This is a genomic window from Marinilactibacillus sp. Marseille-P9653, from assembly GCF_916618885.1.
Classification (GTDB): Bacteria; Bacillota; Bacilli; order Lactobacillales; family Carnobacteriaceae_A; genus Marinilactibacillus.
In genome coordinates this window covers 1,268,772-1,384,114 of the sequence record NZ_CAKAKH010000001.1, presented here as the reverse complement: position 1 = coordinate 1,384,114, position 115,343 = coordinate 1,268,772, and the positions used below count along the sequence as shown (strand labels likewise).

Below are 115,343 nucleotides of genomic sequence, written 5' to 3'. Positions count from 1 at the left end.
ATCTGTACCTGCATATAGAATTTTTAATTGCTCAGTTTTGCCATTTTTATTAAGATTACTATCACCACTAGAGTTAAGGTTAAACTTACTCTTTACATAAAAGGTGACAGAGCCTTCACCGACTAACTCTAAACTTCCTCTATTGAGGTTCAAATGATCTACTACAATTGTAATATCTTTTCCCATGGTATCTATCTTAAGTGGCACATCGCTATCAACTTTGAACTCTTTAAAAGAACTATTTCCAGCTACTTTAAAGATAAAATTCTTATTGTTAAAAATCCAACTATTGTAATAGAAAGATTCTTGATTTATAAACTTATGCTGATTACTTCCATCGGAAGATGATATTGTTTCGTCAGGCAATGAATCATATACTGGGACATCAGGGAATGTTTTAATAAACTCATAGTATGATTCCCATGGTATGTTAATGTTAGTTTGTTTTAAAAAAGGACCATTTTTTTCTTGAAATCCAGTATTTTTGGGAGGGATGTCTAGTAGTTTATTTCCTTTTTCAATATTTTTAACGAATGTAAATCCTTCATTTATAGAAGAGTCTCCGTTCATTACAATCGATTTAGCTTCTAAAGAATCAAAATGAACATCTCCTATAATCTTTCCACTACCAGTCAATTCAATTTTATTCTTCACTATTGCTGCTGCATTTTTAGGTAATGCAGGCAATCCTCCACCTTGATTTTTTTCTATATAACCAACAGTAAAGTCTTTAGCAATTGTTCTTTTAGAATCTCCAACTTCGCCTTCGGAAGTCAGAGTGTATGTCCTCGGATTTCCTGAAGAAACTTTTTTTATCGTTACGTTTGAAAAAGGACTCTTTCCAAATTGAGTAGCATACCCATCAGAGTTTTTACCTTCCAATTCCTTAAAAGACTGTTCAATTAAAGCATAAAAAGTGTCTTGATTTGTATCCATGTCATAGGTAGTTTGCACAACAGACTCAACGACTTCATATTTTTCATTTAAATCAGCTTCTGCAATATAATAAGCTGAAACTGAATCTCTATTATTGGCGGTCAATCGATAACTTCCAAGGGTGACAGTGGCCAGTGCGGCTGCTAAAACTGCGAGCACCGTTAAGACCATTAATGTCAAAACTAATCCTGATCCTTGTTCATCTTTTAATTTAGACACTGAGTCACCTCCTGAAATAGATTGTAGTAGAGATTTCTTCAATTGGACGATTTTTTTCTGAAGAGCTTTTTATTTTTAATTCAATACGTTCTTCTGTTAAAGAAACATCGAAACTAGAAATTTGATCACTAATTATTCCACCGTTTTTTCTCAAAGTGTTATCTTCTATTGAATAAACATTTTCACCAACTCGTAACTGCCCATCATAAGAAATTTCTGAGGGAACGGTTTGACGAACATCCTTTTCAATGGATGAGAGTGTAAATCGGATATCACTAATTTGAGATACTTGATCTGTTTGTTGAGAGAATTGCTTCTGACCAAACAAATGTATCGATCCAGCAAGTACGATTACTACAGATAATAGTGCGAGCGTTGCGAGTAATTCTACTAAAGTAAAACCTTCTTGAGAACACACTTTTTTTAGTTTACTCATCTAGCAGACCTACTTTAAAAGGTATTTTATTCTCAAGCTGGATGACTTTCTTACCGTCTTTTGATCCCTCTATGAGGAATTTTATTAGATTCGGTTGTTTTGAAGTTTTAGAATCAGGTAGAGTCATTTTTATTAAATAAGAAATACCATCTTCTTGATAAGTATAAGATTTTTCCAACCCTTTACTAACTGAAGATTGAGCTTTGTTTTCTAATTCCAGAACAGTTTTTTCAATGGTCAAAGTCTCAGATAAATGATAGAGATATTCCATTTGCTTTTGCCCAGAATAAGTTGCTGCAGTCACCTGTTCGGATGATTGAGTCGCTTTGGAAGACTGTATAAAGAATGTCAAAAAAGAGGTAACAACTAAAGCTAGAATAGCGATTGAGGCTATTAATTCTACCAACGTAGCACCCGTTTGATCTCTATAAAACCGTTTCGAGCTCCAGTTCTTTTTCAGACTCATCCTGTTCTCCTCCAAATATTGATGCGACTCTATTTCTGCCTCTTTGTTTTGAACCGACATACATTGCTCTATCCGCAAGTGTCACCAAGTCCTTTACTTTACTGCATTGATCCGGATAAGTAGCTAAGCCGATGCTGGCAGTGATGTTTACAGTAATCAGTTCTCTTTTAGATAAATAGTTGTGCGTATTAAAATTCGTTTCTTCGATCTTTTCTCTAATTTTTTCAGCAAGGATCCGCGTTTCATCTGCTGTCTTATCGGGTATGAAGAAAATAAATTCTTCGCCACCATATCGAGCTAGTCTTTCATCTTCATATACAAAAGTACTTAATAAAATAGAAACTTGCTTGAGCAATTCATTACCGGCTTGGTGGCCATAAGTATCGTTAACTCTCTTAAAATGATCCAAATCAATTATGATAATGGAAAATCGGCGCTCTGTATTAATTGTCGTAAACTGTTTCAATTCATTCTCAAAAGCTCTGAGATTTGTCAGTCCAGTCAGATGATCTGTACGACTATTAAATTGTAGCTTTTCAAAGTTAAATGCATTCTCTAGAGCAATATTCAAGTAACTATGAAGAACTCTAATAGATGAAACCACATCTATATCTTTGTAGGCGTCTCTTTTAGAATCTACCATCATTAAAAAACCGACAATTCTCTCTGCTCTAGTCACAGGCAAAACCAGGATACTCTCAGGCTTATAGCTTAAAGGGAAATCCATGGCCCATTCATCAGAAGAATTGAAGACCATCATTCTGTTAGTTAACCAAGACGCTTTGATGATATCTGGACAAATTAGATACTCAGAATTTACCTGATGGATTTCTTTAGAATCCACTTCATAATCGTAAACTTTAGTAATCTTCATATTTTCTGATGCTTCAAAATAACTAATTTTCTGAGCAGTGAAAATAACTGCCCAAGACTTTATGTAGTTACTTAAAATTTCTTTTTGAGAGTATTTCCCGGTTAACTCTAGCGCCAAGTTGTTGATTTCTGACAAATGTTTGTTTTTTGCTTTAATATTAAAATAAAACTTTAAGATTATAGTAAGTGTAATCAATGGTAAAAAAGCTATAAAAATTCCAACGTTAGAATAGAGTTCTTCCAAATAAACTAACATGATAGCAATCGGTATAACATAAAAAATCGATAGTAACGAAAATTTCAGTTCACTATCAATAATCATAATATTCTCTTTACAATACCAATACTTGTCCAGGAAATAGATCAATATTCTATTCAGAAGTATATAAAACACTAGATACGTCGTTAAAGATAATACGTTAAACCTTAAATTGAAAATTGAAGGTAATACTGGGTCTATAGTGTAATAAACGATTCCAGAGGAGACTGAAACGATCTGAAATAATAATAGATTCAAAGGGATTTTAAAAACATTTTGTTTATTGAGCCCAAGTTTTGCTAGAACTATAATTAAAGCACTGGATACCAATAACATTTCAGCGAAAATTCCAAATGTGAGAAACATGGCAATCCCTACTGCATTGATCATAATAATTGTTGTGCCTTTAATATTCAAAGGAAACAACGAGATAATGATACCTAATAATAGGTATCCATAAAATGTACTATCTGAAAATTCGTTACTATTATTTAGATTAAAAGTAATGATAAATAGAGTCGGATAAAGAATAAACCATATTATCCATGTGAAGATTTGTTTTTTTTCCGACAACATTTTATTACCTCGTTTCTATATTTGGAATTTATTAGCAGCATTTATTTCTTAATAATTTTATCTTTATTAAATTATCATGTCAATAAGATAAATTTGAGTTTAAATTTACAGTTAATAAGCTCACAGTGACAGGGAGTTTGAGAATGATGTTAATATACTAACATTGCTTCATATCATGCTCGATCAGTTAATGCAGTGCTAAAAATAGTCATATCATATGATTAAGTCTATTTTGTGAATTTCACACTATTTACTGCCATAACATTTATACTCAAAAAAACTCTACCGTAATTCCCAGATTAAAAATCTGTGGTACTACGGTAGAGATCATTTAAGCAATATTAGCTGGTACTTCTTCGGGGTGTAATGGTTTGCTGAACAAGTATCCTTGTCCATAAGAGCACTCATTTTCTTTAAGAAAGTCGGCTTGAACTTCTGATTCAATGCCTTCTGCTACAATATGAAACTTAAGACTTTTACCCATTTGAATCATTGTTTTTACAAGTGAGGCAGTATTTACTGTCGTCATGATACCGTCAATAAATGATTTATCAATCTTGACGATGTCTATAAATACGTTATTTAAAACACTCAAGGATGAGTAACCTGTTCCAAAATCATCAATAGCAACTTTCACACCTAAATCATGTAGTTCTTTGATGACCTTGTTTGAATATTCCACATCTTGCATGACACTTTCTGTAATCTCAACGACCAAGTATTTCGGATCTAGATCATGGTGCAATAAGGTCTGCCTTACTCTTTCTACAAATAATGGATCTTCGTATTGAAGTGCAGAAACATTGACAGCCACCTCTATAAAGATACCTTCATTATGCCAAATTTTATTTTGTCTAATGGCTTCAAAAACTACCCAGTAGCCAATTTCATTGATGATACCGGACTCTTCAGCGATTGGAATGAACTCACTGGGTGGCACATTGCCTAGGAGTGGATGTTTCCAGCGAATCAAAGCTTCTGTACCATAAGTCTCACCGGTACTTAAACTAACCTTAGGCTGATACACTAGATAGAGTTCATTACGAGCCAGTGCCTCTTTTAAACCAAATTCGATTCTTCTTTTTCTTTCAATTAGAGCTGCATCATCTGTCATAAATACATGATAATTGTTTTTTCCTTTATCTTTCACTTTATACATCGCAATCTCTGCTTGTTGGTATAATGCCAGTACGTCTTGGGCAGTTTCTGGATAGCGACTGATACCCATACTGATGGAAAGATAAAACAATTGATCTTGTATAATGACTGGTTTTTTAAGCATGTTCATAATTTTTTCTGCAACAAGTTTTGTTTTCTTCTCGCTAGCTTCTTCCAGTAAAAGAATGAATTCATCTTCGCTCTCTCTTGCGATAAATGTGTCTTCACCCAGTAATTCTCGCAACTTTTCTGCTAGAACTACGAGTACTTGATCTCCAAGATCTCGACCATGGAGTTCGTTAATTACTTTGAACCGATCAATATCGAGTAACATTACCGACATTTCGTTCTCAGAAGATTGAAGGTTTGCTTTTTCATTAAACGTTTTATAAAACATTTTTCTGTTCGGAAGTTTAGTCAAACGATCATAATAGCTTGTTTCACGTAACCGTTCTTCTTCTAATTTTCTTTCCGTTACATTTATTGCCGTACCGATAAATTTCTTTATTTCACCTGAATCATCGTAAACGACATTCACAAATGTCTCAAGCCACATGATATTTTCTTGGCCGTCATAAATACGGAAAACATGGGGCTTACCTTTTTTCTCTTCCAAACAACTAATATAATTCAAGAACTCTGGAAGATCTTCTTTGTGTATTCTTTCTTTCCAGGTTTTCAGCAACCTTGGATAGTCTGATTCCCTAAAGTTGATGACTTTACAAACGATTTTAGAAGCATGCAGATTTTGTTTGTTTTTATCAATTTCCCAAACGAACGCAACATCATTATTGAATACTTCTTCAAAATCTGTTTTTTCTTTAGTTAAATCAACAATTTCTTGTTTCTTTTCATTCAGTTTTTCTCTGTAATGCCATAATACGCTCAATGATAGTATCCCTAAAAAAATAAGCGCACTATAATAGGCTGTCCCGCCAGAGAAGAAATCTGTGAAACTCATGAATAATATATACATTATACTTCATACTCCCCTACAACTTTCTAACTGTTCAAAAAGCATATTCACTCATCATACAATCATGAGCTCTAAGATTAACTAATTAATCGTTACAAATATTAAGATATTTGAATCCATTAACAATTATAAAGAATTCTGTAGTCATCGTTGTTTTAGTTTAGCCATTTAATTCAAAATGTTAACTCTTAAGTAAAATGGCAACAAAATCAAGGCAATTGAGCCACTATGTATACGATAAACTAGTTTTACCTATTAATTATGGATGAAACTAAAGATGATACTTAAGATAAAAGATCTTTTATTAGACTATTTTACTGTCTTTGACATATCACCCTCCTAAAGTCTATTACACCTTATACTATCGGTAAGATCACCTTAAATATTAATAGAAGAGTTTTATAATTATCCACTTAACATTTTTAAGAAACCCACTTAAGAAAGAAAGTATAACATTTCTAGCTTGAGAGAAAATACAGTTATCATACAAAATTGTGTCTGTTATATGCTAAAAAGCGCAAAGATAAAAGTATCTTTACGCTCTTCATCAAATCACATATTGTTCACCCATACGACTACTGAGTAATAGCATCGTATGGTTTTTACTTCTATCTTTTGATAGAAAACCATTATCTAACTCAATAATTCTAGAAGGTATTTTATCAAGAAATGATTGATCATGGGTTGCCATTATAACAGTAGTCCCACTCTGATTGATTTTATGCAGCAATTTGAGTATTCCGTATGCAGTGTGCGGATCTAAATTGCCCGTTGGTTCATCTGCTAGTAAAATTGTAGGGTTATGAACGATTGCTCTTGCTATGGCAATTCTTTGTTGTTCTCCACCTGAGCAGTTCCTAGGATAGTCAAATACTTTATGTTTTAACCCCACTGTTTCAAGCGCTTCAACCACCCTATGTCTTATTTCGTCAACTGGATGGTCGGTAACTTCGAGTACATAAGCAATATTTTCGTAGACTGTTTTGTATTGAAGTAATTGAAAATCTTGGAAAACAAATCCCATTTTTCGTCTTAATTCATGAATTCGATTATTTTTCATCAAAGTGACATCATATCCTGAAACAGCGACTTGCCCTCTGCTCACTTTTTCTTGACCGAAAAGAATCTTAAGTAACGTACTTTTACCCGAACCACTCTTACCTTTAAGATAAACAAACTCTCCAGACTCCACTTCTATGGAAACATTTTGAAGAGCTTTGGTACCATCTTTGTACTGTTTCGAAATCTTATCCAATAAAATCATTTTCTCACCATGACCTTTATCTCATCCATAACGACATCAACTGAACTGGTTGATCAACGAAAACATCTCATCTGTACTTCTGGTAACTTGAGCATTTAATGAATAGGCTCTTTGTGTCATCATCATATCTGTAAAAGATTGCGCTAAATCTACATTTGACCCCTCAATGAAGCCGGACTGAATTGAGCCAAAAGCTGCTGGGTTCTCTATAGAATTAATTACAGAACCTTCTAGATCAGGCGCAATTCTAAAACCATTCCCACCATCCGGAATCAAGGCTTGAGGATTATCCACATTATATAGAGGAATCGTTCCGACCGATGTCAGTCCCTGATTGCCATCTTGTACGAGTATCTCGCCCGTACTACTAATTTGAAAAGTTCCTTCTGGCCAAGCTTCCGGAGGAACCGTTAAGTTCACTTCGACAATCTGACCTCTACTATTCACGATTGCTTTATTTTCATCTAATGTGAATTGTCCATCTCTAGTTAAAATTCTTTCTCCGTTTTCGCCTGCAACACTGAAGAAGCCTTCTCCATTAATTGTCATAGATAGGTTACTTCCTGTTTCAATTAAAGAACCTCTTGAGAAATCTGTTCCAGTAGCGGAACTTTGTACGCCTCTATTCAAACCCATGTTCTGGACATTTCCAGAAGTTGGGACATCAACGGCAGTAATATCGTTGACGAGTAATTCTCTAAAGCTAACGGTCTTCTGTTTATAACCAACTGTATCTGAGTTCGCTATATTATGCGATACTGTATCTAATTTAGTTTGCTGAGCTTTAAGCCCACTTTTACTAATACTATACGGAATATTCATACTTTCCCCTTACGCCTTTCCGACTTCTTGAGTCGCTCGTCTAAGTGTTTCATCCATTGTTCGCAAGATTTTCTGATTTGCTTCAAATTCTCTTGAAATCTGCATCATATCACTCATTACATCAACCATATCGACATTTGACTGTTCAACATACCCTTGCATGGTCGTGAATCCATTCCCAATTGGGACACCATTTTCTCCTTGAAATAAAGTATCGCCTACACTTGTAAGGTCTGCCTGGTCTTGAAAACTTGTAATATAAAGAAATTGAGGTGCATTTTGTCCAGAAATGACAAATCCGTTCTGATCAATCGTGAATTCATCACCGCTAACAGTAATTGGTTCCGTTCCGCCACCATTTTGAATCCCTAATACAGTGTATCCTTCCTGTGTAACCAGTTGGTTCTGATCATTCACAGAAAAGTTACCATTTCGAGTATAGAACAATTCTCCACCAGGACCCTGAACGGTGAAATACCCTTCACCATTCAATGCCACGTCTGTCTGATTATTCGTCCCTTGTAGAGCGCCGCTATCCAAATTACGGTAAGCTTCGTCTAATTGGTTTCCGAAAACGATTTGTCCTGTTTCTCTTCGTAGGTTCAATTCAGGTCCTCTAGTATAATTATGTACATCAACAGCTTCAGTTGTACTCGTCACAAGGTTTTGAGATTTGAAACCAGGTGTCGTAACATTCGCTGTATTTGTCGCCAGATTTTTTTGTTTTTCTGACAACACGTTGAAATTCTTTGATAAAGCATCAATGCCTCTAATCATTAGCGTAATCACTCTCCAGATTTTCTCTTAACTTAAGTAATGTCTTGCCGTGAATCTGAGATACTCTTGGTATGCTGATATCAAAAATATAAGCAACTTCTTTCATAGATAACCGTTCTACATAAATCATTTGAAGCATTTGCTTTTCCCGTTCAGTTAAACGTTCTACGGCTTTAGTTAGATAAATGGACTGCTCTTTTTTTAGAATAGATTCATCTAAGGAAGGGGCACTATGATCATCAAGCGCATCTAAAATAGTCACTTCATTATCTGAATCTATATTGATCACTTCGTCCAGAGAAACATAAGCTAACTGATGCACTGTATCATGAATGCCTTCTAATTCTTTTTTAGTTAAACCAAGTTTCTGACAAACTTCTATCTCAGTCGCATTTCTTTTCAATTCCAATTCAAGTTCTTCTTTAGCCTTATAATACGTATTTAATTTAGCCATTCGCGAGCGAGGAACTCGTGAAGTTTTTCTAATCTCATCAATTATAGCACCTTTGATTCGAATATAAGCATAATTTTCAAAAGGAACTTTCTGGGTTTCATCATAGCGATCCAGAGCATCCATAAGGCCAATTACGCCAATGTTGACCATATCTTCATGATCATAATCCCGGTTTTTAATATTGATGGTATGAACGACCTTATGAACAAGTGGCATATACTGGATAACTGTCTGATTACGATCTTCTACTTTCAACTGACTTCTTCCTTTCTTCTTAGTGCTTAATTTTGAATCTCAACCATTCCAACGGTTTCTAGTGCACAGTCATTTGGAACTTCATTCAATGAAATAACGGATAATTCCGGGAAATTAAATGCGATCAGGTTCTTCATAGCTGGTCTGATTTTAGGTGCAGTCAGCAGAACATGTGGAACGCCTTGAGCATTCAATACGGTATGTTGCTGGTTGATACTATCAAATAGCTTGGTCACCATCTGCGGTTGAAGTACAGGTATTGATCCTGCAGATGACTTTTGAACGCTTGTACTTAAGATTTCTTCTGTTTCAGGATGAACCGTTAATATATTCAAAGTTCCTTGCTCATCAAGATGAGGTTTGATGACCGTTCTTCTAAGAGACTGTCTTACGTATTCCGTCAATGTTTCATGATCTTTAGTTGTCTGACCATAATCTGCTAACGTTTCTAATATTGTCACTAGATCGGTAATTGCAACGTCTTCTTGTAAAAGATTTTGCAAGACTTTCTGAACATCTCCTAATTGAAGAATATCCGGTATTAACTCATCTATAACCACATTGTATTGATCTTTGATCCCTTCAAGTAACTCTTTAACCTCTTGTCTTCCAAGTAACTCATGTGCATTCTTTTTGATAATTTCTTTTAAATGCGTGATCAAGACGGTCAATGGATCTACAACCGTAAAATCATGTAATTCAGCTAGTTCTTTGTTCTTATCTGTTACCCAAAGTGCATCCAAGCCAAATGCTGGTTCAATGGCTGGAATCCCTTCGAAATCAAATGACTCGTCCGCACCACCGGGTTCTACAACAAGGAATCGATCCGTGTACAGTTCGCCGGCTGCTATCTCATTGCCTTTGATTTTAATAACATATTCGTTCTGTCCCATTTGCAGATTATCTCTTATTCTAATAGGATTCAGTAAAATACCTTTTTCAAAAGATAACTGTTTTCGAACAGCAGCAATTTGATTCGTCAAATTGGATTCCTGATCCTCGTTTGCTAAAGGAATTAAGCCGTATCCAATCTCAATAGAGATTCTATCCACTTGGAAACTGGAAACTGAATCCTCTTCACGGACGACCGGCTGTTCACTTTCGCCCATTTGCTGCTGCTTAACAAGGTCTTCTGCGTCATTTTTTTGACCTTCGTTAACCAAGTATCCTGTTACACCTAAAGCCACTGAAAGCACAAGGAATGGAAATACTGGAAAACCAGGAATAATAGCAAATGCCACCATTAAAGCAGAAACAATATACATAACTTGAGGAACGTTAAATAACTCTCTACCAATTGTATCTCCGAAACCCTTTTGGTTGGACGTTCTGGTTACAAGGATACCTGATGCAACTGAAATTAACAGAGAAGGGATCTGACTGACTAATCCATCCCCAATGGTTAACTTACCGAACTGCTCAACCGCTTCAATAATTGTATAATTTCCCTGCATAGAATGAATCAAAATTCCACCAATTAAATTTATGATTGTAATAACGATACCGGCAATGGCATCCCCTTTAACAAACTTACTGGCTCCATCCATCGCACCGTAGAAATTTGCTTCTCTTTCTAAATTGGTTCTTCTAGTTTTTGCCTGTCCTTCATCTATAAGTCCAGAATTCAAATCTGCATCAATCGCCATTTGCTTACCCGGCATCGCGTCCAAAGTGAATCGTGCAGATACTTCAGCCACTCGGCTTGCACCGTTAGTTACAACTAGGACTTGCACAAGCACAATGATAATGAACAATATTGCTCCAACAATGTAGTTGTTACCTGCAACGAAATTAGCAAAGGTATCAATAACTTGTCCGGCATTCCCTTCACTTAATATTAATCGAGTTGAACTGATATTAAGCCCTAACCTAAACATAGTTGTAACTAACAACAATGTTGGGAAACTCAAGAAATCCAAGACGGAATGCGTGAATAGTGTCAGAACGAGTATTGTGATTGCCAACGAAATATTCACTACTAGTAGTAGATCCAATATAAAGGTGGGCATAGGTATCATAATGATTCCTATAATGGAAACAACAACGAATGCTATAAAAATATTCAAATAATTGCCTATACCCTCTTTTCTCGTTGTTGACGCTTGATTCATCACAATTCTCCTATTCTTTACGGTTAAATTTTATTTTTCTTAAGCTTTTCTGCTTGGAAAATCAAAGCAAGTATTTCTGCTATTGCTTGATATAATTCCATTGGAACTGGATCTCCCGGCTCAACATCTTTATATAATGCTCGAGCAAGCGGTCTGTTTTCAATCATAGGTACTTCATGTTCTTTAGCTCGTTCTTTCATACGCTGAGCCATAATATCTTGCCCTTTTGCCAATACAACAGGTACATCATCTTTTGTTTGATCATAGCGGATGGCAATAGCAAAGTGAGTTGGGTTCGTGATCACGACAGTTGCTTCATCAACATCACTGATCTTCCCACTCAACAGTTCACGATACCTTGCTTTACGCTGAGCTTTGACCTGAGGATCACCTTCCATATCTTTGAATTCATCCTTGATCTCCTGCATAGACATCATGAGTTCTTTTTTATGCGTATACCGTTGGAAGAGATAATCCCCTACGCCTAATACTGCTAAGAAAATAGCGAGTACAAAGGCTAGTCTAGATACCATACTAATCATAAAGGTGAATATTTTAGGTGTCCCTATCTGACTAGCGTTCATAATCATATTGGCTGAATCCTGAAGGGTCAATAAGGTAAATCCAATGACAATAAACAATTTGACTAAGTTTTTGATTAATCCAAATGCTGCTTTTTTCCCGAAAATGTTTTTGAATCCTGAAATTGGATTCAATTTCTTAAGACTAGGCTTCATAGGTTCAGCTGTAAACATAAATCCTACTTGGACTAGATTGCCAATCACACCGGTCAGAAAGGCAATGATTAAAAAAGGCGCTGACAATACTAGAAAATAAAGCATGGATTGTAATCCAATATTTCCTAATTCGTTCTGAATATTATCTACGTTGAATCCCATATGAAGCATATTATGTAAAAATACAAAAGAGCGCTGAAATACATAGGTAGATAACGCTGTAAAAGCTAATGCAAAACTACCAAAGGATAACGCAGAAGATAAATCCTGACTTTTAGGTACTTGTCCTTTTTTTCTGGCATCCCTTAGCTTTTTAGGGGTGGGCTTTTCTGTTTTACCATCTTTTTCTGACACAGCTCTTCACCTCTTTTGTATCTTGAATCAGTTTTTAACTTGACAAAGATTGCATAAATTCATTCATGTATTGAATCATTTCAGGAAATACGCCAGAAATATTTTCCATTAGCATAGGTAAGAAGAAAAACATAAATACCAGGCTTAAAAGAATTTTCATAGGTATGCCTAAAACGAGTACGTTTACTTGAGGAACCGTTCTTGAAATCAGAGCAAGGGTTAACTCAGATAGTAGTGCCACAATGACGAACGGAATGGCTAAATTGATTGCCACTTCAAAGACATGGCCAAATATTTTAACCATTCCTTCTACTCCAAACTGAGTAAAGGAAGTCTGATCAAGTGGTACATAGTCAAATGATTGTACAAGACTTCTGATAACATAGTGATGGATATTCGAGATAAAGAATATTCCAATCGAGATCCAGTAATAGATTCTTCCGAAGTTTGATGCACTCACACCCAGTGAAGGGTCATAGAGTTGCCCCATTGAAAACCCGACTTGAAAGTCTACAAGCGTTCCAGCGATATCGACAGCTGTAAAGAATAAAATGGTTACATATCCTAAAGCCATTCCAATAAAGAGTTCTTTTACACCAATGAATAAAAACATTCCTAATGTAAAAGGTACTGTAATAGGATCAATAACGCTCATCACCGTAAAGGTTAAAGCAAAAGATAGTCCTAACTTTGAAACGTTCGGGAAAGCTGAATTTGAGAATCCTGGGCTTAAGGTCATAAAAGTAGATATTCGAATTAGGATTAGTAGAAAATGCTGAACTTCTTCTATCATGATCGATCACAATCCAGCTATGATATCAAACATGCGCTCAGTAAAAGCCATCAATGTATTTAGCATAAATGTCCCTAAAAGAACTAACGTCAATAAAATGGCGAATAATTTTGGAACAAAACTTAAGGTCTGTTCCTGAATTTGAGTAGTAGCCTGAAGTATACTGACAACCAGACCGATAACAAGTGCAATCATCAATACTGGTGCGCCTACTCGCAGCATGACCAGAAACGCATCCTGCAATACATCCAAAACATTTTGTGTTGTCATTTAATCGGTCCTTTCCATGTCAGATCCTTAATAGAAACTGCTAATCAGTGATTCAACTACTAAATACCATCCATCTACCATCACAAACAGTAATAATTTAAATGGCAGAGAAATCATTACTGGAGATAACATAAACATCCCCATCGACATTAAAATACTAGCGACAACAACATCAATCACTAGAAATGGAATGAAAATTAGAAATCCAATTGTGAATGCTGTTCTTAATTCACTAATAGAGAACGCTGGAATTATGGTTGTTAACGGAAGATCCTGGGGTGTTTCTGGGTAATCATCACCCGATAATTCAACGAACAATTCCAAATCACTCGTTCTAGTCTGATCAAGCATAAAGTTTTTTATCGGAATTTCTGCCTCATAATAGGCTTCTTCCCGAGTCAGCTCGCCTTCCATCATGGGGGTTAATGCGACCTCATTCACTTCTTGATAAACGGGCCTCATTACGAACAAGGATAAGAACAAGGCTAATCCGACTAGTACTTGATTCGGCGGAGTCTGTTGTGTTCCTAATGCGTTTCTTGTAAAAGACAAGACAATAATCATTCTCGTGAAACTTGTCGTCAGAACTAAAAAGGAAGGAATTAATGCTACGATTACTAGAAGCAGGTACAAATCGATGACTTCTGAAGAATCACCCGTATTTGAAACTACGTCTACTAAATTATCAATCATCTATTCAATCCTTCCTTAATCCTTGTTAAAAGAATCATTGTACTTCGATTTAAGCTGTTCTAATAACTCTTTTAAATTCCCCGAGAACTTCTTTGTGTCAGCTACTTCTGTAATTACAGTATTCTTTTGAAAAATCCTTTGCTGTATATCTTCTTTTTCTTCTTGCGTGAATTCTTTGATAACTTCGCTACTTTGATCACTGAAACTCATTAAGAAATATTGAGAACCGACTTGAACGATACAGAGTGAGGAATTCTTTGACATGGGTACGCGCTCAATAATCTTGATTGCCTTACTTTTACCTTGATTGAGTCCATTCAATTTTTTAAGTAAGTAATTCGCAAGCACGATTATAAATAATAAAGCAACGACCATTTGTATAAATTGACTAGCTCCTGGCATTTCATTCTCCTTCTCTGTTTCACAGTACTCTTCTTAATTTTGAGTCAGTATATTGGTGATATAAACGTTATCGATTAAGTCACTACCAAATGACTGATTGATACGGTCTTTAATATCTCTCTTCAAAACAAATGAGTCATCTTCTCTTTCTAATAGAGAGTCAATACTCTCATTTGAAACGACATAAATCACTGAGTCTCGTACTTTTGCTATATCTTGATTGATTAGCACTTCTGCATCATCAGCAAAGCTACTGACGGAGACTTCTAATTTGACCATAGCGGTATTTCGACCACTGCCATCTTCAACATTAATCAAAAATTCCTCAAGTGGTACCTGTACTTCTACTGGTTCAGGCTCTTTCATCAAATTGCTGATGATCGGAATGTTTTCTGAATCTTTTAATAATATAAAGCCTACTACTCCAGCTAATGCTAGAACAACAGTGACTAGTATAATAATGATGAGTTTACTTTTACCACCTTTATTTTTACTATTCGTTTGTGTCGTTTGGTTCTCTGCCACTGTCTACTTCCTTTCTATCCTTGTGCATGATAATAATATTTACTCGTCGATTCAACGCTCTATTCTCTGCTGAATCGTTTGGAACTAAAGGCGCATATTCTCCGTAACCTTTCGCTGAAAGGCGACTTGGAGTCAATCCGCTTTCTTCACTTAAATATCTTAATACGGAGACTGCTCGTCCAGTAGATAGTTCCCAGTTACTTGGAAACTGTGCTGAATTCATCGGAACATCATCGGTGTAGCCTTCTATAATCATACTATTATCAAATAAGTCGAACAGCCCTGATAATGTCATCAATGTTTCTTCACCAGATGTTGTTATGTTTGAACTCCCTGATGTAAATAGAATGGACTCCTGAATATCAATATAGACGCCATCAGCATCTCTAGATATGGACAACTCTGACTCAATTCCTTGCTCCAACATATATTGATTAGCCGTTTCGTAAAGTTCTTGCACTTCTTGCGGTATTGCGCCAGAATCAGGTAAGGGTTCAACATCCGGTATTTCCACATCTGCTGCTGTAGCCTGATCGATATCTACCGTGTTTAAATCTGCAATTGAACTACCATCACTGGTTAGGATAGAATCATTCGCCCCGCCATCCAATGCCATTCTCAAGGAATCAGCTACGTTGCGAAATTTCTCCTCGCTAACTGCAGACATTGAGAACAAAATTACGAAAAAGGTCAGTAACAAAGACATTAAATCAGAATAAGTTGTCATCCAAGCAGGAGCGCCTCCTCCTTCACTTGGTTTTTTTGCTTTTCTAGCCATTTGATCCCTCTTTTAAACTCATTATCTTTCTGGAACTGCTACAGGTGCTTCAACCTCTTCAACTTTTTTTAGGTCTTTCATTGAAATAAAGCTTTGTAGTTTTTGTTCGATGACTCTAGGGTTCTCACCTTTTTGAAGAGACATAATACCTTCAAGAATCATCTCATTTGTCTTAAGCTCAATTGCCGTCTGCATCTGCAAATTTTTAGCTATCGGTAAGAAAACAATATTGGCTAAGAAACTACCGTAGAAAGTAGTTAATAAAGCAGTAGCCATTCCGGCACCAATCATTGAAGGATCTTGCAGATCTCCAAGCATGGCTATAAGGCCAACTAATGTACCAATCATTCCAAAAGCAGGTGCATATTCTCCCCACTTAAGAAAAACCTCGTGACCGACTGAGTGTCTTTCTTCTGTTTGTTCAAGTTGAACCGTTAGTAATTCTCTGATCGTTTCTTCATCAGAACCATCTACAACCATTTCTAACCCGTACTTAAGAAGTGGGTATTGGATTTCCTTGATATCTGCTTCAATTGCTAAAATACCTTCTACTCGAGATTTTTTTGTAATTTCAATAATTTTATCAATTAATGCTACTCGATCGTTATCTGGTGTCATTAATAACTTTTTCATTAATCCTGGAACTTTTTTCATTGTATCGATTGGAAAGCTGATCAATAATGCACAGAAAGATCCAAACAATGTAATAATTAACGAAGGGACATCGAAAAATCTCATCAATGACCCGCTAGAAGACATAGCGTATAAGATCAATCCTATACCTACAATCATTCCTAAAATTGGTACTAAACTTCTTTTCATTCTTGTACCTCCAGTGATTGAATATAAATCTGTCTTTTGTACTCAACAATTTTATTCTTAACTAGCTCTGGAGTTTCTTGAACCCATAAGGTTTTTTGATCTGTTAACGTAATGAGCGTATCGTATTCGCGTTCAATCTTGTATATCAAATCAGGATTTAGATAAAACTCTTTACCAATCAGAGACTTCAATAAAATCATAAGGTACCTTCTTTCTACAAGCTTAGTTAAGAGTTAATATTAACGTTTAAGGTTGATTAATTCTTGAAGCATTTCATCAGAAGTCGTAATACTACGTGAGTTAGCTTGATAAGCTCTGCTCGTTACAATCATTTCTGTGAATTCACTTGCTAAGTCAACGTTAGACATTTCGTTGAATCCTGAGCGAACAAGACCGTATCCATCTTCTCCTGGAGCACCTGCCAAAGGCGCACCTGAGTTACTTGTAGCATTGTACATATTGTTTCCTGTTTTTTCCAGACCATCTGGGTTAGTGAAGTTTGTCAAAGCTAGCCTTCCTAATACGTAAGTATTCCCATCACTGTATGTAGCTTTGATTGTTCCTGTGTTATCGATATTATAGTCTTGTAAAGTTAAGTCACCCATTGTTTGATTGATTCTAATTTCATCTTTTGGAGTATTTTCAAAATCTTCAATTTGATTATACGCAGCTTCGGTTGTATTAGCAGGTGCTACGTACCCCATTACTTTATAACCATTTGCCGTTGTTAAGTTACCACTATTATCTAAATAGAAGTTACCATCACGTGTATAATTCACTTGAGCGTCTCCAGAACGATTCCCATTTGCGTCTGTTGGTACGCCATTTTCACTAACCATAAAAAATGAATTATCTCCATTTTGAATTGCGAAATCTAGGCTACGACCTGAATATTGTAGCGATCCGCCTTGCATTAACATACCAGTAGATGCAACTTGTGTACCAAGACCAACTTGTTGCGCATTGATACCACCACGGCCATTTGCGTTTGGTCCTTGTGCAGAAGCGTTTGTCTGTGAAATCATATCTTGGAAGGTAACTTTCTGTGATTTGAATCCCATGGTATTCACGTTGGCAATGTTATTCGAGATAACATCCATTTTTGTTTGTTGACCTTTCATTCCTGTAATACCTGAGTACAATGACTTTAACATTTGAATTCCTCCTATTGTTTCTTGTGTTTTTATTTTGATTATGTGTCTGTCAGAAGTCTCCATATCAGTCGGTCAATGGAGCGCAGCCTCTTTTCAGTCCAGCTACTATATCTTCTCTTTCTTAACTTGGATGGCGCTATCTATATTGGTCACTTCGTTCATTTCATTCGACTTTAATGCTGTTATGACTTTACGGTTTTGAATACTTGCAATGAGTGCCATATCATCATATAAAATCAGTGACTGTTTGGAACCTTTATCGGCTAAAGTTTGAACGGCTTCATCCAGTCTAGTCATATCTTGTTCGTTCAAAGTGAAACCATGTTGATCTAGTCGTTTCTGAGCATGATTGGAAAAGGATACTCGAGTTTCTCCGTCAACCTTTTTCAAAGCATCTTCTATAAATGTCTCAAATTGTCGATTAATTGGTTGCGTTTTATGACTCAATTTATTTTCATTAAAATTATTTTGAATAGAATGCTTCGGTAACTTTTCAATCATCTTAAGCGCCTACTTCGATGATACTATTGAGTGAATACTGTGCACCATTGACTTGAATGGTTGCATAACCATTATCAAATCGAACTTTTTCGACTGCTCCAGATACAAGCTGGTCTGCATCCGTTTTTAGTGTCACTTCTTTCCCAACCATACTTAAAGCTTGCTGCTGCTGGGTCATCAACATCGTTGTTTGCATTGTTTCGGTGAGTTCTTGCATCTGGTTCAACATACCAAACTGGACCATCTGTCCTATATAGTCTGTTTCGTTGCCACCACCGCCGCCGCTACCGCCGTCAAGTGAAGGCATACTCATCGCTTTAGAGATAATCATTAAAAATTGTTCCATATCTAAATCTGAGTTCTGTTTCGTATCAGCTTCTGGTGTAATCTGGTTCAGTGAACCAATCGTCATTTGAGGAGGGACGATCATATTTTTCGCTCCTTTCTATATGTTAGGCCATTACGTTAAGTCGACCTGAACCATTTCGTTCTGAATCTAATATTTCTGTTCCTTCTAATTCCTGTTCCTCTTTAGCTGTATACCCTTTTTTGTTTTTCATGGGTTGGGCAAAATGAGAACTTTGTTGTTGATCTGAGAAATTGAAAGCTGCGTCAAACGCATTTTGGACGGGCATTACGGATACTTCTACTTTATCTAATTGCACCGCTTGACCAGGTTGGATTAGCGTTTGAGATTTCAATTGCTGTTCAACTAACAATTTAGCTTCACTTGTTGCAACAATCAATCGACCTACCAACTTATTATCGACCATTTCGATCTCAACAGTGACTTTTCCAAGCGTTTCCGGAGTTAGTATGATTGTAGATTTGAGGGTTTCAGATTTTCCAGGATTTTGAATCTTTTCTGTTACCATGCTTTTAATAACGTCCAGTTCTTTCTTCTCGATCACCGGTTTAGTTGTATTAGTCGCATCAAGTGGTTCAGGTACTAGGCGCGAGTATGAAATAGAGTGATTCATTGTTTCGACAACTGTTGCTTTTGTTTCAAGAGATGATTCAGGTTCATCGATATTATTCATTAACGTATTAAATACGGGACGTAAATTAGGTACAGGTTTATTTGTTGCATTAATACTCTCTGTACTTGTTTCAATAGAAAATTCAGATCTATCGAACTGATCCATCACTGGTTTAACTACTTCAGTTTCACCTAATTGCTCGACTAGTTGAGTAATCTGTGATAATGAATTTTCTTTTACCATCGTTTCAGAGTTTAGATTTGGAAGTACCTTTTCTAAAGTGAAAGTAGAATGATCGTTTAAGACCGACTGAGCTTTAGGCATCTCTTTAGATATTTCAGATGGTATTTCTGTTTGGAGCAACTTAGGATTTTCAATCAATTGCTTAGAAACTTTAAAGGTATTTCTATTCAGCTGATTTAAGTATCTCTCTAGATCTTTAAGTTCTTGCTCTGACACCCTTTGTTCTAAAAGCACTTCTGAATTTCCATGTTTATTGTCTAAAACTTGTTTCTGATAAAAAACAGGATTTTGAAGTTTTAAGTCACTATCCTTATCGCGGATTGAGTTTAAAATCTGAGCTTGTTCATCTGTGTCATGAGTTTTCAAGTGTTTGACTAATGCATCTATCACTTTCTGCTCTTTTGGAGACAATTCTTTGTTACCGTTAAGTACTTTGTTCATTGTGGCGTCTACCTCTTCAGTCGATAGACCTAATTTAGTAAAGATTTCTGTTTCTTGACTGATCATTTCTAGAACAAAAGGTCCTAAATTTACAGAAGTTTCTTCAACTGTATCTTCATCAGTAGACTGTTTGATTTCCGAAGAAGTTGACTCTTCTTTATCCGTTTTCTGATCACTTAATATTTCATCACTATTCTGTTGGTTATTAGGTTGTTGCTGATTCAACATGGATTCAAATAATTGACTATCAACTTGAACTATTTGACTTGATTGGGTCAATTCACTGTTTTGAATCGGTTGAACTTGAATTTGACCGTTCATAAGTTCACCTCCTCTCAATGGGTAATCTTAAATCCATTTGTCTGAATTTAAATGCTTAAATTCGGATTAAGAGCGAGGTTTCTACCAAATTGTAAAGTGGAAATTTCGTCCAATTGTTTTTGTTCTTCTTTTTTCTCGGCTTCTGTATGTACGAGACGTTCTTTTTCTTCCAGTTTGATCATCATTCTTTTATCTTTGTTTGCTGATTTCAATTTCTCTCTGACCGCTTCAAGTTCTATTTCAACTTGATGAATTCTATTTTTTTGTTGTATGATTTTATCATCCAACAAATCTTTATATAAACTATGTCTTTTAACAGAATCAATATCAGTTTTGAAAAGATTGTCACTTTTAATTTTACGACTATCTCTTAGTAAGGCTTCTAGCTGCTGCTGTTCTTTCATCAATTTTACTTCGACAGACTTAACGTCTTTTTGTGCAGCTTCTTCTAGATCTTCACGCCAGTCTAAAATCTTACTCATCGAAAATTGGTACGCTTGCATAGTCATTCTCCTTATCGTATCGAGTGAGCTGAGAATACTGAATTTAGCTCAGATAATGTTTCATCAAATGTATAAGACTCTTTTGTCTTTTGCTTTAAAAATTCTTTTATCGGTCTATTCAATCGAACGGCTTGATCGACTAAAGGGTTTGAGCCTTTCTGATATGCTCCAACATCGATTAAGTCTTTAGTATCTGTATAGCGAGTTAAGTTTTCTCGCAACTTCCCTGCTAATTCATCTTGTTCTGGACTAACCAATTCTTTCATTAAACGACTTAAGCTATTTGGAATATCGATTGCCGGGTAATGATTTTCTGAAGCGATTTTTCTTGAAAGAATGATATGTCCATCAAGAATACCTCGTACAGAATCGGCAATGGGTTCGTTCATATCGTCCCCTTCAACCAAAACAGTATAGAAGGCTGTTATAGAACCATTTTGAGACGTTCCACTTCGTTCAAGCAGTTTCGGTAATGTTGTGAACACAGAAGGTGTATACCCCTTACTCGTAGGGGGTTCGCCAGTTGCCAAACCAATCTCTCGTTGAGCCATAGCTACACGAGTAACGGAGTCCATCATCAAAACGACTTTCTTGCCTTGATCTCTGAAATATTCAGCAATTGCTGTTGCCACGTAAGCGCCTTTTAACCTAACCAGTGGTGGCATATCAGAAGTGGCACAGACAACAACGGACTTGGCGTACCCTTCTTCACCAAGTTCATTTTCAATAAATTCCATTACCTCTCGTCCACGCTCACCGATCAATCCAATAACAATGACATCCGCATCAGAATACTTGGCCATCATCCCAAGGAGTGTGGACTTTCCAACACCAGAACCTGCAAAGATCCCCATACGCTGACCTTCGCCAACTGTCAGCAAACCATCTATTGCTTTAACGCCAGTGGTCATAATATTCTCGATTTTTTTACGCTTAAAAGGATCTGGAGAAGATCGATTCACCTGATACATTTTACCTTCGGTTAATCGTGCTTCTGTTAGCGGACGACCCAAACCATCTAGGGTAGTACCTAGCATGTCATCAGACACTTCTACTTTAAGTGTTTTTCTGGTTGGTCGAACGAGACAGCCTGGTCCGATACCTTCAAGTTCATCAAGTGGCATTAATAGAACCGTTTCGTCTACAAATCCAACGACTTCGCTTAAAACGATTTTGTCTGTAGACTTGATATTAATCTCGCAGACTTCACCGATAAATGCATCCAGTCCATCTACTTTGATAATCAGACCAATAACCTGACTCACTTTACCTTGCTTTAAGGTGTGCATGTTTTTATCAATAGATTCATGATACTGTTTGAAAGGGATATCGATCATCAAACATTACGCTCCGTTTCTTTCATTTCTTTAAGCATAGATTCTAGTTGAGCCGTTATCTGCAAGTCGATCACTTTATGTGCACTTTCGACAATACATCCTATTGGTTCAATACTACTGTCTTGCAGTACGGCGAAACGCACACCAGTATACTGATTCTTCAAACTCGCTAAATTCGCTTGAATCTGATTTCTCACTGCCGGATTGACCGTGATAGAGATAAAATCTTCTTCACGGTCTAGTTGATGTAGTATGGGATGAATCAGAGATAAAATCCCTTCATCGTTATGATTGATTTGCTCATGAACAATCTTTTCTGCCATATGAACCGCTAACTTCAGCAATTCTTCTTTTTTGTCTTGACTATATTGCTCGACTTCAAGTTGCGCCTGAACAATCAAATCTCGACCTTCTTGCTTCAACGCTTCACTTTCTCGCTTCCCTTGTTCAAACCCTTCTTTCATGCCCAAGGTATAGCCTTCTTGATAACCAGCTTCCTGACCTTGCTGAAATGCTGTTTGGTAGGCTTGCTGCTTGATGGCTTCAGCTTCTTGTTTAGCTTGTTCAAGCAATTCTTCTTTTTTTGAGTAGGCATGATTCAAGATTCTCTTTTTTTCTAAAAGTACTTCTTGTGTCTCTTCTGAGGTATCTGATTCTTCTTCCGTATACTCATCAGTATCGGTTAAGACTGTATCGATAACCCAAGCGTCTTCTGCTTGTTGTATATTATGTTTAGATTTAATGATTCTACTCGACGATAGCATCTTGTTCGCCCCTCATGATGTAAACTTCCCCTTGTTCGTCTAAGCGACGAATAACGGTAACGATTTTCTGCTGTGCTTCCTCGACTGCAGACAATCTTGCGGGTCCAAGGAACTGCATATCTTCTTTGAGTGTATCCACTGCTCTAGCAGATAGATTATCAAAGATAAAGTCACGCAACTCGTCGGAAACACCTTTGAGTGCAAGAATAAGATCGTCTTGATTGACTTCTCGTAATACTTTTTGGACATCGCTCTTTTGAAGTGAAACGATATCTTCGAATGTGAACAGGCTGGCTTTGACTTCCTCGGCCAAAGAAGGTTGTCTTTCTTCTAGTTCCGCTACAATCGTCTTCTCGGTCGTACGTCCAACTTGGTTCAAAATATCAACCAAAGTATTGACGCCACCTACATTCTCTGTTTCATTTTCAACATAAGAAGAAAACTTACTCTCGATAACTTTTTCAATCTTTTCAATAATAGCCGGTGAGGTATTACTAATCGTACCGATTCGTTCGGCAATTTCTGTTTGCTTTTCTGGAGGAAACTGAACCAAAATTTGAGCGGCTTTATCTGGTTGCATGTAACAAAGGATCAAAGCAACTGTCTGAGATTGTTCACCTAACAATAGATTCGTCAGTTGCTGAGGATCAGCTTTTCTAGCGATATTAAATGGTCGCTCTCTTAATTGAATTTGGTTCAGCATGTCAATTACTTCTTTGGCACGTTGTGTTCCCAGGGCTTTATTCAATAAAGTTTTAGCGTAATCAATACCGCCATCAAGTATATATTCTCTTGCTTGAGACATTTCCAGAAATTCATCTACGATAGCTTCTCTATCTTCTCTACTTACGTGATCAATATTGGCAATTTCATAACTGACTTTCTGAATATAAGCATCAGGTAATTGTTTCATAATTTGTGCAGATGTCTCGGGGCCTAAAGCGATCATGAAAATAGCCGCTTTCTTAATTCCATCTAGTTGAACGGTCTTCTTATCATCAATAACCTCTGTCATTCTACCCCTCCTATTCTTTTAACCATATTTTCATTAATTCTGCAGCTAGTTCAGGATTCTGTTTCGCTTCTTCCCTTACTAGATCTTCTTTATCACTCATGACTTTATTCTGTTGTTTTTTACGTTCCATATTCAAATCGATTGGTTCTGGTTCAACAGGAAGTGGTTGAGCCGGTTGAGTTGGAGCCATTGGTTGAGGTTCGAAACTTGCTTCAAACTCATCAAATTCATCTTTTCGACCTTTACGTAGAATAGATAAAATCGCAATGCCTAACACAAGCAGTACAATACTTCCAATCATGAATGGCCAGTATCTTCTAAAGAAAATCATAATCTCTTCCATAATGTCTGTGTTGATTGTAGGTACCTCTTCATTACCCGCAAAAGCCATTGACTCTACCGTAACGTCTCCACGTATTGCACTATCTTGAGTGTCTAGTCCTAAAGCACGTCTGACAATCGGAACAATTTGATTCTGCGCAATGACTGCGTCACCGGTCTGGTTAATGATAATAGAAGCATCTACGGTTTCAATGACACCTGGTGCTCTAACATAACGTTCTGAGTTCTGATCTAATTCGTAGTTAATTGTGCGGTCAAGAGAGGTATTCTGCTCAGTTTCGCCATCGTCGGCTACAGGCAGTTCGCCTTCTTCTATTAGTCCACGCAGCATATCACTAGCTCCATTATAGTTCTCGGTCTGACTTCTAATCAGTCCTTCTCGGTCCGGAGCTTCTTCACTGTTTGGATCAACCATAGGTGCAGTATAAGTGACTGTTTCACCTTCAACTGCATCAAAATTCATTGAAGCATTGACGACTACACGAATATTATTAGGACCATAAACTGGCGCTAATAATTCATTGATTCGTTTTTCAAGATCTTGTTCATAGCTCTTTTGTACAGAGAGCTGCTGATTGGAAATATCTGTAGCACCAATCGCATTTTCTCCATCTTGTAAGAATCCACTTAATAGATTTCCGTTTGAGTCTACAATCTGTATGTTGCTTACAGGTAGTCCGTCAACTGCACCGGCAACTAAGGATGCAATTCCTTGAATGTTTTGAGTCGTTAACTGATTTGCTCCTCTAGTCTGAAGCACAATAGAAGCAGAAGCTTCACTCTTATATTCTGGATTTTGAAAGATACTGTCTTCAGGTATCGACAGCATCACCTTAGCTGCTTCTACTTGCTGTAATGAAGAAATAGATCGTTCTAACTCTCCTGTTACAGCTCTTTGGTACATGATCTCTCGGTCTTGATCTGTTGCCATCATACTTGTGTCATCGAAAATTTCGAATCCAGTAGAACTTTCAGGCATTAAGCCATTTGTTGCGATTTCAATACGATATTGATCGACCTGTTTTTCATCAATTAAAATCGTCGTTCCGCCGTTCTCCAATTTATAGAGAATTCCTTGTGTCTCAAGATCCTCAACAATCGCACCCGCATCTGCTTCTTCCATATTCGAAAATAGAACGGTGTATTGCTTTCTTTGAGACATATAAGCAACACCAGCAAGCACAATCACTGCAACTACAATTAACATGATCAGTCTTTTTCTTTTTGCAGCTTCAAGGTTCATCCAGCCACTTTTTAAGTTACCCCATATATCTTTTACCTTGTCCATAAACGCATACTCCCTTTAACAGCTGCTGGTTCTAACTTAGAACTGCATATTTTTGATTTCGTTATATGCTTCAAGTGCTCTATTTCTAAATTGAACAGCAACTTCTAAAGAAAGCTGTGCTTCCGTTGTTTTAATCATAACTGTATGCAAGTCGTCCGCTGTTCCATCAACGAGTGCTTCTACAGCTTGAGTAGATTCAACTTGTTTATTTTCTAAGGATTGTAAGGCATTAGAAAAGACGTTTGAAAAAGGATCGTTTTCTCCTTTTACCACGCCCCCTTTTTGATTAGTCCCTATTGTTCCATTCATTTCAGTTAATGCATTTGAGTATAATTGATTAATTCCATTCATTCCTGACATTCTGTGCTTCCTTTCAATCTGAATTATTTATTATTTTCCAATTTCTAGTGCACGTTTCAGTAAATCTTTATTGTTATTCATAGCTGTAACATTAGCATCGTAAGTTCTCATGGCCGTCATCATTTCCACCATTTCATCTGCCATGTCCACATTAGGATAGGCAACATAACCAAATTCATCCGCATCAGGATGTTCTGGCTCGAATACCATCTTGATATTATCTTGGTCTGCAGTAACACCTGTGACTCGGACACCAGCGCTACTTGTATTCACGTCACCAGTGAAACCAGATGTTTGTGTTCTGAGACTTTCTTCAAATTCTACTTGTTGTTTTATGTAAGGACCTTCGCCATTTTCTGTTCTTGTTGTATTTACATTGGCGATGTTTGTTGAGATTGTATCTAACTTGAATCGTTCAAGGGTTAACCCACTTGCGTTAATACGCATTCCATCAAAAATTGACACTGATAACTCCATCTCCTTTTATTATCTTAATACAGATCTAAGCATATTATATTGCGCACTTGTTTGAGATACGAGAGCCTGATAATGAATCGAGTTCGCAGCTAATTCTGCCATTTCTGTATCAATGGCTACATTATTGCCATTTTCTCCTACTCGATTACCTTCTTGTGCTCTTACCTTTGCTGTAACATCATTATGACCAGATACTCCAAAGTGACGCTCGTTGGTTTTTCTGAGTCCAGTACCGTCCATTGCTTGCTGAAGAACGGATTCAAATTCTACGCGCTTTGCTTTGTAACCTGGAGTATTAACATTCGCAATATTACTAGACACTGTTTCTTGTCTAAGATTTGTAGCATCTAATGCTCTGTTTAATAAAGAAATATTTTTGTAATCCACTAGAATTCCCCCATTACCTATTGCTGTATTTGATTTATGTATAAAATCAATATTCTGTTTAAATATTCATCAAACACAAGTGTAATTTAGTCATGAAAAAGTTTCAATCTTAATTTTTTTGAGATATTTTTATTTGATTCGTAATTGTGAACATTTGACTGAAATCATAAAATCAAGATAACACTTTTTTCAGCACTCCTAAAACCCGCTTGTTAGTTAATCCCTATAATATCAATGGTTATCTGAAACCAGATACACTAGATGAGTAATCAAGTAGTTAACTTGATGATAATGTCAACCACCAATATGGTGTTAAATTTGTCATTAAGTAAACAAATGACAGTTTTGTGAACAGGAATACTAAATCGGTTTCATTGCCTATAGATTGATATCGTTATCTTATAAATGATTTTTCTCAAAAATTATATAATGTCAGTAATGTAAAAAAACCATTTATAATAGGTAATATTATTGTTAATTTTTATACATTTTTCTTTAAAATTTAGAATACCCTAACACATAGAAAAAGACCAACAATTAAATGCTGGCCCACGCTTCTAGTAATTCGCTTAATATTGCTCTAGCTCCAGTCATTCTTTCAGAATCTTTTTTTAGATTTGCCTGGAGTAACTCATTTAGTAAATATTCATATAGAGTTTCAAGTTCACTAGCTATGTGGTTTTCTCCGCCTTGGTGATTCAAGGAATTTAATAACTCCGCTACAATATCTTGCGCTTTGATTAGATGACAATTGACCTTTTCATTATCTTTGTTTTCTAATGCTAGCTCAGCTAGTCGAATATTTTTGATCGCACCTTCATAAAGCAAAACAACTAGTTGCTTCGGAGAGGCTGTTTGAATCTGATTTGTTTTATAGACATTTGACGCATTACCATAACCCATGTTCATACTCCTTGTCTTCTATTAAGCCTGTCTGTCCAGAAACATTGACTGATTCTGGTCCATATACCCGTTGATCATCTGGTTTTTCTTGTTGACTTGATTCATTTGGTCTTTTACTGCCATGTTTTCATTCTCGATGAATTCAATCAATTTTCTTTGCTTGAAAATAATTTCTTCCCATACTTCGGTATAACTATCAGAAAATTCTTTTTTTTCCTTGTCTGTTAATTGTCTGTCTAGTTCATACATTTCTGAAATAATCTCTTCAATTTCATCAATGATCTGAGTTGCTGAACCAGTCGTGTTATTAAACGTTTCGTAAGCGTTAAATACATTTAAAAGTAATGCTTTCTTTTTTTGTACTGTCTGATTAGCTTGAACCATTATAGACCCTTCCCCTTAATGCTACTTATCATTTCCGCCTAATTGTCCCATCATAAATTGAATCTGAGATTCCGCCTGCATCATTGCCGTATCTAAAGCCGTAAATTGTTTAATGTATTGCTCACGCTTTGTCTCAATACGTTTGTTGAACGTTTCGATGCGCTGATTAACGTCTTTAATTAAACGGTCATATGTTTCTGACTTTGTTTTGATAATACCTGTTGTACTTGAAATATATTCATTAACTAATGACCGAGCTGCATTAGCAAATCCACTCAATTTTGTTGTTTTACTTCCTGATTCGTCTTCAACTTGTTCCGAACTATGAAAGAAATTAACAACTCCATCAGGATCTTCTTCTAATTTTTTGATTAGTTTGTCACTGTTAAAAGTTGCAGTCCCGTTACGATCAATCTGGACACCTAAATCTTGCAGGTTGTTGACTGACCCAGAAGCTGTTTCTATATTTCTTGTAAACATACTTCTCAAGTTAGTCTGTAATCTTGCTATTGAGCTATCACCCACTAAAGTACCTGTTACATTATTTTCTGCAGATGGGTCTCCTACTGAGGTTTGCTGCTTTATAAATGAATTCAAAGAGTTATACTGATCCACTAACTCTTTCATTGCGGTTGCGGCTTTTTCAGTATTATCTGAAATGGTCAAGGTATCTGACTTATTGTCTTCATGAACATTTTGTAGTTTAAATGTAACTCCTTCGATCACATCATCAATCGTATTACTATCTTTTGTAATCTCTAAACCATCAATAAAGAGTATAGCCGATTGACCTTTAACAGCTTCAACCGATACTAATTCTGAAGATTTAAAACCTAACGCTTGAACAGCATCTCCATCGACTGACAAAGTTTTATTTCCTAAATCTGAACGTGTTAAGATCAAACGATTATCAACAATACTAGCTTTAACTTTTGAATCACTAGAAGTTTCATTAATTAAATTTTTTATATCTTTTAAATCCATTTCAGTAGTAATATCAAATTCGAAGTCTGACTCACCATTATTGATTGTTAGTTTTGAATCCTCAGAAAGCAACCCTAAATCAGCTTGCGTGCCTGTCAAACGTGTAGCAGTAGCTAGTTGACTAACTTTAAGTTTGTACTCACCAGTGTCCGCATTACTAGTAGAAGAAACAGAAACAAATCCTTCATTTGATGTTTTCACTGTTTTTGAATTGAAAGTTTCCGGGTTTTTAAGTACTTCGAATTTTTTATATAAATTGTCTAAGCGACTATTTACATCTTTCCAAGCCGTCTGTTGTTTCTGATACGTCTCTTTTTGCTTTGTGAACTTAACGCCTCGAGAGGATTCTGCTTGAATTAGTTGTTCAACCGTACTCATATCAATACCAGAATATAGCCCCATAACATTCATTGCACTCATAGTATTACTCCATTCTATCTATAATTAATCCTGACCATTCCCAAATACCAGCGATGATATCTAGCATTTTTTCAGGTGGAATTTCACGCAGTACTTCACGCGAATCAATGTCTACTAACTCAACGAGCACCTTTCCTGTGCCTTCATGTTTTCTGAAAGTCAGTTGAGTGTTTACCCGTTGCATGACATCTTTCGCTTCTATAACCCATTGATCAATTTGTTCTTCAGAGGGGTTTCTTTTAAGTAAATCTGCAGTTTGGTCTGTTCTTTTAATTTCTCTTACAGGTTGTATCGGTTCTACATAAGAACTCCCTTGTAAGGATATCGTACTTTTGCTATGTTGTAAAACTCTATCGATATTTTTAATCGTATTATGTGTATTAATTCGCTGACTCATGTCCCAGCTCCTCTAATCAATTTGAAAACAGCAATTCCCATATTAACTAAAACAACCGGAACAACTGCATCAGAATATGTACAACAAAACCGAAGCTGATAAATCCAGCTTCGATATCGTTAGTTTTAATAAAATTTGGCTTATTGAGATTAACCCAATAATTGAAGAACGCCTTGAGGCATTTGGTTTGCTTGTGCAAGCATTGCTGTTGAAGCTTGAGAAAGGATGTTTGATTTCGTAAAGCTCATCATTTCTTCAGCCATGTCAACGTCACGAATACGTGAGTTTGCTTCTGAAAGGTTTTCTTTAGTCGTTGTTAAGTTATTGATTGTGTGGTCTAGACGGTTTTGGTTTGCACCTAAGTTTGAACGTTGTTCAGATACTTGTTTGATTGCTGCATCGATAACATCAATCGCTTCTTTATGATTTCCAGCAACTGCTGGGTTTGCTACAGGATCTGCACCTTCTGGAGTACCAACTACGTTAATAGCAGAAAGTTTTGTATCTTCTTTACCTAAATTAGCAGAATCCATTGCTGAAATATTTACAGTTAAACTATCGTTAGTACCTGTATTAGAACCAATTTGAAGTTTAAAAGTAGATTGTGAATCTGCATTTGTTGATACTGAACCATCTAGTAGTGTTTTTCCATTAAATTTTGTAGTATCAGCAATACGGTCAACTTCTTTTGTTAATTCATTTAACTCTGATTGTATAGCATTTAAATCATCCGTACTATTCGTCTCGTTTCCTGCTTGTACAGAAAGATCACGCATACGGTTTAAGATTGAATGGGTTTCATTCAATGCACCTTCTGCTGTTTGAATCAATGAAATACCATCTTGAGCATTACGAGTTGCTTGGTTTAAGCCAGAAATTTGATTTTTCATTTTTTCTGAAATTGACAGACCAGCTGCATCGTCTCCTGCTTTGTTGATTCTTAATCCAGATGATAATTTAGCTAATGAACCACTCTTTGCACTGTTTGCTTGAGACAAACGAGAATATGTATTCATCGCTGCTGTATTTGTATTAATACGCATAATTAATTTCCTCCAGTTAATTTAAATTAGGCTTGACGCCTTCTATCAATACTATCGACATCTATTTATAAAATTTAAGTAGATTGTATAAAAAAATCGAAACTGAAAATTTCCAGTTTCGATTTTAATGAATTTAGAATTATCCCAATAATTGAAGAACACCTTGTGGCATCTGGTTTGCTTGAGCAAGCATTGCAGTTGATGCTTGAGAAAGGATGTTAGATTTAGTAAAGCTCATCATTTCTTCAGCCATGTCTACATCACGGATACGTGAGTTCGCTTCTGAAAGGTTTTCTTTAGTAGTTGTTAAGTTGTTGATTGTATGATCCAAACGATTTTGATTAGCTCCTAAATTAGAACGCTGTTCAGAGACAGACTTGATAGCTTCATCAATTGAATCGATTGCTAATTGAGCACCGCTTTTACTATCGGCATCAGCTGCTTCCGCAGTAACATCTATAGCATCAGTTCCAGTAACATTAACTCCTAATGCAGTTGAATTCATTGCTTTGATATTTACTGTTAGTGTATCTGCATCAGCTGTATTCGCTCCAATTTGTAGACCAAATGATTTGGTTGATTCTACTGCACCAAGAGTTTCTCCATCAGCTGGAACTCCGTTTAATAATGTTTTACCATTAAACTGAGTTGTTGTTGCAATTCTGTCAATCTCAGATGACAATTCTTTGATTTCTGCTTGAATAGCATCTAGATCATCCCCACTATTTGTTTCATTACCTGCTTGTACAGAAAGATCACGCATACGGTTTAAGATTGAGTGTGTTTCGTTCAAAGCACCTTCTGCTGTTTGGATCAATGAAATACCATCTTGAGCATTACGAGTAGCTTGGTTTAATCCAGAGATCTGGTTTTTCATTTTTTCTGAAATTGAAAGACCTGCAGCGTCGTCTCCAGCTTTATTAATTCTTAGTCCTGATGATAGTTTAGCTAATGAGTTACTTTTCGCTCCGTTAGCTTGAGTCAAGCGAGAGTATGTATTCATCGCTGCTGTATTTGTATTTATGCGCATATTTATTTCCTCCATTATTTATAATTAAGTGAAGGCGTTTCGCCTTCTAGTAATACTATCGTCATGTATTTGAGAATTTTAAGTGAATATCTTTAAAAAAACTCGAAACTGAAAAATCCAATTTCGAGTTTAAATAATATTATTATTATCCTAATAACTGTAAAACACCTTGAGGCATTTGGTTCGCTTGAGCAAGCATTGCCGTTGAAGCTTGTGAAAGGATGTTAGACTTCGTAAAGCTCATCATTTCTTCAGCCATGTCAACGTCACGGATACGTGAGTTTGCCTCAGACAAATTTTCCTTAGTTGTTGTTAAATTATTGATTGTATGATCCAAACGGTTTTGGTTCGCACCTAAGTTTGAACGTTGTTCAGAAACTGATTTAATCGCAGCATCAATTGAATCGATAGCTTGTTGAGCGCCATTTTTTCCATCGACTTCAGCTCCATCTACGTCTAAAGAATCAATTGCTAAGGATTTAGAGCCCATTCCTTTAATACTGACCTCTAAAGTATCCTGACTACCTGTATTTGATCCGATTTGAAGAGTAAAAGAAGCATTTCCTGCCATTGCTGCTTCTATAGCATCCGAGTTTGCATCCTCAGCAGGTGTAGCTCCGTTCAAAAGAGATTTACCATTAAACTGAGTTGTAGAAGCAATTCTATCTATCTCGTTAGTTAATTCATCTAATTCTGATTGAATAGCGCTTAAATCATCGTCACTATTTGTTTCATTTCCTGCTTGAACAGAAAGATCACGCATACGGTTTAGGATTGAGTGAGTCTCATTCAATGCACCTTCTGCAGTTTGGATCAGTGAAATACCATCTTGAGCGTTTCGAGTAGCTTGGTTTAGTCCAGAGATTTGATTTTTCATTTTTTCTGAGATTGAAAGTCCTGCAGCATCGTCTCCTGCTTTGTTAATTCTTAATCCTGATGATAATTTAGCTAATGAATTACTTTTTGATCCGTTTGCTTGTGTCAAACGTGAGTATGTATTCATAGCAGCTGTGTTTGTATTTATACGCATGTTAAATTCCTCCATTTAATTATTATAGTAGGCTGTTCCGCCTTCTATTCATACTATCGTCACTTGTTGAAAAAATTTAAGGATATTTAATATAAAAAATCGAAACTGAAATTTCCAGTTTCGATTTTTTATATTGGTTGATTATCCCAAAAGTTGAAGAACGCCTTGAGGCATTTGATTTGCTTGTGCAAGCATTGCAGTTGATGCTTGTGAAAGAATATTAGATTTAGTAAACGACATCATTTCTTCAGCCATGTCAACGTCACGGATACGTGAGTTTGCTTCTGAAAGATTTTCTTTAGTTGTTGTTAAGTTGTTGATTGTGTGATCTAAACGGTTTTGATTAGCACCTAGGTTTGAACGTTGTTCAGAAACTTGTTTAATGGCATCATCAATTGCATTAATTGCGTCTGATGCTCCTTGTGTTGAAGTAACATTAATATCTTTCAATGTATCAGTTACAACGCCTTCTTCAACTTTCCCTAATCTATCTGAATTCATTGCTGAAATTTTAACTGTTAGTGTATCATTAGTTCCAGTATTTGAACCAATTTGTAATGTGAAGTTTGATTGATTATTAACCGCATTAGTATCGCCGTTTAATAATTTTTTTCCATTAAATTGAGTAGTAGAAGCAATTCTATCTATTTCATTTGTCAATTCGCCAATCTCTGACTGAATAGCAGCTAAATCGTCTTCGCTATTAGTTTCGTTACCCGCCTGAACAGAAAGATCACGCATACGGTTTAAGATTGAGTGAGTTTCGTTCAATGCACCTTCTGCTGTTTGGATCAATGAAATACCATCTTGAGCATTACGAGTAGCTTGGTTCAAACCTGAGATTTGGTTTTTCATTTTTTCAGAGATTGAAAGTCCCGCTGCATCGTCTCCTGCTTTATTGATTCTTAGTCCTGATGATAATTTAGCTAATGAGTTACTTTTCGCTCCGTTTGCTTGTGTCAAACGTGAGTATGTATTCATCGCTGCTGTATTTGTATTTATACGCATGTTTTTTTCCTCCAATTATACTTTGATAGTCCAACGAAGACCTTATAGTCTTCTAACTATATTATCGGACTAGACTAATATAATTTAAGTAAATTAAAAAATAAAAGTGTAGACCGGTTCTTACAGACAGATCTACACTAACATTTTATCTAATATAATCCAAAAGGTTATTCTGAAGAATTTTAGTTCCCATTTGTAAAGAAGCTTCGTAAGAAACCATCTCCATAGAGTATTTCATATAGGTTTCTGCTAAATCAATATCTTGAGTATTTGAATAAGTCGTTTTCAAATTTAAATACTCAGATTCATTGCGATCTTTTGCTGCGACTAATCGGTTCTGAGTTGCTCCAATATTGGTACGAAGATTCACAATATTATTCATTTGTTTGTCAACTCTATTAAGTAAGTCTCCACCTAGTTTCTCAGTATCATTTTCATCTAATGCTGTAAGTAATTCATTAAAGAATGATCCTAAGTCGTCAGCGTTTTCGTCAGCATTCATCAATTTACTACCATCTGTTTTCAAATCAACCGTTACACCACGTGCAATTTCTTTAGATGTATTATCTGATGTTCCTTTGTATGTTACTTTAGGCATTTCTCCGTCAACTAAAGCTTCTTTTACAAACGGTTTAGTTGTAGAGTTATTCCCTGCAAAAATATATTTCCCACCGAAACTGGTGTTAAGTGAGTCCATTAATGTATCGATTTCATTTTCTACTTCTGCTTTGATGGACTGTCTATCCTCGTGGTTATATGTTCCGTTAGCTGCCTGTTGAGTCAAAGTATAAATCCGTTGAATGGAAGTCGTTGCGTTTGCTAGAGCAGAATCTTGGACATTCGCAAAATCGATCGAGTCATTTATAGTGGACTTGTATTCATCGTTTTGTTTAATTTCGTTATTCAAATCAAGCATTTTTGATACTTTCAATGGATCGTCACTTGGACGACTAACTTGTTGCATAGTCGATAATTGTTCCTGATATTTATACACGTTCTTCATATTGTTATTTAAGTTACGCATAAAGTTTTTAGACATTAAAGAGTTGGTTACTCTCATCTATTACACCCCAGTTCGGTTAATTAAGGTATCTAACATATCTGATAAAGTTTGGAGAACTCTTGAGTTCGCTTGGAAAGCACTTGAGTACTTGATCATATCGACAACTTCATCATTGATGTCTACACCTGATACAGATTCGCGTCGTTGTTCTAGTAATGCCATCAATCCTTCTTGCGTATCCAGCATGTTATCTGATTGTTGTTTGATGATACCCATATTGGTTACCATACTGTTATATTTACTGAAAAGTGTGGAGTTACTTCCATTTCCCGGTTCAATCGTCATCGTATCTGATTTGAACCAGTCATTCCCACTAGGAATCGGTGTGTTTTTTAAACTAGAAATCAATTGAGCTCTAGAACCATCACCAGCAACTAAATTATCAGTCGATTTCCCTGTCACGACAAGATTGTTATCATTTCTAATTTCCTGATTTATCTGAATAGTTGAAGAAGCATTTTCTTCTGTAAGAGTGAAGAACTCTCTTCCTGTACCATTATCACTATGAATCATATTCACTGCATTCGCAAAACTAGAAACAAATTCATTTAAATCATTTTGCATATTATTAATGACGGAAAGGGCTTCTTGTGTTCCTTTCACTGCACCTGATTCTAAATTGATTGGACTAAAAGTTGCTGTAGCATCTGTGTTTGACTTCACTACAAATTGACCAACTTCAGCTTCCACTTCAAGTACTGTTCCATCAGATAACACAGGACGTCCTGCTTCATTCATACTTGTAATTGTTTGAATCTCTTTACGAGAACTTGCATCTAATAAATTTTGGCCGTCCATTGAAACAGCTACACGATTGTACTTATCTCTCTCAACTGTGATATTTCCTTGACTCGCCAATTTGTTCACAAGTTGATCTTGTGTATCTAGCAAATCATTTGGTGCGAATCCTCTAACAGAAGCTTGCCAGATTTGCTGGTTCAAGTCCTCCAATTGTTTTAAGGTAGAGTTTGCATCAACTGCTGATTTATCTAAGCCTTGAATCGTATCTCTTTTTAAAGCATCCATAGAGTTAGACATATGTTTAACAGTATCTACAAAGGTTTCACTTGTTTGAACGAGCATCGTTTTGGAAGCGGCTTGTTCCGGGTTAGATGCTAAATAAGTCCATGCATTAAATACTTCTGAAATTTGATTCGCAAGCCCTGTGGCAGATGGTTCATTGAAAGTTGCTTCTAGTTGGCCGATCGTATCAGACAGTGACTGATGTTTACCTGTAGTAGAATAGCCATTCATCAATTGAGTATTAATAAACTGATCTTGCATACGTGAAATACTACCGACTTGTACGCCTGTTCCAACTTGACCAACGCCGGCTACTTGTTGCGCAATGTTTGTCTGAAGATTCACGCGTTGTTTTGAATAACCTGGTGTATTCATGTTAGACACGTTGTGGCCAATGGTTTGTAATGCATTTTGCTGGGCTTTTAATCCACTTGTTGCGGTGTTTAGTGTACCGAATAATCCTGACATTTGTATGTACTCCTTATAAAGACTGGTCTAGAAATGCGGTCTGTCCTGATTTCTCGAATGTCCCTGTTTTTGAATAAGTATTTTTCTTTGTAACGTTATTTTGAATACTTGATATCAATTGCTCTGTGAAGCTCATTGACTGTTCTGTCAACATCAGATTTGTTTCTTGAAGTTCCTTGATTTCTCCGGTAATTGAACTTAACTGATCTAACTCAATTTCACTTTCATCAAAATCTGTTAAAGTTAACATGATCTCTTCTTTAGTTGAAATCAATTCAAGCAGTCTCTCGCCATCATTTTGGATCAAGACTGCTCGCTCTTCGATTAAAAGATTTTTTAGTTCAGTCATTTTCGCTAAAACTTGTTCTGTTTTAGACATGCTTTATTGCTCCTTTTGTGACTGAATCGTGCGCACTAGTTCTGAAGAAATTTTACTAGCATCTACTTCATAATCACCATTTTGAATAGCATCTTTAATTGCTTGTACTTTTTCAGAAAAAACGGTTTTGTCTGCATCATGTAAAGCTTGTGCTTCTTTAGAAATATTCACTTGCACTGGTGATTGGTTTTTAGGGGTTTCTTCAGATTTTGTTTGTTTAGCAGACTGTCCTGATTTTGTTTGATTGATTGAGTTTAAATAGCTTTTGTGTTGGTTATTGATTTTCATCATGATCGCCTCTTTTAGTTTATTTTTAAATAAAGAATATGTTTCGAGTTCATTACTCATATAGAGTTTTATACATTACTTATTATCGGAAGACAAAATAAATTATTAAGCCTAATTACTAAAATGTTTAACTTCAATAGTATATCTTAAAAGACGATCAGTTTAAAGTGGACAAAAAAAGACACGAAACAAGTCCGTGTCTTTGAATCTATTGATTAATTTAAATGAGTAATGCGTTGTTCTTTGCTTAAAATATTTGTAATTCTGATACCAAAGCTTTCGTTGATAACAACAACTTCGCCTTCTGCAATCAGTTTGCCATTTACATATATTTCTAGTGGCTCATCCGTCATCTTGTCTAGTTCAACAACTGAGCCTGTACCTAATGACAATATGTCTTTGATGGTCTTTTTACTTTTACCTAAGACAACACTGAAATCTAGTGGTACATCCATGATTAAATCAAGGTTCCTTGGAGAAGATTTTGCTCCAGTTTGTTCTAGATCTTGGAATTTAGGCTTTTGAACATTGACTGATTCCTGAGGTTTCGGCGCTTTAGGAACGGGGGCAACAGCTGGCGCTGGCGTTTCAGCGACCACTTCTTCTTGCTCACGACCTTGAACGACCTCAGCTTCATCACCAAGCATGATTTCAACGATTTCCTTCGCTGTTTCAAGAGGTAAAATCTGCATGATTTCACTTTCTAGTAATCCTTCCACACTTAGTTGGAAAGAAATCTTACAAATCGTACTTTCATCTGTAATGTTTTCCAAAGTGGCTTCTTCTGGGCTTTGCCATACTTCAACGTTTGGAGGCAAGATATCTATTGGTTTACTGAACATCGTCGCCATTGCCGTAGAAGCCGTCCCCATCATCTGGTTCATCGCTTCAGCAACTGCACTCAGTTCCAACTCAGTGAATTCTTTACCTTCTACACCTTTACCATCATTGCCCATCATAAGATCCGCAATAACGACAGCATCTTCAACATCAATCATTAAGACGTTGTTTCCGACTAATCCTTCTTTGAATCCAATCGTTGTAACGACTTTTGGTACTTCACATTCATCAATAATTTGTTTTAACGTAACACCAGAAACAACAGGTGTCGTGATTTTAATCGTACGATTTAACAATTGAGAAAGTGTCGTAGCAGCTTGAGACATAGAGATGTTTCCAACTTCTCCTAATATGTCTTTTGTTTCTTGTGGAATACTATGGTCAACAGAGGCTGTTTCTTCTTCCGCTACAGCCGTATCCACTGGACCTGTGCCATTTAACAATGCATCGATTTCTTCTTGTGACATTTGACCGCTACTCATCGGTACTCTCTCCTCCCATAAACTTCATAACTTCTACTGCCAGTTGATCCTCGATCATTCCTGGTTTCACTTTGTAATATGGCTTGTCTTCAACATACATCGTTAATGGTTTTGATGTCTTCTCATTCAACTGTATAATGTCGCCTTCTTCCATTTCAAGGAAATCAGAAATCGTCATGTGAGACTCACCTAGTAGGACTTCCAGATTCAACGGAACCTGTTCAAGGTTTTTAGAAATCTGACCTCTCTCAGAAGAATCGAATTCTTTACCTGAATGGAACCAGTTGCGGAAACTCAATTTGTCCAGCATGTCCTCAAAGAATATGTAAGGTACACACATATTGATAAAAGTCTTTTGTTCATCAAGTGTAACCGAGAATGTAACAAGTAAGACAGGTTCATTTGGAGACATTGTCTGTAGTAATTGCGGATTCGTTTCCGTATATTCTAATTCAACTTTTAGTTCTGTAATTTCTTTCCAGGCCGTTTCAAAAGAACGCAAGAATGAAGTCGTAACATCTTCTAAAATAGCTCTTTCGATATCTGTGAAACTATCTTTATCTGATGGTAAAATTTCATCTGATAATTCGCCGAATCCACAAAGGAGTTCGACCATTTGTAAACTGAACTGAGGATTGATTTCTATAATCTGCATCCCACTAAGTGGTTTGCTTTGAAAAATACCCATTAAGGTAAAACTTGGCACGGAATGAACGAATTCATCGAACGATACTTGCTCAATTGCCGCAATTTTTATATCTACGGGCTTTCTTAGTTGGGTAGACAACAAATTGACTGCAATTTTGGAAAAGTCTTCGAATACCATCGTAATTGTTGATAGATATTCTTTTGACAAACGAACAGGTCGACGAAAATCATACGGTTTTACTTTAGGGGAATCCAGTTCCTCTACCATTTGTTCTGTATCAATTTCGCCACTGTCCATTGCATCCAACAATGCATCAATTTCTTGTTGTGACAGGACTTGTTGGCTCATTATACTTCCTCTTTCTCCTTAAAGATCTGATCCAATTCAATAACGCTTACGATACTGTCGTAAACAGATAGATATCCAGAAATGACAGATTCTTCTTCCCCACTTAATTGAAATTCATTTTCTTCAACATCGGTTACACCAATCACTGGACCTACTTTTAATGCGATAGGGTTCTCTTCAGTATGTATGATGATGGTGTTTTTGTACCAGTCTTCTTCAGTAGAACTCGTTTCATTCAAAAGTTTATCAAGATCAACTAATGTCATGACTTGTCCTCTTAAGTTCACTAGACCCACAGTCCACTCTGGTGCATGTGGCACTTTAGTCGTTGAAAGAATTGTCGTAATTTCTTCTACTCTATCAGTGGAAAAGCCGTAAGTTCTTTCTCCTAGACGAAATACAATTACCTGCATGACTTCGTCCCTCCTTATTATACTTATTCTAGATACAATAAAACGGTGTAGGTGTGACAATTTTTTGAATGCACATCTTCACCGTTTTATGTGTTTACTGGCTAGCTTTATCTAAAGCTTTGATAACGCGTTCTGTATCAAAAGGTTTTACGATGAAATCAATAGCTCCTGCACGAATCGCATCCATAACCATAGACTGCTGACCCATTGCTGAACACATTAAAACAACTGCATTTGGATCAAGTTGTTTGATTTCTTTAAGTGCTTCAACGCCATCTTTTTCTGGCATAGTGATATCCATAGTCACTAAATCCGGTTGAGTTTCTTTGAATTTCTCAACAGCCTCAACACCATTTTGTGCTTCTGCTGCTACCTCATATCCATTTTTTTCTAAAATATCTTTTAGTTTGATACGCATGAATGCTGCGTCATCAACAATTAATACACGTTTAGCCATTTTTAAATTTCTCCCTTCAATCCTATACGCCTAATCGACGCAATAATAATTCTAACACACCAGGCTTGGGTACAAAATACAAACTTCCTTCAATTTTGTGTCCAAGACTATAAAATTCATTTTTTATGATAAAAATGTTGTCATCATACTGTTGTTGTTCCATATAGACACTACTTACAATCGAACCAAACATATCTTCCACCATAATCGGTACTGTAGAAATAATCATTGTATCGATTATCTTCATGACAGCCGTTATAAAAGAGTGAACTAATATGTTAACTAGCTCTGAAATAGAAGAATCGATTAATTCGTCCGTTAATTCGATTCCTTCTGGCATGATCATTTTAGCTAACTGATCAGCATCTTCAGGATCGACTACAAATAGGAAAATTCCGTATTCGTCTTCATCCCCGAGTGCATTCATCAATACCGCTTTAACCACTTCTTCTTCGCCACGAATTTTCTGATAAACGTCATCATAATTCATGACTTCAAGTGTTGGAACATCCATTTCAACTTTTCGTTCAATCAGTTTAGATAAACTTGTTGCAGCATTTCCTCCACCGATATTGACCATTTCTTGTAAAGCATCTAATCGAAGTAGTGATTCGTCAAGGCTCATTGTCTAACTTCCCTTCTTTCTTTACAGATTGAAGTGATATCAAGAATCAGACTAATACTCCCGTCTCCCATGATTGTTGCTCCGAGAAATTGTTTCATTTCACCGAGTTCTTTTCCGAGTTTTTTGATGACAATCTCTTTTTGCTGAACTAACTCATCTACAACCAATCCATGTTTTTCATCACCAATAGATACGATAATGATATGCGCATTACGATCATCTGTTTCTTCAAGATTCAAGGCTCTTGTCAGACGTGTAATCGGTATCGTCGTATCGTTGTAACGATATACCTCGTTTTGATGTACTTGAATCGCTTCTTCTTCCTCAAAACGATTCACCTTATCAATAATGGCTTGAGGCATTGCAAAGGTTTCTCCACCAGAGCGAACGAGAAGCGATTGAATGATTGAAAGAGTAAGCGGAAGAACAATTTTAAATGTAGTCCCTTTGCCCACTTCACTGATCGTTTCGATCGTTCCATTCAGACTAGAAATCTTTTCTTTAACAGCATCCATGCCTACTCCACGTCCAGAAATCCCCGTTACTTTCGCAGCGGTTGAAAATCCTGGATGGAAGATCAATTGTTGAAGGTCTTCATCAGAAAGTCCAGTTGTATCAATCCCTTTTCTTTCTGCACTTTCTTTAATCATTTGAGGGTTCAACCCTTTACCATCGTCTGAAAGGGTAACAACTACTCTATTACCTTCTGGATAAGCAGCTAGTTTAACTGTCCCAACTCTTGGTTTACCAAGTTTTTCTCTTTCATCTGGCATTTCGATACCGTGGTCAGCTGAATTTCTTAAAAGGTGGATGATCGGCTCGCCAATTTCAGAGATAACCGTTCTGTCTAGTTCAGTATCTTCCCCTTCAGTAACCAGTTGAATCTCTTTACCCAGTTCATTAGCCAAATCTCTAAGCATTCTTGGGAAACGCTGCAAGACGACATTGAACGGCTGCATCCGTAACTGTAAAACAAGTTCTTGAAGCTCTGTCGTAATCCGTCCAACTTCTGTTAGGGGTTCTGTTAATTCTTGAAGTTTTTCTTTTTCCGTTAGATCTTCAAGTCTCGTTCTATGGATAACCAGTTCAGAAACTAGGTTCATAAACTGATCTAGTCTGGATAGATCCACTCTAATCGTTTGTTTGGAAATAGATTTTTTCGGTGCAGCAGTTTTTGCTTCTGCTTCAGAAGGAACGATTGTTGTTTGAGCAGCAACTTCTTTGCTAGCTGGTTGAGCCTCTTCTTCAATGCTAGGTGCTTGCTCAAACGGTTTGATTAAGACTTCTTCAATTTCACTCGTTTCAAGAATTTGTTCTTTTAAAGTTGATTCCTCTTGCTTGCTTAAGAGTAGGAGTTTAAAATGTTCTTCAAACTCGCCTTCTTCGATTTTATCCGCGGAAGGCTCTGTGTGAATAATATCGCCTTCTTGTTCCAATTTATTGATGACCAGAAAGGCTCTGGCAGCTTTCATAAAGCTATCTTTATCCACTTTGACCGCAATAACGAATGCTTTGTAATCCGCTTGTTCTGCTTGCTCGATCACGGTTAGATCAGACGGATCTAATTTTTCTAAGATTAAATCCATTTTGTCTGACTGAGTTTCTTCAGTAGTCGATTCACTAGATACTTCTGATCCACTCGAGACAGCTTCAAGTCTTGCAACAAGTGCTGAAATATCTAACTCATCACTTTCACCAGCTCTTAAGGCTTCAACGATGTCTGTAAGCGTATCTAAACAATCGAAGATCAACGAAATAGTTCCTGTATCTACTTTAGCTGTTTTGGATTTAAATAATTCAAACACATTCTCAACAGAGTGAGTCAGCTTTGCCATTGTATTGTAGCCCATCGTTGCGGCCATACCTTTTAACGTATGGGCAGCGCGGAAGATTGAGTCAATGATTTCCGTATCTTCTGGGTTTTGTTCTAGTCTTAAGACTTCTTCGTTTAATATTTCTAAATTCGTATCTGTTTCTTCAAAGAACAGATCGCGGTAGGCGCTGTTATCTTCCATACTCATCTCCTCCTTCTTTCGTAAATTATTCTATTTTTTCATAGATAAATGATGCGATTTTTCTTAACTGATACTTTTCAGGCTGATAAATAGTTTCCGTTGCGCCAGTAAATAGTAATCCACCTGTAACAAGAGAGTCTGCCATGCGCATATAGATATCGTCTTTGACATCTGATTTAAAATAAATAGTCACATTTCTACAGATGATTGCGTGGAACCCTTTTTCATATTTATCTTGAACGAGATCATGCTGCTTGAACTGAACTTTTTGTTTGATCGCGTTCTGAATACAGTAGTAACCATCTTTTAAATCAAAGTACGTATTTTTATCTATTAATGAAACGTTTTTTAATTCGTTGTCTCTGTAATACCCTTTTGCAGCACGATCAAGTATCGTACGGTCAATATCTGTAGCAATGATTTTTTGTTTTAATTTGATATTATTTTTTTGTGCGATCATTGCTAGTGAATATGGTTCTGCTCCGATAGAACAAGCAGCACTCCAAATTTTCAGTTCTTTAAATTTAGGTGATAAGTGCGTATTGATCATTAATTCAAAGTTATCAAATAAGTCCTTATTTCTAAAAAACTCTGTAACGTTAATCGTTATATAATCCAGAAATTGTTTTTTAAGTATTTCATCTTTAGAGATATTTTTTGCATATTCTTCAAGAGTCGTTGCACCTGACTGTTTCATAATTGTACCGATTCTTCTTTGCAGTTGTTTCTCTTTATAGGCATTCAAGTTTATGTTCAAATTGCTCAAGACCCACTCATAGAAAAAGTCAAAATTTAATGTCGCCATATTTTATTGTCATCCAATCATATTTTTTAGGATATCACCGATATCGTACAGGCTTGCTACCTTATCAGAATAGCCTTTTTCCTCAACGTTTCTAGGCATACCGTAGATAACCGATGTCTCCTGATTCTGTGTAATTATATATCCGCCGTTTTCTTTAATTGCTTTGCTTCCTTTTGCACCATCATTACCCATCCCTGTCAAAACAACTCCGACAAGGTGATGGCCATATTTTATGGCAGCTGTTTCAAAAAGATAGTCAACTGCCGGCCTAACGCCATGTATTTTATCTTCTTCAGTCAACAATATCTTGTCACCATCTAACAACATATGTTTACCTCCAGGTGCTAGATAAACCGTATCTTTTTGTATTTTCTGTCCATCTTCTGCCTCTAAAACAGTTAAAGCAGCAATTGAATCCAGTCGATTAGCGAAAGAAGTTGTAAAGCCTTTTGGCATATGTTGGACAATAAATACTGGAATCTCAATTTTTGGTGGTAACATCTTTATAACTTCTACCAGTGCTTTGGGTCCACCAGTTGAAGCTCCTATAACAATGGCTTCTACAGGTAAAGTAAAGTTACTGGTTTTTTGTCTTATCTTTTTATTAGGTAGTTTATTTAGTTGATTTTTTGGTTTTGTAAACAACTGAATCTTTTTTTCTAAACGTTCTTGAAAGATTCCCCAGTCTCTATTTAGTTCCTGCGGTCTTTGAAGGTAATCAACTGCACCCATTTCTAGCGCTTTAAGGGTTGTTTCTTTTTTACTGTCTGATGAACTGATCATTACTGCTGGAATAGCGTGTTTTTGAATGAGTTTTTTGAGTTCGTTTGTTTCATTTAAATCAGGCACCTGGGCATCGATTGTAATCAGGTCAGGAAAAGGTTGTTTCAGTTTTTCAATTGCTTCTTTACCACAACTGACGAGGCTGTGTACTTCTACACCTTCAATCTCCTGAAGGGTATGACTCATTATCCTACGCATGAATGCCGAGTCATCAATGACCATTATTTTTATCGACATTTTCCAGCATCCTTTACTTGTTCCCTCTTGCGGTATTCGCAGGACTATAATATATGCAGTTCACGGTTGACCATCCGTACAGTCACTTCAAACGTTTCTAGATCAACAAACATTGAACGACCCATCTTTCCACCTGTGTGGTCTCCTAAAATGGGGATTTTTAGTTCATTCAAGGTCTTTTCAACTGCTAACGTATTTCTTTTTCCAATCTGCATTGTATCGTTTTGATTGTTAAATTTAAACATACTAGCGCCACCAGCAATTTTAGCGATTAGTTTCTTTTTGCCCGTTTCTTTTTGGATTTGTTCTACAACTCTTGGTATCGCCAAGTCTGCAAATTTTTCCCATTTTGTCGTATCTTTGAATCCTTCACTTTCAGGTAGCATGATATGAATCAATGCACCTTTTTTCGTAATCGGTTCGTGTAAAGCAATCCCTATGCATGAACCGAGTCCAATAGTCACTAAATGATTGGGCGGCTCAGAAATTTTATAATCTGAAATGCCTACCTTCACTTGTTCAGACATGGTCTTTTCCTCCGTTATTCTACTAAGCGATTACTTTAGCTTTGTATATGGTTAATGGCAAGTAACGCCTGCATTTCCTCTGCCTGATCAGCACTAAACAACGCGTGAGGATCTAAAATCGGTACGATCCCATCTTTAGTTTGTACAAAGGCAGAAATATAAGAGGTTGAAACACCATCTTTTTTCTCTCCTGTAGCTTCTTTTGTTGATATTTGATCTTCATTGAAGTCTTCAACAGCAAGGACTTCGTTTACTGTTAAGCCGATCTTTTCTTCTTTCCATTTCACGACCACTGTATCTGTTTGATCAAAATTCTCTAACCGTTGTTTAAAGAATCGCTCAGATAAATCAATCATAGGAACGATCGTACCTTCAATATCTTGCATGCCAATAATATAAGAGGATACATCCGGTACAATTGTGTAGTTCTCTATGTGGACGACTCTATCCGTTTCAGCTATAGAGATCGCATAGTTTTGTTCTCCAACTCTAAATAATATGTGTTTATTCATTACAGTTCCTCATTCCTCTTTTTCATGTTAAACGAGCTGCGGATTCAGATCTGTTTCATCTTCTTCCAAATTCACTGTTGCTTGTGATGATTTAATTTCAAAGCGTTTAGCTGATTCCTTCAAATGATCTGCAACACTTTCCAAATTCTTGATATGTGCTGAGAAGTCTTCCATCGTTGCAAGTATTTCTTCAGCATTCGCTGAAACTTCTTGTGTTCCAGCAGAATTTTCTTCTGCTGAAGCAGCAATATTCTCTAATTGTGAGACAACTTCATCTTTACGTTGATTAATTACAGAGGATGACTGCATGACGACAATCATACTCGCAACGAGTTGTTCAAGTGAGCTTGCAACATTTTCAGAAGCCGTTAATGCTTCGCCAATTTTCTCAGTTTGAACAGCACTTTCTTGATTCGTTTCTTCCAAGTGTTCAACCATGTTCGTAGATTTGCTTTGAACCATATGAATGATATTCTGAATGTCTTTAGAAGACTGTGCACTCTGTTCAGCAAGATTTCTAATTTCTTCAGCTACTACAGCGAACCCTCTACCGGCTTCACCAGCACGTGCTGCTTCTATGGAAGCATTCAGTGCAAGCAAGTTTGTTTTCTTAGCAATATTGGTAATCGCATTGACGATACCTTCAATATTTTGAATATCTCCATCCACTTCTTCAATTTGAACTTTCAATCCATTGATTGTAGACAAAGTTGTTTTCCAGTTTGCATCGACATCTTGTGTCGCAAAGGTATTGCTACCATTCAAGACCATTGTTGTATCTGCATGCTCGCCCATTTTACCAACAGCATCATTGATATCATTTAAAGCAACTGAAAGCTCATTCATCTGGTTTGCTGTTTCTTCAGTGTCTTGTGTCTGCGTACTTGTTGCTTCAGCAACACCCGAGATCGTTTGTGCAACCTCGGCAGTCGCTCGACTTGTTTGATCAGATAACTCGGTTAAAGAAGTCGCCATTTCAGAGACATTCAAGCTGTTTCCTTGGATCACTGCAATGGTTTCTTCAAATGTTTCCATCGTTTCATTGAACACAATCGCAATTTGATGTAGTTCATTTCCTTTTGGATCAAGGTCTGAATCTGCTGGATTTACTTGATCATCTTTAATTTTCGAATCTTTATTGGTAAATCTTGTAAAAGGATTTTGAATATGAACAAGTTCTTTGTATTTTAGGCGGTGTGTCAGTTTGCCATCCCGAATTTGACTGAAAGAGTTCATTAATGAACGTGCAATCGACATTAATATACTTGAGAAAAGATAAGCAATGACAGCTGCAAGGATAATCGTGAAAATTGTGATGAAAAGCATCATTTTATTTAGTGCACTGATTTCATTTTGCATTTCATCAGCGGTTACCATACCAAATATGTTCAATCCTAATGAGTTTAAGCTTTCATAATATATGCCAAATTTTTCATTGTTGACTGTTTTGTCTTGGATAAAACCTGTTGGGTTCTCAACGCTTGAGGCTTTAGCTGAAACAAAGAACGGGTCATTTCCAAAATTTTCACCAATAATAGATTCGTCAGGTGAAGCAATAGCAACTCCTTCATCGGTAAAAATCTGAATAGAACCTGTGTCAGCGATTTCTGCATTTTTAACGTCTGTTTTGATTGTCTCAAGATCTAAATCGACTGCTAGGACACCAATGACTTCTCTTCCAGCAATTAATGGTCTAGAAACCGTCATGCGCGTTTTATTGTTCAATTCATATGGAGCTGACCACATTAATCCCGCAGATTCCGATGCCGCTGTTAGCCAGGGTAGTGTTTGTGATAAAGCACCCGTTCCATTCAATGAAACCGTTGAGACATAATCCGGCTCTGCACCTGTAGCAATATAGTAAGCATCGGCAATATATCTATTCCCAGAAGATATGTATTGAAGACGTGAGTTAAGATCTGATTTTGCGCCATCAACACCAGAAGAAACTTGATTCAAAATTGAATCCATCGCGAGTCGTTCAACAGTTGACTCTGCTGCTATTGCTGCACTATTGATCGTACTAACAATATTGGTCGTGATTTGTCTTTCTTGTTCTTCAATACGCTCCGTTAAGATATTTGTTGTCTGTATGTATGTAAAAAGTAATGTTAATAATACGGGAATCAACATTACTATGGTCAAGATAAAAGTAATGGGCCATCGAACGCTCTTGTGGTCTGTTTTGCTTTGATTTTGTTTGGAAATCTTAAACTTTGACCAATCGATTTTACGGATATTCTGCTTTACTCTGTTCCATTGTTCATTCATTTTTTCCATTAATTCAACGAACTCCTTTAAATACGCTGTGCGCACAGATTTTATAATACTTTAAAGAATACTTAACTGACTTTAGTTACTATCGGTAAGTATTCTTAAAAGTTTATATTCAATTGGGTAAAATAATATACATTTTAGAGAACTGTCACAATTGACTACACAATGGTGTGCTAGTCGATCTTAGCAATCGTTCAAATATCATAATCTATTACTTGATTATGAACTGGCTGGTAGAGCTTTTTAAATCTACTGATAGATTCTTTAAATGATGAATAGTCGATAAAAATCCATCCATAGTAGCTAAGATTTCCTCAGTATTGGCAGAGACTTCTTCCGTACTAGAAGAGGTTTCCTCAGCCGTCTCAGCTATTTCAGAGATCGCCGAAACCACACTATCTTTCTTTTCCTCGATAATACCGGTGAATTCTATTGTTTTGTTTATGGAACTGACAAGAGGTTTGTCTTTTCAGCGATTTCTAAAATGACTTCTAAAATGGTTTCAATATTTTGAATATCCTGATCAACTGTGGAAATATTATGTTTCAACTGTTCAAGCGTATTTAACGTAGATACACAGTTAGAATGAACTTAGTCTAAACTATGGTCATTTCGAATAAAGGCATTGTTTGTGGCATCTGATTGTTCTGAAATGATCGTAATAAGTTTTGAAACCCAATCAACCGATTTCGAGAGTTCTTTCATCTATTAAATAGAGTCTTTTTTTCACTTTGAAGATTATGTTTGAACATCATAACTGGCTCACTCTTTCTAAGTATGATTTAATAACCTTCTTCATAATCGTATGGAGTTGAACCCAATTAAGCTTGTTATTTAAAACGAAACACTAAAATCACCTATAATTTACATAAATCAAATAATGCAATTTCTTTTGCGTAACTTACATTTGAAAATAAGAGCAAATGAGTGCAAGAAAGCTTAGAGAGTTGGATGATTTCCTAGCTCTCTAAGTTTTTTTATGCTATTTTGAATCATCTTCTGTGCCATAGTGAATCTGGACGTGCAAATCCCTCTACATGATACTTTTGCTTTTCCTCATCATAGTGTTGTTTTTTTATGATAGTTTCATTTCTGAGTTGCACTAGTAAGTCGCCTCGTGCATTAGAAATCTCAACTGAATAAGGTAGCATTTGTTCTTTGATACTCTTTTCAATCTGTTCAAACAAAACTGCAATATCATCTGGATCTTTCGCTGAAATAACGACATTTGGATAAAGACTCGGTTGGAAATGTTCATCCGCTAAATCTTTTTTATTATAGACCGTTAGACGGGGAATACTGTCCATTCCCAGTTCCTTAAGAAGGTCGAGTACAGTCTGCTCGTGACCTAAGATGTTCTCTTCAGCAGCATCCACTACATGAAGTAGCAAGTCCACTTCTTTTGATTCTTCTAGTGTAGACTGAAAAGATTCAATGAGTTGTGTAGGCAAGTCTTGAATAAAGCCGACCGTATCGGTCATCGTTGATTTAAGACCTGAAGGTAGTTCTACTTGTCTCGTTAAAGGATCCAAAGTAGCAAACAACTGATCTTTCTCATATGTTCCTGTATCCGTGGTCATATTCAAAATCGTTGATTTACCAGCATTTGTATACCCAATCAAACCAATTTGAAAGACATTACTTTGTTTTCTCTGTTCCCTACTACGTTCGCGGTGAGACTCAATTTTTTTTAGTTCTTGTTTAATATCCGTCACTTGATTCTGGATATGACGTCTGTCTGTCTCCAATTTCGTTTCTCCTGGTCCACGTGTTCCAATACCGGCACCTAAACGAGACATGTTCACTCCTTGTCCAGCTAACCTAGGTAATAGATAAGACAATTGCGCTAGTTGCACTTGCAGTCTACCTTCCTTACTTTGTGCTCTTAAAGCAAAGATATCCAAGATCACTTGTATTCTATCAATGACTTTGGCTTCCACTTCCTCTTGAATATTTCTAACATTTCTAGGAGAAAGTTCCTGGTTGAAAACGATCGTAGAAGCTTCAACTTCTTCACTTAAATGTTTTAACTCATTCAATTTCCCTTTACCGATAACAGTCTTAGCATCTTGACGATCTCTTTTTTGAGTCAAATCTCCGACAACTTTACCACCAGCATTTTCTACTAGTTGTTTTAATTCATCCAGAGAATATCTAAATTGATTATCTGTTTCTTTTGTCTGAATACCAACTACAACGACTTTTTCGTATTCTTCTTCCTGTTTCATCTACTCACATCCTAAAAATAGTTTAAGTTCCCTTTTAATCTGGTCCATTTTCTCTGGTTCTTCTACTAGATTCCACCAGCTATCAATTTTCATACGATTTCTAAACCACGTTAACTGACGTTTTGCATATCTTCTGGAGTTCTGCTGGATTGAGTCTATAACGTGTTCTAAAGTACACTTCTTCTGAAAGTAAGGGATCCATTCTTTATAGCCGATGCCCTTCACACTTTGCGCATCTTCAGGAACCGTTTGAATCAATTGTTCAGCTTCTTCCATCAAACCATTTTCTACCATTTCTTCCACTCTTTGATTGATTCTTTTATATAAGAGTGCCCGATCTGTTGTTAAACCGATGATATACGCATCGAAAAGAGGCTCTTTATCTGACTTTTCTTTTTGTAATGTAGAGAACAAGACACCTGTGGTCTGGTAAACCTCAAGTGCACGTATCACTCTTCTTAAATTATTTGGATGAATCATCTCTGCAGCTACTGGATCAATTGATTTCAACTTCTCCCAAACCGCTAGATTTCCCTCATTTAAAGCAAGCTGTTCCATTTTTTCTCGATAAGCAAGGTCTGGTGCTGCTTCTCCACCATGGGAGACATCATATAAAAGAGATTCTATATATAAACCTGTTCCACCAACTATAATAGGAACCTTATGTTTAGCTATGATGTCCTGAATATCTTTCGTAGCTTTTTCTTTGAAATCAGAAACTGTATAAGGTTTATCAGGTTCTACTTCGTCAATAAGGTAATGGTTCACTCTGTTTCTTTCTTCCTGCGTAGCTTTTGCTGTTCCGATATCTAGTGATTTATAAACTTGCATCGAGTCTCCACTAATGATTTCTCCATTAAAGGTTTCAGCAAGTTCCAAACTTAAACTTGTTTTTCCAACTGCAGTTGGTCCAACTATGATGATGATTTTTTCTTTCAAAATTTACCTCCAGTACGCTTGTCCTTATACACCAGTATACCACAGGAACAATTGTGAATTAACTGAATCGATTAAATCAAAAAGCAACAACCTCAGATGAAGTTGTTGCTCCTAAATTAGTCTTTTGAAATTTTATGACTTAATTGCGTTTCTATTGCTTCGTAAAATTGATTTCGATTCGTTACAACAAATACATGTTCCGTTCCCTGATTATCTCCAACGATGATTCTATTCGGAATCAGGCCTATTGAAACACCCTTTTTCAAGACATGAACATCTGTCAGCGGAATTCGCGTGATATCATAGGAGGACGCATTTTTTTGTGGATTAAAATAAAGGGCACCATTTGTAAGGATAATTGTACCACCAAGATACTTGAATCCATTTTTCTTTTTGTTGGCTTTTTTTTCAAGCATGATCGACTCTTCAGGTGGTAGCTCTAAAGCTATTGATTCATTTTTCACTTAACACACCTTCTTTTTGAGATCATTCTTAATGATTGATAAATGTATCTTATGCCGAATGATAAGGTTATACAACCAAATACACTCTCAAAGGCATAAAACTTTTTTAATCGTTCAACAAATTCAATACTTCGTCTTTTGACAGACTCGTAATCGTTTTTTCATTTCCGGTTTCAATGACATCATCAATTAACTCACGTTTTTTCGCTTGTAACTCATTGATTCTTTCTTCAATTGTACCCGTAGCAATTAAACGGATAACTTGAACAGCATTTTTCTGCCCATATCGATGTACACGATCCGCTGCTTGGTCTTCAATGGCTGGGTTCCACCATGAGTCATACAAGATAACCGTATCTCCACCAGTAAGGTTCAATCCAGTCCCGCCTGCTTTAAGTGAAATCAGGAATAAATCTTTTTCTCCCATATTAAATCGGGTCGTTAGTTTTAATCGGTCTTCATTTTTAGTCTGACCGTCAAGATAGTGATAATCCACTTCTTGCTTGTCCAATCGTTCTTTTATAATACTTAACATTGATGTGAATTGAGAGAATAAGACAACACGTTTTCCATTTAGTCTTGCTTCTTCAAGGTATTCTAGTAATCGCTCGAGCTTAGAACTATCTCCTTCAAAGTCTGAAGAAATCAGTGATGGATCACAACAGATCTGTCTTAACCTTGTCATCCCAGCAAGCACTCGAATTCTATTTCTTTCAAATGTATTCTCTTGAATCATCCCTTTGACTTCTTCACGTATCATCGTTAATTGAGACTGATAGATGCGTTTTTGTTCAGGTGATAATTCAATATATTCCGTTGTCTCTGTTTTAGCAGGTAAATCACTCAATACATCGCGTTTCAGTCGTCTTAATACGAAAGGACGAATTTTAGCTGCAATACGACTCTGCGTTGTCTGTTTATAAGCTTTCCTGTTTTTAAACAGTCCAGGTTGAACAATAGAAAATAGTGACCATAACTCTCCAAGGTTATTTTCGATCGGTGTTCCAGATAAAGCAAATTTTGTATCAGCTTTCAAATGCATCACAGCTTGAGTCGTTTTAGCTGAACTGTTCTTCACATTTTGAGATTCATCCAAAATAATCGTTTTGAAGTCATGATCTTTATACAAGATAAAATCTCTTTGAATCAATGGATAGCTCGTAATGAGCACTGGGATTTCTTCGTCAATCGATTGACGGATAGCGGCTTCTCGTTCTTCTATAGAACCTGCTACTAGAATCGTTTGGATACCTGGAGCGAATTTTTGAAACTCGTGCTGCCAGTTATACAAGACACTCGAAGGACAAATGATTAAATACTGTCCGCCAACTTCTTGTACTTTAGAAAGCAAGAATGTGATGGTTTGGAGTGTTTTCCCAAGTCCCATATCATCCGCTAGTACACCACCAAATCCATAATGGTCAAGTGATTTAAGCCAGTTGAATCCAGTTTTCTGGTACGGTCTAAGATCAGCTTGAAGCTCGTTAGGTAACTCGAAATTCAAACTCTGTGGTTCCAGCAATTGCTGCGTTAGCTTCCTGAATTGATTCCCTTGATTGATAATAGAGTCTTCGAGTACGGTTAACCCTTGGAACAAGGGTACGGTCATTTCCTCTTTAATATCTTCTGTATCAATATCCATCTTCTGAACGGTTTCGTTCAATTGCTTGAACTTCTCTTCTTTTAAATTCAAAATCTTGCCGTTCGATAAACGGTAGTAGTGTTTGTTGTTGTTGAGTTGTCTGATCAATTCTTTTAAATCATCCGCTTCAATATCTTCTGCTTCAAAGTTGATATCCAGAAGATTAGAGTTTCGATTTAATTCAATTGAAATAGAAGGCGCCGTTCTTGGCTCATAGACTAATTGCTTCGCATTCGTAGACATAAAGATTTCAAATTGTTCAGCTATGATGGGTAAACTTTCATAGAGAAACTCACTTAACTCATCTAATGAATCCAGCACCCAGCGTCCGTCTCTAACAACTGCGGTACTTAAACATTCATGTGCTAGTCTAAGCAGTCCGTCTTCTTTGATCAATTGTCTGATCACGACTTTTTCCATTGCTTCATCGATTGGCTGATCTTTGAGCGGGAAAATCGTTAGTTCTCCGTATTTAAAAACTGGACTAATTAGTAACTGGTCATCTAATGTATCGATATAACATTGTGCGACCAACTCTTCTCGGAAAACAGTTTGTTGCACTTCTTGATTGACTTCGATATCTAAAAACGAAGATAACTGCGATAGCACAGTAGAGGCGAATTCCGTTAGGTCTCTAGAGCGCATTACTAAAGGTGCATGTTGGTTTTTACTGAATACTTCCATTAAGTTGCTCAGTAATTTATATTGTTCCGAAGTCAGGAAGAAAAACTCATGATTCCATTCGACAATGTTTGCACCTCTGTGGAAGTTCATTTCAAGTTCCTCTACATCTTCTTCCATAATGGAGAAGTGATACAGCTGCTCTTTCTTCTCTAACTGGAATTTAAGTGGGAATCGCTCAAAAGAATCCGTGATCAGCACTTTGTCCAAATCACTTAGTTTCATCAGATGTTTTGGTGGTCGGCCGAATCTAACAAAGCCTCCATCCGTTCTTTCCAGAGCTTTTAGTACCATTTTAAGACTTCTTGAAGGTACTTCAATATCGCTCTTGTTCTGATAAGAATTGGCATAGCCTACAGGTGTCGCAGACCTTACTAAATGATAGACGTCATATAGGATCTCAAGCATTTTTCTGTCTGCCGGATTCAAACCATGTTTATAGGGATCATAGGTAAAGTTTTTACCAAATTCATACGAACGACCTTCTAAGATCTCTGAAATGACGTGTGGAATATTTTTAACTACGTATAATCTATCCAGACCGACTTTCATATATAGGTCGTACGCATAAGCATAACCCGTTCCACTAACATTTAGGATAAATTCAAATTTCAAAGATTGGTTTTTATAATCATTTGTTTGTCTAGAAATTTCTTGTTTTGAGACTTGAATTAGCTGCTTGAGTGCTTCTTCGCTTTTTTTGTAGGAAAACATCGGTTCCTTAAGGGCAGCTCCCGAAGCAGACTTCAATACTTTTTTCAGGTCATCTTGTTGTACTAAATTGGCTTGAAGCATACTTGCTACTACGTGCTTACAAGCTCCAGAATTTTTTTCAAAAGGAACACAGGTACAGTGGTACTTCTTAGCCACCCCATTTGGATAGAATCTAAGATTGACCTGCTCGCTTTTAGCATCTTCAACTGAAAATACCAAAGTGCTTTCCTTATCATTTACTGAAGTAAGCTTTACCGCTTGATCACCAGATAGTTTTAATCCTTCAGCAAATACGTTCGTATTCGACGCTAAGCTTTTTATCGTACTCTCAGGGAAAAATTGCTTTTTGAACATGCATGTCATCCTTTAATCAGTTTTAAACGTTACTTGTCGTCTTTTGTTGAACGATCAGTCAAAGTATTCATTATCTTATCATTATACCAAATATTATCCTTACTTGTAACAGATTAAAGAAAGAGATACACTAATTTTAATTAAATGACATAAGGAGTCCATTATAATGAAAAAAATTCTTCCTCCAAAACTTCCTCTGAATTTACCAGAAGCTGACTTTGAAGCGGTTCTTGATTACGAAGATCCCGTATTAGAACATGTACTGATTCAAGATTGCACAATTCATCTAGATTCACTGCGCAATGTAGAATTCAAGAATATGATATTTAAAAACGTGTTTTTTGAACAATTCAGTGTGCCGAATGCTTATTTCAAAGATGTCCTTTTTGATCACTGCCAATGTATTAACGCTCAAATTGATGAATCGGCTTTAAAAAGAGTCGAATTCAGACAATGCAGAATGAACGGTATATCTTTCGGAGAAAGCTTTCTAGAAGATGTTCAATTTAATCAAAGCATGTTAGATTTGTCTGGATTTGCTTATGCGAAACACAAAAATGTTCGGTTTACTTCTTGTCAGATGAAAGAAAGTGATTTCTACGAGAACCAACTGAAAAACATTCAATTTGATGAATGCGACATGTCCGGTATTCGTTTTTCCAACACTTCTTTGAACGGTGTCGATTTGAGAACATCCACTTTTGAAAAAATCGTCGTGAATACTCAAGATATTAAAGGCGCTATTGTGAATAGAGAACAAGCCCTTGGCTTTATGCAGTTACTTGGCCTTGTAATTGAAGACTAGCTTTTATGACACCCATAAGTAAAAGGCGTAACACTCCAAGTCTCTCACTTGGATTTGTTACGCCTTTTACTATAAATTATTTAGAGATTTTATAAAGTTTTACGTCGTGCGGTTGGATGGTTAATTTAGTGGGTTCTTGATAATCTTTCAATTCGTCTGACCAAACATCAATGACCGAACCTTTTGCTTCAAGAAGGGTTTCACTAAAATCGATTTCTATATTTTCTGCATAGTCATTTAAATTAAATACAGCTACCCATTCACAATCCAAACCCTGACTGTGCCAGATTGCAATATCGTCTTTTCTAGAGACTTCAAATCCGCCATTACTATGTTCGTTTAACCTTTATTGACTGGCTTCATTCAGATCTTACTTCTTAGATACCCAGACCATCATTTCACCAACTGAACGGTTAGCCCATAGATGATAAGGTATAAAGGTCAAATCTTTTTCTTCGTAAACAGGTTCTTTGTATGTTCTATATAATACGTTTTCCCACTCTTCATCAATGACTCTTTTTTCACCTTGTGCTTTAAGTGCAACATGGGATCCTAACACCGAGTCACTAACTTTTTCTGCACGAATATGATTTTTCAATCTCATTAAATGTAGGTCTGACTCGTTGTCCGTTTCTTCCATACAATAAACAAATGGGCCTCTTTGTAGCGCTACTTTTCCTAAATCATCTCTAACTTTAGGATGCGCCTGATGCATAAGCACTGAAACATCAAAACTAAGCGTTAAAACGATTTTTTCATTTACCGGAATCATCGCGTAGCCATCAGCTACTTCAAAATCTATTTCTGATCCATCTTGCTTAATTGAAAGATTACTTGCCCATGTTGGTATTCTGATACCGAGCGTAAAGGCCTTTGGAGCATCTACTGATAGCTCAAGCGAACCTTCATCTTCAAACGAAACCTTTTGTTCAATTTCAATTTCTTGATTGTTCAGAGAGATTTTACCTGAATGGTCCATAAATATATTCACGTATAGGGTATCTTCTTTTTCACTATATAAATATTTTTCAAGTGAAGTGAGCGTTCTTGCAATGTTCGGTGGACAACAAGCACACCCAAACCAAGATGGTCTTGTTGATTTCACATGACTTTTTCCAGGATCTTTTTGGCTGGCTTCTGGGTTGACTTCAAGTGGGTTAACATAGAAGAAATGTTTTCCATCCAGTGCCATTCCGCTGATAACAGAGTTATATAAGGCCCGTTCCATGACATGTGCATATTCCGCATCAACTTCATTTTTCATCATAGCTTTTGCAAAGAACATTAGGCCGATAGCAGCACACGTTTCACAGTACATCGTATCGTTCGGTAGGTCGAAATCAAATGTAAATGCTTCACCGTGAACTGTAGAACCGACTCCACCCGTGATGTACATTCTCTTTTTCACAATATTTTTCCAGATTCGCTTAGCCGCTTTGAAAAGTTTTTCATTTTTTGTGTGATAAGCCACATCAGCCATAGCAGCAGCCATGTAAACGAGTCTTACTGCATGACCCACTGCTTCTGTTTGTTCAGTCACTGGCTTGTGGGATTGATGATAGACATTATTAATCATAATTGGCGCACGATCGTCTAAGCCCAGTTCAATATTCTCTTCCATCTGTTTTCTGTAAAAGTCAGGATCTTGACCACGAACTTCAAGGAACCACTCACTTAATTTTAAATAAGATTCATCCTTTGTAACTTCGTACAGTTTAACAAGCGCCAGCTCAATTTCTTGATGACCGTCTGCACCATTGATTTTGTCTTCCTCAGGTCCAAAGTGAGTTTGAATACATTCTACGTATTTTTTTACAACTTCAATTAAGCGATCATCATCTGTTGCTTGGTAATGCGCAACGGCTGCTTCAATCAAATGGCCTGCACAGTAGAGCTCATGGCTTTCAAATAGCTTTCGAAATTTTAATTGAGGTGCATCTATTTGGTAAAAAGTACTAAGGTAACCATCATCTTCTTGAGTATCTTTAATCAGTTCAATCACTTCATCCATCATCTGTTTTAGCTGATCGTCTTTCGTAATTTTATAAACATTAGCCGCTGACTCTAACCACTTGTAAACATCAGAATCTTGGAATAACCAACCATAGTGATGTCCTTCTGAGCGACCTGCTGCAATTCTAAAGTTTTCTATAGCGTGACTTTTTTCAGATGGTATATTGGCGTCATCACGTTCTTTATCAATTTTGATGTCTTCCTGATCATGTAATACGTTCCACTGAAAAGGAATCATTTCAGTTTTTATCAAATCGATATACCGCTTCCAAAATTCATCTTTAATTGTGATGTTTGAATCTAACATGCTTGATTTCCTCCAATTACTATATTTTATCAGTTAAAACTAACAAGGTACGTATAACTTAAATCATTATATGATTTAAAGCATAATAACCAACTTCATTTGTACGTACCTTTTAATCAATAGTATAACACCCCACTTGATTAAGCAATCGTTTTCTTAGGTGTTCTCTACACAAAAAAGTCCCCGCAAGAAGAGTAAACACTCTATCTTACGAGGGCAAATATTACTTGTTGTATCATTCCATCTATTTATTTGTGATCTACATCTTCTTGTTTAATTTTATTCAAATCATCGACCTTGTCGACATTGAAACTCTCAAAATCTTCAGGTTTGGTTTCGTGTTCTTTGTTATTATCTACTTCTTCATTTTCTGCTTCATTTTCTTTTTTTCCAGTGTAGCGCTCAGCTTCTTCAGCCGCAGCTAAATGTGCTGGATGGTTTATGCTGTTAGGATTGGCATTTCCTTGTAATGGATCATTTTGCATGTTGACGCCTCCTCATTTAAGTTATAGACTTTACAGCAGTCTTCTCTACTTCTAACATCATTGTATACCTTTCCATGAATTCTTCAAAGTCATTTGATCCTGTTACTGAAGGTTCAACAGAATTAGGAGATTCAATAGAGAATACTTGGTTATTTAAGAAAGATTCCATTGATTGCCCAGCTTCTTTATTTATTAAATAAGAAGCTAGTAAAGCCATACCCCATGGACCACCTTCACCAGCAGTTTCCATTACGGATACTGGAACTTTAAGGGCGTCAGCCATCATTTTTTGTCCAACATACTTCGTTCTGAAGAAACCACCATGACCCAGTAGTTGATCAACTTGTACATTTTCTTTAGCAATCAATATATCCATTCCTATTTTCAAAGTCGCTAAAGCAGAATAAATTTGTGTACGCATAAAGTTTGGCAACGATAGAACACTATCTGGCATTTGAACAAATAGTGGTCGTCCTTCTTCTAATCCTGTAATCGGTTCACCAGAATAGTAATTACAACTCATTAATTTACCACCATCAGCATCTGCTTCTAAAGATTTTTCAAATAATGTTGTAAATAGCTGATCTTTATCAACGTTAAGCCCTAACACTTCAACCAGTTCACCGAATAATTTAGCCCATGCATTAATGTCCGTCGTAAAGTTATTACAATGTACCATAGCCGTAGGTTTGCCCGTTGGCGTTGTCACCATATCAATTTCCTCATAATAACTAGAAAGTGCTTCTTCTAGAACGATCATCGAAAATACAGACGTGCCCGCAGATACATTCCCAGTTCTTTCTGCTACAGCATTTGTTGCAACCATTCCTGTTCCTGCATCACCTTCTGGTGGACATAATGGAATACCTGGCATTAATTGTCCTGAAGGGTCTAATAGTCGAGCACCCTCCTCAGATAATACTCCCGCTACAGATCCAGCAGTAAGGACTTCTGGTAAGACCTGACTTAGTTTCCAATCGTATTCTTGAACATCTGAAAGAGCCTCGAATTCTTCAATCCTCTTTCTGTCATAATCAACCGTATGACTATCTATAGGAAACATTCCTGCTGCTTCTCCGACACCAATTACTTTTTGTCCAGTAAGTTTCCAATGAACAAAACCTGCTAATGTCGTTACATAATCAATTTGTTGAACATGTTCTTCTTTATTTAAAACAGCTTGATAAAGATGTGCAATACTCCATCTATGTGGAATATTGAATTCAAATAATTCTGTAAGCTTTTTAGAAGCAACATCTGTTGTCGTATTTCTCCAAGTTCTAAAAGGAACTAATAATTGTTCATCTTTATCAAATGCCAAATAGCCATGCATCATACCTGAAAAGCCAATAGATCCGATGTTTGTCAAAATTACATCATAATCATTTTTAACATTTTGAGAAAGTTCACTAAAAGCATGTTGCAGACCAGACCAAACCTCGTCCAAACTGTATGTCCAGTAGCCTTCAACCAGTTTATTTTCCCAGTCGTATGCGCCACTTGCAATTGGTGCAAATGTATCGTCTATTAAGACTGCCTTTACTCGAGTAGAACCAAACTCTATACCTAGTGATAAGGTATTTTGATCAAGTGTTAAATTATTTTTCATTTTAGCTGACATTATAAACCCTCATTTCAATCATCTATTTTATAAAAGAAAAGCTAACAAACGTAAACGTTTATTAGCTCACTTAGTTTTAATCAATTACAACTGTTTCAATATCTACAAGTTTTGCCCAGTCAAGAATGACGTCTAAGCTCAGCGCTAATGTAGCTACCGTATGGTGTCCTCCACCAGCTTGGATCCATTTTTTAATACCTGTTTTAAAGTCAGGATTCGGCTTCCAGATTACTCTTGCTACTGGCAGTTTTGGTGCTTCTTCTTTAGGTGTCTCAGCAGTGAACGTATTCACCATCAGACGGTAATGAGAACCCATGTCTAACATAGATACTGTCAAACCTTCTCCAGCTTTACCATCAAAGACAAGACGGGCTGGATCTTCTTTATCACCAATACCTAGTGGATTAACCACCACACGTGGTTTCGTTTCAGCAAAAGTAGGATCAACTTCTAACATGTGAGATTGAACGATATATTCATTTCCTTTAGTCATGTTATAAGTATAATCTTCCATAAAGCCAGTAGAGATATTGTTCGCCATAACTTTCATCAAACGGTCAAGTGCCGCTGTCTTCCAATCACCTTCACCTGCGAAACCATAACCTTCAGCATTCAGTCTTTGAACCGCCATACCCGGAAGTTGCTTCATACCGTGAAGGTCTTCAAAGTTCGTTGTGAATGCCGTATAGCCTCCACGTTCAAGGAATCTTCTTAAACCAATTTCGATTCTGATTTGTTCTTTGACGTGTTCGTCAAAGAACGCTTGATCATTATCGCGATATTCCATATCGTATAGTTCACCACATTCTTCAAATGTTTCTTGAATCTCTTCATCAGTAACATGACTCATTTCTTCTACAAGGTCACCAATTCCGTAATAATCAACAGTCCATCCAAATTGAATTGCAGCTTCGACTTTGTCTCCTTCAGTTACGCCAACGTTTCTCATGTTATCTCCAAAACGAGCAACTTTAATATTTTGAGATTCTACAAATCCAATCGCAGATAACATCCAGTCAGACATTTCTTTATGAACATCTGGATCTTGATAATGGCCTACAACGATTTTGTTGTTTAAGCGCAAGCGAGCGTTGATAAATCCATATTCTCTATCACCGTGAGCACTTTGATTCAAGTTCATGAAATCCATATCGATTGAATCCCATGGAATCTCTTTATGATATTGAGTAGCTAAGTGTAATAAAGGCTTTTGTAGTAATTTTGTTCCGGGAATCCATAATTTAGCTGGTGAGAATGTATGCATCCAAGTAACGACACCAGCTACTTTATCCTGATAGTTCACTTCTTTCATAACATTTTTAATTTCATCAGCAGTTGTTACTAATGCTTTGTATTCTAATGGATAAGGAAAAGAAGCTTCTTTGTTTAGTACTTCTACCATTTCTTTAGCATGATCTTCGACTTGTTCAAGTGTTTCTGAACCATATAGATGCTGACTACCTACAACCAACCAAAATACTTTTTCTTCTGTTTTTAACATTTAGAGCACATCCTCATTTATATTTTTATTTTTGACCGTAATAAGCGTTATCGCCATGTTTTCTCAAATAGTGCTTATCGAGAAGGTTTTGACTCATCTCTATTTTTTCAGGATTCAGTTGCAAACTGTGGTAAGTCATTTCAGCAACTTGTTCTAATACAACTGAATTATGCACAGCTTCTTCCGGAGACTCTCCCCAAGTGAAAGGTCCATGATCGTTAACCAATACACCAGGCACTTTGTCTGGATCAATACTTCTTTTCTGGAAAGTCTCAATAATTACTGAACCGGTTTTCAACTCGTAGTCTTTTGAAATTTCTTCTACGGTCATCTCTCTTGTGACCGGGATTGATCCATAGAAATAATCAGCTTGGGTCGTTCCCGCTGCTGGAATATCTCTTCCGGCTTGAGCATAACTAACAGCCCATGGAGAATGTGTATGAACGATTCCTCCTATATGCTGAAAATTTTTATATAATTCCAAATGAGTTGCTGTATCACTAGATGGATTCAGTTCTCCTTCAACGATATTGCCATCCAAGTCTACAATAACCATGTTCTCTGGTGAGAGATCTTCATAAGCCACTCCGCTAGGCTTAATCACTACTAAATTAGAGTCTCTATCGATTCCGCTAACATTACCCCATGTAAAGGTAATTAACTTATATTCTGGTAAATCCATATTAGCTTTGTAGACATGACTTCTTAATGCTTCAAGCAAGTTCTATCATTCCTTTCATTTGTACAACGTATTTTGTTCCTTTAAAAGGTCTATATTTAAATCTAAGTAATGTATAACGCTTACATATCTATTGTAAATTAAAGGTACGTACGTGTCAACTGTATAATAGAAAATTTCCTATTATTTTACGTTGCACACGAACGTACCTTGTAAACTACGAATGGGCTATTTCAATTTTAGTGTTTTCTCTCAAACGTTTAGTAGAATTTCGTACAATTAGTTCCGGATCGAATATATAAGATTCAAGTTTTGTTTCCTCTTCTATTGACTTGACGAGCATCATCGCTGCCTGTCTACCTAAGTTTTCTTTTGGATGTTCCACTGAAGTTAACTTTACAGAGGGTAAAGTTGTACTATAGAAGCTATTGTCGTGGGAAACAACTGAAAAATCATCTGGACATACTTTTCCAATTGCATTAATCTCTTTAATTAACATGACAGCTACTTCGTCGTTATAGCAGACGAAACTAGTCGGTACGTTTTCAGACAACAACAAATCACGAATCATTTCAGGAAGCGTTTCTTTTGTCTCTGTATCGTAACGTATAATGTAATTATTATCGAATGAAAGTTTTGCATCATATAACGCTCTAATATACCCTTTCAGACGATTTTTACCTTGTAAATCGTCTGCCTTAGTTATAATACCGATGTTAGTATGATTCAGATCAATTAAATGCTCAGTAGCTATTCGTCCCGCTTTGACATCATCTATTGCAACAACTGGGAAGTCTAATTCTTCATACGAAGCATTCAGCATAACCATAGGTATGGGTCTTTCTGATAGATTAAGATAGTAATTCAAGTTTGGATTCATTAAGTTGCTTTTTGTTGGTTCAACGATCAACCCATCTACATTCTGATCTATCATGCTTTCTAAAGATGTTCGCTCATTGTCTACATTGTTTCGTGTACTTGATAGCATTAAAGAGTAATCATGTTTAGAAAGCTCTTCTTCAATACCCCTAATGATTGAAGGGAAAATATAATCCGATAAATAAGTAGTGATTACACCTATCGTTCTTTTTGAAGAAGTAACAATTTCTTTTTTATATAGGTCACTGACAAACGTTCCTGAACCTTGCTGCTTCACTAAAAATCCTTCATTTACTAATTCGGATACCGCTTGTCTAATGGTATGTCTACTGACGTCAAACTGTTTTCGCAATTCTGCTTCAGAAGGAATTTTACTTCCTAATAAATAACTATTATTTTTAATTTTTTCTTGCAATTCTTTTTTTATCGTTATATACTTCGGCTCATTCAACATTGATCTCACTCCTTACGATTTGTCCGTACATAAATTGTACTATAAACGAGGGGTATAATTAAAGAAATATCGTTATTTGTATAGACAAATATTAAATATATATTATCTTTCGTTACCCTATACGTATTAAGAAAAGGATGCATCAGCATCCTTTTCTTAGTTCACTCACTTTTCACCATTTACCAACAGGACAGTTTTTATAGTTCAAACTCGCTCTAAACATAGCGTAACATCCACATTTCGTACAAGTATGGTTTCGAAAGAATGGACAAGTTTCACATACCGAAAGCCTTTTATCTTTTAATTTTTCTGATGCTAAGTCAACTTCCAAGCTTAATTGCTCTTCTATAGAAATCAATACATCTTCTCCAGCTAAAGCTTCAAGTCTTTCACATGTTTTGCAAGACATATTAATTCTCTTTAATCAATAAAGTTGTAACACTCATAGCTGGAAGCGTTAATGATACTGTACTACCATCAATCTTAAAATCTTCAAAAGATTTTTTTGATACAACTTCTGGATTTTCAAATGTATTATGTGCATCCATTTCATTAGCAGATACAATCCAAGCTTCAGCTGAATTAAATGAGTAATCAGGTAAATTGAATGAGACTGTTTCTTTACCTTGAAGACCATAATTACAAACTGAGATTGCCACTTTACCATCCTTTTTAGATACCGTATAGTCGATTGACTCTTGAGTCTCTCCATAAGTGTCAATTAATTCAGCGTCTTGGTGATGAGTATAAAGATCAAATACGTGGTAAGTTGGCGTTTTGATCATTTTTTCACCTTCTGTCAACAGCATTGCCTGCAAAACATTGACCATTTGAGCGATATTAGCCATTTGTACACGATCAGCATGCTTGTGGAAAATATTTAATGTAACACTGGCTACCATTGCATCACGAATTGTGTTTTGTTGGTACAAGAATCCTGGGTTAGTTCCATTTTCAACCGCTAACCATGAACCCCACTCATCAACGATTAATCCAACACGTTTTTCAGGATCATATTTATCCATAATCGTAGAATGTTTTGTAATCAGTTCATCCATTTTCTTAGCACTATCGATCAATGAGTGCCATTGTGCTTCTGGGAAATTAGTAGCTGGTCCTTTATCTTCCCATTCACCAGTTAATGCATAATGGTGTAGACTGATTCCGTCCATAAATGGTGCTGCGATTTTCATCACTTGTTCCATCCAGTTATAATCGTCAATGTTTGGTCCACAAGCAATTTTATAAACATGTTTATCTGTATAGTTTCTAACATAAGTTTGATAGCGACGGTAAAGGTCCGCGTAGTACTCTGGACGCATATTTCCACCGCATCCCCAGCTCTCGTTTCCAACACCAAAGAATTTCATTTCCCATGCAGACTCACTACCATTTTCTTTACGGAGGTTAGACATTGGGGACTCACCCTCGAAGGTAATGTACTCTACCCATTCTTGCATTTCCTGAACTGTGCCGCTTCCTACGTTACCGTTCACGTATGCTTCTGCACCTAACAGGTCTAATAGATGGAAGAATTCATGCGTACCGAAATGATTGTTTTCTACAACTCCACCCCAGTGTGTGTTGACAATGGTTTTACGTTCTGCTGGCGTTCCGATTCCATCTTTCCAGTGGTATTCATCTGCGAAGCATCCTCCAGGCCATCTTACAACCGGAACTTTGATTGCTTTAAGTGCTTCTACTACATCTAGACGAATACCTTCATTGTTAGGAATATCTGAGTCTTTTCCTACCCAAACGCCTTCATAGATACATCTACCTAAATGCTCGGCAAATTGTCCATAGATATACTTACTGATTGTAGGTCCTTTTTTGCTTGTTAATACTTCAACTGTCATTTTTACACTCCTTGTAGTTTTCTTTATGGTCTAATGCCCCAGATCATTTCGTTATTGTCACCAAAAGCTGAGAATACGATTCTTTCTTCTCCAAACTCATCTTGTTGCTTAGCAGCAATACCTTTATAAATTGCCTCATTAGTCGAAATAGTTAAAAAATTCTGATCAGATAAATTCCAAGTACCTTGAAGATCTCCAGATATTTCACCTTCTTCAGTAAGGTCAATCATAAGTGTCTCAATCATTTCTGAAGAATTTTCTGTTCCATGATTGATGAATTCAAAGCTGCCGCTTAATTCTTCCGAAGCTAATGAAGTAGTATCTACATACTCGCCTTTAAAGGCATAAGGCATTGGAACTAACCAATTATCTTCATTATGAATCATGTGGTGCGCTCTAACTTCGTGAGCTTCGGTACCTAGATTGAATCTGGAATGGAATACTAATAGCCATTCTCCATCTTGAGTTTTGACTACTGAATTATGGCCCGGAGCACGATACCCTTGTTCCAGACCGGTAAAGTCATAGTTTCCTAGAAGTTTGATTCCATAATTTGAATTCAAGCTACTAGAATCAAAAATGGCCGTATGTCCTTTAGCATCAACATAAGGACCATCAACTGTTTCAGATCTGAATACGCGCATGTTGTACCCACCATTTGCAGCTAAACCGCCATATGTCAGCCATAAATTATAATAACCCGTATCTTCATCATAGACGATATAAGGACCTTCACCAGATTGATGATACCCTCCAAAAAGCTTCGTACCGAAGTATCGATCAATTGTCCGACCGTCTTCAGTCATCCCGTCTTCGCTTGGATAAATAGGTTTTCCAGTCGCATCTTCTAGTTCAAGTAGATGAATACCACCAGACCAAGAACCATAGACTAGCCAAAACTTTCCATTTTCATCATAGAAAGGTGCAGGATCAATTGCATTTGGTGCATAGTCTGTATTGTATTCTCTACCACCCATTCTTACCCATTGGTCATTGAACTCTGAAATCTTGCCTTCTTCAATTAATTCAGGTAAATGTGTACCTTCATAATTGATGTTGCGCTCACTACCATCTGTAGAATCTTCAGAAGTAAAACCAGAATACATAATCGTGTCAACATACGTGTATGGTCCTTCGATACTTGGAGAAGCCATTAAGACGATAGCTGATCTTCTCCATGTAGAACTAGCAGAATAGTACATCAAGTAAGCACCTTTTTCACCAGTAGACCATTCGAAATGATCATTCCAGATGACGTCTGGAGCCCATAACCCATAACCACCATTACCAGAGTCTGCATCATCATGACCAGCCCACTCGAAAGTTTTTTTAAGATTTTCGTTTGTATTACCAAAGATAATATTATCTTTCATATTTTCGTATTCGGTCATATGCGGAACTTCCCAAGTCGAGAAGTCCTTTGTTTTAGCTTGTGCCACATGCGTTCCAAATAAGTAAAACGTTTCTTCACCATTTTCATCTATAACTGAACGAACAGCTGGATCATGTATAGATACACTGTTTCTTGTTTGAGTTGTCCACTCATTTGTATTAGGCCTTTTAATGCCGTTTGAATAAACCATAAAGCCACTCACTCCAATTAGAAAAATCACTGCAAAAAAAAGTCCGATTGCTGTCTTTCTCTTTTTAGTCATTTATGATTCCTTTCTTAATAAACGATTTATTGAAAATATTTGCCTCCCGGGACACCAAAATCAGGGAATCCTGATTCATCCCAATTGAATTTTTGAGCATTTGCATGACGGTTAGGGTTATCCAACGGATCACCTTCTTTGTTCTTTTCTGGTCTTGCGTGATAAATAAGTATGTCCTCTTGATCATCTTCAGATTTCGTAAAGGAGTTGTGACCAGGTCCATAAAGACTATTTTCTTCCGAAGATTTAAATACTGGGTTTTCAGATTTCTTCCAAGAATATCCATCTAATAAATCACTGTCCTCATCTGCTGATATTAAACCCATTACGTAGTTCTCATCAGTCGCACTCGCAGAATACGTAATAAAGATTTTTCCATTGCGTTTCAAAACAGCTGGACCCTCATTAACTAAAAATCCTACTTTTTCCCAGTCATATTCAGGAATCGTCAGTAATGTCGTATGTCCCTTTAATGTCCAAGGATTCTCCATTTTAGATATATATAAGTTGGAATTACCTGGAATTGCAGGGTCTTTCTGTGCCCAAACATAATAAAGATCGTCATTATGTTCAAATGCTGTTGCATCTAGACAGAAGCTATTAATATGCGTAATAACCTGTCCTTTTTCTTCCCATTTTCCGGTTAATGGGTTTTCATCCTTGCATTCTAGTGCGTACATACGGTGTTGATGAATATCATTTTTAGGGTTTTCGGATGGCGAAGCCGCAAAATAAATATACCAAGCACCTCTTATGAAATGAATTTCCGGAGCCCAGATTAGTTTACTCATTTCACCTTCGTCGTGAGCATGCCAAACACTCGCTCTTTCTCCGTCTTCAAGTTCATTTAATGTTTTTGCTCTTCTCACTTCAATTTCCTGATAACCAGGAACAGATCCAGTGAAGTAATAATAGCCATCTGTATGTTTGTATACCCATGGATCTGCTCTTTCCAGTACGATAGGGTTGTTATAAGATGTTTCACTTTTCATATAATTGCCTCCTGATTTACAATGAGATTAGTTTTTTTTGATTCATGTTTTAAACGTATTGCTTTATTTTTCGAACTATAAGTTACCAAAACGATCATATATAATAACGAACTAATAACATCAATTGTCAAGAATGATGCTAAACACATAACTACCATCCAAACTTGCCATTTTTTATTGATTTCATTATCTTTCATAAACTTAAGGCAATAAATATTGATTATGCCTACTAAAATGATAATTAGTCCATAGCTTGTCATGACAGTATATAAGATATCTACAAAACTACCACTACCACCTGCCATTTCAGGATAGATTTCCGTTATGGATAAATCACCACTATTCTTAAACCAAAGTCCAAAAACAAATATGGTCAATATTGCGTTGATAAAGTGCCATACTGATGCTGCAATGATTAGTTTTCTTTCTGTTTTTCTATCCATAACAGAATGCCTCCTTCTATATTATCCTTTAATCCCAGTATTTAAATTCAATGATTCAATGAAGTATTTCTGTGCGAAAATAAACAGTAATGATGTTGGAATCATTGCTAAGAACGCGGATGCCATCAATTGACCGATTACCATATAATTTCCGTAGATATCTTGTAGTAATTGAAGTCCTGCCGTAATCGTCAATTGATTAACATTATTCAGTACAATCGTTGGCCATAAAAAATCATTCCATGATCCAGTGAATGAGAAGATTGATGTTACGATAAGAACAGGCTTAATTAGTGGCAAGATAATTTTAAAGTAAATTGTAAAGTCGTTTGCACCATCCATTCGAGCAGATTCATCGTAAGACTTAGGTAGACCTTGCATAAACTGGCGAACCAAGAATACATTTCCTACTCCTCCAAGACCAGGCATAATAACCGCTAAAGGCGTATTAACCCAACCTAATCTGTGAACGATCATGTAGTTAGGAATGATGTTTACGACTGCAGGAAACATTGAAATTGCTAAAATTGTGAAGAACAACGCATCTCTATATTTAAAATCCATTCGTGCATACCCAAAGGCTGCTAATGAAACAAACACCATCATTAGTAACGTATGTGAAGTTGAGATGAATAAAGAGTTAAAGAACCATCTCACGATTGGAGCACTAGACGTATTTGATAAGACACGTACATAGTTATCCATGATCCATGAGGCTGGTAACAGTCTGAATCCTGTCTGCATAACATCTGATTGAGATTTAAATGAAGTAGTCAACGCATAAACAGCAGGTAATAACCAAATAAACGCTACTATAGTTAATAGAACATAACAAATCCATTTAGTGATTTGAAATGATTTTGAGTGTGCCATCTTAATTTGCTCCTTTCTATTTTGAACTCCGATACATAATTCTGAATTGGAAAGCTGCTATAACAACGATAACTAAGCCTAATAAGATTGACATCGCTGCAGCCATACCTGCGACAGATTGACCTTGACCAAAAGCAAGATTACGAATATACATCATTAAAACAAATGTTGACTGATCCGGACCTCCGCTTGTTACCATTAATGGCTGTGCATAAACATTAAAAGCTCCCGCAGTCGACATAACAATAGTATATAGTAAAGGGAATTTTATCGTAGGTATTGTTATTTTAAAGAATTTCACAAAACTCGTTGCACCATCAATTTCTGCTGCTTCATACAAGTCATTCGATATTCCACTCATTGCAGACCTGTAAATAACCATATTCCCTCCTATCGATCCCCAGAGAGTCATCATAAAAATAATGAGCCATGCATATGGCTGGTTTACCGCCCATGTAACGTTTGAACCTAACAAATTATTTACAGGGCCTAAACGTGGATTAAAAATCAATAGCCATACAAGTGCTGCGGCGGTCACTGAAATCAAACCTGGTATATAGAATATTGCTTGGAAAAAACCTTTTCCTTTTACACCTTTATGTTGAAGCATCACTGCTAGAACTAAAGGAATAATGACTTGAAGGGGAACAGTACCTGCTACAAAGATTAATGTATTCACTAAACCATTTCTAAATTGACTATAAAATGAGGAATCAGGATTCAGTAAGATTGCTTCATAGTTTTCCAAACCTACCCATCTTGGTGAACCTATTAAATTCCATCTTGTAAAAGATGCATATAGTCCGTAAAACATGGGGAATAGAATAAATACTAAGAAGAAAATAAAATGCGGACCGATAAATAGCCATTGTTTGAAATTGATGCCTTTTCCTTTAGATTGTTTAACGTTGTCATTGGATAATGCTTTTTCCATCTTTATTCTCCTTTCAACTTCAAAAAAGAAAAAGCGAGTTCTATATTACTACTAGATTCTCGCTTTAGTCTAAATTGATCAAGCTATTCTCTAATCAGTTTATTCTTCTTCAGCTTCAATATTGATATCCGCTCCGTGACCTTGAGCTACTAGATCTTCAACTTCATTTTGTGCAGCAGCTAAACCATCTTCTACTGTAATCCCACCGTATAGCATATCATTGATTACGGTATTGATCGCTGCCTCAACGTATCCATAGTATTCGTAATCGAAAATCAATAGTGAGTCTAATTGTTCTTGTGATTTAGTGAAGAATGATTGAGGATAAGTCTGGAATTCTTCAGATTCGTATACATCTCTACTTGCAACGATTTGTCCAGCTTCAGCCCATGTAATGGAGTTTTGATTCACCCATGCAAGGAAATCTGCTATACCTTGTTCTTTTTCATCAGAACGGCTTTCGCTCGTAAGCATTGAGAACAAGTGAGCAGATCCACGGTTATGGAAAGTTTCATTATCAAATGCATAGATGTTTGTAATTCCATAATTCAAATCTTCTACCATATCGTGTGCTAGGGAAGACCAAGTTCCATCAGAAGAGAATAAAACAGATTGTCCTTGGAACATTGCAAACCCATCTTCACCATTAGGTGTCATTAAACCAGCTTGTTCTACTTGGACAAGCGCTTCCATTGCTTCTTGCATTTCAGGAGTGTTAATTGTTGGATTACCATCAGCATCACTGATATCTCCACCTAAGTTCACTGTTTCAGCAAGCAATACCCATGAAATTAAAGCATTGTTGATAGCGTAAACGCCTTCATCTAATTGACCTTCAAGTGACATAATTTCATCAAAAGTTAAAACATCATCATCAAGGAAACTTTCAGCACCATATTGAGCTAACAAATCTTCATTGTAATAAAGCACATTGGAGTGGATATCTAAAGGAATTGTATACTGAGAGTCATTTACAGTTCCAGCATCCCATGCCTGATCGATATAGTTTTCTGAGCTAAGTACATCCTGAATCGACATTAATTCATCAAAGGGCTCAAGCATGTCTAATTCAACAAACCCTTGAACTCTGTCTGCATGTATGATTGAAAGATCGGGTGTTCCTTCACCTGTATTCATAACTGTATAGATTTGCGTGTATAAATCTGGAGTAATAACTTGAGACACTGGAAATTCTGGATCAGTATCATTGTACTCTTGAATCATTTCATCCATTACTTGTCCATCTTCGCCTGTTAAGGGTGTCCAAAGTACAATTTCGTTATCATTTCCGCATCCCGCTAGCAAACCAAGTGATAAAGAAGCAGTACCGAGTAACATCTTTTTATTCAATTTCATATTAATCCTCCTAAATTTTTTTAATTTCTAAATTGTTTTAACTCACATCTTTGGCAATCATACGTACTAATAAATTTCTTATATAGAAAATAAAGAGATTATTTAATAATGATTTCGCTTACATTAAATCTTAAAAAAAATCATCTATAACTTATAAGATTTTTTAGCTTTCGCTTTTAAGTAGTACGTACGTATCGCTTGAATAGAATATACCATGTTCGATACGTACGTGCAATAGTTTTTTTAAAATAGTTAATTAATTATAAACTAATGTCTAAGATTTAACGGGGACTGTGAATTTCACTGATAGTATCCCTTTAAGTCCCCACTTCATCCAGAGCACAACACTTATTGCAAAGGTGAAGAATATTAGCATGGTAGGTAATGCTAGCGAAAAATAGAACAAGATAAATAATGAAATCATTTGAATGAGTGTGATAGGTGTTTTTATAACACCTAAAATGAAGGCGTTACGTACTTGTTGTAATAGAGTGTTGTCTCTGTGAACATATAAAGGAAAAAACCAGATGATTGTTGTGATGAAGGAAAATAATACGATATAAAAAGCAATCGGAACAATTATTGGTAATGAGATTGCTGCGTTAGACATGATATCGTAATTCAGGTATAAGACTAATCCTGCTATCGTGAAAACAATACCGGCTCTGTTAGCTGACCAAAACTCTCTTTTGAAATGCATATAAAACTCTTTAACAGATACAGTATAATCTTTTGTTAAGAGCCACTTTCTGGAAATTATTAAAGCAGCAACTGTAGCAGGATAGATCCCTGCTACAACGACTCCTAATATTGTAAAAAAGATCCAGAGTATATTTAATTTACACAAGTTAACGATCAAGGTTAGTGTGAGGTCTAACTTTGTTTTTTTTGTATATTTACTTACTTTCATTTACTCTTTCACTCCTCCTGATGTAAGTCCTGCTACAAAGTATTTCTGGAAGAATAGGAAAAGGATCACGATTGGTATAATTGTTAAAACGGATCCTGCAATCAATACGTCATAATTATTCCCATAAGGCGTTAACAGCGTTGCTAGTCCAATAGGAAGGGTGAACATGTCGTTAGACCTCAATACAAGTAATGGCCATAAGAAGTTATTCCAAGCTGCCAATCCTTGCAAGATAGCCATTGCAGCTAAAGATGGTCCCATAAGTGGAAACATGATTTTAAAGAAGATTCCATATTCATTACTTCCATCTATCCTTGCAGCATCCATTAATTCAAGCGGTAATCCTTGTGCATACTGTCTGAAAAAGAATACGGCCACTGGCGCAACAACTAATGGAAGAACCACTGCAATATAAGTGTCTGTTAATCTTAAAGCTGCCATTAACTCATATAACGGTAACATCAGAATTTCAAATGGAATCATCATGATTAAGAGTACACAGACGAAAAACAAATTTTTCCCTTTGAATTCGTATACTGCTAGAGCGTAACCAACCATTGCTGAAAAGAATACTGAAGTTACGATGGTAATGACTGAGATGATCATGCTATTTGTATACCATGTCCAGTAATTATCCGCTTCAGTAAAAATAAAGCGATAATTGTCAAAACTGAATTGACTGAAATCAACCGAAAAGCTTAATCCTTGCCTCATCAGTACAGAGGAAGGTTGGAAAGAAGCTACGAGTAAAGCTATAATTGGAAATAATGCTGTCAAAGCAATAATCCCAAAAGCTACATTAGCTAAAATCATTAGTGTTTTCTTTTTACTCATTTTCCATTCCCCTTTCCAAATGTACCTGTTAGTCCTAAATAGATTGAACTTATAATGAAGATAATGATCATAAGAACTACTCCGATTGCTGCTCCAAACCCAAGGTCATTCTGGCCAACACCTTGCTGGTAGATGTATCCTACGATTGTTAGACCAATATTACCTGGTGATGTTGCTTCCCAGTAAACAAAACTTTCTTCGAACATCCTAAAACCATTGATAATTGTAATGGTACTTACGAATACTGTAATAGGTTTCAAATGAGGAATTGTAATTAATCTCAGCTTATCCCATGCAGAGGCTCCATCAATATCTGCTTGTTCATAAAGAGACTCAGATATATTTTGAAGAGCTGCAAGGTAATAAAGTAAGTTAACGCCTGTCCATCTCCAAAATGCGAGGACGACCATTAAAAACATTGCAGTCGCAGCTGAATATCTCCATTCTAGTGGTCCTAAACCAATTAGTGATATCAATTGATTTCCAATAGCAGTACTTGATTCACTGAACATCAATCTGAAAATCATTCCCCCTACAATCGTAGAAGTTAGTGCCGGAATGAATAAAGAGGCTCTGAAAATCGACTTAAGCTTGATTGTTTCAGAATTCAAGAAAATCGCTAATAACATCGGTGCGATTGTTAAAAGTATGGTAGTCCAGAATACGTATATTACTGTATTCCATAAAGCATCATAAAAGTTTAGATTAAAAACTCTTGAATAATTCTCGAATCCAACATTTTCAACTACACCTGGAAGGATTTGTCTGAAACTCATAATGATTCCATTAATTGCTGGATAAAGTGTCAATACACTGAACGACAGGAAAAAAGGAAGTACAAAGATATAAGGAACTACTTTTTTTGAAGTTAGAAACCTACCTATTTTACTACTTTTTCTAGTAGCTGGTACAGTTTGTGTATTATCGGCCATAATGTTTCATCCTTTCTATATAAACAGTTAGTTACTTTCTTTGAAGACTTCTCACTACTTCTGCTGATCTGTCTAATGCTTCTTTAGGGGTTTCATTTCTATTTCTCAATACATTAAAGGTTACGTGTGTGTGATACTCATTGATAACGTTTGGTGTATCCGATGTAACGTGTAATGTATTGATTTCATCCCTAACATCAAGTAGTACATCAAAAATGTTGTCTCCAAAGTATTCATAATAAACATTGTCTGTATTTCTAACTTCATCACTTTCCCAAGTATCGAATCTTGGCGGATCAAATCCAAGTATTGTCCAGAGGTTGATGTTTCCTTGTTCAGACATTTTAGCGTACGCTAGAAATTCTTTCGAAAGCTCAACATTATTTGCTGCTTGTGTTACAACGGTTCCAGTTCCTCCCATCCCTGCTGAACGATTGCCGCCTTCTTCCCAGGCTGGCATAGGTCTTATGGCTATCTTACCTTTGAGATCTGGCATATTATCGACAAATCTACCCATATACCACAATGGTGCGAGAATAGCTGCCGAGCCTCCATCTAAGTAATATCCGTAAAATTCTTCTGATTGATTCATTCCTCCTGGAGTTAGATCCGCTATCTCGTCAACGTATAAAGCGTCGTGAAGGAATTGTAAAGTTGCCACGTTTTCTTCATTATTGAAAATCACTTCTCCATCATCATCTATTGCATCGGAACCTCTTTGAGAAATCATCGGCCACATATCCATCAGCCAATCTTCGGTTCCAACATTCCACATTTTTGAATCCGTATTTTCAACGACTTGTTTACCTGCTTCAACAAAATCATCCCAAGTTACGATCTTGTCAATATCGACTCCTGCTTCATCCATAATTTCTGTATTATAATACATCACGGTAGCACCAACGTGTGTAGGTATACCATAATAGTTACCATCTCTTGCGTATAACTCATATCTAGATTCAACAACATTATCTAATATCGGCTCAACATACTCATTCATTGGTTCAAACTGGATAACACCTTCCATAAAATTTGGATATTGTCCTAATTCTATGTCCACAATGTCTGGTAGTCCGGTCCCTGACTGCACAGCTAGTAGCAGGTTATTATGCATCTGCTCAAACGGATAGGTCTCTGCTATGAGGTTGATTGGTCTATCTGGAAATTCCTCATTCCACCTTTCAGCAGCATCACCGTATAGATCAATGTGCTGTGGTGCAAACGTCCATAAGGATATGTCTTCTGCATTCTCAGAATTAGAACCTATTGTTTCTACTTCATCTGTTGAAGTTCCGGTTTCTCCTTCAGTTTGACATGCACTTACTAATAAAGATGATGAAGCTAAAAATACTAATAGATTTCGTTTCATCTTTTCGCCTCCTACATATTTTATATTTCTTTTAACCTCAATATCTTACCCTTTTAATGATATTGGTATTATACACAGATTAATAAAAGCCCTTTCAGAAATTTAGCAAGCAAGGTTGGATAATTAGTACGTACCACTTTCCTAAACTATACCAATAGTTTTTATAAGAAGCAAATATTTATACAACTTAATTTTACAAAATGTTAATTTTGTCTTGTTAATTGTATAAAAAAAGCTTTAACTCTCCTATTTCAAGGAAAATTAAAGCCTTTAAAAATTAGTAAGCTAGTCGTATCATATTCCAAGATAACGGTTTAAATGTCCCTGTAACTTCTAGATGATTTACACTGAAAGAATCATTAGGTTTGATTTCCATACCGTTGTGATCTTGCTCAGTTGTTTTCTTAATGTCATAACCAGCCAATTCAGTAGCTTCAACGATTCTCAAGTTCTCAAAACCATCTAAAACTGTCTCAAATGTCATTTCTTGATCTTGAGATCTATTAACTGCAAAGATAACAACTTCCTTGTTTTCTTCATTTAAAACAGCAGTTGTTTCAACAAATGGAACATTTTTATATTCGATAGAATCGTACGTATCACTTTTAACATCTAGTCTCAACACTTTTCCACGACCATAGTTAGAAGCTTGCATAAATGGATAGAAAATTGGTTGTTTCCATACTTCCCCATCTTTGATTGTCATAACAGGTGCAATAACATTTACGAGTTGAGCAAGACAAGCAATTTTAACTCTATCCGCGTTATTTAATAATGTAATCAAACCACACCCTACAAGTAAAGCATCTTCAAAGTTGTAGATATCTTCTAATAATGGAGGAGCGATATCCCAAGGTTCGCGTTTAGAGTCAGCATCTTTAGAATGATACCAGACATTCCACTCATCAAAAGAAAGATTGATTTGCTTGTCTGAACCTTTTTTCGCTTTAACAGCGTCACAGATTGCGACTACACCTTTAATAAACTTATCCATTTCCAATGACTTAGCTAGGTAATTCGCTGTATCATTTTCAAAGTTTTCCCAGTATAAGTGTAACGACAAAAAATCAATCTGGTCATATGCGTGTTCCAGAACGGTATATTCCCATTCACCAAAAGTTGGCATTTTGCTTGAAGAACTTCCACAGAGAACGAGTTCAATCGTATCATCAACCAGTTTCATAGCCTTAGCTGTTTCTTCGGCTAATCTACCATATTCGTCAGCTGTTTTTGCTCCAATTTGCCAAGGACCATCCATTTCATTTCCTAAGCACCATGTTTTAATATTGAAAGGTTCTTCTGCACCGTTTTGTTTACGAAGGTCACTGTAATACGTACCTTCTGGGTGATTACAATACTCTAGTAAATTTCTTGCTGCATCAATTCCTCTAGTACCAAGGTTAACTGCCATATTGACTTCTGTTTTTGCTAAGTCAGCCCACTTCATAAATTCGTGTAAACCCACTTCGTTTGTTTCTGTGGATCTCCAAGCTAACTCAAGGCGTTTAGGTCTGTCTTCAACCGGACCAATACCATCTTCCCAGTTGTATCCGGATACAAAATTTCCTCCTGGATAACGCACTAAAGGAACGTTCAACTCATTGATGACTTCAATAACATCTTCTCTGAAACCTAGGTCATTAGCTGATGGATGATTTGGTTCATAGATACCATCGTATACCGCTCTTCCTAAATGTTCTACAAATGAGCCATAAATTCTAGAATCAATATCAGCCAAGATTGTATCTTTGCTTAATTTAGCTGTTGCTTTCATCTTATTCCTCCTAGTAATTTGTACGTACCTTTGAAGACAATATACCATCACTCGGAACTCAATGCAAGCGTTCTCTTTATTAATTTTTTATTTGCTTTGTAAAGAATATTTCGTCTTGCGTCTAGATAGGAGTAGCAAAATCATACTTAAAGATATTATGATTACGGATAAGGCAATAATAAAGACCAATGTATAACTTTTAGTAAAGTCATAGGCGTATCCTACCAAAGTCACACCTGATGCCCCACCTATTCCCGTCATCAAAGAGAAAAAAGGATAAACTTTCATGTAACGCTCGCGACCATAAAAATGTATCGTCAACATTGGTAGTACTACAATTGGAAAACACATAATGGCACCAAAGAAAAATGAAGATAAAATCATTACACTTGGGACTTGGACCATTAACATGATTACGAGCGCAATAAAATTCAGGCCAATAACCATGAATGCTGTTTTGATTGAACCAACTCTATCACCCAGCGTACCGCCTAACAGTTTAAAAGCAATATTACCAAACATAGAAGCTGAAAGCATCCAGGCTCCAATGGTTGCACTAAAGCCTATTGTTTCAGCGTACCCCGGAAGATGATGTGGTAGTCCAGTAATTAATGAAAGTAATAGCCCAATACTAGCTAGCACAATAAATCTCACATCATTAACTTTTATGTTCTCAGTAATTGAATTTATTTTCACTGACTTAGATTCACTTTCTTGATCTTTACCATAAGCCTGAAGGCCTTCATCGTTTGGATGTAAAGAGAATTTATAAAGTAACGCTGGTAGACAGAGCATTAAAGAGAATAGTCCCATTACGACAAATCCTAATTGCCATGAATAGGTATGAATAATTAGACTGAATATCGGAGAAAGAAGTGCACCTGCAACTCCACTCGATCCAAATCCTAGGCTCATAGCTAAACCGTTCTTTTTCTCAAACCAGTTATTCACGAGTATGGTGAGTGGTACTGGAGAATAAAAGGATGCACCGATTCCTCTTATAGCTGCTAGTAAATAAAAAAGCCATAATGATTCAGTCATGGCCATGAGCAGTGTTGTCACTACAGATAAACCCACTCCAATTTGAATGCCTTTTTTTATATCAAACCTAGTAAGCAATCTAGGTATGGTCAATGCCATGAAAGACATCACTAGTGACATGATGGTTGTATGTAAGGCAAAACTACCTCTAAAAAATCCAAGGCTCTCAGATACAGGCGTATAGAATACACCAATGGTATTTAAATTAATGCCGATGGAACTTGCTGCCAGACCACTGACGCAAGCCAAAACCTTCCAATGTTTTGTAAGCTTCATAGTGTCTCCTTTGTCAGTTGAATCTTTTTAATTTACTCTCATAGAAAGTATACTCATATACTAAATAATATAGAAACCCAATCTATTTTGGAAGCGATTTACAATAAAGATTAAACATGAATAAACAAAAAGAACCAAGCTTTTCAACTTGGTTCTTTTCAGTACTAATTATTTAGAGAGTGTAGTGACTAAATACTGATTTAATATAGATTTAATTTCTTCTAATTCTCCTGACTCATTCTGGATATCTTCTAGCGTTAAAGCATAATCTTGAAGTTGTTTGAAATTTGTTTTACCTTCTCTGATTTCTTTACCGATCCCTTGGTTAAATGAACGGTAACGGTTATCGACAATTGACTCAAGTGCTCTATCTTCAATCAATCTATTTGCAACTTTTAAACCAAGTGCAAAGCTATCCATACCCACAACGTGCGCTTTGAATAAATCATCTGCATGGAATGAAGTTCTTCTGACTTTCGCATCAAAGTTCAGACCTCCAGAACCTAATCCGCCATTTTTAAGTATTTCATACATGGCTAATGTCGTAGCATACAGATCAGTTGGAAATTCATCCGTATCCCATCCAAGATGAGGATGCCCCTGGTTAGCATCAACAGATCCTAACATCCCATTAATTCTTGCGTATCTAAGTTCATGATCGAAACTATGTCCCGCCAAGGTCGCGTGGTTGGCTTCAATATTGAATTTGAATTTGTCTGCTAGACCGTATTTCTGTAAAAAGGCAAATCCATGTGCTACGTCGTAATCATATTGGTGAGAAGTCGGTTCCATTGGTTTTGGTTCAATCAAGAATTGAGCATCAAATCCAATTTCTTTTGAATAGTCTACAGCCATATGGAAGAATTTTGCTAAATTATCTAGTTCAAGTTCCATATTAGTGTTTAGAAGACTTTCATATCCTTCTCGACCACCCCAGAATACGTAATTTTCGGCTCCTAGTCGCTTACCGACCTCAAGCCCTTTTTTTACTTTTGCAGCTGCATAGGCAAAAACATCTGCATTATTCGATGTCGCTGCTCCGTGAACAAATCTCGGATGCGAAAAGTTATTCACTGTATTCCACAGAAGTTTAACTTTGCTATCTTTCATATAGTCTTCAAACATATCCACAATCGTATCTTGATTCGCAAGTGTTTCTTTTAAGGAATTTCCTTCGGGAGCAATATCGAAATCATGGAAGCAGAAGTAAGGTACGCCTAATTTTTCAAATAACTCAAAAGCAGCCTCTACTCTGGCTTTTGCTTTATCCATTGGATCTGAGTATTTATCCCAAGGTCTAAGTGCTGTTCCAGCCCCAAAAGGATCTGATAAATCTTCTGTGAACGTATGCCAGTAAGCAACACCAAATCTTAGAATTTCTTCCATTGTTTGGTCCCCTACTTTTTCAGTAGGATTATAGAATTTGAAAGCTAAGGGGTCTTTTGAATTAGCCCCTTCATATTGAATTTTATTGATGTTATCAAAATATGCCATTAATAAATCACTCCTAATTAGGTTGGTTAGTTTATTATACAAACTAACTATATCTAAAAATGTATGCGTTGTCAATTAAACTTTTCTATTTATTATATTTAGATAATTGACTGTTTAAAGCTGCAGTAGCCGCGTAAATTTGTCTATAGACTGTATAAAGATTTTCATACTTTTGAACGTTTTCTTCTATTGGATGATAGACATCTTTGTAGTGAACAAAGGCATCCGCACAATTTTTGAAGTCATCAAACCAGCCTGTACCCACTGCTGCAATCATTGCACTACCCATCGCAGGCCCTTGCTCAGTCTCAAGCGTTCGGATTGGTGTATCAAAAATATCCGCTTGCATTTGTAGCCAAACTTTATTTTTTGCCCCCCCTCCCACTGACACGATTGTCTTAAATGGATAGGCCGCGTGTGTACGCATAATTTGATATGAATCTTTTAATGAAAAAGTTATCCCTTCTAGTACCGCTCTCGTGAAATGGTCCCTAGTATGTCCAATATCCATTCCAATGAATGATCCTCGAATCGTACTATCTGTGTACGGCGTGCGCTCTCCCGATATATAAGGTGTAAACAACAAACCTTCTGATCCTGGTTCAATTGTATCAATAGACTCGAGTAGTGTTTCAAACGTTTCATGCTCAGCAAATGTTTTTTTGAACCAGCTTAAGCTATTTCCTGCTGCTAATGTAACGCCCATTGTATAAAATTGATCGGCAATAACATGATTAAAATAATGTAATTCTCCATTAAATGATTTATCTCCTCGTGTTTCATTGGAGAGAAAGACACCTGAAGTTCCGATACTAGCCATAGCCTGATCTGGTTCAACAATACCTGCACCCAGTGCAGCACAAGCATTATCTGCTCCACCTGAGAAGACTTTTACTGCTTTTTCAATACCTAATGCTTTAGAAATCTCTGGATCTAAAAATCCAATGCACTCATCTGAGCGGACAAGTTTTGGACAGATATATGGATTAATTGAAAAGGTATTCAGAATGGTTTCACTCCAACTTCTATTTTCAATATCCAACAGTAAAGTCCCTGCTGCATCTGAGAACTCCATTTGTTTATGACCAGTTAAACGAAATCCCAAATAATCTTTTGGTAGTAAAAATGTACTGATTTTATCGTATATCTCTGGTTCATGTTCTTTGACCCAAAGTAGTTTAGGAAGCGTAAACCCTTCAAGCGCTTTATTTTTAGTAATCTCCAGCAAACTTTCTTTTAATGTTTCAGTGATCAGCTCACATTGTTCTGTGGTTCTAACATCATTCCATAAGATTGCATTTTTTAACACCTTATCCTCTTGGTCAAGTAAGACCAGCGTATGCATTTGTCCAGAGAAACTAATACCTTTTAAATTCTGACTCATATCAGGTACTGATTCTTTAATACTTTGGAGTACTTTGAGTGCTGCCAGATACCATTCTTCAGGATCTTGCTCACTATAGCCTCTTTGCGGAGTTAACAGTGGATATTCATTCTCTGCTGATGCTACGATTCGACCTGTTCGATCTACTAGTATCCCTTTTAATCCACTCGTTCCTAAATCCATTCCTAATACATAACTCATTTTTCACGCTCCTCTTACTTTTTCGTTTCACTTAAAGAATAAATTTCATTCAAATAAGGATCAGATTATGGTACAGTATAACTAGTTAGTTTATATAATAAACAAACTATAGTTTAAAAGCACCAAAAAGTCAACCGCTTTCATTTAAATTAAATTTATTATCTAAATAGGAGAACTCTATGGAACTTAAACAGTCTTTTACAAGAAATAGCAATACGATTCTCGTCCTTTCAACTATTATGAATGGCCATCAAGTGTCTAGAGCAAAAATATCAGAGCTTACTGGTATGAATAAGGCCACTGTTTCGGAAATCGTCAGAAATTTGATTGAAGACCAATATGTCGTTGAAATTGGAGCTGGAGAAAGCTCATCTGCTGGTGGTAGAAAACCGATTTACCTTGAAATTAATAAAAAGGCAGGTGTTTCTTTTAGTATTGACCTACGTTCTGATCAAATTAGCTCATTAGCCACCTACCTCAACGGTGAGGTCATCGAAAAATATACTGAGCATTGCAACATTAACAAAGTAAATGTGATTGAACGACTGGTTAATCACGTTCAAGAATTTAACGCTAAGTATAAGGCTAAACCTTTTGGAATTGTTGGTATAGCGATTGCCATTCATGGGGTCGTAAATGAAAACAAAATCAGTTACACTCCTTATTTTGATATTGATGAGATTGATCTAGTGAAGGAACTTGAAGATCGGTTAAACATTCCAGTTTATATTGAAAATGAAGCCAATCTCTCTGCTTTAGCGGAAGCAGCATATGATTACGAACATACTCATTTAATTTCCTTCAGTGTTCATACAGGTATAGGTGCTGGAATTATCTTAGATCGACAATTGCTCCGAGGATTTAAAGGACGTAGCGGCGAAATCGGTCATACGATTTTGTATCCCGATGGCATTCAGTGTGCCTGTGGTAATAAGGGGTGCTTTGAACAATACGCTTCTTTAACAGCCTTGATTCGAAGGTTCCAAAATTTAAAAAAGGACGATCAATGTACTTTTGATGATCTAATAAAAGCTGTTGAGCAGAAAGATGCTGATACCATCGTGCTTATTGATCATTTTGCTAAAGATTTGTCCATCGGTTTAATGAATATCATGGGGACATATGATCCAGAAGTCATTTATGTAAATTCTGAGATATTCGATAAGTTACCAAACATCCTTTCCATCATCGATAACCATTTAGATCGATCTATTTATAAGAACATTCAACTATTTAAATCCAAATTAGGGAGTCAAGCTAGTCTTTATGGCGCTACCGTCTTGAATCTAAAAAACTTTTTTAATCTTGATGAAGTTAAATTCGATACAGGTTTTGCTTCTAAAGCCGCAGGATTTTATGATAAGTAACATTCTAAATAATCAAAAAAACGGGCACACACTCTAGAGATAGAATGTGGGTCCGTTTTATGTTGTCTAGTTATCTTGTTCTGATATGTGCAATACTTTCCAGTACTGTATCGATTTCTTCTAAAACATCTGTTGATAATTTTATTCCAGATGCCTTAACGTTTTCTTCGATTTGAGAAGGTCTACTTGCTCCAATGATTGCTGCAGAAACACCAGGTTGACGTAGGATCCAGGCTAATGAAAGCTGAACGAGACTTATATCTAATTGATCAGCAATATCATCTAGTTTCTGAACGGCTTCCAAGGTCTCATCGTCCATATAACGATTAACAAAGCTTCCAATTTCTTTGTTTGCCGCTCTAGAATCTTTCGGTATTTCAGCATTTGGTTTATATTTTCCAGTTAGGACCCCTTGAGCTAACGGAGAAAACACGATTTGACCCATTCCATAAGATTCCGAGACAGGTAAAACTTCGGATTCAATGTATCGTTGCAATAAATTATAAACTGGTTGATTGGAAATCATTTTGTGGTATCCCCTATGATCAATGATCCCCTGAGCCTTCTCAATTTGAGCTGCAGACCATTCGCTAACCCCCGTATACAAAACTTTTCCTTGTTTTACTAAGTCATCTAGCGCCATTAAAGTTTCTTCTAATGGTACCGTTGGGTCAAATCGGTGACATTGATATAGATCTACATAATCCATTCCTAGACGTTGAAGGCTCTTATCGCATTGTTCAATGATATGTTTTCTAGAAAGCCCTCTATCATTTGGTCCATCTCCCATAGGGAAGTATACTTTGGTTGCTACAACAACTTGATCTCTTTGGTAATCTTTTAATACTTTACCGAGTACTTTTTCAGCTTGACCTTGTTCATAAACATTTGCTGTATCGAAGAAGTTAATGCCTTTTTCATAGGCTAGTCGAATACAATCTTCTGCAGTCGTATCTTTTACTGTCTTTCCGTATGTAAGCCAACTACCTAGTGCAATTTCTGAAACTTTAAGTCCACTATTACCTAACTGTCTATACTCCATGATATCGCCTCCATAGTAAGTTCTTTCTATATTTTCGCAGAGTTAACAATCAAAAGCAACTGATAATAGAAATATGTACACGGTTTCGTGAACAAGTTTAAACCTTGTGTACAGCCTTGTTCCTTCTTGTAAACTATTTATAAAAACCCTTACAATATACTTATAAAAGAATAAAGGAGGAAGTTATTATGTCTAAAGATTTTTGGCAACGCCTTGGTAAAGCACTTATGACTCCCATCTCTTTGATTGCCGCTGCAGGTATTTTTTTAGGAATTAGTTCCGTCCTTCAAAATCCTGACATTGTGGGAGACACCTTCGTGTCCTTCACAATTGTGCAACATGTTATCGGGATCGTACGTGCACTTGCAGGAGCGATTTTTGGTAATTTACCAATTTTATTCGCTGTCGCAATATCCTTCGGGTTAGCGAAAAAAGAAAAAACAACAGCAGCCTTTTCAGGTATCATTGGATTTATACTTTTCCATATAACCATACAATATCTCTTAAGTATAAATGACATAACTGCAGCTACCTATTCAGTGGAAGCACTTATGGAATCTGGTTTATCTGAACTGGCAGCTACCCAGACAGCTTCGCAATATGAATCCGTGCTAGGAATATTCACTCTAAGAATGAACGTATTCGGTGGTATAATAACTGGTTTACTTGTCTCATTCTTACACAATCATTTTCATACTATTGATCTACCTATTGCAATAAGCTTTTTTGGAGGTAAACGATTCGTCCCCATCATAACAACGGTTGTGGTTCCTTTCCTTGCAATCTTAATGTATTTTATTTGGCCCTATTTCGGTACAGCTATCGAAAGTGTTGGTAGTTTGATAGCTGACGCTGGATTATTCGGTACATTTTTATTTGGATTCTTAGAGAGACTCTTAGTACCAACGGGGTTACATCATATATTAAATCAAATTGTAAGATTTACACCCATTGGTGGAATTGCTGAAATTGACGGTGAGCAAGTGGTAGGTGCGCTGAACATTTTTAATGCTTCACTTGCTCAAGATTCACCAGATCTTACAGTTATGTCAGAGGCTACAAGATTTTTAGCTCAAGGTAAAATTCCATTCATGGTATTCGGGTTACCTGCTGCAGCTTTTGCTATGGTGCAAGCTACATTAAAAGAGAAAAAACAAGAAGTTAAAGGATTAATGTCAGCATCAGGCTTAGCAAGTTTTACGACTGGAATCACTGAACCAATTGAATTTTCTTTTATCTTTGTTTCACCGATACTCTATATCTTCCATTCATTTATGGCAGGATTAAGTTTCATGTTAATGGATGCCTTTAATGTTGTTATTGGAAATGTTCAGGGTGGTGTGATCGATTTAACCGTATTCGGTATTCTACAAGGTACGCAAACAAATTGGTATTGGCCCGTTTTAGTTGGATTATTGTATGCCCCAATTTATTACTTTGTATTTAAACTAGTTATCGAGAAAAGAAATGTTCTAACTCCTGGGCGTGAAATTGAAGAAGATATTTCTTTAAGCGAAGATACTAAGACGAGTCTATCTGACGATGAACTAGGAATAAATATTGTAGAAGCTCTAGGAGGTAGTCAAAATATTAAAAGTATCGATAATTGTTTCACTAGACTTCGCCTAGTATTAAGTGATACCTCATTAGTAGATGAAGCTAAACTCAAGAAAACTGGCGCAGCAGGAACGGTAAAAATTGATGAAACAAATTATCAAGTCATTTATGGACTAAAGGTAGAAAATATTGCACCCAAGGTGAAAGGAGCAGCAAATTATCATGATGAATAAAAAAAGTAAAATTGTATTAGTCGGTGGAGGTTCCACATGGACTCCTGGAATTTTAAAAGCTATGACCACTCATTTAAGTACATTCCCTATTGAAAAAATCACATTGTATGACATTGATGCAGATCGTCAAAGTGTGATTGGAGAGTTTGCTAAGATTCTTTTCAAAGAAGAAGCGCCTGATGTAAAAGTCACATACACCACAGATGAGGAGGTTGCTTATACCGATGTAGACTTCGTTTTCTGTCAAATGAGAACTGGCGGATTCGAGATGCGTGAAAAAGACGAAAAAATTCCACTTAAACATGGCGTTATTGGTCAAGAGACTTGTGGCCCCGGTGGTTTTGCTTATGGACTCAGATCAATAGTAGATATGCAAAAAATGGTTAAAAAAGTCAGAAGTATTTCTCCAGATGCTTGGATTTTAAATTATACGAACCCCGCAGCTATTGTAGCGCTCGCATTGGACAAGTTATTCCCTGAAGAAGATAAAATTTTAAATATCTGTGATCAACCAGTCAACTTATTAAGATCCTTCGCAAGTTTGATCGATTTTGATGCCAACAAATTCGAGCCTGTTTATTTCGGTTTAAACCATTATGGGTGGTTTAAACATCTCTATGATGAGAATGGCAAAGACCGTATGCCAGAAATTAAGGAAATCATCCTCAATGGTGGCTTTAGACCAGTGGACGCAGAACAAAGAGATCAATCATGGTTAGATACGTATGCCATGGTTGAAGATATGTTAAAAGACTTCCCAGATTATTTACCAAACACATATCTTCAATACTATTTATACCCTGATTACAAATTATCTAAAATGGATCCCATTCGTACTAGGACAGATGAAGTTAGAGAAGGTCGTGAGAAGAAAGTATTTGAAGAATGCAGACGGATCGTAAAAAATGGTACGGCTAGAGATTCTTCTGTAGTTCATAACGATGCTCATGGTGATATGATGGTTGAAGTTGCCGCTTCTATTGCTCATAATTTAAGAAAAACCTATGTAGTGATGGTGCGTAATAATGGTGTTGTATCTAACCTTCCGGACGATAGTATGATTGAAGTCGCTGCATCTTTAGGTGCTAATGGTCCTCAACCTTATGCTGTTGGTAAAATTGATACTTTCTACAAAGGGTTGATTGAATCTCAGCATGCTTATGAAAAATTAACGGTTGAAGCTTTTATGGAAAATTCCTATACAAAGGCATTACAAGCCTTGACCATGAATAGAACTGTTGTAGATGCTAAAAAAGCTCGTCTTTTATTAGATGATCTTATTCAAGCAAATCAAAACTACTGGCCAGAATTAAACTAACCTAAATGAGTTCAAGACCTCTACCTTATACTAAAAAGTAAGGTAGAGGTCTCTTTTTTAAATCGAATATCGATCTACATAATCCTTAAATAATCGATTCAGTAGATAGTGCATGCCAAATCGATCCGATGCGTCTAAGCCCTCAATTTTGATTTCGGTACTATATACATATAGCTGTAAGTCGGTTATTTTAGAAAGTTCATTAGTTGAAAAACCCGTCAAACTAATCGTTTTTGCACCGGATATATTGGCACGATTCGTGGCAGAAAACACGTTAGATTTTTCTGAACCACTTAGACTGAGTGCAATCCCTAAATCTTTTTCTGTCATCTGTTTTGCATTGTGTTTCATAAGATGAGGATCAATAAAGGTTTGGCTCCTCTTCCCTAAAATCTTAAGACGTTCACTAAACTCTTCGGCTGGAAACCTAGATAATCCAACTGCAAAGAACAAAATTTGATCTGCCTCATTGATAGCTTGCAACACTTTTTCCATAATTTCATCATTTATAAATTGCTTTGTTTTTACAATCTTACTATCTAAATCGGTCAACTCTAAAATAGATTTCTCTTCTACTAACGTATCTTTTAAGGAATTTTTAAAATGAACAAAACCTTGAAATCCAAGCTTTTGACACATTCGTACGATGGTATTGGGAACGGTATAAAACTGTTGCGCTACTTCCCTTATCGTCCATTTTTCAACTTCATTTTTTTCTTTTATTAAGTAAGTCAAAATCTTTTCTTCCGTCTGATTTAGCTGGTTACGATTTTCTTCTAGAAATTTATAAAAGGACAATTGAAAGACTCCTTTGACAACATATTAACGCGATTTTTGGAAAAATAGTCTTTACTAATCTATCAAATACAGGAAGGATAAATTCAAACCACATAGTTTATCTAATTATTATATCATGTTAAACTAAATAGATAAAAGTAGAATTGAGGCAATGATTATGATAACAATCGGACTGACTGGTTGGAGCGATCACCCACTGATCACTTTGGATCAATCAAAAAAATTGGAAAACTACTCTAGTCATTTTCCAGTTGTAGAATTAGATACTAGTTTCTATGCTATCCCACCCGAAAAAAATATCAAAAGCTGGATTGAGAAAACACCAGCTGCATTTACTTTCATTCCAAAGGCTTATAAAGCTATGACGATGCATAAGGAATGGATTGAAGAGTTTACAAGTATTGAATCTATGTTTAAAGTTTACAAACAAACCTTTTCTCCAATGGTTGAAGTAGGGAAAGTTAAAGCGTTTCTTTTTCAGTTTCCGCCATACTTTGATTGTACCAAGCAAAATGTACAATATCTCAGACTCGTTCGAAAACTGATGGATGACTGGCCTTTAGCCATAGAGTTTAGAAGTCAAAGCTGGTTCAATGAAAATAACCAATCTAAAACCATTCATTTTTTGAAAGAGTTGGAAATGATTAATGTCATCGTTGATCAGCCTCAAACGCCAAATAACAGTGTTCCAACAGTCTCTGTGTCAACTCATCCTTCATTATCCATATATCGCCTTCATGGCCGAAATTATGAAGGTTGGTTAGGAGAAAATATACAGGACTGGCGTGCTGAAAGAACGTTATATGAATACAAAGAAAAAGAATTAGAATCTTTTGCAGAAACGGCCAGAACATTAGAAAAGGATTCAAATGAAGTATGTATCATCTTTAATAACAACTCAGGTGGTCATGCAGCACCTAATGCAAAAACCTTACAAAAGATTTTGGGGTTAGATTTTGAAAATCTTTCTCCTCGTCAACTGGATCTATTTTAAAAAGCACAATCGATTATGGATTAATCGATTGTGCTCTTTTGTATTTATGCTTTTAAATTCCAGAAAGCTTGCCAGATGCTTCTTTTACCCGATATCCAGTCTAATATTGAATAAAGAATGATGCCAATAAATGATCCAGTAGAATCAATGAGAACATCTGAAACTAATGCCGTTCTTCCAGGTACAAAACTTTGATGGAATTCATCTGTTGATGCATACACTGCGCAAATAACGAGTGCAATTAAAACAGCTTTGATCCCCTTAACATCTGAAGTCGATAGCGCGTTTTTCACTAATATGCCAAGAAACATATAGATAAAGAAATGAGCATTTTTCCTGATGAAATTATGCAACGTGTAATAATTCATGCCTCTAATGTCATTAATGCCTAGTCTTGGTCTAACAATCGTCAAAAGAAAGTAGATAGTTACACTACAAAATACAACAAATAAAATAAAAATTAGCACTTTACCCCACAACGGTGTACTTCTTCTTTTCAACCAAATGAGAAATAAATTAAAAAACAGTAAAAACCCTACCGCTCCAACAACTCTCCAATGATTGACAACTTGACTTCCGACTTCCATAGCACCAAAACTTAATTGCGCTGATTCACTTGCAGGCTGAGAAGAAAACCAGAAAATGATCGCCATCCAGACTAATACCGTTAGCCAAGCAAAAAATAAAGGGTATCTTGATTTTGACGCTCTCTTCATAGGCTTTCCTTCTTTCTTTTTCGAACGTTTCTTTTGTTCGAATAACTATTCATTTTAAAGATTATTCCTTAAATTTCCTTAAACAATCTGTCCTTTTTCCATGATTTTTTCTCCATCTAACCAAACAGTCGGACTTTGTACTACGCAGTCAATATGAACACCAGCTTCTGTTTGACCACCAAAAGGTTTGTTGCTTCCAAAGGCGATATGGATTGTTCCAAAAACTTTCTCGTCTTCAAGAACCACACCTGTTATACGAGCAGTTGGATTTGTACCGATACCAAACTCTGCTATTATTCTCCCTTTGTCTTCTCCTAATAGGTCCAATAATGCAGCACCTTGCTCTCCAGTAGCTTCTGTTAATCTTCCTTCTACAAGCGTTAACTTTATAGGCTTTTCTACTTTACCTAACTGAGCGATTGAACCATCTACGATTAATGAGCCATTTGCAGAATTTTCTATTGGAGCAATGTAAGCTTCCCCAGAAGGGATATTCCCTGCTTCTCCCTTATTCCAAAAGATACCTGTACTGGGAACGCCTTTTCTGCCAGAAATCGTAAATTCAAGAACTTCTCCGTCTTTTTCGATTTTGACTTCTGAACCTGTTTCTAGCTTTTCTGTGAACTGAGCAGTAAGGGTTTTGACAGTATCTGGATCAGCTTCTATCGCGCCTTTTTCTAACATCTCTAATGTAATTCCAGGCATTGTCCCAATTCTTGTGCCACCAGCAGCTGCTTCTTTTTTAGCGTTGGTGTGGGTTAAGCTTGCTGAAGTCACACATAGAGCAACATCTGCATGCTTCAGTGCCTCAGCAATTGCTTTGGGTGGTTCTTCTCCACTTTTATAAGTTGCTGGAAACTGGGTAAGCACAGCTTCGTTTCCATTAAGTTTAGCCGCTTCATAGAAGAAGTGAGCAATTTCGCTCATCTTATCGTCTGTTACGATTAAAACTGTTTCTTCTTTTTGTAAATTGAAATTATTATCAAATACTTTTTGTGCATTTTCCAAATATTGACTCATGTTCAACCATCCCTCGTTTAATCAGTATTTTTTCATTCTATCACATATCGTTTGTTCTTGCTTTTTTTAAGGTGTAGACTGTACCTATTAATGAATAGAAAGGAAGTTAAATTTGACAGAGCAAATGACTGCATATGGATTCGAACAATCTAAAGATCACAATGGTTCTATTCAATTTGAAAAAAGAGAGATTGATAAGCCGAAACCTATTGATAGACAAATATTAGTAGAAGTTAAAGCCGTAGCGTTGAATCCTACAGACGTCATGACTTGGAAAATGAAGAAACCAGATGATACGAGTTTCACTGTTTTAGGACGCGATGTTTCTGGTACCGTAGTTGAGGTTGGAGAAGACGTTACATTATTCGAAGTTGGCGATGACGTTTTTTATCCTGGAACCAGTAACGTTCAGGGTGCTCAAGCTGATTACCACTTAATTGATGAACGAATGGTTGCTATGAAGCCGAACAACTTAGACTTTGCAGAGGCAGCAGCACTTCCTCTTACAGCGCTAACGGCTTATGAAACGTTTTACGATCAACTCAATCTCCCTAAAAACAGTTCAACATCACCTATCCTTTTAATCATTGGAGCAGCTGGAGGTGTGGGGTCAATCGCTACCCAAATCGCTTTAAACGATGGGATTGATGTCATTGGAACAGCTTCTCGGGATGAATCCAGAGAACATTTGAAATCTCTGGGCGTGAAAAAAATCATCGACCACAAAAAACCTTTCGAACCCCAACTGAAAGAATTGGGGATCAACTCTGTAGATTATATCTTTTTAGCAGCCAACGCTGACGATAATATTAAAGAAGTTAGTAAGATTGTCAGCGCTAGAGGTAACGTTTGTTCTATACTTCCATTAAGCGAACCTCTGCCGATGACATTCTTTTCTAAAAGTGTTTCGTTCAATTATGAATTGATGTATACGAGATCTGTTTATAAAACAGAGGACTGGATTAAACAACATCATTATCTTGATGAATTGAGAAAAGAAGTTGAAGCCGGAAACATACACTCAACAATCAACCACAGATTTGAGAAAATAACTGAACAGACATTGAGTGAAGCTTATGATCAACTGATGACGGGGCATACTAGTGGAAAAATTGTCCTTGAACATACTGTATAAATGAAAAATGAGTGACTCTTTCTCAGAGTCACTCGTTTTTATTTACGTTCATTTAAGGGAATCGATAACTTGAATTGTAATATCTGTCCTTCGATAGCGGCTTCAAGTGTATATCCTAATGATTCAGCAATTTTTTTAGCGATAGATAAGCCTAGCCCTGTAGAACTAGACGTTCTTGGTTTGTCCCCTTTGTAGGTTCTATCAAAAAGTTTGTTTACGTCAAGAGCATTTGGATTTTCTACTTTGTTTTCAATATAAATCATTAGACTATCATCTGATAATTCATTGTAAACACAAAATCGCTCTGTTCCGTGAGAAAAGGCATTCTTAATGAGATTTCCTAAAAGTCTATTGAAATCCAATACACTTGTTTCAATACTAGTTGTCTCTTCCATCAATTGAATGGACACCGTATTGAAAGATTGTGATAATTCTTGATGATATAGCGCTAGTTGTTCTTGTAACAATAGAATTGGATACGCTTGTTCCATTTCAAAAGAAAGATCTTTAGATTCAAGTAGACTTAATCGATAGAATTCTTCTACCAACTCACTTAAAACATTTGTTCTTTCTTCAACTACTTTTAAATATTTGATTTCTTTATCACTTTCAGCAGATGTCTGAAGGATTTGAACATATCCTAGCATTGATGTAAGAGGTGTTCTAAAGTCATGTGATATTGAAGAAATCATTTGTTTGTTCTGATTAACAATCGTATTAAATTCGATTTGAATTTGTTTATGCCGTTTGATTAAACCATTAATTTCTTCAACCAGTACATCTTGAGAAACAGAAGAATGATTTTTTCTCAATTCACCTAAAGCATCCCCTTGTTCAATCCATTTAAGCTGGTTTGTGATACGCTGATTAAACTTTCTATTTTGGTAAAACTTAATCATGAATACCCCATTTAGAATTAAGCTGAGCAGCAAAATGATGCCCATAAAACACCTCCTATTTCACTATACTTAGATGAATAGCCTACTTGCCTTCTTTGATTTCAATTCGGTTCAGAATCAGAATTCCAACTATACTTGCAACGACAATATATAGTAACGTTACGCCCCAAGTAACTAAAGGCTCTGCATTTGATGGCATATCAGGTAAAAATCCAGCTATGATAGACTGGTTCGTATGGTTTATATAGTAAGACAAAGTGAACTTTCTCAAAAATTCTAATTTATCTGTTGCTAGACTAATTAAATTTAAGGCAGTTAAGCTGACATTTGAGATTAAGACTCCAAACGTAATTAAAGATACAGTAGTATTTTGACTGATAAAAGCAACCACATTCGCTACCGCTGCATAACCGATCATGCCTAAAAAGATCGTCGTTCCCACTACAGCAAGGTTGCTTAAGTTTCCGGTATCAAACTGTGCACCTGTACTTAGTGTTAGGAAAAAGAATAGCGCAAAGAATACAATGGCACCTATAAGGAAAGTTGTAAATAGATAGATTACAAAAGTGATGAATTTACCGATCACAAACTCGGTTTTAGATAATCCACTACTGAAGATATTTTGGTGTGAGCTCGATGATATATCGTTTATATATACAGTAGAGTACGCTTGTAAACCAAAAAATAATGGAAAGGCTTGAGATAATAGAAATACTCCCAGTTCTATATAAGCGTTAGAAATTCCTTCGCTCTCTGGAGAACTCGTCTGTAGTAGGATAACCGCTACAACAAAAAGAGAAAATAAGATACCATAAAATGCGTAATTCGATTTTTTATGCGCTAGTCTATATAAATCTGCCTGAATAAAATTAAACATGTTGTTCTCCTCCTTTAGCGAGCAAGTTCAGATAATAATCTTGAATAGAAATTTCTTGTGAGATTAGTTTATAGAGTTTCAGTTCATTATTGACAATTAATTGAGCAATTTCATCCACTCTATCTGTCATTTTCGAGATCACAATTTCTTGTCCGCTATTCACAGTGTAATCAATATTGTCAAATTGTTGTTCCAGAAGATAAGCTGTTTTTTCAACGTCATTAGTTCTGACTACCACTTTTTCTTCTGTTTTATTGCGTATGGTTTCTCTATCCAATTCTTCAATTAGTACGCCATCATGAATAAAGCCAAATCGAGTAGCCATCAGTTCCAATTCTCCTAAAATATGCGAAGAGATCAAAAAAGTGATTTGTTGCTCTTTGTTCAATTTTTGAACAATTTTTCTAAAGTCCGCTATCCCTTGTGGATCTAGTCCATTGATTGGCTCATCAAGAACAATAATATCTGGAGACCCCATCAATGCATTCGCGATACTTACACGCTGCTTCATACCCATTGAAAACGCCTTGAACTTTTTATTGACTTGATCCATTTCCACTAATTTAAGTACCCGGTCAACTTCCGAAGCGTCGCTGATCCCTTTCAATTTTCGGTAGTATTCTAAATTTTCTCTAGCTGTTAAGTAAGGGAAAAAGTTTGCACCCATCATAAATCCCATACGCTGGCGGGCATCATTCAACTCCGCACTCGAGCGCTCTCCAAACAATAAAATTTCACCTGAATACTCCGGTGCCAAACCCATTAGTGTTTTAAAAAAAGTAGATTTACCGGCACCGTTTTTACCTATTAACCCGTAAATTTCTCCTTGTCTTACATGAATCGAAACATCATTTAAAGCTAATTGTTTTTTGTAACGTTTTGTTAACCCAATAGTTTCAATCAGATTTTCCAATTTGAACACTCCTTTTTGTCTTTCTTACAAAACCAATATTAAAGCAGAAAGGTTTCAATAATCTGAAGTAAACCTTACAAAAGTCTTAATTCTACTATTCACTATCCTTAAGTTTAAAGCCGACTCCCCAAACCGTTTCAATAAGGTCTTCACCGCTGTATTCGGATAACTTTTTTCTCAATCTTGATATATGTACAGAGATCGTATTATCATCACCAAAATAGGCTTCTTTCCAAACAGTTTCGAAAAGATTCGCCTTAGTGAATACTTTTTTAGGATGTTCTACGAAGCATTTAAGTAATTCATATTCTTTTTGAGTAAGAGATACAACTGACTCTGATACTTTAACTTCTCTCGTCGTTTCGTCCATCTCTAAAGATCCGACTTTATGGATAGAATTACTATTCCGGTCATTTTGATGATCTCTCAATTGAGCTTTCACTCTAGAAAGAACTTCTACCGTATTAAATGGTTTAGCTATGTAATCATTCGCACCTATTTCTAGTACATTTGCTAGAACATTCATTTCTGCTTTTGCAGTAATCACTATAATCGGCACACTAGATTGTTCACGAAAGTTCGAAATGAATTCTTCTCCTGTTATGCCAGGTAGCATTAAATCTAACAAAATTAAATCTAATTTTTCTGTTTCAATTATTCTCAATGCTTCAGAACCAGCGAAAGCCTGGATCACTTCATACTGTTCACTTAACAAATCCGCTAGTAGTTCGTTAATCGTGTTATCATCTTCGACAATCATAATTTTATTCATTTGTACGCTCATCTCCAGTCAATGTATTGGGTACTCTTGATTTAGTTTACAGAAATATCCCCTAGTTTTCTAGCCCTCTTAACAGAATCAGACTCCAGCTAATGTGAAAAAAGACTTTATAAGAGCCTTTGCTCTTCTAAAGTCTTTGAATTGATATCACTATCTTTGCTTATTAAATTTGTGAAAATTTCTTTCAACTACTATTATGCTAATCAAAGCAGACAAACTCATACTAAAAAATATGGCTAATGTTGGCCATAAAAATAATAATCCAAATAATAAAGCAATTGCTAGGCTCAATCCTAGGTTACTCAGTATATATTTAAATACAAGATAGAAAGATAACAGCCATCTTTTTTCTGGTTTCATCTCAATCATAGTTTTCAAAGAAAGATAGTAGATTGAAAGTAATACGGCTAGTACGAATAAGACTGATATCGCTACAGTAAATAAATACATCCAGTCTGGAAGATCAGTTCTGTTTCTGATTATCATAAAATTAAATAGAAATAGTACATAAATAACCACTAAATACCCATCCTGTTTGAAATTTCTCCACCCATTTTCTTTGAAATGAGAAAGAAACAATTTTATCGGATGCTTTTCTTTTGCCTTATACAATTTATTGACCACATAAAATAAACTTTCAGAAGCCGGTATAATGGTTACGACTGGAATACAAAAAAGTAACCATATCATATTCAAAAGCGATAAATTCGCAAACCATTCTGTGAAGCGCACAATAACCGAGGTCTGTTTAGGTAGGTTTTTTTCTATTGCCATAAGTTATCCTTTCGTGCCACCAGTAAGATCCATTCCTTCGATAAAGTATTTTTGAGCAAAGAAGAAGAGTAATATACTAGGTATTAAAACTAAAGTTGCTCCTGCCATTAAATAATTCCATTGAGTCGTTGACTGGTTAGAAAATGACTGAAGACCTATTTGGAGCGTGTACATCTCTTCTTTAGTAATATACAGCAAGGGTCCTAAGAAATCATTCCAGGCTCCATTAAAGGACATAATCCCAACCGTAATGAGTGCCGGTTTCGTTAATGGCACCATTAAACGGCTCCATATATATAGGTGGTTAGCACCATCGATTTGTGCCGCTTCAATTAATTCATTGTTGATAGACATATAAAACTGTCTCAATAAAAAGATATTAAAGGCACTACCAAAAAATGCAGGAACAATGAGTGGTAAATACGTTCCTACCCAATTGATTCTCGTGAAAAGAATATATTGAGGAATCATTGTAACAAATCCTGGAACCATCATTGTAGCGAGCACAAGTGCAAATAAGATCTTTTTACCTGGAAAATCTATTTTAGCAAATCCGTAAGCTATAAATGAATTGGAAAAAACATTTCCGAGTACAACGAATGCAGTTATGAACAAAGTATTACCCATATATTTAAAAAACGGGAATGCCTGAATCGTATCCATATAGTTTTGCCACACAAATGTTTCTGGAAGAATTGTTGGTGGAAATCTAACAATCTCTGCCATAGGTTTCAACGAAGTACTTAACATCCAAACTAATGGCGCAAGTAAGACGAGACTGACAACTACCAGCAATAGATAGATGAGTATTTTCCCAGTTCGTTCTTGTCTCTTTTTACTTTTAAAATATTTTGACTGAGCTTTTGATGCACTCGAAGCATCGTCTTCCACGTATTTTGTTTCAGAAGATTCTATCATAGCCTCTCCTCACTCTCTAATTATTCAGTTATTTTGATTTATTTAGTAATGTACCCATCTAGGAGCCAGTTTCAAATTGATAAATGTTAATACAATAACGATTGCAAATAACACAAGTGACATCGCCATCGCGTATCCCATATCAAAAGCAACAAAGGCTTTATTCCACATATGAAGGTTGTAAAAAAGAAGCGAATTGGCTGGTCCGCCTGTACCATTTTCTGTCATTACATAAGCTTCTTGGAATATTTGAAAAGCACCAATGGTTGATGTAATCACATCATAAAAAATAATAGGTGTAATCAGTGGTAAGGTGATGTGTCTTAACTTTCTAAAAGGTCCGGCTCCATCAACTTCAGCTGATTCATATAACTGATTGGGTACGTTTTGCAGAGTAGCCAAATACAGAAGCATTGCCCCGCCGACACTCCACAAACGCATAAGAATCAATGCAGGTTTTGTCCAATTTGGATCAAACAACCATGAAGGACCGGCAATACCTACCCAAGATAATACTGTGTTTATCAGACCACTTGAGGGAGAAAGCAGCTGCATCCATAAGACGTATACGGCAACCCCCGATAAAATAGCTGGCAGATAAAAAATCGTTCTGAAAATTGTAATTCCTCTGATATTTCGATTCAATAGTACAGCAAGAAAAACCCCGCCCGCTGTCGTTAATGGAACATTTAATACAACATAGAATACAGTATTGTAAAGGGAGGTCAGGAATAATTGGTCATTCGTAAACATTCTTCTAAAATTGTCAAATCCAATGAAATCCATTCTAGATGTAATATTATAGTTTGTAAAACTACCAATAAAAGAAAAAACCATTGGTAAGAACATAAAGCCGATAAAGCCAATAATAAATGGAGAAACAAACAATAATCCCCACAAAGCTTCATTTCTTTTGCGCTTATTCCACTTAGGCTTATGAGTTTTTTTCTGGTTGTTAGTAGCATGCATTGCTTTCATTTATACACCGCCTTAAAAAATAGTGAGAAGGGAAATGATCTGCCCCTTCTCACTTACTATTGATCATTTATAATGAACGACTATTCAGTTCTTCAATTACTGAGCAAGATTCTCAACGGATTCTTGTGCATCATCCAGAGCTTCTTGAGCTGTTTTCTGACCTAGAAAGGCTGCATCGATTTCTGTATTTACAAGAGATGAAAAGTCCGGTGCATTAAGCGGTACCGGAGTGATCGTAGTCACTTCTAAATTGGAATCGGCAAGTTCGTAGATCATCTGACCCATTTCATCAAGATCTGGATGTTCTTTTAAGTTTTCATTGGCTTCAGCATTCGCCATAATGTCAAAACTGTTCATTCCAAACTCTTCTTGTACTTCTGTTGAAGAAAGATACTTCATGAAATCATAAGACTCTTCAGGATGGTCCGTATTAGTTGGAACTTCTAAAACAAATCCGCCACCCCATGACCAGTGTCCACTACCTTCTTCTTTTTCAGGTAAAGGCGCCACACCGAATTCGAAATCGTCTGGAGCATTCTCCATTAAGTTGGTGTAATAGTTGATATTTTGTCCTCGCATAGATACTAAACCGGAAATGAAGGGATCTGATACACCTGAACCAAATTCTGCTTCATATTGGTTGATGGTATCTCTACCATAATAATCTTGCCACTCAAGCATCCATTCTAGCGCTTCTACCTTTTCAGGAGTATTGATCGCAACTTCTCCGCTATTATCGAACCATGCATTTCCGCCATCTGCATTTAATGCCCACACATCAGCCCCAATATTCCAGCGTGGGTAAAATCCGATTTGTTCCCAGCTATCTCCACTTCCTTGATCTAATACTCTAGCCATTTCTTCCAGTTCGTCCCAAGTTGCTGGTGGTGTTTCTGGATCTAGCCCTGCTTCTTCAAAAGCGGTTTTATTGTAAAACAATACTTGTGTATCTGTGTTAAATGGTAATGCATAGGCTTCATCTTCATAAAGCACTGTGTCCCATAGCTGCGGATAAAAGTCTCCTGAAATATCATCTGCATCTAAGTATTCCTGTATATTTGTTGCTTGTTGCGCTTCTGCTCTTTGTTTCACACTATTTATATCTTGAACAATTACATCCGGTGCATTACCTCCGGCAATAGCTGCTAGAGACTTAGTCCAGATATCTCCCCATGGCTGATAGACATGTTCAACTGTGACGGCATCTTGAGACTCATTGTAATCTTCAATGATGGATTCAATCGTATCTCTTCTAGCTCCAGATCCCCAGAAAGACCAAAATTCCAGTGTTGTTCTACCGTCATTCCCATCAGAAGCAGACTCACCACTTGAATTATCGTCTCCGTTACCACATGCAGATAAAAGTAAAACTGTACTACCTAATAGTAAACTTTGTTTGATTAATTGATTTGAGCGTTTAGATTTCAATCGAAATCCCCCTTAAAATAATTAATATGAAAGAGTTTTAGATAATCTACTGATCCACAAACCTTTTCTACTTTAAACAATAAATGATGACATGAGAAGAAGCAAATATAAAGACTTTTCAGTGCTAAAATAATCAAAGAGAAGTAACTATTGATATCGTATAAGCAACCTCGCCAATAGATAAAACATTATTTTTATAACTATATTAATCTTACAACCTCGTTTGTTTTTTAAAAAGCACTACTACTTCTCGATAGGAGAACACATATACAAATACGCTTAAATTACTTTAATACAAAAAAATACTAAAAGTATAATCCTAATCAGATTACACCTTTAGTATTTAACCACTTTATTAATCTTCAATACCAAAAATAGATTCGATTGTACTTTGTAAAATTCCACCTATAGGAAAAATGATCCATGACCAAGCCCATGATCCAGAAAAATAACTCAAGGAAAAGTAGATTACTAGTAAAATTGGCCAGTATATATTTTCAAGTATATTCGTTATTTTTGTATTTCGCTTATACTTCTCCCGAACTTCATATACTTCTTCAACAGATTTGCCTTTAGCTAATAATTTTTGATAGCCCGTCCAAATCATTCCAGTATAGATAAACAATAAGACCCCGACTCCAGCTATCACGAACATCGTTCCACTACCCACGACTATAAATTCATCTATGGACGATAAAGCTGTAAACAAAACTGGAATTAGAGAAAATATGCATAATGCTACTCCGATTACGATACTAAATATGAAAGATTTTTTATAAGCATTCATCATTTCTTGAATCCTTCTTTTCGCTTCAGGCACAAGAATGAAAGGAAGCTCGTATTCTTTATAACTCGTCAATCGGTAACCTTGGATAATAAATAGTGAAATGCCAACGACTGCAAACAGGAACATCCATATCAAGCCTAAAATAATACCGTAGGACTCTAATGAGAATAATCCGAATAGACCGAGAAAACCACCAAGAGCAATACAACAAGCAAGAACACCTAGTCCGATACCTAATCCCGCTTTTCTTCGGGCTTCTATATACTCATAAGCATCTTCTATCTCTACTACCATCACATCATCTAGATCATTATTTGATTTTTGATACTCATTCAATCCCATCTCTTCTAGCACTTCTTCAATATTACCAAACTCCACAATTACTGTTCCAATCGCTTCGTTCTCAGAGGCCCCTTCTTCTTTTAATGCGATAAATCGATCCTCCATATTTGCTAGAATATCCACTTTTAATTGCTCAGTCTCCTGTGTTTTTACAACATGTTTAAACATTTTATCCACATACTCTTTTATTGTATTCATTATATTTCCCCTCCAAAAAATATGTCTACAACAGATTTTGTCAACTGCCATTCCTTTTGCTTTTCTAATAACAGTCCTTTTCCACCTACTGTAATCTTATAATACGTTCGTTTCCTTCCTTGCGTTTCTTTCCCTGGGTAAGATGTGATATATCCTTTAGACTTCAACCGAGTAAAGGCAGAATACAGCGTCGTTTCTTTCATTACATACTGACCATTTGTTCTTTCCCTAATTTGTTTAGAGATCTCGTATCCGTAGGAATCGCCTTCATTTAAAATAGATAAGATAAATGAGTCATTATATCCTCTACTTACGTCACTACTGATCACTCATCCCACCCCTTTATGTAAAGATTAACAGACAACGATTACTGCATCTGTCGTTGTAATCATTATACCAGAGCTACTTGATAATTACTACATCAGATGCAGTAAATATAAAAAATCAGACTTTAGTCCTAGTAGACTGAAGTCTGGTTCATTTAATGAATCGTATCTCTTTTTTTGAAACCGATTATTCCTACTAAAGAAAAAGATAAAGAAACAAGGTTTAAATATAGAAGAACAGTTGAACTGTTTTCTCCAACCAATCTTTCTGGGATGTGGTAAAACGGAGAAAGTCCTTTTATCCATTCGGGTATTTCAAATAAATTGGCAAAATATAGTATAAAGAAGCAATAACCTAGCACTAACCAAGTTAAGAATATTTTCTTCGGAAACCATCCGAATAGACAGATAGAGATACTCAAAATCACAGCCATAGCGGGCAAATAGACAAGACCACTTTCAAAAATTTCTCTGAAACTTAGAATACTCTGACCTAAACTTGCTGTAACTCCAAATGCAGCAATTTGTACTCCTTGAATCATTACCAAAGAAATCAAACTAACCTCTATAAAAGTCAATAAAATCTGACTTCTGCTTTTCGTTCCAACAAGTAAATGCTGTAAGCGTCCATGTTTTTCTTCTGAAGACAATCTAACGATGACTTGAATAGATGGTATAACAGCTGCTATAGCCAATACGCCCATAATAATGGAAATAAACTGTGTGACAATGGATTGAGAAGCATCACTACTGATCACTTGCTCAATCAATTCATTACCAGCTAGCAGACTTTCCACGTCTCCCATAACCGAACCGTAAGTAATCCCAAGTAGAACCAACCCTATAGTCCAAGCGATTAAAGGTGTTTTCATCAATCGGAAAACAAAGCCTATCGGTTGTTTCAAAAAAGAAGACGCTAAGTGTTTACCCGTTTTATCTGGCAATAGTCCAGCACCTAAATCTCTTTTTGTCTGGAAATAAAAGGCAAGTCCCAAAATAACAAAGGTTACAAGTAAGATTATTCCTACAGGCCACCAGTAATTGGAGACAAACGGTTCTGATTTGTATAGCAAACCTAGTGGAGAAAGAACATTCAAATATTCCTGACCGGTATCCCCGATGATTCTAATAATATAGGCAGCTCCTAACAGTGAAAAACAGGTCATCGTAGCACTTCTACTATTGCTGGATAATTGAGCTGCGAGTAAGGCGAGACTTCCGAAAAACAATCCGATTGCGCCATACATTGCTCCAGTAAGAAAAGATCCGTTCAAATCCATACTCGAATCCCCCATCAATAAGAGGAGCAATCCAGTCAGTAGTGCTAATGATATGTTGTAACCTATTAACAGTAATGAAGCAGACGTCGAATGTGCGAGTCTTCCTATAGGAAATGATTGAATTAATTCCATCATACCGTGTTCTTCTTCAGCTCTGGTATTTCTAATCATCATTAATATCGAAGCTACTGAAAAAAGTGACAATGTGAGGATAGTCATTGTATGTGAATACATTGCACCAATGGTATAGTTATCTCCTCCAATCAGTTTTCCGAAAAGGGCTTCCATAGCCGGATTAGACATTGCAACTGCCATAGCTGTGCGGTCAGTCGCAGAAGGATAAATGGTTACAAATGCAAAAACGCCCACAAAAACAAACATCAAGCAGCCAAGTGCCCAAAGTAATAAAACTTTCCATTCTTTTTTTAAGACAAAGCGAGTTAATAATTTAAATCCGGTTATAGATTTCATGATTCCCCCGCCTCTCCAGTCGTTTCATAATGGCGCATGAATAGATCTTCTAACTTAGGCGGAACACTTTCCAGTGATTGAACGTCCATTCCTTGTAAGGCCTGGATCAATTGATCCATTTTATTGGAGTCTATTTGAAAAACGGCTTGGTTTCCTTTTTGGACAAAGTGGTGAATCCAACTAACATCACTGAAATGGTTCAAAGATTTTTGTGTTTGTAACCTAATTTCTGTTCTGGTAAGGTGTCTAAGATCATTAAGTGTTCCTGCTTCCACAATGCTTCCGTTACGGATAATCGCAATCGTATCACATAGTTGTTCAACTTCAGATAAGATATGGCTAGATAACAAGACGCTAGCCCCACGCTTTTTAACGGTTGCCACTTGTTGTTGAAAAACACGTTCTTGTAGTGGATCTAAACCAGAAGTGGGTTCATCCAATATGTATAAGTCTGCATCAGAAGCAAATGCAGCGATCAACGCCACTTTTTGACGATTTCCTTTAGAATAACTTCTACATTTCTTTGTAGGATCAAAATCAAATGCTTTGATTAAAGAGGCTATCTTATCATAATCTACCTGTTGTCCTCTCATACTTAAGAAAAGGTCAATAACTTCTCCACCAGTTAGATTGGGCCAGAGATTGACATCTCCAGGAACATAAGCAACACGTTTGTGTATCTCCACAGAATCAGACCATACATCCTGGTCAAATATACGTACTTTTCCACTATCTGCTTTTAATAGTCCTAAAAGTACTCGAATGGTTGTCGATTTGCCTGAACCATTTGGTCCTATGAAGCCTAAAACTTCCCCTTTTTCCATGCTAAAGTTAACTTCTTTTAAAGCCTCTGTTTTACCAAAAGATTTAGATAACCCCTGTACTGAAACTAAACTCATATAACTCACTCCCTGACTATGATTTATAGTATGTTCTTTTTAATAAATCGATATAATCATTGTATTCTTGATAGTAATACTTGATCTCTTCTTCTGAAAAGACAGTTGAATTTCCTAAGGAGTTTGCTTTCTGCTCCAGTTCTTTACGGTATCCTTCAAGTCCCCATTTGATTAAGTTCAGTACTTTTTCCCTTGGCAAATCTTCTCTAAATTTACTGAAGTCGATATTTTCAGTCAAAACCTTTTCCCATACTTTTTCTGATTCTTCACGTTTCTCCTGTATAACATCCGACCATTCCATATCATCTGGAGTTAAAAGAAGTTTAGATAAGAAGCTCAATTCATTGGGATAAAGATTGCTTACTTTTTGTTTGAGATCAGTTATACTTTCTAAACGATCAAAATAATCTGTTTTATCGAAATTTATCTGCATTAAATATTCATCATAAGCAATGTTAAAAGAAGTCGTAATCAGATACTGATATAGTTTTTTCTTGTTTCCAAAATAATAAAACAAAGTCCCTTTGCCAATTCTAGCTTTAGCAGCAATTTTATTTGTAGAAGCCCTTTTAAAGCCATTTTCCTCAAACTCATTATAAGCCGCTTTAAGGATAGCAGACTTTTTTCCATCTGGTAATTTATTAAACGCTTCGTTCAATACTTACTCACCTCGATCATCCTCTATAAAAACTGACCGACCTGGTCATGGTGAGAGTTTACCACTACTGACCAGGTCGGTCAATGTTTTGTAGTTTTTATTTTATAATTGAGAATCACTCACTCTTTCCATCATATTGATGCCTATACTCATAAAGAATAAGCTCATCAATAGCAAAATTCCGACAGGCTGTATTGCTTCAAGGAAACTTTTATACTGAACAGTTGCTTCAATGATTCCGTATACAGCTTGTTTGATAGGCATCCATTCTGCTACAAATAATAAAAAACGATTATCAATCACTTGTAGCGGCCAAAAAGCCCCACCTAACATGGCTGTAGAAGTTGCGACAATGGGAATCAAGACCATTAATCCTGAAGAAGTTTTTGCCATGGCGATGAGTAATATCCCTAGAGATACAATACAAAGAATAAACGATAATGTGATTAGAATTGCTACGAGATAGTTGATATTTAAATCAAGTAAAAGCATCTGACTCAATAACGTTAATAGTACTGTGATTTGCAAAACTCCTAGGCTGAAATAAAAGAAAAGATGTCCAAGATAGATTTTAGCTCTTGAAATTGGAGAAAAGATCAGTCGGTTCCAAATACCATCTCTTTTGTCTTCAAATAAATCTGTCATAAGAAAAAGAATTGAAAATATCGTGAAGTAGAAGGTCATACCTAACATGACCGATAAATTCACAATGCTATTACCAGTATCAGACAACGAGCTTACGTTTAACAATAGGTGGTCCTTAACTTCGATGACTTGTTCTGGGTTTTGCTCTTGAATGCTTCTGAGCCGATTTTCTTCACTATAAACTCTACGAAGATATTGATCCACGACAGGTAACTGCTCCGTTTCTCTTCCTACAAGAATCTGATAATTATCTTCTTCAAGTACTAATGCAAACCCATACTTATCCATTTTGATATCTTCTTCTACTTGATCTTTTTCTTTTAAATGAATACTAATCGTATCACTTTGATTCAATCTATCTAATTTATATTGTATTTGATTCTCTGATAGATTATGACTATAAGCTGCTACTTCCAACTTTTGACCACCTTGGGTGCCAGCCACTACATTGACCATCAGTATGGTCAATCCAAAAAACAATATGAGCAATAACGGGCTCTTAAGGGTTCTTTTCCATTGCATAAGAAATACAGTTATCATCTAATCTAACCTCCTTTTCGGAAACAATAGAACAGCCACGGTCAAACTGACGATACTCATGCCGATCACTCTCGCTAAAAGAGGTAAAATTTCTTGTATTTCGAACCCCATTAGTAGTTGCAAGTATGATGTCAATGTTGCACCATTAGGCGTCCAATCCCCTATCGTCTTAATCAGATCAGAAAAGTTTTCTGTCGGTGTAAAGCTACCTCCAAGAAAAGCTAGTACAGCAGTGAAAGATCCAAAGAAATTTACAATTTTAATTTCGTTTCCATATAGTGATATAGAGGTAAGCAAGCTAGTTATACTTCCTATCAATAAAGAATAAATGGCTGTTATTAATGCAATATCTAACCAAAAGGAACTGGGTCGTCCTGAAAAAATTCCGAAAACTAAATTGGAAAGGCCAAATAACAAACTTAACTGCATAAAAGCAATAAGTGAACTGGAAACCATCTTACTCATCAGGTAACTTAAAGGTGATTGATTCGAAATCATAATTCTTGCAAATACATGTGTTTCTTTTTCCCTAAAGCTACGGTTTGCTATGATTGTACTAATGCTTAAAGCGTAAAACACACCCATTCCTAGCGTATAGTATTGAAAAGCGCTGATAGGCTCTTCAGTAGAAACTGTCAGAGTTTCACCATATCGTGAGGTATCATCAATTGTTGTATCTCCAGCGAATGGAACTATGGATGTCTGAAAATTATATTCGTTAATAAAACTATCTAAAACACTAGTCAGTGTAATGGATCTAATTTGATTCGGATCTTGTGTCATCACATTAAGTTCTGTTTTTAATTCTTCCCCAAATAAAGTCGAATTCAATACAGATAAACTGAATTGGTCTGGAACATGTATAATACCGCCAATTTCGTCATTTTCTAACGCTTTCTGAGCAGAATCGATTGATTCAAAAGCTTTTAAATGAAAGAGCTCTTTTATCTCTTCTTGTTCAAACAACTGTTTCAAATGAAAGACTGGGTCTAATTCAGACGATGCTTCTAATAACTGCTGGTACTCTAAATCAGTCACATTTTCCTCATCCAGTTTTGCTTCAAAATCCGCCTTAACTGTTTCATCGTTTTGATCGTTCACAAAACCAACGATAGTTGTCTCAATAGTGTTTTCTGCACTGTTGTTCATCAGATTACCAAGAGCAAATCCTAAAATACAAATCAATAGAAAAGGTGTGAGTAGTAGTTCGATCAATTCACTTTTATTTTTTGAAAGTAAAAGAAAATCTTTTTTTATCAACTCTTTCATCGAGAACACCTCCTAATCTCTAAGTTTCCTACCTGTTAAATGTAAAAACACATCTTCAAGAGTGGGTTCTTTGACTTGGATTCCGGTTACTGTTACTTCGTGAAGAGCGGCTTGACGAAAGATGTCTACAAGGAGTTCGTCCCTTTTAGACACTATCAATCTATAACCTTTAGTTGTTTCATATAGTTGATTGACATCAGGGTGTTTTTTCAATACCTCTGCAAATTCTACTTTTTTAGTTTTCACTTCAATTTCCACAGTCTCTTCATTTGATAACAAACTCTTCAACTCTTTATTTGTACCGGAAGCCACAATTTTTCCGTCATCCATAATATAGATTCGGTCACATAATTTTTCAACTTCATCCATATAATGACTGGTATAGAGTATGGTCAAGTTATGCTCAACGTTCAGTTTACGAATCGTATCCAATATATGATTTCTAGATTGCGGGTCAATCCCTACAGTAGGTTCATCCATAATCAGAACTTCAGGATCGTGAAGAAGCGCTACCGCTAAATTAATTCGTCTTTTCATGCCACCAGAATAATTTTTCACAGGTTCTTTTTGCCGCTCTGTTAAACCAACGAGCTTTAATACCTCATCCACCTTACTGTTTAGAGCAGTTCCTTTTAGCCCATATATCTTCCCAAAGAATCGCATATTCTCGTAAGCTGACAATTCTTCATATAGTGCAATCTCTTGCGGGACGACACCTAGTACAGGTCTGATCGTGCTTGCATTTTTTAAAATATTGATATTTTTGTATTCAATCGTTCCATTATCTGGAGGTAATAGTGTTGAAATCATAGAAATAGTCGTTGATTTACCTGCTCCATTAGGACCCAACAAACCAATAGATTCTCCTTTTTCTATATACATACTTAAATGATCGACTGCAACTGTTTTTTTAAATGATTTAGATATCTCTCGTACTTCTAGCATCTTGTTCACTCCTTTCTTTATTTGTCTTTAGTATAAATAAAAAGAGACAGCAAGGTTACTGTCTCTAGTCATTAGTTTAAATGACTTTAGTCACTATATTCAGTTTGTTAACTGGTGTTTTATAGCGTAAATCGCTATCTGCGTTCGATCTCTCAATTCTAACTTCAACAAAATAGTCGATATATGATTTTTGATTGTCCCAACTGAAAGAAAAAGCGATTCTGCTATTTCATGATTGTTCATACCTTCGCCGATTCTTTTTATAATGGCTATTTCCCGTTCAGTTAACGCTTCGTCCACTTCTAACCGTTCACTCTGATGCTTCAATAAGGAGGGGACTAATTTCGCAGCTACTTGATCTTCAATGGCCAATCCTCCATTCAAAGCACTTCTAACCGACTTGATCAGCTCATCCGCATCTCCATCTTTTAATAAATACCCATTGGCACGATTTTTCAAAGCTTCCAATGCATAGTCCTGATCATTAAATGTGGTCAGCATTAATATGGTAACATCTGGCCATTTATCACGAATTCTTTTCCCTGCTTCGAGCCCGGTCATTTTCGGCATTCGAATGTCAAGTAAGATTAAATCATATCGATTTTGATCACAAAGCTCTACTGCCTGAAGATCATTTTCTGCTTGTCCAGTCACTCTGAATTCTTTGTCCGTCTCGAGCATGATTTTTAACCCTTGTCTCACTATGGTTTGGTCTTCAGCTATCAAAATATCAATCATTTTGCTTCACCTCCAGTGGGAATTGGCCAATCACAATGAAGTGATTATCATTATTTTGAATAGACAACTTCCCATCGATTCTTTCCAGACGTTCTTTCATATTGGATAAACCAAAGCCTTCTTTTACGATCACTTTTTCAGATTGAATATGTTTTACTGAAAATTTCAATTCTCTTTCCGCGATGATTTCAAAAACGATTTCAGCACGTTTTCGGTCACTATGTTTCATCATATTGGTGAGGGCCTCCTGAATCGCTCGGTAAAGTGTAACCGATTGTTCATTGTTTAACCTACTGTTCAAAACACCAGACTTCAAGGTCATTGTAAGTCTCAAATGACTTTCAGTCTCTAATTTACGAATCAGAAAAATTACAGCTTGGAGACCAGATTGTTCTTGCGACTTTAATGTACTAACAGCCTTTCGCGTATCCGAAAGGCTCATCTGAGCTAATTTCTTGAGAGCATTGAATTGTTCAGCACTTTCTTTGTTTTTAGCTTGTAAACGAGCGACTTCTAGTTGCATCAGTAAAGCAGTTAATCTATGCCCCACTGCATCATGAATTTCTCTAGCAATCTGACTTCTTTCTTCCAGGCGAATACTCTCGTCATTGAGGAATTGCTGTCGCTTGATAGAAGATAACTCATTATACATTCTAGTATTATCCAAAGATATTTTAAATCGCTGTTTCTTTTGGTTATTTAGCTGACCAATCAATAGGATAGATAAACCTACGAGTATAAGTTGATACACGATCATCTTTGAATTTAGCGCGTTAAAAGCTGGAAATAGTATGATCAAGAAACTGAGAACGATCAGACAATAGAGTATGTAAGGTTTTAAAAGCTCATAGAATTGTGCCGCAAGAATAACCAGAATCAACCAGACAAAAGGATTCAACTCCACTGAAATAAAAGTTAAGACGGTACATAAAAGTAATCCGATAAAAAACACTTTTTTCAAAAAAAGAAAAACTAATGGTATAAGATTATATCCCGCAAAAAAAAGTACTGAATAAAATAATCCTAAAACTGAACTATCTTGAAAGAAAAGTGCAGATATCCAAGTCACAGTCAAAAGTATGAAGTAGATCCAATAATTGATCAATACAACTCCTCCTAACAATTATCATAAATTCTACTATTCAAAGTATAAATCATTTTCATAAAAGACAGCAAGTGACTTTTTTCCATAAAGAATCAAATAACGTTCAATAGATGAAAAATCGTTACAAAACGATAATGTTTAGAATTTCTTCCCTTAAAATAAGGCTTAAATCTTGAAGATAGTTCCTATTTTAGTTAATATAAAAATATGAAATGTTATTTAAAGATAACATTCCCTTTTATACCATGAATTTCATTTTACTTGATTGAGAGGAGGATTTAATATGGGATTCATGAATGCTATAAAAAAGTTTTGGAAGAAACAGTCTAATCAGTCACAGCAATTCATTAAAGAAATGCCCATACTGATAGAAAAGGCTCGTCTTCCATTATCGATTGAATATAAAATCCACTTAACCGCAAAAGAGTTAACTTCTAATCAAGATACTATAAATACAATTACATCTAAAATTATAGAAAACGATCCTAATAAAAGAAAGTATGCTGGTAAAAGCGCTCAAGAATTTAAAAAGTCTGCTAATAAAATCTTTAAATATGAGAGTTATCGCACTCAAAACGTTAAAATAGTGCCCAGTAACGCTGACAGATTAGACATCTATATAGATGATATATTTTTGGGTAAACTACCTATTGAATATACTAAAAATACGTTATCTTATTTGCAATCCACAATTGTTGCTAATTTTGCCTATATCAAAGGTGGACCTTATAAGTACTATAATTTTGAAAGTGAACAAATCATCAAAGATTATGAACCCTTTGATCTCAGTATCTATATCCAATTCAGTTAATCCTTTTCAAAAAGCCGACCAAAATGGTCGGTTTTTTTATGTTCTAATCTTAACCAAACAAAAAAGCTTCGAGCAATTCGCTCGAAGCTTTGATATTACTTAATTCTATCTGACATCATCGCTTTCATAAACATCCAGACACCGCTGTTTAATTTCAATTCTTCTCGTTCTTCTTCTGTAACGTTTAAACGAATCTGTTCATCTCTTCCACTTAAAGCTTTACTTGCCCAATGCGGATCAGATAATAACACTCTACCTAATGCGACAAATTCACTATGCTCCAATGCTTCTTTCGCGTCAGCGCTGTTTCGAATGTCTCCTACACTGATTAGAGGGACTCTTCCAGCAATTTTATCATGCATTTGTTGTAGAATCGTTTTTTCTCTAACTTCGTCAAATTTAGAAAATTGTCTGAAATCACCGAGTGAGATGTGTAGGTAATCTAATTTTTTGTCGGCTAAATGATCTACCAGATATAATGTGTCGTCAATGCGAATACCAGGGTTCTCGTATTCTTCAGGTGAAAATCTATAACCGACGATAAAAGGTTCTGTTGTTTCATTATCGACTGTCTCGATAATTTCATCTACAAGTCTATCTACAAAGTGGAATCTTTTCTCAAGACTTCCTCCCCATTTGTCATCACGTCTATTGGAATGCGGAGAAAAGAATTGTTGGATTAAATAAGTATTCGCTCCGTGGATCTCAATTCCGTCAAATCCAGCTCTAATTGCTCGAATAGCCGCTGCTTTGAAGTCTTCAATCACCTGAACCACTTCTTCATCAGACAGTGATCTTGGTTCAATAGCTTCTGGTCTCAGTGCTTTAACAGCACTTGCAGAGACGGGTTGTTCTCCTCTTAATGCAGAACTAGGAGACATTCTACCACCATGGAAAATCTGTAAAATAGCTTTTGTTCCAGATTTCTTTATAGAAGAAGCTAACTTGGCTAGTCCAGGTATGTGCTGATCATCGTGTACACCCAATTCTCCTTCCCAGCCTTTTCCAATAGCCTGAACATTGGCTGCAGCCGTGATTACAGCGCCTAATTCTCCACTTCGAAGTGCATAATAAGCCAATTCATTATCCGTTATTGTGCCATCAAAGAAGCTCATCATATTGGTCATTGGTGCCATAATTGCTCTATTTTTTAATGTAACGCCACGCTTAAGTTGTACTGAATCTCCTAAATTGTTCATAAAAACTTCCTCTCACTTTTTATTCTACTTACTTATTGTAACTGCTTGTACAAATAAACACAATAGTAGTGACTCATTAACTAATTCCAAAAAAAAGCTTGTTCCAATTTCAGAACAAGCTTTTTATAGTATTCGTTATCTATTGTTAAACTTTTTCAGGATAGACTTCTTGAACAGTCTTTTCAGGGTCAACGACGATGTATAACTTATCATTACTAGATACAAGACTAGATTGATATTCATTATCGTGCCCATCACTATCAACTGCTTTATAAGGGAAATAGATACGATCTTTCTCCGTACACAGTTCCTTTTGTCCATTGGAATTATCTCTGTATAAGATTTCCATCATTTCGATATCCTGAAATTTCTTAACACGGTCAAACATCCCTGCTTCTAGTCCGCCTAAATTAATATCTGAAGAATTAACCGCATCTGCTTCTCTATCGATCTCTATTTTCAATGATTCACAAGGATGAATTTCTTGAAAATCGTCTTTTCCGATTCTTCCATAACTTGTTGTAACTTGCTTGATCCATAAATCCCCAATATGTTTTCTTTCAATCGTCCATGTTTCACCATTTCTAAATACAAATTTCAACGCTGACATCATTTTTTTCATTTTTAATTCCTCCTCTTCTATTTGTGAATAGTTTAACAAATAATAATAAAAAAATAAAGCTTAATTATCTATTATATTTGAAATAATTATGGTTTTTTACATTTTTATGTATTTTTGTTCACAAATAAAGCGGAATAAAAAGACTGAAAACCACTTCAGCCTTTTTGTCTGTATTTTTAACGACCAACATTCCATCCACCGTCTATAACTAACGATGTACCTTGCATGTAATTTGACTCATCTGAGGCTAGGAAAGTAGCTGCAGACGCAATTTCTTCTGGTTTACCCGCTCTTTGGTCAGGAATATCTTTGAGTCTTTCGTCATCGATACCTTCTGTCATTGGTGTCACAACAAATCCTGGTGCTAACAAGTTAACTTTAACACCTTTGCGACCAAAGTCATAGGCCAACTGTTTAGTAAATCCTTCTAAAGCATGTTTAGATGTTACGTATGTTGATCCCCCAGGGCCTGCTACAAAGGTTGCTTGTGAGCCTACATTGATAATGGTACCTTGCCCTTTTTCAATAAAGATTGGTAGAACGGCTTTTGAAGCTAAATAAGGTCCTTTAACATTCACATCCATGATTTTATCATAATCAGATTCATCAGTATCCAGAATAGTTTTGTAGCTATCGTGGATTCCAGCGCCATTATAAAGAACATCAATTGTTCCGTAAATATCTAAAATTTCTTGAACAACTTTATTGATTTCGTTAAAATCTGTTGTATCTGTATGCTTGTAGATTGCTTCATTATTCTGTTCTTTTATTTCATTTACGATACGGTTTCCTTTATCCTCGTTTCTACCTCCGACGATTACTTTAGCCCCTTCTTTAGCAAATTTCTTTGCTGTGGCTTCACCGATTCCAGAAGTTCCTCCGATTACAAAAGCTACTTTATTTTCTAATTTCATTTTTTAGGTCTCCTTTGTTTTATTCTGAAATTAGCTTAACGATAATATTCTATAAAATCAAAGAAAACACTCTGCATGAAAAAGCACATACCTATAGAAAGATATGTGCTTTTTCCTATTCGTTTAATTCTGAATATTTCAATAATCTATTGATATGAACAGCAAGATACGTTAGTTCATCTTTTGGGATTGGTTTATGATGGACTTCTTGCATATATTCTTTGATTTTAAAAGAAATATTCATAGATTCCGGATACAACGTCGAAATTTGCTCAAATAACTCTTCAGCTGTCTCTTCCATCAATTTGTCTGACAAATATCGTTCTACGAAGAATTTAACGTGTGTGATAAATCGATTATAATGGATTGAATCTGTCTGAAGATTAGCTTTTAGATTATAGCGAACTAGATTCACAATACTTCCTAGCATTTTAGCCACTTTCATACTGTCTGCGTTTTCATTATCAGAACTTTGTGCATTAATCAGATGGAAAGCAATATTGGCTGATTCTTCTTTAGGCAATTCGACTTCAAGTTTTTCATTAATGAGTTTTCTAGCGTATTCACCGACTAGAAATTCTTTAGGATAGTAACTTTTCACTTCCCAATAAACACGATTTGATATATTCATACCTTTTTGAGCACGTTCCACTGCAAAATGCATATGATCCATTAGTGTAAAGTAAATACTTTGCTGTAATTCTGTATCTAAGTGAACTTTGGAATACTCAATGATCTCTTGAACCATATTTAAATAAACTTCAGGAATATTACTGAGCAATTCAAGCACTTGCTGCATACGAATATTTTCGGCTGAAAAGAATACTTGATCTACTTTTGATTGATCAACAGAGTCTCCCGGCTTCGCTCCAAATCCAATGCCTTTTCCAAATACAACAATTTCTTTTCCATCTTTTTCAATGAGTACGACACTCGTGTTCAATACCTTTTTTATTAATGCCAATCTAATCCCCCTTCCTCAGACAACTTCATTTTTTATTATAGTTGGCTACCATTCGTTTCAATTATGTCTTTATACCAGTAAAAAGAATCTTTTTTAATTCTATCATACGTCCCATTTCCTTCATCATCTGCATCAACATAAATGAAACCGTAACGCTTAGACATTTGAGAAGTACTTGCACTTACAATGTCGATTGCACCCCAACTTGTATAGGCAATAAGGTCAACACCTTCATTAATAGCATCTTTCATAGCTTTGAAGTGACTTTCAAAGTAAGCGATTCTATATGGATCATGGATTTCTCCATCTACTATTTCATCTTTTGCGCCC

At 36.2% G+C, this 115,343-nt stretch carries 116 protein-coding genes (2 of these 116 cut by a window edge); 7 read left to right on the top strand and 109 right to left on the bottom strand.

Translation table 11 applies throughout. From position 1 onward, the window contains the following. The 59 genes from LG377_RS06775 to LG377_RS06485 all read right to left on the bottom strand — a co-directional run. Window positions 1-1,155 carry the 5' portion of a PilX N-terminal domain-containing pilus assembly protein gene (locus tag LG377_RS06775; protein WP_225743919.1) on the bottom strand. The gene continues 360 nt to the left of window position 1, outside the view, so the window shows 1,155 of its 1,515 coding nt (coding positions 1-1,155); its start codon is at window positions 1,153-1,155; its stop codon lies beyond the left edge, outside the window. Window positions 1,156-1,159: 4 nt separating this feature from the next. Beyond that, entirely contained in the window at window positions 1,160-1,591 is a 432-nt protein-coding gene (locus tag LG377_RS06770) for a PilW family protein (protein WP_225743918.1), read from the bottom strand. Beyond that, window positions 1,584-2,057 carry a hypothetical protein gene (locus LG377_RS06765; RefSeq protein ID WP_225743917.1) on the bottom strand — a complete coding sequence of 158 codons (474 nt, stop codon included), beginning with the start codon at window positions 2,055-2,057 and terminating at the stop codon, window positions 1,584-1,586. The genes LG377_RS06770 and LG377_RS06765 overlap by 8 nt, the downstream gene beginning before the upstream one ends. Further along, window positions 2,017-3,765, bottom strand: coding sequence for a GGDEF domain-containing protein (locus tag LG377_RS06760; RefSeq protein WP_225743916.1), 1,749 nt, complete (start codon window positions 3,763-3,765; stop codon window positions 2,017-2,019). Before LG377_RS06760 ends, LG377_RS06765 begins: the two co-directional genes overlap by 41 nt. Before the next feature lie 331 nt (window positions 3,766-4,096). Continuing rightward, entirely contained in the window at window positions 4,097-5,899 is a 1,803-nt protein-coding gene (locus LG377_RS06755; RefSeq protein WP_225743915.1) for a GGDEF domain-containing phosphodiesterase, read from the bottom strand. A gap of 547 nt (window positions 5,900-6,446) precedes the next feature. Beyond that, window positions 6,447-7,163 carry a cell division ATP-binding protein FtsE gene (ftsE, locus tag LG377_RS06750; protein WP_225743914.1) on the bottom strand — a complete coding sequence of 239 codons (717 nt, stop codon included), beginning with the start codon at window positions 7,161-7,163 and terminating at the stop codon, window positions 6,447-6,449. A gap of 36 nt (window positions 7,164-7,199) precedes the next feature. Then, window positions 7,200-7,985 (bottom strand): flagellar hook-basal body protein, encoded by a 786-nt coding sequence (locus LG377_RS06745; RefSeq protein WP_225743913.1) that lies wholly within the window; start codon window positions 7,983-7,985, stop codon window positions 7,200-7,202. A 9-nt stretch (window positions 7,986-7,994) separates the two neighbouring features. Continuing rightward, window positions 7,995-8,762: a flagellar hook-basal body complex protein gene (locus LG377_RS06740; RefSeq protein ID WP_225743912.1), complete on the bottom strand. Its 768-nt coding sequence runs from the start codon at window positions 8,760-8,762 to the stop codon at window positions 7,995-7,997. Further along, window positions 8,755-9,471, bottom strand: a complete 717-nt coding sequence (locus LG377_RS06735; protein WP_225743911.1) for a sigma-70 family RNA polymerase sigma factor — start codon at window positions 9,469-9,471, stop codon at window positions 8,755-8,757. The genes LG377_RS06740 and LG377_RS06735 overlap by 8 nt, the downstream gene beginning before the upstream one ends. A 26-nt stretch (window positions 9,472-9,497) precedes the next feature. Beyond that, complete coding sequence (flhA, locus tag LG377_RS06730) at window positions 9,498-11,582, bottom strand: flagellar biosynthesis protein FlhA (RefSeq protein WP_225743910.1); 2,085 nt, start codon at window positions 11,580-11,582, stop codon at window positions 9,498-9,500. 23 nt (window positions 11,583-11,605) lie between these two features. Beyond that, the gene (gene flhB / locus LG377_RS06725) at window positions 11,606-12,673 is read right to left on the bottom strand and encodes a flagellar biosynthesis protein FlhB (protein ID WP_225743909.1); all 1,068 of its coding nucleotides are present in this window, start codon (window positions 12,671-12,673) and stop codon (window positions 11,606-11,608) included. A 34-nt stretch (window positions 12,674-12,707) separates the two neighbouring features. Next, entirely contained in the window at window positions 12,708-13,466 is a 759-nt protein-coding gene (gene fliR / locus LG377_RS06720) for a flagellar biosynthetic protein FliR (RefSeq protein WP_225743908.1), read from the bottom strand. A 6-nt stretch (window positions 13,467-13,472) separates the two neighbouring features. Then, window positions 13,473-13,736: a flagellar biosynthesis protein FliQ gene (fliQ, locus tag LG377_RS06715; RefSeq protein ID WP_225743907.1), complete on the bottom strand. Its 264-nt coding sequence runs from the start codon at window positions 13,734-13,736 to the stop codon at window positions 13,473-13,475. Between the two features lie 27 nt (window positions 13,737-13,763). After that, complete coding sequence (fliP, locus tag LG377_RS06710; RefSeq protein WP_225743906.1) at window positions 13,764-14,429, bottom strand: flagellar type III secretion system pore protein FliP; 666 nt, start codon at window positions 14,427-14,429, stop codon at window positions 13,764-13,766. A gap of 15 nt (window positions 14,430-14,444) precedes the next feature. Then, window positions 14,445-14,831, bottom strand: coding sequence for a flagellar biosynthetic protein FliO (locus LG377_RS06705; protein ID WP_225743905.1), 387 nt, complete (start codon window positions 14,829-14,831; stop codon window positions 14,445-14,447). 33 nt (window positions 14,832-14,864) lie between these two features. Then, a complete protein-coding gene (gene fliL, locus LG377_RS06700) occupies window positions 14,865-15,356 on the bottom strand; it encodes a flagellar basal body-associated protein FliL (protein ID WP_225743904.1) in 492 nt (163 codons plus the stop codon). Continuing rightward, complete coding sequence (locus LG377_RS06695) at window positions 15,325-16,134, bottom strand: flagellar motor protein MotB (protein WP_225743903.1); 810 nt, start codon at window positions 16,132-16,134, stop codon at window positions 15,325-15,327. The genes fliL and LG377_RS06695 overlap by 32 nt, the downstream gene beginning before the upstream one ends. A 21-nt stretch (window positions 16,135-16,155) precedes the next feature. Continuing rightward, entirely contained in the window at window positions 16,156-16,956 is an 801-nt protein-coding gene (locus LG377_RS06690) for a motility protein A (RefSeq protein WP_225743902.1), read from the bottom strand. Next, window positions 16,953-17,156 carry a flagellar FlbD family protein gene (locus LG377_RS06685; RefSeq protein WP_225743901.1) on the bottom strand — a complete coding sequence of 68 codons (204 nt, stop codon included), beginning with the start codon at window positions 17,154-17,156 and terminating at the stop codon, window positions 16,953-16,955. The genes LG377_RS06690 and LG377_RS06685 overlap by 4 nt, the downstream gene beginning before the upstream one ends. 39 nt (window positions 17,157-17,195) lie before the next feature. Then, window positions 17,196-18,110: a flagellar hook-basal body complex protein gene (locus LG377_RS06680; RefSeq protein WP_225743900.1), complete on the bottom strand. Its 915-nt coding sequence runs from the start codon at window positions 18,108-18,110 to the stop codon at window positions 17,196-17,198. A 105-nt stretch (window positions 18,111-18,215) separates the two neighbouring features. Continuing rightward, complete coding sequence (locus LG377_RS06675; protein WP_225743899.1) at window positions 18,216-18,611, bottom strand: flagellar biosynthesis protein; 396 nt, start codon at window positions 18,609-18,611, stop codon at window positions 18,216-18,218. A gap of 1 nt (window position 18,612) precedes the next feature. Beyond that, on the bottom strand, window positions 18,613-19,041 hold the full coding sequence (locus tag LG377_RS06670) for an FLgD tudor-like domain-containing protein (RefSeq protein ID WP_225743898.1): 429 nt from the start codon (window positions 19,039-19,041) through the stop codon (window positions 18,613-18,615). Window positions 19,042-19,063: 22 nt separating this feature from the next. Next, window positions 19,064-20,596: a hypothetical protein gene (locus tag LG377_RS06665; protein WP_225743897.1), complete on the bottom strand. Its 1,533-nt coding sequence runs from the start codon at window positions 20,594-20,596 to the stop codon at window positions 19,064-19,066. A 47-nt stretch (window positions 20,597-20,643) separates the two neighbouring features. After that, window positions 20,644-21,099: a flagellar export protein FliJ gene (fliJ, locus tag LG377_RS06660; protein WP_225743896.1), complete on the bottom strand. Its 456-nt coding sequence runs from the start codon at window positions 21,097-21,099 to the stop codon at window positions 20,644-20,646. Window positions 21,100-21,110: 11 nt separating this feature from the next. Continuing rightward, complete coding sequence (gene fliI / locus LG377_RS06655; RefSeq protein ID WP_370632543.1) at window positions 21,111-22,439, bottom strand: flagellar protein export ATPase FliI; 1,329 nt, start codon at window positions 22,437-22,439, stop codon at window positions 21,111-21,113. Further along, window positions 22,436-23,200 (bottom strand): FliH/SctL family protein, encoded by a 765-nt coding sequence (locus LG377_RS06650; RefSeq protein ID WP_225743895.1) that lies wholly within the window; start codon window positions 23,198-23,200, stop codon window positions 22,436-22,438. Before LG377_RS06650 ends, fliI begins: the two co-directional genes overlap by 4 nt. Then, entirely contained in the window at window positions 23,184-24,215 is a 1,032-nt protein-coding gene (gene fliG, locus LG377_RS06645; protein ID WP_225743894.1) for a flagellar motor switch protein FliG, read from the bottom strand. Before fliG ends, LG377_RS06650 begins: the two co-directional genes overlap by 17 nt. 10 nt (window positions 24,216-24,225) lie before the next feature. Next, window positions 24,226-25,845, bottom strand: coding sequence for a flagellar basal-body MS-ring/collar protein FliF (gene fliF / locus LG377_RS06640; RefSeq protein ID WP_225743893.1), 1,620 nt, complete (start codon window positions 25,843-25,845; stop codon window positions 24,226-24,228). Window positions 25,846-25,881: 36 nt separating this feature from the next. Further along, entirely contained in the window at window positions 25,882-26,205 is a 324-nt protein-coding gene (gene fliE, locus LG377_RS06635) for a flagellar hook-basal body complex protein FliE (RefSeq protein WP_225743892.1), read from the bottom strand. A 30-nt stretch (window positions 26,206-26,235) separates the two neighbouring features. Further along, window positions 26,236-26,670 (bottom strand): flagellar basal body rod protein FlgC, encoded by a 435-nt coding sequence (flgC, locus tag LG377_RS06630; RefSeq protein WP_225743891.1) that lies wholly within the window; start codon window positions 26,668-26,670, stop codon window positions 26,236-26,238. A gap of 21 nt (window positions 26,671-26,691) precedes the next feature. Further along, window positions 26,692-27,069, bottom strand: a complete 378-nt coding sequence (gene flgB, locus LG377_RS06625; protein WP_225743890.1) for a flagellar basal body rod protein FlgB — start codon at window positions 27,067-27,069, stop codon at window positions 26,692-26,694. A 537-nt stretch (window positions 27,070-27,606) separates the two neighbouring features. Further along, window positions 27,607-27,972 (bottom strand): flagellar export chaperone FliS, encoded by a 366-nt coding sequence (fliS, locus tag LG377_RS06620; RefSeq protein WP_225743889.1) that lies wholly within the window; start codon window positions 27,970-27,972, stop codon window positions 27,607-27,609. A gap of 21 nt (window positions 27,973-27,993) precedes the next feature. After that, window positions 27,994-28,356 carry a hypothetical protein gene (locus tag LG377_RS06615; protein WP_225743888.1) on the bottom strand — a complete coding sequence of 121 codons (363 nt, stop codon included), beginning with the start codon at window positions 28,354-28,356 and terminating at the stop codon, window positions 27,994-27,996. A gap of 21 nt (window positions 28,357-28,377) precedes the next feature. Beyond that, the gene (fliD, locus tag LG377_RS06610) at window positions 28,378-29,760 is read right to left on the bottom strand and encodes a flagellar filament capping protein FliD (protein WP_225743887.1); all 1,383 of its coding nucleotides are present in this window, start codon (window positions 29,758-29,760) and stop codon (window positions 28,378-28,380) included. A gap of 4 nt (window positions 29,761-29,764) precedes the next feature. After that, window positions 29,765-30,157: a flagellar protein FlaG gene (locus tag LG377_RS06605; protein ID WP_225743886.1), complete on the bottom strand. Its 393-nt coding sequence runs from the start codon at window positions 30,155-30,157 to the stop codon at window positions 29,765-29,767. 149 nt (window positions 30,158-30,306) lie between these two features. Beyond that, window positions 30,307-31,200, bottom strand: a complete 894-nt coding sequence (gene hag / locus LG377_RS06600) for a flagellin Hag (protein ID WP_225743885.1) — start codon at window positions 31,198-31,200, stop codon at window positions 30,307-30,309. A 139-nt stretch (window positions 31,201-31,339) separates the two neighbouring features. Then, a complete protein-coding gene (gene hag / locus LG377_RS06595) occupies window positions 31,340-32,230 on the bottom strand; it encodes a flagellin Hag (protein WP_225743884.1) in 891 nt (296 codons plus the stop codon). A gap of 145 nt (window positions 32,231-32,375) precedes the next feature. Then, window positions 32,376-33,260, bottom strand: coding sequence for a flagellin (locus LG377_RS06590; protein ID WP_225743883.1), 885 nt, complete (start codon window positions 33,258-33,260; stop codon window positions 32,376-32,378). Between the two features lie 141 nt (window positions 33,261-33,401). Beyond that, window positions 33,402-34,268 (bottom strand): flagellin Hag, encoded by an 867-nt coding sequence (gene hag, locus LG377_RS06585; protein ID WP_225743882.1) that lies wholly within the window; start codon window positions 34,266-34,268, stop codon window positions 33,402-33,404. 145 nt (window positions 34,269-34,413) lie between these two features. Then, on the bottom strand, window positions 34,414-35,328 hold the full coding sequence (flgL, locus tag LG377_RS06580; RefSeq protein ID WP_225743881.1) for a flagellar hook-associated protein FlgL: 915 nt from the start codon (window positions 35,326-35,328) through the stop codon (window positions 34,414-34,416). A 3-nt stretch (window positions 35,329-35,331) separates the two neighbouring features. Then, on the bottom strand, window positions 35,332-36,822 hold the full coding sequence (gene flgK / locus LG377_RS06575) for a flagellar hook-associated protein FlgK (protein WP_225743880.1): 1,491 nt from the start codon (window positions 36,820-36,822) through the stop codon (window positions 35,332-35,334). Window positions 36,823-36,835: 13 nt separating this feature from the next. Continuing rightward, window positions 36,836-37,201 carry a flagellar export chaperone FlgN gene (flgN, locus tag LG377_RS06570; RefSeq protein WP_225743879.1) on the bottom strand — a complete coding sequence of 122 codons (366 nt, stop codon included), beginning with the start codon at window positions 37,199-37,201 and terminating at the stop codon, window positions 36,836-36,838. A gap of 3 nt (window positions 37,202-37,204) precedes the next feature. Further along, a complete protein-coding gene (gene flgM / locus LG377_RS06565) occupies window positions 37,205-37,489 on the bottom strand; it encodes a flagellar biosynthesis anti-sigma factor FlgM (RefSeq protein ID WP_225743878.1) in 285 nt (94 codons plus the stop codon). Window positions 37,490-37,704: 215 nt separating this feature from the next. Further along, window positions 37,705-38,811, bottom strand: a complete 1,107-nt coding sequence (gene fliY, locus LG377_RS06560; RefSeq protein WP_225743877.1) for a flagellar motor switch phosphatase FliY — start codon at window positions 38,809-38,811, stop codon at window positions 37,705-37,707. Next, window positions 38,804-39,808 carry a flagellar motor switch protein FliM gene (gene fliM, locus LG377_RS06555; protein ID WP_225743876.1) on the bottom strand — a complete coding sequence of 335 codons (1,005 nt, stop codon included), beginning with the start codon at window positions 39,806-39,808 and terminating at the stop codon, window positions 38,804-38,806. The genes fliY and fliM overlap by 8 nt, the downstream gene beginning before the upstream one ends. Further along, on the bottom strand, window positions 39,808-40,221 hold the full coding sequence (locus LG377_RS06550) for a chemotaxis protein CheW (RefSeq protein ID WP_225743875.1): 414 nt from the start codon (window positions 40,219-40,221) through the stop codon (window positions 39,808-39,810). Before LG377_RS06550 ends, fliM begins: the two co-directional genes overlap by 1 nt. Window positions 40,222-40,315: 94 nt before the next feature. Continuing rightward, window positions 40,316-40,678 (bottom strand): response regulator, encoded by a 363-nt coding sequence (locus LG377_RS06545; RefSeq protein WP_225743874.1) that lies wholly within the window; start codon window positions 40,676-40,678, stop codon window positions 40,316-40,318. A gap of 22 nt (window positions 40,679-40,700) precedes the next feature. Continuing rightward, window positions 40,701-41,303: a chemotaxis protein CheC gene (locus LG377_RS06540; protein WP_225743873.1), complete on the bottom strand. Its 603-nt coding sequence runs from the start codon at window positions 41,301-41,303 to the stop codon at window positions 40,701-40,703. Next, window positions 41,300-43,318, bottom strand: a complete 2,019-nt coding sequence (locus tag LG377_RS06535) for a chemotaxis protein CheA (protein WP_225743872.1) — start codon at window positions 43,316-43,318, stop codon at window positions 41,300-41,302. Before LG377_RS06535 ends, LG377_RS06540 begins: the two co-directional genes overlap by 4 nt. Window positions 43,319-43,343: 25 nt before the next feature. Next, window positions 43,344-44,123 carry a protein-glutamate O-methyltransferase CheR gene (locus LG377_RS06530; protein WP_225743871.1) on the bottom strand — a complete coding sequence of 260 codons (780 nt, stop codon included), beginning with the start codon at window positions 44,121-44,123 and terminating at the stop codon, window positions 43,344-43,346. A gap of 9 nt (window positions 44,124-44,132) precedes the next feature. Beyond that, window positions 44,133-45,143 carry a chemotaxis-specific protein-glutamate methyltransferase CheB gene (cheB, locus tag LG377_RS06525; RefSeq protein ID WP_225743870.1) on the bottom strand — a complete coding sequence of 337 codons (1,011 nt, stop codon included), beginning with the start codon at window positions 45,141-45,143 and terminating at the stop codon, window positions 44,133-44,135. Between the two features lie 44 nt (window positions 45,144-45,187). Then, window positions 45,188-45,670, bottom strand: a complete 483-nt coding sequence (locus LG377_RS06520; RefSeq protein WP_225743869.1) for a chemotaxis protein CheD — start codon at window positions 45,668-45,670, stop codon at window positions 45,188-45,190. 35 nt (window positions 45,671-45,705) lie between these two features. After that, window positions 45,706-46,182 carry a chemotaxis protein CheW gene (locus LG377_RS06515; protein ID WP_225743868.1) on the bottom strand — a complete coding sequence of 159 codons (477 nt, stop codon included), beginning with the start codon at window positions 46,180-46,182 and terminating at the stop codon, window positions 45,706-45,708. Between the two features lie 27 nt (window positions 46,183-46,209). Further along, window positions 46,210-48,462 carry a methyl-accepting chemotaxis protein gene (locus LG377_RS06510; protein WP_225743867.1) on the bottom strand — a complete coding sequence of 751 codons (2,253 nt, stop codon included), beginning with the start codon at window positions 48,460-48,462 and terminating at the stop codon, window positions 46,210-46,212. A gap of 208 nt (window positions 48,463-48,670) precedes the next feature. After that, the gene (locus LG377_RS06505) at window positions 48,671-48,853 is read right to left on the bottom strand and encodes a hypothetical protein (RefSeq protein ID WP_225743866.1); all 183 of its coding nucleotides are present in this window, start codon (window positions 48,851-48,853) and stop codon (window positions 48,671-48,673) included. Window positions 48,854-49,451: 598 nt separating this feature from the next. Then, the gene (gene hflX / locus LG377_RS06500; RefSeq protein ID WP_225743865.1) at window positions 49,452-50,687 is read right to left on the bottom strand and encodes a GTPase HflX; all 1,236 of its coding nucleotides are present in this window, start codon (window positions 50,685-50,687) and stop codon (window positions 49,452-49,454) included. Further along, window positions 50,688-51,629 (bottom strand): tRNA (adenosine(37)-N6)-dimethylallyltransferase MiaA, encoded by a 942-nt coding sequence (miaA, locus tag LG377_RS06495; RefSeq protein WP_225744642.1) that lies wholly within the window; start codon window positions 51,627-51,629, stop codon window positions 50,688-50,690. Window positions 51,630-51,742: 113 nt separating this feature from the next. Then, complete coding sequence (locus LG377_RS06490) at window positions 51,743-52,090, bottom strand: GRAM domain-containing protein (RefSeq protein WP_225743864.1); 348 nt, start codon at window positions 52,088-52,090, stop codon at window positions 51,743-51,745. 106 nt (window positions 52,091-52,196) lie between these two features. Further along, window positions 52,197-55,481, bottom strand: coding sequence for a DEAD/DEAH box helicase (locus LG377_RS06485; protein WP_225743863.1), 3,285 nt, complete (start codon window positions 55,479-55,481; stop codon window positions 52,197-52,199). Window positions 55,482-55,647: 166 nt separating this feature from the next. Here LG377_RS06485 and LG377_RS06480 point away from each other — a divergent pair, with 166 nt between their 5' ends. Next, a complete protein-coding gene (locus LG377_RS06480; protein WP_225743862.1) occupies window positions 55,648-56,286 on the top strand; it encodes a pentapeptide repeat-containing protein in 639 nt (212 codons plus the stop codon). Window positions 56,287-56,362: 76 nt separating this feature from the next. Here the strand turns inward: LG377_RS06480 and LG377_RS06475 are convergent, their stop codons facing one another. The 23 genes from LG377_RS06475 to xylB form a co-directional block, all read right to left on the bottom strand. Continuing rightward, the gene (locus tag LG377_RS06475; protein ID WP_225744641.1) at window positions 56,363-56,575 is read right to left on the bottom strand and encodes a hypothetical protein; all 213 of its coding nucleotides are present in this window, start codon (window positions 56,573-56,575) and stop codon (window positions 56,363-56,365) included. An 81-nt stretch (window positions 56,576-56,656) separates the two neighbouring features. Then, window positions 56,657-58,606 (bottom strand): glycoside hydrolase family 127 protein, encoded by a 1,950-nt coding sequence (locus LG377_RS06470; RefSeq protein ID WP_225743861.1) that lies wholly within the window; start codon window positions 58,604-58,606, stop codon window positions 56,657-56,659. Window positions 58,607-58,854: 248 nt separating this feature from the next. Then, a complete protein-coding gene (locus LG377_RS06465; protein WP_225743860.1) occupies window positions 58,855-59,091 on the bottom strand; it encodes a hypothetical protein in 237 nt (78 codons plus the stop codon). Window positions 59,092-59,107: 16 nt separating this feature from the next. Then, window positions 59,108-60,712, bottom strand: a complete 1,605-nt coding sequence (locus tag LG377_RS06460; RefSeq protein ID WP_225743859.1) for a xylulokinase — start codon at window positions 60,710-60,712, stop codon at window positions 59,108-59,110. 76 nt (window positions 60,713-60,788) lie between these two features. Next, on the bottom strand, window positions 60,789-62,213 hold the full coding sequence (gene araA / locus LG377_RS06455; protein ID WP_225743858.1) for an L-arabinose isomerase: 1,425 nt from the start codon (window positions 62,211-62,213) through the stop codon (window positions 60,789-60,791). Window positions 62,214-62,238: 25 nt separating this feature from the next. Then, window positions 62,239-62,934, bottom strand: a complete 696-nt coding sequence (locus LG377_RS06450; protein WP_225743857.1) for an L-ribulose-5-phosphate 4-epimerase — start codon at window positions 62,932-62,934, stop codon at window positions 62,239-62,241. A 175-nt stretch (window positions 62,935-63,109) separates the two neighbouring features. Then, entirely contained in the window at window positions 63,110-64,225 is a 1,116-nt protein-coding gene (locus tag LG377_RS06445; RefSeq protein WP_225743856.1) for a GntR family transcriptional regulator, read from the bottom strand. Window positions 64,226-64,397: 172 nt separating this feature from the next. After that, window positions 64,398-64,634, bottom strand: coding sequence for a DUF6171 family protein (locus LG377_RS06440; protein WP_225743855.1), 237 nt, complete (start codon window positions 64,632-64,634; stop codon window positions 64,398-64,400). Window position 64,635: 1 nt separating this feature from the next. Beyond that, window positions 64,636-66,084: an alpha-N-arabinofuranosidase gene (locus LG377_RS06435; RefSeq protein WP_225743854.1), complete on the bottom strand. Its 1,449-nt coding sequence runs from the start codon at window positions 66,082-66,084 to the stop codon at window positions 64,636-64,638. 23 nt (window positions 66,085-66,107) lie between these two features. Further along, on the bottom strand, window positions 66,108-67,739 hold the full coding sequence (locus LG377_RS06430; RefSeq protein ID WP_225743853.1) for a glycoside hydrolase family 43 protein: 1,632 nt from the start codon (window positions 67,737-67,739) through the stop codon (window positions 66,108-66,110). A gap of 26 nt (window positions 67,740-67,765) precedes the next feature. Continuing rightward, complete coding sequence (locus tag LG377_RS06425) at window positions 67,766-68,731, bottom strand: family 43 glycosylhydrolase (protein WP_225743852.1); 966 nt, start codon at window positions 68,729-68,731, stop codon at window positions 67,766-67,768. Continuing rightward, window positions 68,728-69,174, bottom strand: coding sequence for a hypothetical protein (locus LG377_RS06420; protein ID WP_225743851.1), 447 nt, complete (start codon window positions 69,172-69,174; stop codon window positions 68,728-68,730). The genes LG377_RS06425 and LG377_RS06420 overlap by 4 nt, the downstream gene beginning before the upstream one ends. Before the next feature lie 21 nt (window positions 69,175-69,195). Then, a complete protein-coding gene (locus LG377_RS06415) occupies window positions 69,196-70,047 on the bottom strand; it encodes a carbohydrate ABC transporter permease (RefSeq protein WP_225743850.1) in 852 nt (283 codons plus the stop codon). A 16-nt stretch (window positions 70,048-70,063) separates the two neighbouring features. Next, complete coding sequence (locus LG377_RS06410) at window positions 70,064-70,981, bottom strand: carbohydrate ABC transporter permease (protein WP_225743849.1); 918 nt, start codon at window positions 70,979-70,981, stop codon at window positions 70,064-70,066. A 99-nt stretch (window positions 70,982-71,080) separates the two neighbouring features. Continuing rightward, window positions 71,081-72,337: an extracellular solute-binding protein gene (locus LG377_RS06405; protein WP_225743848.1), complete on the bottom strand. Its 1,257-nt coding sequence runs from the start codon at window positions 72,335-72,337 to the stop codon at window positions 71,081-71,083. A gap of 274 nt (window positions 72,338-72,611) precedes the next feature. Further along, window positions 72,612-73,247 (bottom strand): YesL family protein, encoded by a 636-nt coding sequence (locus tag LG377_RS06400; protein ID WP_225743847.1) that lies wholly within the window; start codon window positions 73,245-73,247, stop codon window positions 72,612-72,614. Further along, window positions 73,248-74,081, bottom strand: a complete 834-nt coding sequence (locus LG377_RS06395; protein WP_225743846.1) for a carbohydrate ABC transporter permease — start codon at window positions 74,079-74,081, stop codon at window positions 73,248-73,250. Then, window positions 74,078-75,013, bottom strand: coding sequence for a carbohydrate ABC transporter permease (locus tag LG377_RS06390; protein ID WP_225743845.1), 936 nt, complete (start codon window positions 75,011-75,013; stop codon window positions 74,078-74,080). The genes LG377_RS06395 and LG377_RS06390 overlap by 4 nt, the downstream gene beginning before the upstream one ends. Window positions 75,014-75,044: 31 nt before the next feature. Continuing rightward, complete coding sequence (locus tag LG377_RS06385; RefSeq protein WP_225743844.1) at window positions 75,045-76,382, bottom strand: ABC transporter substrate-binding protein; 1,338 nt, start codon at window positions 76,380-76,382, stop codon at window positions 75,045-75,047. A 277-nt stretch (window positions 76,383-76,659) separates the two neighbouring features. Further along, window positions 76,660-78,156: an alpha-N-arabinofuranosidase gene (locus LG377_RS06380; protein ID WP_225743843.1), complete on the bottom strand. Its 1,497-nt coding sequence runs from the start codon at window positions 78,154-78,156 to the stop codon at window positions 76,660-76,662. 87 nt (window positions 78,157-78,243) lie between these two features. After that, window positions 78,244-79,473, bottom strand: a complete 1,230-nt coding sequence (locus tag LG377_RS06375; RefSeq protein ID WP_225743842.1) for an MFS transporter — start codon at window positions 79,471-79,473, stop codon at window positions 78,244-78,246. Between the two features lie 168 nt (window positions 79,474-79,641). Then, entirely contained in the window at window positions 79,642-80,967 is a 1,326-nt protein-coding gene (gene xylA / locus LG377_RS06370; RefSeq protein WP_225743841.1) for a xylose isomerase, read from the bottom strand. Between the two features lie 85 nt (window positions 80,968-81,052). After that, entirely contained in the window at window positions 81,053-82,552 is a 1,500-nt protein-coding gene (gene xylB / locus LG377_RS06365) for a xylulokinase (protein WP_225743840.1), read from the bottom strand. A 179-nt stretch (window positions 82,553-82,731) separates the two neighbouring features. Here xylB and LG377_RS06360 point away from each other — a divergent pair, with 179 nt between their 5' ends. Further along, the gene (locus tag LG377_RS06360) at window positions 82,732-83,919 is read left to right on the top strand and encodes an ROK family transcriptional regulator (protein ID WP_225743839.1); all 1,188 of its coding nucleotides are present in this window, start codon (window positions 82,732-82,734) and stop codon (window positions 83,917-83,919) included. A gap of 70 nt (window positions 83,920-83,989) precedes the next feature. On the opposite strand, the gene LG377_RS06355 is transcribed toward LG377_RS06360, so the two are convergent. Further along, window positions 83,990-84,961, bottom strand: a complete 972-nt coding sequence (locus LG377_RS06355) for an aldo/keto reductase family protein (RefSeq protein ID WP_225743838.1) — start codon at window positions 84,959-84,961, stop codon at window positions 83,990-83,992. Window positions 84,962-85,149: 188 nt separating this feature from the next. Between LG377_RS06355 and LG377_RS06350 the strand changes: the two genes are divergently transcribed. Together LG377_RS06350 and LG377_RS06345 are read left to right on the top strand one after the other, a co-directional pair. Continuing rightward, window positions 85,150-86,751 carry a PTS transporter subunit EIIC gene (locus LG377_RS06350; RefSeq protein WP_225743837.1) on the top strand — a complete coding sequence of 534 codons (1,602 nt, stop codon included), beginning with the start codon at window positions 85,150-85,152 and terminating at the stop codon, window positions 86,749-86,751. Further along, window positions 86,741-88,069 carry a 6-phospho-alpha-glucosidase gene (locus LG377_RS06345; protein WP_225743836.1) on the top strand — a complete coding sequence of 443 codons (1,329 nt, stop codon included), beginning with the start codon at window positions 86,741-86,743 and terminating at the stop codon, window positions 88,067-88,069. Before LG377_RS06350 ends, LG377_RS06345 begins: the two co-directional genes overlap by 11 nt. A 57-nt stretch (window positions 88,070-88,126) precedes the next feature. Here the strand turns inward: LG377_RS06345 and LG377_RS06340 are convergent, their stop codons facing one another. Next, window positions 88,127-88,867 (bottom strand): MurR/RpiR family transcriptional regulator, encoded by a 741-nt coding sequence (locus LG377_RS06340; protein WP_225743835.1) that lies wholly within the window; start codon window positions 88,865-88,867, stop codon window positions 88,127-88,129. Between the two features lie 151 nt (window positions 88,868-89,018). On the opposite strand from LG377_RS06340, the gene LG377_RS06335 reads away from it, so the two are divergent. After that, window positions 89,019-89,861 carry a DUF72 domain-containing protein gene (locus LG377_RS06335; protein ID WP_225743834.1) on the top strand — a complete coding sequence of 281 codons (843 nt, stop codon included), beginning with the start codon at window positions 89,019-89,021 and terminating at the stop codon, window positions 89,859-89,861. A gap of 44 nt (window positions 89,862-89,905) precedes the next feature. Here the strand turns inward: LG377_RS06335 and LG377_RS06330 are convergent, their stop codons facing one another. Next, entirely contained in the window at window positions 89,906-90,577 is a 672-nt protein-coding gene (locus tag LG377_RS06330) for a VanZ family protein (protein ID WP_225743833.1), read from the bottom strand. 78 nt (window positions 90,578-90,655) lie between these two features. Continuing rightward, complete coding sequence (locus tag LG377_RS06325) at window positions 90,656-91,597, bottom strand: aminopeptidase (RefSeq protein ID WP_225743832.1); 942 nt, start codon at window positions 91,595-91,597, stop codon at window positions 90,656-90,658. A gap of 112 nt (window positions 91,598-91,709) precedes the next feature. Here LG377_RS06325 and LG377_RS06320 point away from each other — a divergent pair, with 112 nt between their 5' ends. Beyond that, the gene (locus tag LG377_RS06320; protein WP_225743831.1) at window positions 91,710-92,732 is read left to right on the top strand and encodes a zinc-binding alcohol dehydrogenase family protein; all 1,023 of its coding nucleotides are present in this window, start codon (window positions 91,710-91,712) and stop codon (window positions 92,730-92,732) included. Window positions 92,733-92,770: 38 nt separating this feature from the next. Here the strand turns inward: LG377_RS06320 and LG377_RS06315 are convergent, their stop codons facing one another. The 18 genes from LG377_RS06315 to LG377_RS06230 form a co-directional block, all read right to left on the bottom strand. After that, the gene (locus tag LG377_RS06315) at window positions 92,771-93,676 is read right to left on the bottom strand and encodes a sensor histidine kinase KdpD (protein ID WP_225743830.1); all 906 of its coding nucleotides are present in this window, start codon (window positions 93,674-93,676) and stop codon (window positions 92,771-92,773) included. 37 nt (window positions 93,677-93,713) lie between these two features. After that, a complete protein-coding gene (locus tag LG377_RS06310; RefSeq protein ID WP_225743829.1) occupies window positions 93,714-94,508 on the bottom strand; it encodes a hypothetical protein in 795 nt (264 codons plus the stop codon). Further along, window positions 94,501-95,421: an ABC transporter ATP-binding protein gene (locus tag LG377_RS06305; protein ID WP_225743828.1), complete on the bottom strand. Its 921-nt coding sequence runs from the start codon at window positions 95,419-95,421 to the stop codon at window positions 94,501-94,503. The genes LG377_RS06310 and LG377_RS06305 overlap by 8 nt, the downstream gene beginning before the upstream one ends. Before the next feature lie 94 nt (window positions 95,422-95,515). After that, window positions 95,516-96,193, bottom strand: coding sequence for a response regulator transcription factor (locus LG377_RS06300; protein ID WP_225743827.1), 678 nt, complete (start codon window positions 96,191-96,193; stop codon window positions 95,516-95,518). A 159-nt stretch (window positions 96,194-96,352) separates the two neighbouring features. Continuing rightward, on the bottom strand, window positions 96,353-96,976 hold the full coding sequence (locus LG377_RS06295) for a YesL family protein (protein ID WP_225743826.1): 624 nt from the start codon (window positions 96,974-96,976) through the stop codon (window positions 96,353-96,355). A gap of 3 nt (window positions 96,977-96,979) precedes the next feature. Then, a complete protein-coding gene (locus LG377_RS06290) occupies window positions 96,980-97,726 on the bottom strand; it encodes a carbohydrate ABC transporter permease (protein ID WP_370632565.1) in 747 nt (248 codons plus the stop codon). Window positions 97,727-97,936: 210 nt separating this feature from the next. Beyond that, window positions 97,937-98,863 (bottom strand): carbohydrate ABC transporter permease, encoded by a 927-nt coding sequence (locus tag LG377_RS06285; protein WP_225744640.1) that lies wholly within the window; start codon window positions 98,861-98,863, stop codon window positions 97,937-97,939. 105 nt (window positions 98,864-98,968) lie between these two features. Continuing rightward, window positions 98,969-100,300, bottom strand: coding sequence for an ABC transporter substrate-binding protein (locus LG377_RS06280; protein WP_225743824.1), 1,332 nt, complete (start codon window positions 100,298-100,300; stop codon window positions 98,969-98,971). Window positions 100,301-100,655: 355 nt separating this feature from the next. Continuing rightward, the gene (locus tag LG377_RS06275) at window positions 100,656-101,627 is read right to left on the bottom strand and encodes a permease prefix domain 1-containing protein (RefSeq protein ID WP_225743823.1); all 972 of its coding nucleotides are present in this window, start codon (window positions 101,625-101,627) and stop codon (window positions 100,656-100,658) included. Next, the gene (locus LG377_RS06270; RefSeq protein ID WP_225743822.1) at window positions 101,627-101,956 is read right to left on the bottom strand and encodes a PadR family transcriptional regulator; all 330 of its coding nucleotides are present in this window, start codon (window positions 101,954-101,956) and stop codon (window positions 101,627-101,629) included. Before LG377_RS06270 ends, LG377_RS06275 begins: the two co-directional genes overlap by 1 nt. A gap of 152 nt (window positions 101,957-102,108) precedes the next feature. After that, window positions 102,109-103,704, bottom strand: coding sequence for an ABC transporter permease (locus LG377_RS06265; protein ID WP_225743821.1), 1,596 nt, complete (start codon window positions 103,702-103,704; stop codon window positions 102,109-102,111). After that, entirely contained in the window at window positions 103,701-104,603 is a 903-nt protein-coding gene (locus LG377_RS06260) for an ABC transporter ATP-binding protein (protein WP_225743820.1), read from the bottom strand. Before LG377_RS06260 ends, LG377_RS06265 begins: the two co-directional genes overlap by 4 nt. Before the next feature lie 16 nt (window positions 104,604-104,619). Further along, window positions 104,620-105,261 carry a TetR/AcrR family transcriptional regulator gene (locus LG377_RS06255; protein WP_225743819.1) on the bottom strand — a complete coding sequence of 214 codons (642 nt, stop codon included), beginning with the start codon at window positions 105,259-105,261 and terminating at the stop codon, window positions 104,620-104,622. A 102-nt stretch (window positions 105,262-105,363) separates the two neighbouring features. After that, entirely contained in the window at window positions 105,364-106,446 is a 1,083-nt protein-coding gene (locus LG377_RS06250; protein WP_225743818.1) for an ABC transporter permease, read from the bottom strand. Further along, window positions 106,447-107,715: an ABC transporter permease gene (locus LG377_RS06245; protein ID WP_225743817.1), complete on the bottom strand. Its 1,269-nt coding sequence runs from the start codon at window positions 107,713-107,715 to the stop codon at window positions 106,447-106,449. A gap of 12 nt (window positions 107,716-107,727) precedes the next feature. Then, a complete protein-coding gene (locus tag LG377_RS06240; RefSeq protein ID WP_225743816.1) occupies window positions 107,728-108,660 on the bottom strand; it encodes an ABC transporter ATP-binding protein in 933 nt (310 codons plus the stop codon). 99 nt (window positions 108,661-108,759) lie between these two features. Continuing rightward, window positions 108,760-109,398 (bottom strand): response regulator transcription factor, encoded by a 639-nt coding sequence (locus LG377_RS06235; RefSeq protein WP_225743815.1) that lies wholly within the window; start codon window positions 109,396-109,398, stop codon window positions 108,760-108,762. After that, window positions 109,391-110,503 (bottom strand): sensor histidine kinase, encoded by a 1,113-nt coding sequence (locus tag LG377_RS06230; RefSeq protein WP_225743814.1) that lies wholly within the window; start codon window positions 110,501-110,503, stop codon window positions 109,391-109,393. The genes LG377_RS06235 and LG377_RS06230 overlap by 8 nt, the downstream gene beginning before the upstream one ends. Before the next feature lie 283 nt (window positions 110,504-110,786). Between LG377_RS06230 and LG377_RS06225 the strand changes: the two genes are divergently transcribed. Continuing rightward, on the top strand, window positions 110,787-111,314 hold the full coding sequence (locus tag LG377_RS06225) for a hypothetical protein (RefSeq protein WP_225743813.1): 528 nt from the start codon (window positions 110,787-110,789) through the stop codon (window positions 111,312-111,314). Window positions 111,315-111,409: 95 nt separating this feature from the next. Here the strand turns inward: LG377_RS06225 and LG377_RS06220 are convergent, their stop codons facing one another. From LG377_RS06220 to LG377_RS06200, 5 genes are all read right to left on the bottom strand, one after another. Next, on the bottom strand, window positions 111,410-112,513 hold the full coding sequence (locus LG377_RS06220) for an NADH-dependent flavin oxidoreductase (protein ID WP_225743812.1): 1,104 nt from the start codon (window positions 112,511-112,513) through the stop codon (window positions 111,410-111,412). Window positions 112,514-112,658: 145 nt separating this feature from the next. Next, complete coding sequence (locus LG377_RS06215) at window positions 112,659-113,135, bottom strand: hypothetical protein (protein ID WP_225743811.1); 477 nt, start codon at window positions 113,133-113,135, stop codon at window positions 112,659-112,661. Between the two features lie 176 nt (window positions 113,136-113,311). Further along, window positions 113,312-114,049 (bottom strand): SDR family NAD(P)-dependent oxidoreductase, encoded by a 738-nt coding sequence (locus LG377_RS06210; protein WP_225743810.1) that lies wholly within the window; start codon window positions 114,047-114,049, stop codon window positions 113,312-113,314. 115 nt (window positions 114,050-114,164) lie between these two features. Further along, entirely contained in the window at window positions 114,165-115,013 is an 849-nt protein-coding gene (locus tag LG377_RS06205) for a PRD domain-containing protein (RefSeq protein ID WP_225743809.1), read from the bottom strand. A gap of 35 nt (window positions 115,014-115,048) precedes the next feature. Then, window positions 115,049-115,343 carry the end of a glycoside hydrolase family 1 protein gene (locus LG377_RS06200; RefSeq protein WP_225743808.1) on the bottom strand. The gene runs 1,166 nt beyond the window's last position, so 295 of the gene's 1,461 nt are visible here — the last part of the coding sequence; its start codon lies off the right edge, out of view; its stop codon occupies window positions 115,049-115,051.

What these genes read in the sequence shown, in the direction of transcription:
- LG377_RS06770 (WP_225743918.1), bottom strand. Translation starts at nt 1,591, where the DNA reads ATGAGTAAACTAAAAAAAGTGTGTTCTCAAGAAGGTTTTACTTTAGTA.
- LG377_RS06765 (WP_225743917.1), bottom strand. Translation starts at nt 2,057, where the DNA reads ATGAGTCTGAAAAAGAACTGGAGCTCGAAACGGTTTTATAGAGATCAA.
- LG377_RS06760 (WP_225743916.1), bottom strand. Translation starts at nt 3,765, where the DNA reads ATGTTGTCGGAAAAAAAACAAATCTTCACATGGATAATATGGTTTATT.
- LG377_RS06755 (WP_225743915.1), bottom strand. Translation starts at nt 5,899, where the DNA reads ATGTATATATTATTCATGAGTTTCACAGATTTCTTCTCTGGCGGGACA.
- ftsE (WP_225743914.1), bottom strand. Translation starts at nt 7,163, where the DNA reads ATGATTTTATTGGATAAGATTTCGAAACAGTACAAAGATGGTACCAAA.
- LG377_RS06745 (WP_225743913.1), bottom strand. Translation starts at nt 7,985, where the DNA reads ATGAATATTCCGTATAGTATTAGTAAAAGTGGGCTTAAAGCTCAGCAA.
- LG377_RS06740 (WP_225743912.1), bottom strand. Translation starts at nt 8,762, where the DNA reads ATGATTAGAGGCATTGATGCTTTATCAAAGAATTTCAACGTGTTGTCA.
- flhA (WP_225743910.1), bottom strand. Translation starts at nt 11,582, where the DNA reads ATGAATCAAGCGTCAACAACGAGAAAAGAGGGTATAGGCAATTATTTG.
- fliR (WP_225743908.1), bottom strand. Translation starts at nt 13,466, where the DNA reads ATGATAGAAGAAGTTCAGCATTTTCTACTAATCCTAATTCGAATATCT.
- fliQ (WP_225743907.1), bottom strand. Translation starts at nt 13,736, where the DNA reads ATGACAACACAAAATGTTTTGGATGTATTGCAGGATGCGTTTCTGGTC.
- fliP (WP_225743906.1), bottom strand. Translation starts at nt 14,429, where the DNA reads ATGATTGATAATTTAGTAGACGTAGTTTCAAATACGGGTGATTCTTCA.
- LG377_RS06705 (WP_225743905.1), bottom strand. Translation starts at nt 14,831, where the DNA reads ATGCCAGGAGCTAGTCAATTTATACAAATGGTCGTTGCTTTATTATTT.
- LG377_RS06695 (WP_225743903.1), bottom strand. Translation starts at nt 16,134, where the DNA reads ATGGCTAGAAAAGCAAAAAAACCAAGTGAAGGAGGAGGCGCTCCTGCT.
- LG377_RS06690 (WP_225743902.1), bottom strand. Translation starts at nt 16,956, where the DNA reads ATGAAAAGAAGTTTAGTACCAATTTTAGGAATGATTGTAGGTATAGGA.
- LG377_RS06685 (WP_225743901.1), bottom strand. Translation starts at nt 17,156, where the DNA reads ATGATTTTATTGAAGTCTCTGATTGGTAAAGAGTTTTATCTAAATCCT.
- LG377_RS06680 (WP_225743900.1), bottom strand. Translation starts at nt 18,110, where the DNA reads ATGTTAAAGTCATTGTACTCAGGTATTACAGGAATGAAAGGTCAACAA.
- LG377_RS06675 (WP_225743899.1), bottom strand. Translation starts at nt 18,611, where the DNA reads ATGATTGAAAAGTTACCGAAGCATTCTATTCAAAATAATTTTAATGAA.
- LG377_RS06670 (WP_225743898.1), bottom strand. Translation starts at nt 19,041, where the DNA reads ATGATCGTCCCTCCTCAAATGACGATTGGTTCACTGAACCAGATTACA.
- LG377_RS06665 (WP_225743897.1), bottom strand. Translation starts at nt 20,596, where the DNA reads ATGAACGGTCAAATTCAAGTTCAACCGATTCAAAACAGTGAATTGACC.
- fliJ (WP_225743896.1), bottom strand. Translation starts at nt 21,099, where the DNA reads ATGCAAGCGTACCAATTTTCGATGAGTAAGATTTTAGACTGGCGTGAA.
- LG377_RS06650 (WP_225743895.1), bottom strand. Translation starts at nt 23,200, where the DNA reads ATGCTATCGTCGAGTAGAATCATTAAATCTAAACATAATATACAACAA.
- fliG (WP_225743894.1), bottom strand. Translation starts at nt 24,215, where the DNA reads ATGACAGAGGTTATTGATGATAAGAAGACCGTTCAACTAGATGGAATT.
- fliF (WP_225743893.1), bottom strand. Translation starts at nt 25,845, where the DNA reads ATGGACAAGGTAAAAGATATATGGGGTAACTTAAAAAGTGGCTGGATG.
- fliE (WP_225743892.1), bottom strand. Translation starts at nt 26,205, where the DNA reads ATGTCAGGAATGAATGGAATTAATCAATTATACTCAAATGCATTAACT.
- fliS (WP_225743889.1), bottom strand. Translation starts at nt 27,972, where the DNA reads ATGGGTTATGGTAATGCGTCAAATGTCTATAAAACAAATCAGATTCAA.
- LG377_RS06615 (WP_225743888.1), bottom strand. Translation starts at nt 28,356, where the DNA reads ATGGTTCAAGCTAATCAGACAGTACAAAAAAAGAAAGCATTACTTTTA.
- fliD (WP_225743887.1), bottom strand. Translation starts at nt 29,760, where the DNA reads ATGAGTGCAATGAATGTTATGGGGCTATATTCTGGTATTGATATGAGT.
- LG377_RS06605 (WP_225743886.1), bottom strand. Translation starts at nt 30,157, where the DNA reads ATGAGTCAGCGAATTAATACACATAATACGATTAAAAATATCGATAGA.
- hag (WP_225743885.1), bottom strand. Translation starts at nt 31,200, where the DNA reads ATGCGTATTAATACAAATACAGCAGCGATGAATACATATTCTCGTTTG.
- hag (WP_225743884.1), bottom strand. Translation starts at nt 32,230, where the DNA reads ATGCGCATAAATACAAATACAGCAGCGATGAATACATACTCTCGCTTG.
- LG377_RS06590 (WP_225743883.1), bottom strand. Translation starts at nt 33,260, where the DNA reads ATGCGTATAAATACAAACACAGCTGCTATGAATACATACTCACGTTTG.
- hag (WP_225743882.1), bottom strand. Translation starts at nt 34,268, where the DNA reads ATGCGTATAAATACAAATACAGCAGCGATGAATACATACTCACGTTTG.
- flgL (WP_225743881.1), bottom strand. Translation starts at nt 35,328, where the DNA reads ATGAGAGTAACCAACTCTTTAATGTCTAAAAACTTTATGCGTAACTTA.
- flgK (WP_225743880.1), bottom strand. Translation starts at nt 36,822, where the DNA reads ATGTCAGGATTATTCGGTACACTAAACACCGCAACAAGTGGATTAAAA.
- flgN (WP_225743879.1), bottom strand. Translation starts at nt 37,201, where the DNA reads ATGTCTAAAACAGAACAAGTTTTAGCGAAAATGACTGAACTAAAAAAT.
- flgM (WP_225743878.1), bottom strand. Translation starts at nt 37,489, where the DNA reads ATGAAAATCAATAACCAACACAAAAGCTATTTAAACTCAATCAATCAA.
- fliY (WP_225743877.1), bottom strand. Translation starts at nt 38,811, where the DNA reads ATGAGTAGCGGTCAAATGTCACAAGAAGAAATCGATGCATTGTTAAAT.
- fliM (WP_225743876.1), bottom strand. Translation starts at nt 39,808, where the DNA reads ATGAGCCAACAAGTCCTGTCACAACAAGAAATTGATGCATTGTTGGAT.
- LG377_RS06550 (WP_225743875.1), bottom strand. Translation starts at nt 40,221, where the DNA reads ATGCAGGTAATTGTATTTCGTCTAGGAGAAAGAACTTACGGCTTTTCC.
- LG377_RS06545 (WP_225743874.1), bottom strand. Translation starts at nt 40,678, where the DNA reads ATGGCTAAACGTGTATTAATTGTTGATGACGCAGCATTCATGCGTATC.
- LG377_RS06540 (WP_225743873.1), bottom strand. Translation starts at nt 41,303, where the DNA reads ATGAGCCTTGACGAATCACTACTTCGATTAGATGCTTTACAAGAAATG.
- LG377_RS06535 (WP_225743872.1), bottom strand. Translation starts at nt 43,318, where the DNA reads ATGGAAGATAACAGCGCCTACCGCGATCTGTTCTTTGAAGAAACAGAT.
- LG377_RS06530 (WP_225743871.1), bottom strand. Translation starts at nt 44,123, where the DNA reads ATGGCGACATTAAATTTTGACTTTTTCTATGAGTGGGTCTTGAGCAAT.
- cheB (WP_225743870.1), bottom strand. Translation starts at nt 45,143, where the DNA reads ATGTCGATAAAAATAATGGTCATTGATGACTCGGCATTCATGCGTAGG.
- LG377_RS06520 (WP_225743869.1), bottom strand. Translation starts at nt 45,670, where the DNA reads ATGTCTGAACAAGTGAAGGTAGGCATTTCAGATTATAAAATTTCTGAG.
- LG377_RS06515 (WP_225743868.1), bottom strand. Translation starts at nt 46,182, where the DNA reads ATGAATAAACACATATTATTTAGAGTTGGAGAACAAAACTATGCGATC.
- LG377_RS06510 (WP_225743867.1), bottom strand. Translation starts at nt 48,462, where the DNA reads ATGGAAAAAATGAATGAACAATGGAACAGAGTAAAGCAGAATATCCGT.
- hflX (WP_225743865.1), bottom strand. Translation starts at nt 50,687, where the DNA reads ATGAAACAGGAAGAAGAATACGAAAAAGTCGTTGTAGTTGGTATTCAG.
- LG377_RS06485 (WP_225743863.1), bottom strand. Translation starts at nt 55,481, where the DNA reads ATGTTCAAAAAGCAATTTTTCCCTGAGAGTACGATAAAAAGCTTAGCG.
- LG377_RS06480 (WP_225743862.1), top strand. Translation starts at nt 55,648, where the DNA reads ATGAAAAAAATTCTTCCTCCAAAACTTCCTCTGAATTTACCAGAAGCT.
- LG377_RS06470 (WP_225743861.1), bottom strand. Translation starts at nt 58,606, where the DNA reads ATGTTAGATTCAAACATCACAATTAAAGATGAATTTTGGAAGCGGTAT.
- LG377_RS06465 (WP_225743860.1), bottom strand. Translation starts at nt 59,091, where the DNA reads ATGCAAAATGATCCATTACAAGGAAATGCCAATCCTAACAGCATAAAC.
- LG377_RS06460 (WP_225743859.1), bottom strand. Translation starts at nt 60,712, where the DNA reads ATGTCAGCTAAAATGAAAAATAATTTAACACTTGATCAAAATACCTTA.
- araA (WP_225743858.1), bottom strand. Translation starts at nt 62,213, where the DNA reads ATGTTAAAAACAGAAGAAAAAGTATTTTGGTTGGTTGTAGGTAGTCAG.
- LG377_RS06445 (WP_225743856.1), bottom strand. Translation starts at nt 64,225, where the DNA reads ATGTTGAATGAGCCGAAGTATATAACGATAAAAAAAGAATTGCAAGAA.
- LG377_RS06440 (WP_225743855.1), bottom strand. Translation starts at nt 64,634, where the DNA reads ATGTCTTGCAAAACATGTGAAAGACTTGAAGCTTTAGCTGGAGAAGAT.
- LG377_RS06435 (WP_225743854.1), bottom strand. Translation starts at nt 66,084, where the DNA reads ATGACAGTTGAAGTATTAACAAGCAAAAAAGGACCTACAATCAGTAAG.
- LG377_RS06430 (WP_225743853.1), bottom strand. Translation starts at nt 67,739, where the DNA reads ATGACTAAAAAGAGAAAGACAGCAATCGGACTTTTTTTTGCAGTGATT.
- LG377_RS06425 (WP_225743852.1), bottom strand. Translation starts at nt 68,731, where the DNA reads ATGAAAAGTGAAACATCTTATAACAACCCTATCGTACTGGAAAGAGCA.
- LG377_RS06420 (WP_225743851.1), bottom strand. Translation starts at nt 69,174, where the DNA reads ATGGATAGAAAAACAGAAAGAAAACTAATCATTGCAGCATCAGTATGG.
- LG377_RS06415 (WP_225743850.1), bottom strand. Translation starts at nt 70,047, where the DNA reads ATGGCACACTCAAAATCATTTCAAATCACTAAATGGATTTGTTATGTT.
- LG377_RS06410 (WP_225743849.1), bottom strand. Translation starts at nt 70,981, where the DNA reads ATGGAAAAAGCATTATCCAATGACAACGTTAAACAATCTAAAGGAAAA.
- LG377_RS06405 (WP_225743848.1), bottom strand. Translation starts at nt 72,337, where the DNA reads ATGAAATTGAATAAAAAGATGTTACTCGGTACTGCTTCTTTATCACTT.
- LG377_RS06400 (WP_225743847.1), bottom strand. Translation starts at nt 73,247, where the DNA reads ATGAAAGTAAGTAAATATACAAAAAAAACAAAGTTAGACCTCACACTA.
- LG377_RS06395 (WP_225743846.1), bottom strand. Translation starts at nt 74,081, where the DNA reads ATGAGTAAAAAGAAAACACTAATGATTTTAGCTAATGTAGCTTTTGGG.
- LG377_RS06390 (WP_225743845.1), bottom strand. Translation starts at nt 75,013, where the DNA reads ATGGCCGATAATACACAAACTGTACCAGCTACTAGAAAAAGTAGTAAA.
- LG377_RS06385 (WP_225743844.1), bottom strand. Translation starts at nt 76,382, where the DNA reads ATGAAACGAAATCTATTAGTATTTTTAGCTTCATCATCTTTATTAGTA.
- LG377_RS06380 (WP_225743843.1), bottom strand. Translation starts at nt 78,156, where the DNA reads ATGAAAGCAACAGCTAAATTAAGCAAAGATACAATCTTGGCTGATATT.
- LG377_RS06375 (WP_225743842.1), bottom strand. Translation starts at nt 79,473, where the DNA reads ATGAAGCTTACAAAACATTGGAAGGTTTTGGCTTGCGTCAGTGGTCTG.
- xylA (WP_225743841.1), bottom strand. Translation starts at nt 80,967, where the DNA reads ATGGCATATTTTGATAACATCAATAAAATTCAATATGAAGGGGCTAAT.
- xylB (WP_225743840.1), bottom strand. Translation starts at nt 82,552, where the DNA reads ATGAGTTATGTATTAGGAATGGATTTAGGAACGAGTGGATTAAAAGGG.
- LG377_RS06360 (WP_225743839.1), top strand. Translation starts at nt 82,732, where the DNA reads ATGGAACTTAAACAGTCTTTTACAAGAAATAGCAATACGATTCTCGTC.
- LG377_RS06355 (WP_225743838.1), bottom strand. Translation starts at nt 84,961, where the DNA reads ATGGAGTATAGACAGTTAGGTAATAGTGGACTTAAAGTTTCAGAAATT.
- LG377_RS06350 (WP_225743837.1), top strand. Translation starts at nt 85,150, where the DNA reads ATGTCTAAAGATTTTTGGCAACGCCTTGGTAAAGCACTTATGACTCCC.
- LG377_RS06345 (WP_225743836.1), top strand. Translation starts at nt 86,741, where the DNA reads ATGATGAATAAAAAAAGTAAAATTGTATTAGTCGGTGGAGGTTCCACA.
- LG377_RS06335 (WP_225743834.1), top strand. Translation starts at nt 89,019, where the DNA reads ATGATTATGATAACAATCGGACTGACTGGTTGGAGCGATCACCCACTG.
- LG377_RS06330 (WP_225743833.1), bottom strand. Translation starts at nt 90,577, where the DNA reads ATGAAGAGAGCGTCAAAATCAAGATACCCTTTATTTTTTGCTTGGCTA.
- LG377_RS06325 (WP_225743832.1), bottom strand. Translation starts at nt 91,597, where the DNA reads ATGAGTCAATATTTGGAAAATGCACAAAAAGTATTTGATAATAATTTC.
- LG377_RS06315 (WP_225743830.1), bottom strand. Translation starts at nt 93,676, where the DNA reads ATGGGCATCATTTTGCTGCTCAGCTTAATTCTAAATGGGGTATTCATG.
- LG377_RS06310 (WP_225743829.1), bottom strand. Translation starts at nt 94,508, where the DNA reads ATGTTTAATTTTATTCAGGCAGATTTATATAGACTAGCGCATAAAAAA.
- LG377_RS06300 (WP_225743827.1), bottom strand. Translation starts at nt 96,193, where the DNA reads ATGAATAAAATTATGATTGTCGAAGATGATAACACGATTAACGAACTA.
- LG377_RS06295 (WP_225743826.1), bottom strand. Translation starts at nt 96,976, where the DNA reads ATGGCAATAGAAAAAAACCTACCTAAACAGACCTCGGTTATTGTGCGC.
- LG377_RS06290 (WP_370632565.1), bottom strand. Translation starts at nt 97,726, where the DNA reads ATGTTAAGTACTTCGTTGAAACCTATGGCAGAGATTGTTAGATTTCCA.
- LG377_RS06285 (WP_225744640.1), bottom strand. Translation starts at nt 98,863, where the DNA reads ATGCATGCTACTAACAACCAGAAAAAAACTCATAAGCCTAAGTGGAAT.
- LG377_RS06275 (WP_225743823.1), bottom strand. Translation starts at nt 101,627, where the DNA reads ATGAATACAATAAAAGAGTATGTGGATAAAATGTTTAAACATGTTGTA.
- LG377_RS06265 (WP_225743821.1), bottom strand. Translation starts at nt 103,704, where the DNA reads ATGAAATCTATAACCGGATTTAAATTATTAACTCGCTTTGTCTTAAAA.
- LG377_RS06260 (WP_225743820.1), bottom strand. Translation starts at nt 104,603, where the DNA reads ATGAGTTTAGTTTCAGTACAGGGGTTATCTAAATCTTTTGGTAAAACA.
- LG377_RS06250 (WP_225743818.1), bottom strand. Translation starts at nt 106,446, where the DNA reads ATGATAACTGTATTTCTTATGCAATGGAAAAGAACCCTTAAGAGCCCG.
- LG377_RS06245 (WP_225743817.1), bottom strand. Translation starts at nt 107,715, where the DNA reads ATGAAAGAGTTGATAAAAAAAGATTTTCTTTTACTTTCAAAAAATAAA.
- LG377_RS06240 (WP_225743816.1), bottom strand. Translation starts at nt 108,660, where the DNA reads ATGCTAGAAGTACGAGAGATATCTAAATCATTTAAAAAAACAGTTGCA.
- LG377_RS06235 (WP_225743815.1), bottom strand. Translation starts at nt 109,398, where the DNA reads ATGATTGATATTTTGATAGCTGAAGACCAAACCATAGTGAGACAAGGG.
- LG377_RS06225 (WP_225743813.1), top strand. Translation starts at nt 110,787, where the DNA reads ATGGGATTCATGAATGCTATAAAAAAGTTTTGGAAGAAACAGTCTAAT.
- LG377_RS06220 (WP_225743812.1), bottom strand. Translation starts at nt 112,513, where the DNA reads ATGAACAATTTAGGAGATTCAGTACAACTTAAGCGTGGCGTTACATTA.
- LG377_RS06215 (WP_225743811.1), bottom strand. Translation starts at nt 113,135, where the DNA reads ATGAAAAAAATGATGTCAGCGTTGAAATTTGTATTTAGAAATGGTGAA.
- LG377_RS06210 (WP_225743810.1), bottom strand. Translation starts at nt 114,049, where the DNA reads ATGAAATTAGAAAATAAAGTAGCTTTTGTAATCGGAGGAACTTCTGGA.